This is a genomic window from Micromonospora sp. NPDC005161, assembly GCF_053599855.1.
In genome coordinates this window covers 110,936-204,407 of sequence record NZ_JBSFYQ010000009.1, presented here as the reverse complement: position 1 = coordinate 204,407, position 93,472 = coordinate 110,936, and the positions used below count along the sequence as shown (strand labels likewise).

Annotated in this window: 82 protein-coding genes and 2 pseudogenes (1 of these 84 only partly in view); 53 read left to right on the top strand and 31 right to left on the bottom strand. The window is 72.8% G+C overall.

The window, feature by feature from the left end:
• Nucleotides 1-258 precede the first annotated feature (258 nt).
• Complete coding sequence (locus ACWD5O_RS12045; RefSeq protein WP_450085292.1) at nt 259-1,002, top strand: HIT family protein; 744 nt, start codon at nt 259-261, stop codon at nt 1,000-1,002.
• A gap of 49 nt (nt 1,003-1,051) precedes the next feature.
• Here the strand turns inward: ACWD5O_RS12045 and ACWD5O_RS12040 are convergent, their stop codons facing one another.
• Complete coding sequence (locus tag ACWD5O_RS12040; protein WP_450085295.1) at nt 1,052-1,711, bottom strand: DNA alkylation repair protein; 660 nt, start codon at nt 1,709-1,711, stop codon at nt 1,052-1,054.
• A 143-nt stretch (nt 1,712-1,854) separates the two neighbouring features.
• On the opposite strand from ACWD5O_RS12040, the gene ACWD5O_RS12035 reads away from it, so the two are divergent.
• Nucleotides 1,855-3,363 carry a pyridoxal phosphate-dependent decarboxylase family protein gene (locus tag ACWD5O_RS12035; RefSeq protein ID WP_450085291.1) on the top strand — a complete coding sequence of 503 codons (1,509 nt, stop codon included), beginning with the start codon at nt 1,855-1,857 and terminating at the stop codon, nt 3,361-3,363.
• Nucleotides 3,364-4,008: 645 nt separating this feature from the next.
• Here the strand turns inward: ACWD5O_RS12035 and ACWD5O_RS12030 are convergent.
• Nucleotides 4,009-6,915 carry a BTAD domain-containing putative transcriptional regulator gene (locus ACWD5O_RS12030; RefSeq protein WP_450085290.1) on the bottom strand — a complete coding sequence of 969 codons (2,907 nt, stop codon included), beginning with the start codon at nt 6,913-6,915 and terminating at the stop codon, nt 4,009-4,011.
• Nucleotides 6,916-6,936: 21 nt separating this feature from the next.
• Between ACWD5O_RS12030 and ACWD5O_RS12025 the strand changes: the two genes are divergently transcribed.
• Nucleotides 6,937-7,866 (top strand): diacylglycerol/lipid kinase family protein, encoded by a 930-nt coding sequence (locus ACWD5O_RS12025; protein WP_450085289.1) that lies wholly within the window; start codon nt 6,937-6,939, stop codon nt 7,864-7,866.
• Here the strand turns inward: ACWD5O_RS12025 and ACWD5O_RS12020 are convergent.
• Together ACWD5O_RS12020 and ACWD5O_RS12015 are read right to left on the bottom strand one after the other, a co-directional pair.
• Nucleotides 7,863-8,789, bottom strand: a complete 927-nt coding sequence (locus ACWD5O_RS12020; protein WP_450085288.1) for a 5'-3' exonuclease — start codon at nt 8,787-8,789, stop codon at nt 7,863-7,865. The two genes, ACWD5O_RS12025 and ACWD5O_RS12020, sit on opposite strands and share 4 nt — an antisense overlap.
• Before the next feature lie 58 nt (nt 8,790-8,847).
• Nucleotides 8,848-9,075, bottom strand: coding sequence for a hypothetical protein (locus ACWD5O_RS12015; protein WP_354965308.1), 228 nt, complete (start codon nt 9,073-9,075; stop codon nt 8,848-8,850).
• A 119-nt stretch (nt 9,076-9,194) separates the two neighbouring features.
• Between ACWD5O_RS12015 and ACWD5O_RS12010 the strand changes: the two genes are divergently transcribed.
• Entirely contained in the window at nt 9,195-10,295 is a 1,101-nt protein-coding gene (locus ACWD5O_RS12010) for a DUF4037 domain-containing protein (protein WP_450085287.1), read from the top strand.
• On the opposite strand, the gene ACWD5O_RS12005 is transcribed toward ACWD5O_RS12010, so the two are convergent.
• Complete coding sequence (locus ACWD5O_RS12005) at nt 10,276-11,553, bottom strand: MFS transporter (RefSeq protein ID WP_450085286.1); 1,278 nt, start codon at nt 11,551-11,553, stop codon at nt 10,276-10,278. The genes ACWD5O_RS12010 and ACWD5O_RS12005 overlap by 20 nt on opposite strands.
• 82 nt (nt 11,554-11,635) lie before the next feature.
• Between ACWD5O_RS12005 and ACWD5O_RS12000 the strand changes: the two genes are divergently transcribed.
• Nucleotides 11,636-12,517, top strand: coding sequence for a winged helix-turn-helix transcriptional regulator (locus ACWD5O_RS12000; RefSeq protein WP_450085285.1), 882 nt, complete (start codon nt 11,636-11,638; stop codon nt 12,515-12,517).
• A 62-nt stretch (nt 12,518-12,579) separates the two neighbouring features.
• Here the strand turns inward: ACWD5O_RS12000 and ACWD5O_RS11995 are convergent, their stop codons facing one another.
• A complete protein-coding gene (locus ACWD5O_RS11995) occupies nt 12,580-13,950 on the bottom strand; it encodes a glycosyl hydrolase family 18 protein (RefSeq protein ID WP_450085284.1) in 1,371 nt (456 codons plus the stop codon).
• 270 nt (nt 13,951-14,220) lie between these two features.
• On the opposite strand from ACWD5O_RS11995, the gene ACWD5O_RS11990 reads away from it, so the two are divergent.
• The 3 genes from ACWD5O_RS11990 to ACWD5O_RS11980 all read left to right on the top strand — a co-directional run bounded on the left by ACWD5O_RS11990 (nt 14,221) and on the right by ACWD5O_RS11980 (nt 17,099).
• The gene (locus ACWD5O_RS11990; RefSeq protein WP_450085283.1) at nt 14,221-15,336 is read left to right on the top strand and encodes a M24 family metallopeptidase; all 1,116 of its coding nucleotides are present in this window, start codon (nt 14,221-14,223) and stop codon (nt 15,334-15,336) included.
• The gene (locus tag ACWD5O_RS11985) at nt 15,333-16,475 is read left to right on the top strand and encodes an acyl-CoA dehydrogenase family protein (protein WP_450085282.1); all 1,143 of its coding nucleotides are present in this window, start codon (nt 15,333-15,335) and stop codon (nt 16,473-16,475) included. Before ACWD5O_RS11990 ends, ACWD5O_RS11985 begins: the two co-directional genes overlap by 4 nt.
• 117 nt (nt 16,476-16,592) lie before the next feature.
• Entirely contained in the window at nt 16,593-17,099 is a 507-nt protein-coding gene (locus ACWD5O_RS11980; protein WP_354965301.1) for an Lrp/AsnC family transcriptional regulator, read from the top strand.
• Here the strand turns inward: ACWD5O_RS11980 and ACWD5O_RS11975 are convergent.
• Complete coding sequence (locus tag ACWD5O_RS11975; protein ID WP_450085281.1) at nt 17,029-17,640, bottom strand: histidine phosphatase family protein; 612 nt, start codon at nt 17,638-17,640, stop codon at nt 17,029-17,031. The two genes, ACWD5O_RS11980 and ACWD5O_RS11975, sit on opposite strands and share 71 nt — an antisense overlap.
• A gap of 176 nt (nt 17,641-17,816) precedes the next feature.
• Between ACWD5O_RS11975 and ACWD5O_RS11970 the strand changes: the two genes are divergently transcribed.
• Nucleotides 17,817-18,011 (top strand): CsbD family protein, encoded by a 195-nt coding sequence (locus tag ACWD5O_RS11970; RefSeq protein WP_354965299.1) that lies wholly within the window; start codon nt 17,817-17,819, stop codon nt 18,009-18,011.
• A 74-nt stretch (nt 18,012-18,085) separates the two neighbouring features.
• Nucleotides 18,086-18,427, top strand: coding sequence for a YnfA family protein (locus tag ACWD5O_RS11965; RefSeq protein WP_450085280.1), 342 nt, complete (start codon nt 18,086-18,088; stop codon nt 18,425-18,427).
• A gap of 39 nt (nt 18,428-18,466) precedes the next feature.
• Here ACWD5O_RS11965 and ACWD5O_RS11960 read toward each other — a convergent pair whose 3' ends face one another.
• From ACWD5O_RS11960 to ACWD5O_RS11945, 4 genes are all read right to left on the bottom strand, one after another.
• Entirely contained in the window at nt 18,467-19,495 is a 1,029-nt protein-coding gene (locus tag ACWD5O_RS11960; protein WP_450085279.1) for an aldo/keto reductase, read from the bottom strand.
• Between the two features lie 34 nt (nt 19,496-19,529).
• Nucleotides 19,530-19,973, bottom strand: a complete 444-nt coding sequence (locus tag ACWD5O_RS11955; protein WP_354965296.1) for a nitroreductase/quinone reductase family protein — start codon at nt 19,971-19,973, stop codon at nt 19,530-19,532.
• Nucleotides 19,974-20,080: 107 nt separating this feature from the next.
• Entirely contained in the window at nt 20,081-20,986 is a 906-nt protein-coding gene (locus ACWD5O_RS11950) for an AraC family transcriptional regulator (RefSeq protein ID WP_354965295.1), read from the bottom strand.
• A 235-nt stretch (nt 20,987-21,221) separates the two neighbouring features.
• The gene (locus ACWD5O_RS11945) at nt 21,222-22,346 is read right to left on the bottom strand and encodes an FAD-dependent oxidoreductase (protein ID WP_450085278.1); all 1,125 of its coding nucleotides are present in this window, start codon (nt 22,344-22,346) and stop codon (nt 21,222-21,224) included.
• On the opposite strand from ACWD5O_RS11945, the gene ACWD5O_RS11940 reads away from it, so the two are divergent.
• Both ACWD5O_RS11940 and ACWD5O_RS11935 read left to right on the top strand, forming a co-directional pair.
• On the top strand, nt 22,281-23,096 hold the full coding sequence (locus ACWD5O_RS11940; protein WP_450085277.1) for a TetR/AcrR family transcriptional regulator: 816 nt from the start codon (nt 22,281-22,283) through the stop codon (nt 23,094-23,096). The two genes, ACWD5O_RS11945 and ACWD5O_RS11940, sit on opposite strands and share 66 nt — an antisense overlap.
• A gap of 30 nt (nt 23,097-23,126) precedes the next feature.
• A complete protein-coding gene (locus ACWD5O_RS11935) occupies nt 23,127-24,077 on the top strand; it encodes a polysaccharide deacetylase family protein (protein ID WP_450085276.1) in 951 nt (316 codons plus the stop codon).
• Between the two features lie 193 nt (nt 24,078-24,270).
• Here the strand turns inward: ACWD5O_RS11935 and ACWD5O_RS11930 are convergent, their stop codons facing one another.
• A complete protein-coding gene (locus ACWD5O_RS11930; RefSeq protein WP_450085275.1) occupies nt 24,271-25,677 on the bottom strand; it encodes a KamA family radical SAM protein in 1,407 nt (468 codons plus the stop codon).
• 142 nt (nt 25,678-25,819) lie between these two features.
• Here ACWD5O_RS11930 and kdd point away from each other — a divergent pair, with 142 nt between their 5' ends.
• The 9 genes from kdd to ACWD5O_RS11885 all read left to right on the top strand — a co-directional run bounded on the left by kdd (nt 25,820) and on the right by ACWD5O_RS11885 (nt 36,024).
• Entirely contained in the window at nt 25,820-26,881 is a 1,062-nt protein-coding gene (kdd, locus tag ACWD5O_RS11925) for an L-erythro-3,5-diaminohexanoate dehydrogenase (RefSeq protein ID WP_450085274.1), read from the top strand.
• Between the two features lie 4 nt (nt 26,882-26,885).
• Nucleotides 26,886-28,451 carry an amidohydrolase gene (locus ACWD5O_RS11920; protein WP_354965290.1) on the top strand — a complete coding sequence of 522 codons (1,566 nt, stop codon included), beginning with the start codon at nt 26,886-26,888 and terminating at the stop codon, nt 28,449-28,451.
• Nucleotides 28,448-30,007 carry a lysine 5,6-aminomutase subunit alpha gene (gene kamD, locus ACWD5O_RS11915; RefSeq protein ID WP_354965289.1) on the top strand — a complete coding sequence of 520 codons (1,560 nt, stop codon included), beginning with the start codon at nt 28,448-28,450 and terminating at the stop codon, nt 30,005-30,007. The genes ACWD5O_RS11920 and kamD overlap by 4 nt, the downstream gene beginning before the upstream one ends.
• A complete protein-coding gene (gene kamE, locus ACWD5O_RS11910) occupies nt 30,004-30,753 on the top strand; it encodes a lysine 5,6-aminomutase subunit beta (protein ID WP_354965288.1) in 750 nt (249 codons plus the stop codon). Before kamD ends, kamE begins: the two co-directional genes overlap by 4 nt.
• The gene (gene kal, locus ACWD5O_RS11905) at nt 30,750-31,142 is read left to right on the top strand and encodes a 3-aminobutyryl-CoA ammonia lyase (RefSeq protein WP_450085273.1); all 393 of its coding nucleotides are present in this window, start codon (nt 30,750-30,752) and stop codon (nt 31,140-31,142) included. Before kamE ends, kal begins: the two co-directional genes overlap by 4 nt.
• Nucleotides 31,139-32,476 carry a glutamate mutase L gene (locus ACWD5O_RS11900; protein ID WP_450085272.1) on the top strand — a complete coding sequence of 446 codons (1,338 nt, stop codon included), beginning with the start codon at nt 31,139-31,141 and terminating at the stop codon, nt 32,474-32,476. Before kal ends, ACWD5O_RS11900 begins: the two co-directional genes overlap by 4 nt.
• A gap of 478 nt (nt 32,477-32,954) precedes the next feature.
• A complete protein-coding gene (gene lnt, locus ACWD5O_RS11895) occupies nt 32,955-34,589 on the top strand; it encodes an apolipoprotein N-acyltransferase (RefSeq protein WP_450085271.1) in 1,635 nt (544 codons plus the stop codon).
• A 34-nt stretch (nt 34,590-34,623) separates the two neighbouring features.
• Nucleotides 34,624-35,433 carry a polyprenol monophosphomannose synthase gene (locus ACWD5O_RS11890; RefSeq protein WP_450085270.1) on the top strand — a complete coding sequence of 270 codons (810 nt, stop codon included), beginning with the start codon at nt 34,624-34,626 and terminating at the stop codon, nt 35,431-35,433.
• Between the two features lie 66 nt (nt 35,434-35,499).
• Nucleotides 35,500-36,024 carry an FxsA family protein gene (locus tag ACWD5O_RS11885; protein WP_450005533.1) on the top strand — a complete coding sequence of 175 codons (525 nt, stop codon included), beginning with the start codon at nt 35,500-35,502 and terminating at the stop codon, nt 36,022-36,024.
• A gap of 66 nt (nt 36,025-36,090) precedes the next feature.
• Here the strand turns inward: ACWD5O_RS11885 and ACWD5O_RS11880 are convergent, their stop codons facing one another.
• The gene (locus ACWD5O_RS11880; RefSeq protein WP_046564157.1) at nt 36,091-36,432 is read right to left on the bottom strand and encodes an RNA polymerase-binding protein RbpA; all 342 of its coding nucleotides are present in this window, start codon (nt 36,430-36,432) and stop codon (nt 36,091-36,093) included.
• Between the two features lie 222 nt (nt 36,433-36,654).
• Between ACWD5O_RS11880 and ACWD5O_RS11875 the strand changes: the two genes are divergently transcribed.
• Complete coding sequence (locus ACWD5O_RS11875) at nt 36,655-38,136, top strand: peptide MFS transporter (RefSeq protein ID WP_450085269.1); 1,482 nt, start codon at nt 36,655-36,657, stop codon at nt 38,134-38,136.
• Between the two features lie 8 nt (nt 38,137-38,144).
• Here the strand turns inward: ACWD5O_RS11875 and ACWD5O_RS11870 are convergent, their stop codons facing one another.
• Together ACWD5O_RS11870 and ACWD5O_RS11865 are read right to left on the bottom strand one after the other, a co-directional pair.
• The gene (locus tag ACWD5O_RS11870; protein WP_450085268.1) at nt 38,145-39,302 is read right to left on the bottom strand and encodes a hypothetical protein; all 1,158 of its coding nucleotides are present in this window, start codon (nt 39,300-39,302) and stop codon (nt 38,145-38,147) included.
• A 46-nt stretch (nt 39,303-39,348) separates the two neighbouring features.
• On the bottom strand, nt 39,349-40,698 hold the full coding sequence (locus ACWD5O_RS11865; protein WP_387322660.1) for an MFS transporter: 1,350 nt from the start codon (nt 40,696-40,698) through the stop codon (nt 39,349-39,351).
• 57 nt (nt 40,699-40,755) lie between these two features.
• Here ACWD5O_RS11865 and ACWD5O_RS11860 point away from each other — a divergent pair, with 57 nt between their 5' ends.
• From ACWD5O_RS11860 to ACWD5O_RS11850, 3 genes are read left to right on the top strand one after another with little or no spacing between them, the layout of a single operon-like run.
• On the top strand, nt 40,756-41,403 hold the full coding sequence (locus ACWD5O_RS11860) for a TetR/AcrR family transcriptional regulator (RefSeq protein ID WP_354965280.1): 648 nt from the start codon (nt 40,756-40,758) through the stop codon (nt 41,401-41,403).
• 56 nt (nt 41,404-41,459) lie between these two features.
• Nucleotides 41,460-42,797, top strand: a complete 1,338-nt coding sequence (locus ACWD5O_RS11855) for a flavin-containing monooxygenase (protein WP_387322658.1) — start codon at nt 41,460-41,462, stop codon at nt 42,795-42,797.
• Between the two features lie 11 nt (nt 42,798-42,808).
• Nucleotides 42,809-43,627, top strand: a complete 819-nt coding sequence (locus tag ACWD5O_RS11850; protein ID WP_450085267.1) for an SDR family NAD(P)-dependent oxidoreductase — start codon at nt 42,809-42,811, stop codon at nt 43,625-43,627.
• 8 nt (nt 43,628-43,635) lie between these two features.
• On the opposite strand, the pseudogene ACWD5O_RS11845 reads toward ACWD5O_RS11850, so the two are convergent.
• Nucleotides 43,636-44,288: pseudogene (locus ACWD5O_RS11845) on the bottom strand (LysE family translocator).
• A gap of 234 nt (nt 44,289-44,522) precedes the next feature.
• Here ACWD5O_RS11845 and ACWD5O_RS11840 point away from each other — a divergent pair.
• Nucleotides 44,523-45,029 (top strand): DnaJ family domain-containing protein, encoded by a 507-nt coding sequence (locus ACWD5O_RS11840; RefSeq protein ID WP_450085266.1) that lies wholly within the window; start codon nt 44,523-44,525, stop codon nt 45,027-45,029.
• Between the two features lie 36 nt (nt 45,030-45,065).
• Here the strand turns inward: ACWD5O_RS11840 and ACWD5O_RS11835 are convergent, their stop codons facing one another.
• Together ACWD5O_RS11835 and ACWD5O_RS11830 are read right to left on the bottom strand one after the other, a co-directional pair.
• On the bottom strand, nt 45,066-47,408 hold the full coding sequence (locus ACWD5O_RS11835; protein WP_450085265.1) for an ABC transporter permease: 2,343 nt from the start codon (nt 47,406-47,408) through the stop codon (nt 45,066-45,068).
• Entirely contained in the window at nt 47,405-48,097 is a 693-nt protein-coding gene (locus ACWD5O_RS11830) for an ABC transporter ATP-binding protein (protein WP_387322649.1), read from the bottom strand. The genes ACWD5O_RS11835 and ACWD5O_RS11830 overlap by 4 nt, the downstream gene beginning before the upstream one ends.
• 102 nt (nt 48,098-48,199) lie before the next feature.
• Between ACWD5O_RS11830 and ACWD5O_RS11825 the strand changes: the two genes are divergently transcribed.
• Genes ACWD5O_RS11825 through ACWD5O_RS11815 form a run of 3 tightly spaced genes read left to right on the top strand, consistent with a single transcriptional unit; the run spans nt 48,200 to nt 50,346 of the window.
• On the top strand, nt 48,200-49,087 hold the full coding sequence (locus tag ACWD5O_RS11825; RefSeq protein WP_450085264.1) for a sensor histidine kinase: 888 nt from the start codon (nt 48,200-48,202) through the stop codon (nt 49,085-49,087).
• Nucleotides 49,084-49,773, top strand: coding sequence for a response regulator (locus ACWD5O_RS11820; protein ID WP_387322645.1), 690 nt, complete (start codon nt 49,084-49,086; stop codon nt 49,771-49,773). Before ACWD5O_RS11825 ends, ACWD5O_RS11820 begins: the two co-directional genes overlap by 4 nt.
• 21 nt (nt 49,774-49,794) lie before the next feature.
• Nucleotides 49,795-50,346, top strand: coding sequence for a GNAT family N-acetyltransferase (locus tag ACWD5O_RS11815; RefSeq protein WP_387322643.1), 552 nt, complete (start codon nt 49,795-49,797; stop codon nt 50,344-50,346).
• 7 nt (nt 50,347-50,353) lie between these two features.
• Here ACWD5O_RS11815 and ACWD5O_RS11810 read toward each other — a convergent pair whose 3' ends face one another.
• From ACWD5O_RS11810 to ACWD5O_RS11795, 4 genes are all read right to left on the bottom strand, one after another.
• A complete protein-coding gene (locus ACWD5O_RS11810; protein WP_387322827.1) occupies nt 50,354-50,920 on the bottom strand; it encodes a maleylpyruvate isomerase N-terminal domain-containing protein in 567 nt (188 codons plus the stop codon).
• A 118-nt stretch (nt 50,921-51,038) separates the two neighbouring features.
• A complete protein-coding gene (locus ACWD5O_RS11805; RefSeq protein WP_354965271.1) occupies nt 51,039-52,835 on the bottom strand; it encodes a serine hydrolase in 1,797 nt (598 codons plus the stop codon).
• An 11-nt stretch (nt 52,836-52,846) separates the two neighbouring features.
• Nucleotides 52,847-54,139, bottom strand: coding sequence for an exo-beta-N-acetylmuramidase NamZ family protein (locus ACWD5O_RS11800; protein WP_387322641.1), 1,293 nt, complete (start codon nt 54,137-54,139; stop codon nt 52,847-52,849).
• Between the two features lie 10 nt (nt 54,140-54,149).
• Entirely contained in the window at nt 54,150-55,967 is a 1,818-nt protein-coding gene (locus tag ACWD5O_RS11795; protein ID WP_354965269.1) for a glycoside hydrolase family 3 protein, read from the bottom strand.
• Between the two features lie 197 nt (nt 55,968-56,164).
• Here ACWD5O_RS11795 and ACWD5O_RS11790 point away from each other — a divergent pair, with 197 nt between their 5' ends.
• The 3 genes from ACWD5O_RS11790 to ACWD5O_RS11780 are packed head-to-tail and all read left to right on the top strand — an operon-like array spanning nt 56,165 to nt 57,172.
• Complete coding sequence (locus ACWD5O_RS11790) at nt 56,165-56,491, top strand: PadR family transcriptional regulator (protein WP_354965268.1); 327 nt, start codon at nt 56,165-56,167, stop codon at nt 56,489-56,491.
• A complete protein-coding gene (locus ACWD5O_RS11785; protein ID WP_450085263.1) occupies nt 56,488-56,844 on the top strand; it encodes a DUF1048 domain-containing protein in 357 nt (118 codons plus the stop codon). The genes ACWD5O_RS11790 and ACWD5O_RS11785 overlap by 4 nt, the downstream gene beginning before the upstream one ends.
• A gap of 1 nt (nt 56,845) precedes the next feature.
• Complete coding sequence (locus ACWD5O_RS11780) at nt 56,846-57,172, top strand: DUF1048 domain-containing protein (RefSeq protein WP_354965266.1); 327 nt, start codon at nt 56,846-56,848, stop codon at nt 57,170-57,172.
• A 117-nt stretch (nt 57,173-57,289) separates the two neighbouring features.
• Here ACWD5O_RS11780 and ACWD5O_RS11775 read toward each other — a convergent pair whose 3' ends face one another.
• A complete protein-coding gene (locus ACWD5O_RS11775; RefSeq protein WP_354965265.1) occupies nt 57,290-57,772 on the bottom strand; it encodes a hypothetical protein in 483 nt (160 codons plus the stop codon).
• 101 nt (nt 57,773-57,873) lie between these two features.
• Here ACWD5O_RS11775 and ACWD5O_RS11770 point away from each other — a divergent pair, with 101 nt between their 5' ends.
• Nucleotides 57,874-59,775: a S9 family peptidase gene (locus ACWD5O_RS11770; RefSeq protein WP_354965264.1), complete on the top strand. Its 1,902-nt coding sequence runs from the start codon at nt 57,874-57,876 to the stop codon at nt 59,773-59,775.
• Nucleotides 59,776-59,848: 73 nt separating this feature from the next.
• Nucleotides 59,849-60,280: pseudogene (locus tag ACWD5O_RS11765) on the top strand (Tn3 family transposase); the annotation flags it as partial.
• A 373-nt stretch (nt 60,281-60,653) separates the two neighbouring features.
• Here ACWD5O_RS11765 and ACWD5O_RS11760 read toward each other — a convergent pair.
• Nucleotides 60,654-61,457, bottom strand: a complete 804-nt coding sequence (locus ACWD5O_RS11760; protein ID WP_450085262.1) for a DUF1062 domain-containing protein — start codon at nt 61,455-61,457, stop codon at nt 60,654-60,656.
• Between the two features lie 216 nt (nt 61,458-61,673).
• Between ACWD5O_RS11760 and ACWD5O_RS11755 the strand changes: the two genes are divergently transcribed.
• Nucleotides 61,674-62,450 (top strand): maleylpyruvate isomerase family mycothiol-dependent enzyme, encoded by a 777-nt coding sequence (locus tag ACWD5O_RS11755; RefSeq protein ID WP_354965262.1) that lies wholly within the window; start codon nt 61,674-61,676, stop codon nt 62,448-62,450.
• A 69-nt stretch (nt 62,451-62,519) separates the two neighbouring features.
• On the opposite strand, the gene ACWD5O_RS11750 is transcribed toward ACWD5O_RS11755, so the two are convergent.
• A complete protein-coding gene (locus ACWD5O_RS11750) occupies nt 62,520-63,062 on the bottom strand; it encodes an MSMEG_1061 family FMN-dependent PPOX-type flavoprotein (RefSeq protein WP_450085261.1) in 543 nt (180 codons plus the stop codon).
• Here ACWD5O_RS11750 and ACWD5O_RS11745 point away from each other — a divergent pair.
• On the top strand, nt 63,049-63,468 hold the full coding sequence (locus tag ACWD5O_RS11745) for a hypothetical protein (protein WP_354965260.1): 420 nt from the start codon (nt 63,049-63,051) through the stop codon (nt 63,466-63,468). The two genes, ACWD5O_RS11750 and ACWD5O_RS11745, sit on opposite strands and share 14 nt — an antisense overlap.
• Before the next feature lie 189 nt (nt 63,469-63,657).
• Here ACWD5O_RS11745 and ACWD5O_RS11740 read toward each other — a convergent pair whose 3' ends face one another.
• Entirely contained in the window at nt 63,658-63,810 is a 153-nt protein-coding gene (locus ACWD5O_RS11740) for a hypothetical protein (RefSeq protein ID WP_450085260.1), read from the bottom strand.
• Between the two features lie 317 nt (nt 63,811-64,127).
• On the opposite strand from ACWD5O_RS11740, the gene ACWD5O_RS11735 reads away from it, so the two are divergent.
• Both ACWD5O_RS11735 and ACWD5O_RS11730 read left to right on the top strand, forming a co-directional pair.
• Entirely contained in the window at nt 64,128-64,772 is a 645-nt protein-coding gene (locus ACWD5O_RS11735; protein ID WP_354965259.1) for a GNAT family N-acetyltransferase, read from the top strand.
• Between the two features lie 41 nt (nt 64,773-64,813).
• Nucleotides 64,814-65,371 (top strand): GNAT family N-acetyltransferase, encoded by a 558-nt coding sequence (locus tag ACWD5O_RS11730; RefSeq protein ID WP_450085259.1) that lies wholly within the window; start codon nt 64,814-64,816, stop codon nt 65,369-65,371.
• Here the strand turns inward: ACWD5O_RS11730 and ACWD5O_RS11725 are convergent.
• Together ACWD5O_RS11725 and ACWD5O_RS11720 are read right to left on the bottom strand one after the other, a co-directional pair.
• Nucleotides 65,311-65,763, bottom strand: a complete 453-nt coding sequence (locus ACWD5O_RS11725) for an HNH endonuclease (protein WP_354965257.1) — start codon at nt 65,761-65,763, stop codon at nt 65,311-65,313. The genes ACWD5O_RS11730 and ACWD5O_RS11725 overlap by 61 nt on opposite strands.
• Before the next feature lie 48 nt (nt 65,764-65,811).
• Nucleotides 65,812-66,411 (bottom strand): nucleotidyltransferase family protein, encoded by a 600-nt coding sequence (locus tag ACWD5O_RS11720; RefSeq protein ID WP_450085258.1) that lies wholly within the window; start codon nt 66,409-66,411, stop codon nt 65,812-65,814.
• 167 nt (nt 66,412-66,578) lie between these two features.
• Between ACWD5O_RS11720 and ACWD5O_RS11715 the strand changes: the two genes are divergently transcribed.
• From ACWD5O_RS11715 to ACWD5O_RS11700, 4 genes are all read left to right on the top strand, one after another.
• A complete protein-coding gene (locus tag ACWD5O_RS11715; RefSeq protein WP_450085257.1) occupies nt 66,579-67,631 on the top strand; it encodes a phosphate acyltransferase in 1,053 nt (350 codons plus the stop codon).
• Nucleotides 67,632-67,708: 77 nt separating this feature from the next.
• Complete coding sequence (locus ACWD5O_RS11710; RefSeq protein ID WP_450085256.1) at nt 67,709-68,686, top strand: ATP-binding cassette domain-containing protein; 978 nt, start codon at nt 67,709-67,711, stop codon at nt 68,684-68,686.
• Nucleotides 68,683-69,456: an ABC transporter permease gene (locus ACWD5O_RS11705; RefSeq protein ID WP_450085255.1), complete on the top strand. Its 774-nt coding sequence runs from the start codon at nt 68,683-68,685 to the stop codon at nt 69,454-69,456. The genes ACWD5O_RS11710 and ACWD5O_RS11705 overlap by 4 nt, the downstream gene beginning before the upstream one ends.
• Nucleotides 69,453-70,217, top strand: coding sequence for an ABC transporter permease (locus ACWD5O_RS11700; RefSeq protein ID WP_450085254.1), 765 nt, complete (start codon nt 69,453-69,455; stop codon nt 70,215-70,217). The genes ACWD5O_RS11705 and ACWD5O_RS11700 overlap by 4 nt, the downstream gene beginning before the upstream one ends.
• A 16-nt stretch (nt 70,218-70,233) precedes the next feature.
• Here ACWD5O_RS11700 and ACWD5O_RS11695 read toward each other — a convergent pair whose 3' ends face one another.
• Nucleotides 70,234-71,073: an acyl-CoA thioesterase gene (locus ACWD5O_RS11695; RefSeq protein WP_450085253.1), complete on the bottom strand. Its 840-nt coding sequence runs from the start codon at nt 71,071-71,073 to the stop codon at nt 70,234-70,236.
• Nucleotides 71,074-71,151: 78 nt separating this feature from the next.
• Here ACWD5O_RS11695 and ACWD5O_RS11690 point away from each other — a divergent pair, with 78 nt between their 5' ends.
• Together ACWD5O_RS11690 and ACWD5O_RS11685 are read left to right on the top strand one after the other, a co-directional pair.
• Nucleotides 71,152-72,312 (top strand): acyl-CoA dehydrogenase family protein, encoded by a 1,161-nt coding sequence (locus ACWD5O_RS11690; protein WP_450085252.1) that lies wholly within the window; start codon nt 71,152-71,154, stop codon nt 72,310-72,312.
• 40 nt (nt 72,313-72,352) lie between these two features.
• Nucleotides 72,353-73,408 (top strand): acyl-CoA dehydrogenase family protein, encoded by a 1,056-nt coding sequence (locus ACWD5O_RS11685; protein WP_450085251.1) that lies wholly within the window; start codon nt 72,353-72,355, stop codon nt 73,406-73,408.
• 35 nt (nt 73,409-73,443) lie between these two features.
• Here ACWD5O_RS11685 and ACWD5O_RS11680 read toward each other — a convergent pair whose 3' ends face one another.
• The gene (locus ACWD5O_RS11680; protein WP_354965242.1) at nt 73,444-73,839 is read right to left on the bottom strand and encodes a VOC family protein; all 396 of its coding nucleotides are present in this window, start codon (nt 73,837-73,839) and stop codon (nt 73,444-73,446) included.
• Nucleotides 73,840-73,918: 79 nt separating this feature from the next.
• Between ACWD5O_RS11680 and ACWD5O_RS11675 the strand changes: the two genes are divergently transcribed.
• Nucleotides 73,919-75,451, top strand: a complete 1,533-nt coding sequence (locus ACWD5O_RS11675; protein ID WP_450085250.1) for a GMC family oxidoreductase — start codon at nt 73,919-73,921, stop codon at nt 75,449-75,451.
• On the opposite strand, the gene ACWD5O_RS11670 is transcribed toward ACWD5O_RS11675, so the two are convergent.
• Nucleotides 75,448-76,725 (bottom strand): condensation domain-containing protein, encoded by a 1,278-nt coding sequence (locus tag ACWD5O_RS11670; RefSeq protein ID WP_450085249.1) that lies wholly within the window; start codon nt 76,723-76,725, stop codon nt 75,448-75,450. The two genes, ACWD5O_RS11675 and ACWD5O_RS11670, sit on opposite strands and share 4 nt — an antisense overlap.
• A 78-nt stretch (nt 76,726-76,803) precedes the next feature.
• Here ACWD5O_RS11670 and ACWD5O_RS11665 point away from each other — a divergent pair, with 78 nt between their 5' ends.
• The 8 genes in view from ACWD5O_RS11665 to ACWD5O_RS11630 are tightly spaced (at most 16 nt apart) and all read left to right on the top strand, a layout consistent with a single transcriptional unit that may run on beyond the window.
• The gene (locus tag ACWD5O_RS11665; protein ID WP_450085248.1) at nt 76,804-77,772 is read left to right on the top strand and encodes a ferritin-like domain-containing protein; all 969 of its coding nucleotides are present in this window, start codon (nt 76,804-76,806) and stop codon (nt 77,770-77,772) included.
• A 16-nt stretch (nt 77,773-77,788) separates the two neighbouring features.
• A complete protein-coding gene (locus ACWD5O_RS11660) occupies nt 77,789-84,223 on the top strand; it encodes an amino acid adenylation domain-containing protein (protein ID WP_450085247.1) in 6,435 nt (2,144 codons plus the stop codon).
• Nucleotides 84,220-89,244: an amino acid adenylation domain-containing protein gene (locus ACWD5O_RS11655; RefSeq protein ID WP_450085246.1), complete on the top strand. Its 5,025-nt coding sequence runs from the start codon at nt 84,220-84,222 to the stop codon at nt 89,242-89,244. Before ACWD5O_RS11660 ends, ACWD5O_RS11655 begins: the two co-directional genes overlap by 4 nt.
• Before the next feature lies 1 nt (nt 89,245).
• Complete coding sequence (locus ACWD5O_RS11650; protein ID WP_450085245.1) at nt 89,246-90,355, top strand: NAD(P)H-binding protein; 1,110 nt, start codon at nt 89,246-89,248, stop codon at nt 90,353-90,355.
• Complete coding sequence (locus ACWD5O_RS11645; protein ID WP_450085244.1) at nt 90,352-91,524, top strand: Gfo/Idh/MocA family oxidoreductase; 1,173 nt, start codon at nt 90,352-90,354, stop codon at nt 91,522-91,524. The genes ACWD5O_RS11650 and ACWD5O_RS11645 overlap by 4 nt, the downstream gene beginning before the upstream one ends.
• On the top strand, nt 91,521-92,297 hold the full coding sequence (locus ACWD5O_RS11640; protein WP_450085243.1) for a thioesterase II family protein: 777 nt from the start codon (nt 91,521-91,523) through the stop codon (nt 92,295-92,297). Before ACWD5O_RS11645 ends, ACWD5O_RS11640 begins: the two co-directional genes overlap by 4 nt.
• Nucleotides 92,294-93,121 (top strand): FAD binding domain-containing protein, encoded by an 828-nt coding sequence (locus ACWD5O_RS11635; RefSeq protein WP_450085242.1) that lies wholly within the window; start codon nt 92,294-92,296, stop codon nt 93,119-93,121. Before ACWD5O_RS11640 ends, ACWD5O_RS11635 begins: the two co-directional genes overlap by 4 nt.
• A protein-coding gene (locus ACWD5O_RS11630) for a (2Fe-2S)-binding protein (protein WP_450085241.1) crosses the window boundary here: on the top strand, nt 93,118-93,472 show its 5' portion. 149 nt of this gene lie beyond the right edge of the window; only the first 355 of its 504 coding nucleotides appear in the window; it begins with the start codon at nt 93,118-93,120; its stop codon lies off the right edge, out of view. Before ACWD5O_RS11635 ends, ACWD5O_RS11630 begins: the two co-directional genes overlap by 4 nt.

The window sequence follows — 93,472 nt, the reverse complement described above, 5'->3', positions numbered from 1 at the left end:
GGCGCCAGCGTGCCCGACGACACCCCGCCCGTCCGCAGTGACAACGATCTTCGGACGTGACCCGGTATCGTGCATCTGGAAGGTGCCCTCCACGGCGGAACGATGTGACCCTCGACAAGTCCCATCATCCCAGCCCAGAGGGCATTTTCACGTTCACGACCCGCCACCACCGCCAGCCTTCATGAAGGCGCGAGGCTAGCCTGACAAAACGTCCGCTGGGACCCGCACGGGCATCCGGATCTGCCGCTGATAGCTCGCATGACCCGCGGCCCGGGGCTCTTCCTCGGTCATCCGACCGGCTCAGAACAAACCCCAACTGCGCTGAGCACTCACCCCTACCGGCGGCTTCCTGCTTTTGCGGGTACTAGTCTTCGCCGCATGGCCTTGCGACCGGACGAGTTCTATGACCACGCCGTCGCCGTCGCGGACGCCGAGCGTCGGCTCCCGTTGGCACGCATGACGGGTTGGGAGATCAGTCCGTTCGAACCGGACGGGCTCCGCGTAGCGCCGTTGCGCCCGCCGGTGCTCCCGGAGCCCGCGCGGCACGGCGAGGATCCGTCGGACTGCAACGCCTGTCGTGACCGGGACGAGGGGATCTGGTTCAACGATCACTGGCGGCTGGCGCGGATTTCGGGCGTGGGCGTTCCGCTGGTGCTCATGCTGTATCCGCGCGATCACTACGACATGGCGGATCTGCCCGACGAACTGGCCGCCGAGCTGGGGTTGTTGAGCACTCGCATTGTTCGCCACGTGCAGGCACTGCCGCACATCTCGCGGGCCCACGTGTACCGCATCGGAGATGGTGGCGCCCATCTGCACGTCTGGTTCTTCGCCCGGCCCGAGGGGCAGGCCCAGTTGTACGGGTCGTGGCTGGTCGTCTGGGACGACCTGCTGCCGGAGTACCCGGCGGACGTCGCGGAGGCTGACGCTGACATCGTGGCGGACGCGTTGGTCGCGTGCCACGGCGGCCACCGGTCGCCCAGCAGGGAACCGGTCGTCTGACCGGCCTGATCCACGGCCCGGGTGTCACCGTGGCGGCTGGACGTGCGTCCTACCTGTCGTGCTGGCGGCGCACCATCTCGTTGATCCAGATGGGCGCGAACGGGGACGTGCAGCCCGGCGAAGTCGGGTAGTCCTTGAGCACCTCCAAGCGCTCGCCGATGTCGATTGCACGGGCGCGGTGCTCGGCGTGCTCGATCCCGATCTGAGCCAGGCAGTGGTTCATGGCCCACTGGAGGCGATCCGGGGCGTCCTTCATCTCCGCCTCGATGACGTCGAGCAGCCCCGGTAGGTCGAGGACCTCCGGCTTCTTCGTCACGCGTTCGGTGGTCAGCGCCCAGCCGGCACTCGCGACCACTGGATCCGGATCGGCGGACCAGGCCAGGCGCAGCTCTTCGGAGTGTGGGTTCTTCTTCACCACATAGTTCACGAGCCAGTCGTGCACCTTGGGTGTGCGGGCCTCGCGCAACATGGCGTCCAACTCGCCACGTCCGAACGCCTTCGGTCGGCAGATCAGAATCGCCAGAAGTCTCGCCGCGGTGTCACCCGTCGCCCAGAGCTGGCACGCGAGTTCCTGCTGCGTCTTCAGCCGCTTCGCGAGCGCGCGCAGACTGCCGAGGTGCAGACCGTGATCGTCACCGTGTTTTTCGTTCACCTCGCGAGTCTTCGGGTCCTCGAGTTCGGCCAGCTCGGCCCTCACCTCGGCCACCATCGTCTCGGTCGGCGTCGTCTCGGCCACCGCAGCCTCCTGCTCATCACGTGCGAGAGCAGCGTACGACGGAAGTCGACCACTCGTTGCTGCCGCTCGTACTCGCGGGCGAACGCCAGGACATGATCCACACTATCCTCCGGGTCATGACTTCGATCTCATCCGACGGACGCGGCGTCGACTCGGCCCTGGACCCCTCGGCGGAGCAGATCCGGGACATGGGTGGCCGCGCCGTCGAGTGGATCGCCGCCCACCACGAATCGATCGGGGATCTGCCGATCAGCCCGCGAACCTCCGCAGCCGCGCTGAAGGAGCTACTCGCCGAGCCGCTGCCCGCCGAGGGCCGCGACTTCGCCGATCTGCTGAGGGTCTTCCGGGACGTGGTCGTGCCCGGCAGCCGGCACAACGGGCATCCCCGCTTCTTCGGATACGTCTCGGCGCCGGGTACCGCCGTCGCCGCGGTGGCCGACCTTCTCGCGTCGGCGCTGAATGCGAATCTCCCCGCATGGCGGTCCGCACCGGCTCCCGTCGAGCTGGAGCACGTGGCCATCGACTGGATCAAGGAGGCCATCGGCTGCGATCCGAGCGCCGGAGGTCTGTTCATGAGTGGCGGCTCGATGGCCAACCTCACCGCGCTGGCCGCCGCCCGACACCGCCATTGCGGCGACACGGTCGCCACCCAGGGTATGGCCGCCCACCCGGCGCAACTGCGCGTCTACGCCTCCACCGACACCCACCACTCGATCCACAAGGCCGCCGCGCTGCTCGGCATAGGGCGGATGAACGTCCGCGAGATTCCAGTGGACGCCCGTTTCCGAATGGACGTCGGCGCACTAGTCCGTGCCATCGAGGAGGATCGGGCCGCCGGGGCGGAACCGTTCTGCGTGGTGGCGAACGCCGGCACCGTCGTCACCGGCGCGGTCGACCCGCTCGCCGACATCGCGGTGGTCGCGCGTGAGAACGGGCTCTGGATGCACGTCGACGCGTGCTACGGCGGCTTCGCGCGGCTCGCCCCGTCGGCCCGTGCGCTCTTCGACGGCTTGGCGGAGGCCGACTCCATCTCCCTCGACCCACACAAGTGGCTCTACCTGCCCGCAGACTGCGGCTGCCTCATCTACCGGGACCCCGAGGCGGTACGGCCCGCCTTCAGCCTGGACGCCGACTACATCCGGGTCATGCGGGCCGAGCCGGCCGAGGCCTTCGCGTTCTGGGACTACGGCCCCGACCTGTCCCGGCGATTCCGGGCGCTCAAGGTCTGGATGACGCTGGCGCACGCCGGGTCGCAAGCTGTCAGCGATGCGATCGAGAGCAACCTCGACTGCGCCCGCCACCTGGCCGAGCTCATCGACGACAGCGTCGACTTCGAGCTGCTCGCCCCGGTCGAACTCTCCATCTTCTGCTTCCGCTACCTGCCGCCGAGCGCGCAGGCCGGCTCGCGGTCGCAGACCGATGAGGAGCAACTCGACCGACTCAACGAACGAATCATGGTGTTACTGCAGCAGGCCGGCAGCTCGTACCTGTCGAACGCGACCATCAACGGCCGCTTCGCGCTGCGCGGCTGCGTGGTCAACTACCGCACCACCCGACGCGACATGCGGATCCTGCTCGACGACGTACGCCGTGCTGCCGAGCAGGCGACCGAGGAGACGCGCTGAAGAGCAGCGTGGCACCGAAGGCGTGTCGCACCCCGACCGACTGACGTAGGCCCCACCCGGGGAGATAGTGGGGCCCGACGATGGTGACCAGCTGAGCGGGGAACCGCGGGTCAGAGTTCCTTCAGGAGGTGGTAGTAGGAGCCCGCCCGGCTGCACAGGTAGTTTCTACCCGTCTGTGAGCGCAGGAAGCTCGCGTGGAATGCGCAGGCGGCCAACCCCATGGAGTTGCCCGGGTAGGAAGCGACGAAGGCCCAGCTCTGAGCCACCATGTCGCCCTCGGCGACGGCACTGACGGACGATCCTCCCGATGTCGTAGCGGCTGCCGCCGGGGATGCGATCCCCAGGACGCTGGCGCACGTCACCGTTGCCATCGCCGCGGCGGCGAAGCTGCGCCTCCGGCTTCTCGTTCCAGGTGACATTTCCAGGCTCCGTTCTGACGTGAATCGGTCTGCGTGAGCGCGCCGGCGCCCTCGGGCCTGGCCGCGCACCCCCGTTTGGCTCGTACAGATGTCACGGTCTCCCTCCCGGCGAGCCTTGGCTGACTACTGATGGCGCAGTCTTCCAGCAGAATGTTGGCTCGATGTTGGCCAGACCGCGGAGACGCCAACGGCGCCGGATGCGCCGGCGAGGGTGCGAAACACGCCCTCAAGCCTGCGGCGGTGACTGCCCGGCGGTGTCGTCGGAGAGCAACTCGGACAGCCGGGTGCGCATCTCGTCGAGGCGACGATCGCCCAGGGGTTCGAGGATCGTGACGGCTTCATGCAGGGCTGCGACGGCGGCCGGAAGGTCTCGTCGGGCCGCGGAGATGTCGGAGCATCCGTGCAGTGCCCATGCTCCCCGCATGCGGTCGCCGGTGCTCCGGGCGAGCCGGACCGCTGTGTCGTAGTGGTGTCCGGCCTGATCGAGGTTGCCCTGAAGGAGATGCAGGCGGCCGAGATTCGTGTGGACGCTCGCCGACAACCAGTCACGGTTGCTGGACCGCTCCGCGGCCGACAACGCCGACGTGTAGGCGTCGAGTGCCTCCTGCTGGCGGTCGGCCCGTCGATGCAGGTAGCCAAGGTTGAGTTCGACCTTGAAGATGAGATCGGGGTCGTTCAGCAGGGTCGCGAGATGCCGCGCCCGCAGCAGTGGTGGGAGTGCCTCGTCAAGTGCCCCGCTGTCAGCCAGCATCGCACCTAGGCTCGCCTCGACGTCGGCCTTGCCGGCATGGTCGCCGCTCTGCCCGAAGAGTGCGCTGGCGCGCTGGTACGCGGCCCGGGCCTCGGTACGTTGCAGCAGGAGGCAGTGTGCGACGCCCAGGCTTCCACGCAGGGTGGCCTCGCCGGTGCTGCTGCCGACCAGGGCGGCGGATCGGATGCCCTGCTCGATCACGGCGATCCAGGTGTCGCGGGGGGCCCGGCGTTGCAGCCAGCCGCGTATGTTGACGGCGAGGGGCCAGACGAGATCAGGGTGGATCCGGACGTGCTGGTCGATCAGCCCGATGATCGTTTCCGCCTCGGTGTCGACCCAGCTCACCGCTGCGACGGTTCCGGTCAGGTCAGGCAGGAAGAGGTGCTGCGGGTCAAGGACGGCACCACCGCCGGCTCCGCCTGCGGTCGGCCTGATGCTGTGCTGTGCTTGGCGGGTTGCGTGCCCATACCAGCGGAGCAGCTGCCGTTCGGCGGCCGCGCGATCGGCCGAGGTGTCGTCGAGCTGGCCCTGCTGATGGGCGAACATGCGCGTCAGCTGATGGAGGCTGACCAGGCTGTCCGCTTCGACGGTGACGAGATTGGCCGCGGCGAGCGTGTCGACCAGGTCCGTCAGGACGGTGCCGCAGGAGATGCCGGCCAGTGCGGCCACGGCGCCGAGCGGGATCGCACGGGCGTCCAACAGGCCGAGGCGGCGTAACAGCCGACGTGCCGGTGCGTCCAGCCGGCGGTACGACACCGCGATGACGGCGCGCACACTCGCGTCGCCATCGGTGGTGGTGAGCCGGGCGAGTCGGGTGCGCTCATCGTGCAGGGCGTCGACCAGGGCGTCCGGCCGGGCTCCCAGCCGCAGGTGGGCGCCCACGATCCGGATGGCCAACGGCATCCCGTGGCACAGCGCCACCAGGGTACGGACGTCGTCGGTCGCGGAGTGGGACATCTCGGCGATCGCCCGGAGCAGACGGATGGCCGGCTCGCCGTGCAGCGGGTTCAGCACCAGGAGGTGAGCGCCTTCGCGGGCGATGAGCCCGTCAAGCCGGTTCCGACTGATGATCACCAGCATGCTGTCACCGGCGCCGGGGAAGAACGGCCGGGCCTGCTGGGCGCTGCTCACGTTGTCCAGGACCATCAGCACCGTGCGGCTGGACAGCAGCGAGCGCAGCTGCGCGGCGCGTGTCTCTGCCTGCTGTGGCACGTCGTCGGGCGCGATGCCGAGATCGACGAGGGCCCTGGCCAGTGCCACCGTCGCCGGGATGTCATTGTCGAGATCGAGGTAGAGCTGCCCGCCAGGAAAGCTCTGCCGGTTCTGATCGGCCCAGTGCGTCACCAGAGCCGTCTTGCCCATGCCACCGGATCCCGTGACGACCACTGAGCCACTGGGACGCTGACCGGATCGGGATTTCGCGTGCACGGCGTCGAGGACCCCGAGCTCGTCGTAACGCCCGACGAAATCGCTGGGTGGAACGGGCAGCTGCGCCGGCCGGACCGCGGCAGCGGCGACGGATGGCACAACCGCTGGCGTGGGGCCGCGCAGGATCGCGGTGTAGAGCTGCTGCAGGCGCGTACCCGGGTCCGCTCCAAGCTCGTCGGCGAGAATGCGCCTGGTCCGTTCGTAGACGGTCAGCGCCTCCGCCCGACGGTCACTGCGGACGAGCGCAAGCATCAGTTGCGCCTGGAGGCGCTCGCGCAGCGCGTTCTCCGTGGCCACGGCCGACAGCTCGGCGCACAGTTCGCGGTGGAGTCCGAGGCTGAGTTCGATGTCGACGCAGCGTTCGTAGGCGGTCATCCGCTGCTCGCCCAGGTGGTTTGCTGCCACCCGCACATGATCGGTATCGGCGGCGCCATGGTAGGCGTCCGTTCCCCGCCACAGCCGCAGCGCCGCCCGGTAGCGCTGACGCGCCTCGGCGAGCCGGCCCTGCGCCTCGTCGTGCGCGGCCGCGTCGACCAGAGCGACGAATTCGTCGGCATCAAGCTGGTGGCCGGCCAGCCCGATCCGGTAGCCACCACCCGCGCGAATGATCGATCCAATGCCGAGGTTGCGGCGCAGATGATGGACGAGGACCTGCAGCGCCACGTGCTTGCTGTCGCTCGGGTCGCGACCCCACAGGGCTTCCATCAACGTGCTGTCGGCGACCGTCTGGCCGCGGGCGGCAACGAGGCAGGCGAGTACGACCTGATGTTGACCTCTGCCGGCGGCACCACTGACCCCGATGTGTCGACGGCTCGCAGTGGCCCCAGGACTTCGAACCGCATGATTTCTTCCTCGGGCGTGGCGTAACCGGTATGGGACCCGCCGATCGTGGCACGACGAACGTCGATCAGCGACACCCCGGTCGGTTGCGAAGGTCTGATTTCGGCCGGCCATCCGACGATAGGCTCCGGGCCTATGCGGACGAAGCCGGAGCTGAGCGAGACCATCCGACGGGAGCGGCGCGCGGCGCTCGTGGTCAACACCCACTCCCGTCGCGGTCGCCGGCTCTACGAGCGGGCGCGGGATCGGCTCACGTCGGCCGGCTTCAAGCTGCTGGCCGCGTACCCGGTCGACGTGCCCGCCGAACTGGAGCAGAGCCTCGCCGCTGCCGCCGACCTCGGACCGGACCTGCTGATAGCCGGTGGCGGCGACGGGACGATCAGCACCGCCGCACGCCTGCTCGCGCACCGCGACATCGCGCTCGGTCTGCTGCCGCTGGGCACCACCAACAACTTCGCGCGCACCGTGGGCGTCCCCCTTCACCTCGACGCGGCCGTGGCGGTCCTCGCCGACGGCAAGGTGATCGACGTCGACCTCGGGCTCGTGGGCAGCCGGTGGTTCACCAACCACGTCGGTATCGGCCTGTCCGCCGACGTGATGCTCAGGACGCCGGCGCGCCTCAAGCGGGCCACCGGCCGGCTCGCGTATCCGGTCACCGCGTTGACGCTGCTGACCCGGCACCGCCCGCTGCGCGCCGTGGTGCGCGCCGAGGGACGGGAGCGCGAGGTGGTCACCCACCAGCTGTACGTGGCGAACGGCGGCTTCCACGCCGGGCGGCCGATCACCGCGGACGCGGACGCCGACGACCGGCTCCTGGTCGCCTATCCGGTGGGCGGCGCGCCCCGCCGTGAGCTGCTGCGGCACACGGCCCGTAACGCGGCGACCGGGCATCGCCGCACGCTCGGCGAGGAGCCGTTCCTCGCCGTCCACCAACTCTGGCTGGAGACCGACCGACCCGCGCCCGTGGAGGTCGACGGCGAGCTGTACGGCGAGACCCCGATCCGGATCGGCCTGGATCCCAACGCGCTCCGCATCATGGCTCCCGCCGACAGCCCGGATCGTTAGGCGTCAGCGCGTGCGGCGAGGGCGTCCACCAACCGGCGGGCGGAGCCGGCCAGGTTCCACGTGCCGGCCAGTTCGAGCAGCCGGTCCGGGTCGGCGGGGGCGGTCGGCAGGGCGGTGGGCAGCTCCGGCAGCGGCACGTCGAGCGCGACCCGGACCACCGTCGGCGCGACGGCCAGGTAGTCGCGGGCGGCGGCCAGCTTGGCCCGCAGGCCCGGTGCGAAGGACGAGTCCGAATCGTCCAGGGCGGCCAGGATGCCGGCGATGCTCCCGTACCGCTCGATGAGTCGGGCGGCGGTCTTCTCGCCGACGCCCGGCACCCCGGGCAGCCCGTCGCTGGGGTCGCCGCGCAGCGCGGCGAAGTCGGCGTACCGGTTGGCCGGCACGCCGTAGCGGGCCTGCACGGCGGCGTCGTCGCAGTCGTCGAGCTTGGCCACGCCGCGCCCGACGTAGAGCAGCCGGACCGGCCGGACGTCGTCGACGAGCTGGAACAGGTCGCGGTCGCCGGAGACCACCTCGACCGGGCCCGGCTGGGTCACCGAGAGTGTGCCGAGCACGTCGTCGGCCTCGTAGCCGGTGGCGCCGACGGCGGTGATGCCGACCGCGGCCAGCACCTCCAGGATCTTCGGCACCTGCGGGGAGAGCGTGTCGGGCACGACCTCGCCGCCCTGCGGAGCCACCCGGTGCGCCTTGTACGACGGGAGCAGGTCGACGCGCCACGCCGGGCGCCAGTCGTAGTCCAGCGCGCAGACCATCCGGTCCGCGCCGCGCCCACGGATGAGGGTGGCGAGCATGTCGAGGAAGCCGCGCACGGCGTTGACCGGGGTGCCGTCCTCGGCGCGGGCGGCGGATTCCGGAATGCCGAAGTAGGCCCGGAAGTAGAGGCTGGGTGCGTCGATCAGCAGGATCGGGGATCGGTGTGCCACGCCCGACAGCCTGGCACAGCCCTCCGACGATCAGGGGTACGCCCGGCCGTCGTCCGCGTCAGCGCCGCTCGTCGTGCCGGTAGACGGTTGCCCTGCGGGCCAGGTACTGCACGACGTAGCTGGCCACCAGCAGCAGGATCGCGACGAGCACCTCGACCCAGGCCGCGACACCGTCGGCCACGGTGAGGCCGATGATCAGCAGGACCAGGCCGACGAGGGCGAGGACCCCGGCCCACAGCTGCCGGCGACGGCGCGTCGCCGCCCGGTCCGCCTCGTTCGCTGCCACGTCGGTCCTCCCGGTCGCGGTGCCCGTACGGTAACCCTCTGTCCAGGCTATGACCCACGGCGCCGTCCGACCCGGGAAACCGCGGTGCGGCTGGTGCCCGACCGGCGCAGACTGCCGGTGTGGCGTTCCTTCCCGGTCTGACGCTCGCCCGCCGCTACCACGACGAGGTGGTCGCACCGGTCCTGCACCGTCGCTTCCCGGGTCTGCGGTACGCGGCCGGCCTGCTGGACGGCGGCTCGGAGTTGCTGGGCCTGGACACCGCGCGGTCCACCGACCACGACTGGGGGCCGCGCGTGCAGGTCTTCGTCACGGCCACCGACGCCGACCGGATCCTGGGGCTGCGTGCCGGGCTGGACGCCGACCTGCCGGCCGAGTTTCTGGGCTGGCCGACCCGCTTCGCCGGTGACGACGGGCGGCTGGGCGTCGCCGACCCGGCGGGCGGCCGGCTCGGCGTCCGCGTGGACGAGCTGGCCGGTTGGTGGCGCGATCGGCTGGGCTTCGACCCCGCCGACGGTGTCGCCGTGGCGGACTGGCTGGCCACCCCGACCCAGCGGCTGGCCGAGGTGACCGGCGGCGCGATCTTCCACGACGGCCTCGACGGCGCACTGACGGCCCGCCGGACGGCGTTGGCCTGGTATCCGCCGGACGTGTGGCGACACGTGCTCGCCGCGGCGTGGACCCGGATCGCGCAGGCGGAGCACCTGCCCGGCCGGTGCGCCGAGGTCGGCGACGAGTTGGGCAGCCGGGTCGTCGCCGCCGGCCTGGCCCGGGACCTGATGCGGCTCGGTCTGCTGCTGCGCCGGCGCTGGCCGCCGTACGACAAGTGGCTCGGTACGGTCTTCGGCGGGCTGCCCGACGCGGCGCCGGTGGTCGCGGCACTGAACGACGCGCTCGGCCCGGGCGCCTGGACCCGACGCCAGGCCGGGCTGGTCCAGGCGTTGGAGGCGGTGGCCCGGTGGACCGACGAGACCGGGCTGGCGGCGCCGGTGCGCGCTCGCGTCCGGCCGTTTCACCACCGCCCGTTCCTGGTGCTGCACGCCGAGCGGATCGCCGCCGCGCTGCGCGCCGGCGTGCGTGACCCCGCGCTGCGCGACCGGCCGCCGCTGGGGGCGGTCGACCAGTACGTGCACAGCGTCGACGTGCTCACCCACGCCGACCGGGTCCGCCGGCTGGCCGACAGCCTCTGGCCGGGCGGCGTCGTCACCGACCTGCGACGGTGAGCGCCGGCGGGGCGGGGCGGGGCGGGGCGTCGTCCCGGTCGTGGTCGGTGAGGTCACGCAGGTGCCGGACGGGGGAGAACAGCGGCGCCAGCGGCGCGCACACCACCGCCGTCGCGAAGACGAACAGGGTGGCCCGCGCGCCGAGGGGGCCGGCCAGCGCGCCGGCGACCAGGCCGCCGACCGGGATCGCGCCCCACGAGACGAACCGGACGGTCGCCATCACCCGGGAGAGCAGGTCGGGAGGGCTGGCGATCTGCCGGTACGTCCGGGTGGTCACGCTGAGCACCACCGTCCCGAGGGCGAAGACGACGTTGCCGGCGGCGAAGGCGGCGTACGCCGGCCAGCCGGTGCCCCAGGGGATCAGGAACGCCCCGGCGACCGTGGTGAACCCGGCGGCGATCAGGGCGCGGGCGGTGCCGATCCGTGCGGTGATCCGTGTGGTGAGCGCCGCCCCGACCAGCGCGCCGATCCCCTCGACGGCGAGCAGCACCCCGACCAGGCCGGCCGGGGCGTGCAGTTCGCGGACCAGGTAGAGCGGGTAGAGCGCGTACTGCGCGCCGCAGACGAAGTTGATGGCCGTGGCGGCCCACATGCCGGGCCCCATCACGGGGTGGTGCGCGACGAAGCGCCAGCCCTCCCGGATCAGCTCGCCGACCGGCGGCCAGCGGTCCGGAGCGTCGTCGCGGCGGGCGGGCAGCGTGCGCAGCAGTGCCGCGGAGACGAGGTAGCTGGCCGAGTCCACGAGCAGGGTGGGCACCGCGCCCAGGGCCTGCACGGCGAGCCCGCCGAGGGAGGGGCCGCTGAGTTGGGTGGCGGCGTGCGTTGCCGAGGTCAGGCTGTTGCGGGACTGCAACTGCTCGCGGTCCACGATGCTGGGCAGGAACGTCGAGTTGGCCACGTCGAAGAGCACGTTGGCGAAGCTGACCACGAGCGCGGTGATGACGAGATGGGCGACGGTGAGGTGACCCCACCACCAGGCCAGCGGGATCGACGCGACGGCGACCGCGCGGGCCAGGTCGGCGCCCACCTGGGCGCCGCGCAGCGGCAGGCGTTGCACGATGACGCCGGCTGGTAGGCCGATCACGATCCAGGCGACGTAGCTGGCGGCGGCGATCAGGCCCATCTCGAACGCGGTGGCGTCGAGCACGGTGAGCGCGGTCAGCGGCAGGGCCACCGCGCCGACCGCCGACCCGACCATGCTGGTCGTGCCGGCGGTCCACCATCGCCAGAACACCCCGGCCCGATCGTCGACGTGCATGTCGTCCGCCCCCGTTCGCCGTGCCAGTGCGTTCCAATCTGAAACGGACTATAGTCGAGGGCGGAGCGGAGGGAGGTGACGGGTGCGGCGGGAAGATCTTGCCGACGCGGACTGCGGCATCGCGCAGGCGCTCGGCGTCCTGGGGGACTGGTGGACCTTCCTCATCGTGCGCGACGTCGCCGGCGGGACGACCCGCTTCGACGCCCTCCAGCGCGAGCTGGGGGTGAGTCGGCGAGCGCTGGCCGAACGCCTCGCCGCGCTGGTCGAGCACGGCGTGCTCGAGCGCCGGCCCTACTCGCACCATCCGCCGCGCTTCGACTACCTGCTGACCGCCAAGGGTGAGGGGCTGCTTCCTGTGCTGATCGCACTGCAGGACTGGGGCACGAGACACCTGATGGGCGACGGTGACCTGACCGCGACCGCCGACCCCGACTCGGCCGAGGCACGCCGCGTGCACGAGCTGATCGGGCGGCGGCTGCCCGACGTCGTCCTGCCCGGGCCGGACGGCCAGCCGATCGCGCTGACGGACGGCGACGCGTGGAGCGTCCTCTACTTCTTCCCCGGGGCGTACGCGCCGGGGACGCAGGGCTACCCGCCGGGGTGGGCCGACATTCCCGGCGCCCGCGGCTGCACCCTGGAGTCGAAAACCTACGCCGACCGGTACGCGGACTTCCAGGCTTCCGGCGCACGGGTGTGGGGGGTCAGCACGCAGCGGCCGGACCAGCTCGGCGACTTCGCCGCGTACGCCCGGCTGCCGTTCCCGCTCCTGTCCGACCAGGACGGTCGGCTCGCCGCCGGGCTGCTGCTGCCCACCTTCCGGGCCGGTGGGATCACCCGGTTCAAGCGGTTGACGCTGCTGGTCGACCCGGCCGCGGTGGTCCGCGCGGTGCAGTTCCCGGTCACCGATCCGGCCGGCTCGGTGGACGAGATGCTCGACGTGGTCCGCAAGCACCGCGCCGCCTGATCGCAGGCACGGGCCCCCTGTTGACGCCGAGCGTCAGCAGAAAGCCCGTGCCTGCCGCACGGTCAGGCCGGGAGGGTCCAGCGCTGGTTGGCGCCGGCGAAGCAGTCCCAGATCTGCAGCCGGGTGCCGTCGGCGGAGCTGTTGCCGGTGGCGTCCAGGCACTTGTTCGACTGCGGGTTGCGCAGCGTGCCGTTGGACTGGGCCTGCCAGACCTGGGCCCCGCTGCCGTTGCAGTCCCAGAGCTGCACCTTGGCGCCGTTGGCGGTGGAGCCGCTGGCGACGTCGGCGCACTTGCCGAGGGCGCGCAGCGTGCCGTTGCTGGCCACGGTCCAGGTCTGCGCGTTGGTGCCGTTGCAGCCCCACAGCTGAACGGCCGTGCCGTTGGCGCTGCTCGCCGAGGCCACGTCGACGCACTTGCCGCCGATCCCGGTGATCGGGCCGGTGTGGCCGGTCGGCGGCGGGGTGGTGCCGCCCATGATGGTGTCGTACATCGCGCTGACCAGCGATGTCGAGCCGGTGGTGTCCTGCGACAGCTCCCAGTTCATCACCCCGCCGGCGTTGGCCAGGGCCCACTGCGTCTTGCGCTTGACCGTCGGGATGCCGTTGTAGCACTGCTGGGCGCCGCCGACGGTGGTGCAGTCCCGGTTGGCGTTGGCCGGGTCCATCCCGACCAGCGCCGAGTAGGTGTAGTAGCCGGGGCGGCTGTAGAAGGGGATCCCGAGGACCGCCTTGCTGGCCGGCAGGCCGCGCGACTTCCACAGGTTGATGCTGGCGATCGACCAGTCGTAGTTGGCGTGTGGGCTGCCGCCGTCGTACGCCATGATGTTGAGCCAGTCGACCTGGCCGAACACGGCCGTCTGCACGCCCTGGACGCTGCCGCCCTCGGAGACCACGGCGGCGGTGAGCAGCTTGCCGCGGCTGTGCATGGCGCTGCCGAGCTGCGTCATGAGCTGGGTGTAGTTGTTCGCCGAGGCGCCCGGGTCCGGGTACTCCCAGTCCATGTCGACACCGTCGAGGTTGTACTGGTTGACGAAGTTGACCAGGTTGTTGACGAAGTTGGTCCGGCTGCCGGCGTTGGCCGCGAGGGCCTCGAAGGCGGAGTCGTTGCCGTCGTTCCAGCCGCCGACCGCGATCGACACCCTGACGTTGTTGGCGTGCCCGAGCGAGACCAGCGAGGAGAGCTTGCTCGGGTTCTCCACGGGGCGGAGGCTGCCGTCGTTGTTGGGCAGCACGAAGGCGTAGTTGATGTGGGTGAGCTTGTTGTACTGGACGGTGTTGACGTTGCCGGCCCAGGAGGGCATGTAGCCGACGCTCTTGAAGTTGTTCGGCAGCACCACGGCCTGCGCGGCGGTGGGCACGAGGGTGAGGGTGGCGCCGGCCGTGGCCAGCGCGAGCAGGCCGGCGGCGAGGGCGCGGCGCAGTGGTGAGGACATCGGGGGCCTTCCCGTGGGCGGGGGACGACAGCCGCCCGTGCAGGGTCGTCGCGGGCGGGGGTGCGGTTGCGGTACGCAGGGACGGGTGGCCTCGAGGCAGCCAAATCTTAAAGAGTGTTAACTGTCCGCGTCAATCAACGTCGGTGAATTTCCGGGCTGGCGCGCTGTTAAGAAGGGGCCCGTGCTCTACACCAGGCGTTAATAAGGTGCCCTTCCTTCGGGCAGTGCGCTGGCTGCCGGCGATCCCCAAACGACCGTTAAGCTGACCGGGTGGGAATCGACGAGCTGTACCCGCCCGACCGGCTGATCGCCGCGCAGCGCGCCACCGCGGCCGCCGGCCTGGACGCCCTGCTGCTCACCCCCGGCTCCGACCTGCGCTACCTGACCGGGTACGACGCCCGCGCGGGGGAGCGGCTGACCTGCCTGGTGCTGCCGGCCGAGGGCGAGCCGACGCTGATCGTGCCGACGCTGGAGCGACCGGCCGCGGAGGCGTCCCCGGCGCCGGCCACCGGGGTCCGCATCGTCGATCACGCCGACGGCACCGACCCGTACCCCCTGGTCGTCGCAGCCCTCGACGGTGCGCCCGCGGCGGTCGGGTTGGCCGACCGGATGTGGGCCGAGCAGGTCCTCGCACTGCGTGCCGCCCTGCCGGCCGCGGCGCAGCGGCTCGCCGGCGAGGTGCTGCGCGAGCTGCGGATCCGCAAGTCCCCGGCGGAGGTCGCGGCCCTCGCCGAGGCGGGCGCGGCGATCGACGAAGTGCACCTGCGGATGGGGGAGTGGCTCCGCCCCGGGCGCACCGAGGCCGAGGTGGCCGCCGACATCGCCACTGCGATCCGGGCCGCCGGGCACGTCAGCGTGGACTTCGTGATCGTGGCGGCCGGGCCGAACGGGGCCAGCCCGCACCACGGCACCTCGGACCGGCCGATCGGCACCGGCGAGCCGGTGGTGGTGGACATCGGCGGCACCATGGCGTCGGGGTACCGCTCGGACTGCACCCGCACGTACGTCGCCGGCGGGCCGGCGCCGGCCGAGTTCCAGGACTACTACGCGGTGCTGCGCGACGCGCAGCGCGCTGCGGTGGCGGCCGTACGGCCCGGGATCAGCGGCGCCGCGGCCGACGCCGCCGCCCGGGAGCCGATCGCCGCCGCCGGCTACGGCCCCGCGTTCCTGCATCGCACCGGCCACGGCATCGGCCTGGACGGTCACGAGGAGCCCTACCTGGTGGCCGGCAACGACCGGCCGCTGGAGGCCGGGATGGCGTTCTCCATCGAACCGGGCATCTATCTGGCGGGCCGGCACGGCGCCCGCATCGAGGACATCGTCGTCTGCACCACGGACGGCGTGCAGCGGCTCAACACCACCCCCACGGAGCTCATCGCGCTATGACTGTCGACCGGATCCTGCCCACCGACGAGGCCCACGACCTGCTGGACCTCGCCACCGAACTCGCCGATCGCGAGCTCGCGCCGAAGGCCGTCGGCTTCGAGGAACGCGCCGAGTTTCCCCGCGAGGTGCTGCGGACCCTCGGCCGGGCCGGCCTGCTCGGCCTGCCGTATCCGGAGGAGCACGGCGGCGCCGCACAGCCGTACGAGGTGTACCTGCAGGTGCTGGAGATCCTGGCCAGCCGCTGGCTCGCGGTCGCCGAGGCGGTCAGCGTGCACACCCTGTCCTGCTACCCGGTGGCCGCGTTCGGCAGCGACGAGCAGCGCAAGTTGCTGCCGGACATGCTCGGCGGCGAACTGCTCGGCGCGTACTGCCTCTCCGAGCCGCAGGGCGGCTCCGACGCGGCGGCGCTGAGCACCCGGGCGGTCCGCGACGGCGACGCGTACCTCGTCTCCGGCACCAAGGCGTGGATCACCCATGCCCGGACCGCCGACTTCTACAACGTCTTCTGCCGTACGGGTGGGCCCGGCGCGAAGGGCATCTCTTGTCTGGTCGCCGACGCCGGCACCGCCGGCATCACCCCGCAGGCGGCCGAGCGGACCATGGGGCTGCGCTCCTCGCCGGTGGCGCAGATCGCCTTCGACGAGGCGCGGGTGCCGGCCGAGCGGCTGATCGGCGGCGAGGGTGCGGGCTTCACCATCGCGATGTCCGCGCTGGACTCGGGTCGGCTGGGCATCGCGGCCTGTGCGGTCGGGCTGGCCCAGGCCGCACTGGACTACGCGATCGGGTACGCCCGGGAGCGGCAGCAGTTCGGTCGGGCGATCGTCGACTTCCAAGGGTTGGGCTTCATGCTCGCCGACGCGGCGACCCAGATCTCCGCCGCCCGCGCGCTGACCCTCGCGGCGGCCCGGCTGCGCGACGCCGGGCGTCCGTACTCGATCGAGGCGGCCAAGGCGAAACTCTTCGCCACCGACATGGCGATGCGGGTGACGACCGACGCGGTGCAGGTGCTCGGCGGCGCCGGCTACGTGGCCGACCACCCGGTGGAGCGGTACATGCGCGAGGCCAAGGTGCTGCAGATCGTGGAGGGCACCAACCAGATCCAGCGGCTGGTCATCTCCCGGGCTCTGGCCAAGGGCTGAGCCCGGGTCGACGACGCGTGGTGGCGCGGCTGCGGTGGGTCCACCGTGGCCCGCCGTCCGCACCCTGCGGTGGGAGCCTCGTCGCCGTCCGGCGTTTTTCCCGGTAGGTTGCTCGCCGTGGAGGAGATCGACCGCGCCATCGTCGCAGCGTTGACCGCTGACGGCCGCCTGTCGTACACCGACCTGGCCGACCGGGTCGGGCTGTCGGTGTCCGCCGTGCACCAGCGGGTGCGCCGGCTCGAGCAGCGTGGGGTGATCAAGGGGTACGCCGCCCGGGTCTCCTTCGAGGCGCTGGAACTGCCGCTGACCGCGTTCGTGGCGATCCGGCCGTTCGACCCGTCGCAGCCGGATGACGCGCCGGAGCGGCTGGCCCACCTGCCCGAGATCGACTCCTGCTACTCGGTGGCGGGGGAGGACTTCTACATGCTGCTGGTGCGGGTTGCCAGCCCGACCGACCTGGAGCGGGTGCTCCAGGAGATCCGTACGTCGGCGAACGTGACCACCCGGACCACGGTGGTGCTGTCCACCCCGTACGAGAACCGGCCGCCGAAGATCAGTGCCGGGCCACCGAGTCGGTCGCGGTCCCGGGTGCCGGAGGAGCCGGCTGGTTCCACCGCAGGATGACCTGCCGATCGTGCTCGTGACCGAGCACGCTGACCGTGGCGGTGTCCAACCGGAGGCGGCCGCCGGCGGACGGGGGCAGGCCGATCCAGCGGGCGCCGAGCACCCGCAGGCTGTGCGCGTGGCCCACCAGCGCCACGGTGCCCCTGTCCAGCAGTGGGGCGACCCGGGTCAGCACCCGGTCGAGGCGGGCCCCCACCTGCGCGGGTGACTCGCCGCCGGGGCAGCCGTCGGTCCAGATGTTCCAGTGCGGTTGGTCTTCGTGGATGTCGACGGTGGTGCGTCCCTCGTACTCGCCGTAGTTCCACTCGCTGAGGTCCTCGTCGACGGAGTCGACGGTGAGCCCGGCCAGCTGCGCGGTGCGCAGCGCCCGGGAGCGGGGGCTGGCCAGCACGGTGACGAATCGCCGGCCAGCAAGGAACGCGGCGAGGGTGCGGGCCTGCCGCTCGCCGTCGGGGGTCAGCTCCAGATCGGTGTACGACGTGTGCCGTCGGGTGGCGCTCCAGGTGGTCTCGCCGTGCCGGATCAGCAGGAGCTCTCCCATGCGGCCAGTTAACCATCGCGGACCCGGCGGCACCGGGTGGCCTCCGATGCCGCGCCCCCGGACACTCAACCTATCTTCCTAGGATGCCTTCCCGGATGTGCCGACCGGCACCACCGGTTTCGGCACCCGGAAACCGGGCAAGCGAGCCGGGAGAGACGCCAGACGGAGGAGGCGCGATGAGCTTCACCGACAAGGCACGAAACAAGGTCGAGCAGATGGCTGGTGCCGCGAAGGAGCGGATCGGCGACAAGACCGACAACGAGCAGATGCGGGCCGAGGGCGCCAGCCAGAAGAGCGACGCGCGCGCCAAGCAGGCCGGTCAGAACATGAAGGAAGCCGGTAGCAACGTGAAGGACGCCTTCACGAAGTGATCTGAGCGGACCCACGGGTCCCCGGGCGACTGTGCGCCCGGGGACCCGTCGTGTGCTGCGGCTAGGGTCGCGGGGTGACCGTGCTCCGCTCCCTGGTGTTGTTCGCAGTGGCCGCGCTGGCCGAGATCGGCGGCGCCTGGCTGGTGTGGCAGGGCTGGCGCGAGCAGCGTGGCCTGTGGTGGATCGCCGCGGGCGTGATCGCGCTGGGCTCCTACGGCTTTGTCGCCACCTTCCAGCCGGACGCGCACTTCGGCCGGATCCTCGCGGCGTACGGCGGGGTGTTCGTGGCGGGCTCGTTGGCCTGGGCGATGCTCGTGGACGGCTTCCGCCCGGACCGCTGGGACCTGGCCGGGGCGGTGCTCTGCCTGCTCGGCGTCGCGGTCATCATGTACGCGCCGCGCGGCGCTACTGCCTAGCGCGGCGCGACTTCCCTACGCGCCGTCAGCGGTCGTCGTTCAGGCGGCGGAACGCTCCGGGACCGGTCGGCGGCGCAGGCCCACGCTCGAGATGGCCGGCGGTACGTAGGCCACGTCGTTGGGGCCGGCGTCGGTGCCGGGCGGGGCGATCTCGTCGATCCGGTCGAGGATTTGGTCGCTCAGGGTGACGTCGGCGCCGGCCAGGAGGTCGTCGAGCTGTGCCATGGTGCGCGGCCCGATGATCGCCGAGGTGACGCCCGGGTGCGCGATCGCGAACGCCATCGCGAGGTGGGTCATCGGCAGGCCGGCCTGCTCGGCGAGCGGGACGAGCTGCTCCACGACGTCGAGCTTGCGCTCGTCGCTGAAGTGCTGTGGGGTGTGGCCCGACCGATGGCTGTCGAACTCCTGGCCCTTGCGGTACCGGCCGGTGAGCAGGCCCTGGCCCAGCGGGCTCCACACCAGCGCGCCCATTCCGTAGCGCTGACAGACCGGCAGCACCTCGCGTTCGATGCTCCGGTTGATGATCGAATACGGCGGTTGTTCGGTGCGGAAGCGTTCGAGGCCGCGTCGCTCGGCGACCCACTGTGCTTCGACGATCTCCGAGGCGGGGAAGGACGACGCGCCGATCGCGCGTACCTTGCCGCTGTGGATCAGGTCGGACAGGGCGGACAGCGTCTCCTCCAGGTCGACCGACGGGTCGGGGCGGTGGACCTGGTAGAGGTCGAGGTGGTCGGTCTGTAGGCGGCGCAGAGAGTTCTCGACGGCGGTGGTGATCCAGCGCCGTGAGTTTCCGCGGTGGTTCGGGTCGTCGCCCATCGGATAGTGCAGCTTGCTGGCGAGTACGACGTTGTCGCGGCGGCCCTTGAGCGCCTTGCCGAGGATCACCTCGGATTCGCCGGCGGAGTACACGTCGGCGGTGTCGACGAAGTTGATTCCCGCGTCGAGTGCTTTGTGGATGATGCGGATGGAGTCGTCGTGATCGGGGTTTCCCATGGCGCCGAACATCATGGCGCCCAGGCAGTACGGGCTGACTTCGATTCCGGTCCGGCCCAGGTTGCGGTATTTCACTGTTGTCCTTCGGAGTGGTTCGGTGATTGGTGGGCTATTCGGAGTGCGTCGAGGACGTGGTGCGCAGTTCCTCGTCGTCGAAGACGATTTCGACGAGCGGGCTGTGCGGGAACCAGTCGTCGAACGTCTGGCGCCGGCTGACCCGCGCAGCGATCTCGGGTCGGTTCTGCAGGTCGAGGACCGCGGTGATCACCCGCCGTCGTGTCGGCTCGTCGACCGGCACCGCGGTTGCCGGCAGGTCGGCCGTGACCCCGTGCTTGAGATGGACCGTGAACCGTGGGTGGGCGCGCACGTTCGCGTACCAACTGCGGGGTCCGGGCATACCGGTCAGGTACCAGCGACCGTCGACGCGGTGGAACCAGATCTCGATGCGGCGGGGGACGCCGGTGCGTGCGCCCAGTGTGGTGATGTCTATGGTGCGCGCGGCCGCGGAGGAGTCCGGTCCGATGGCGAGGGCTCGTGCGATGGCGTCGTCCATTTCACCGGCCTTTCCCGTTTTTGTTCCGATGAGTCCATGAAAGCAGCGCCGGAGAGGCGGAACTAGCGGAATCGTCTCGTGTGGTTGCACAATCCTCTTCCCCGGAGTCAGGGGAGCGCGGCGCCGGCATTTCCGGCTCCGGCACGTATGCGCAGCGCGTCGATGCTGGGCGGAGCACCGAACAGCCGTCGGTACTCGCGGCTGAATTGGGACGGGCTGTCGTATCCGACGCGATGGGCGACGCGGGTGATGTCGTTGGGGCTGTTCGCCAGCAGCAGTCTCGCGGTCTGTAGGCGGATGTGCTTCTGGAACTGGATGGGGCTCATCGCCGTCACCGCCTGGAAGTTCCGGTGGAACGCGGAGACGCTCATCGCGGAAAGCTGTGCCACCTCGTCGACGCGGAAGGGCCGTGTGTAGTTTTCCCGGATCCACTGGACAGCCCGGGCGATGTGGCTCAGGCTGCTGTCCGCGAGGCCGATCTGCCGGACGACGTCGCCCTGTTCGCCGGTCATCAACCGCCAGAGGATCTCGCGCTTGAACAGGGGGGCCAGTGCCCGGCGATCCTGTGGCCGGTCGAGCAGCCGCAACAGCCGCACGATGGCGTCGAGCAGTTCGTCCGGGGCGTCACTGACCGCGATTCCGGGCCGCGCGGTGCCGGGGGAACGCGGCAGATCGCCCGGCCCGGCCTGGAGCAGCAGCTCCGCGATCGTGGCAGGGTCCAGGGTCATTCCGAAGCCGAGTACGGGGTGGCCCGGGGCGACGTTGATGACGTCCCCCGTCACCGGGAGGTCGACCGAGGCGACGAGGTACTGACCGGGGTGGTACTCGTAGACCTGGTCGCCAAGGGCGAGTCGCTTGCCGCCCCGGGCAATGACCGCCAGCACCTTGCCGGACATCGAGGAGACCGGGGAGGCGGTGTGCTCGATCCGGCAGACCCGTACGCCCTCGATTGCGGTGGCCAGGTCGCGGCGCACGTGTCGTTCCAACAGGTCGCGAAGCTCGTCCAGGGGCATGCCCCGAGTGCAACACGAGACCCGCGGTGACCGCTGGTCAGCGGCAGGATCGTGCAAGGACTCGCCAGTTTCATGAGAGCGTCCACTGGTACCACGGTGTGGGTCGGGCTGGCCGGCGAGTGGTTCGTGCAGGCCGCGTAGGTGCAGGGCCTGGATGATGCGTCCGACGAGGCCGTCGGCGCGGGGTGTGGTGTCTGGTTGGCGCGCTGGTCGAGGACGGTGTCAACCCAGGTTGTCAATCTGCGGGTGCCGGCTCGGTGGCCCGTGGCGCGAAGAAGCGGACGAGGTCGTCGGCTGCGGTGGGGGACAGCATCATGGCCTGGACTCGTGCGGACATCTCGGCGATCGGGTGGGTTCTGGCGAACATCTCCTCCTCGTACGCCTGGATCGCCGGGTCGGGGTCGGCGGGGTTGGTGGCGAGGGCGGCGGCGAGTTCGGCGGCGTCGAGCATGGCCTGGTTGGCGCCCTCGCCGACCGGTGGCATGAGGTGCGCGGCGTCACCGATGAGGGTGATGCCCGGACGGTGGGCCCAGCGTGTGCCGGTGGGCATCGCCTCGATCCTGCGTGGGGTCGGTGGGCTGTCGGCGGCTTCGATGAGCGCGGTGAGGCGCGGGTTCCAGCCATCGAACATGTCCAGCAGGGCGCGCTTGCTGCGGTAGGTGTCCAGGTCGCGATCGTCCGCGCGCAGGGAGATCCCGACCCGGATGCTGCCGTCGCCGAGGCGTTGCGCGGCCAGGATCTGGTTGACGCCGACGCACCAGAGGTTTCCGGGGCCGACCAGCTCGGCGACGTCCGGGTGGCGCCGGTCGGCGTCGCTGATGTTCAGCTCGATCAGGGTGGCCACGTAGGAGAGTGTCGTGTCGGTCAGCAGCGACCGGACGACCGAGCGTGCGCCGTCCGCGCCGATGAGGACATCGCAGTCGGCGCGGTGGCCGCCATCGAACGTCAGCCCGAACCCTCCGTCGGGTCGTGGCGTCGCGGCGACGAGCCGGTGCTGCCACGCGACCGTGTCGCCGGGGAGTGAATCAAGCAGAAGGTCACGCAGTGCGCTGCGGTCGATCTCGGGGCGTCCGGAGAATGAGCCGGGTTGTGGCGTGTGGTGCACGAGGGTGCGGCCGGCCGGGTCGAGGATGCGGTGTTCCTCGCCCTGCGGCCGTGCCTCGGATCGGAATCGGTCGGTGAGGCCCGCGTCGGCCAGGGCCTGTTGCCCGGACTCCGGGTGCAGGTCGAGCATTCCGCCCTGTGCTCGCGCGGATCGGCTTGCCTCGCGTTCGTACACCACCGCGGCGATGTCGTGCCGGTGCAGGATTCGGGCCAGGGTCAGGCCGCCGAGGCCACCCCCGGCGATCGCGATTCGCATCATCAGGTCCCTTACCGTACGCTGTATTTCATGGATACGCCGCACGGTAGCGTACCGCTGCCCGTCTGGGAACGGCCCGAGCCGCAGCCGCGGGCGGCGCCGGTGCCGCTGAGCCGCGCGAAGATCGCCGCCACGGCGATCCGGATCGCCGACGCGCACGGCCTCGACGGACTGTCGGTACGCAAGATCGCCAAAGAGCTCGGTGTCGGTCCGATGCGGCTCTACGACTACGTGATCAACAGATCGGAACTGCTCGATCTGATGGTCGACGCCGTCTATGCCCAGATCGCCGAGGCCGGCCAGCAATCCGGGTGGCGCGACACGGTGCTGGCCATCGTTCACCGGACCCGCGACGCCGCTCTCGACCACGAGTGGTTCGTCGACCTGCTCGGCGCAAGGCCACACCTGGGACCGCACGCGCTCGCCGTGGGCGAGTCGACCGCGGCGGCGCTCAGCCAGGCCCCTGGCGTGCGCGGTGTCGACGATCTCCAGCGGGCCCTGGGCGCCCTCAACGCGTTCATCGTCGGAGCGCTCCGCAGGGAGATCACCGAGCGACGCACCGCCCGTTCCACCGGCACCGACGTGTCCGTCTGGCAGGCCGCCCTCGGGCCCTACCTGACACGCATGCTCGAAACGGGCCGCTATCCCACCGTCGCCCGGCTCGTCATCGACGGCGCCCACCTCAACGCCGAGGAAACCTTCCAGGACAACCTGATCACCATCCTGGACGGCATCACCAGGGGACAGTGAGCGGCCCTCGCGTCTGGAATGATCGCCGGCGTGATCCGACCACGGCCGCGTTCGCTGCTCGGTGTGCTGGTCGCGGCGGCCGCGATCGGCGTCGCCGCGTCCGCCATCGTGCTCTCCACGACACCGGCGCCGCGCAGGTCGACGGCCGTCGCCGCGCCAGCCGGACCGGCCACGTCAGCCGGTCCCACCGCTGCCACGGAGCCGTCGGGTGACGCCGCTCCCGCTCCCACGCCGAGCGGGTCGGGTGGCGCCACTCCGACGCCGAGCGGGCCGGCAGCCACCGTTCCCGGGGCGACGCGGGTGGGGACCCGACCACCGGTGGTGGATCACGGACCGCGTACCGGGAACCGGGTGGCGTTGACCTTCGACGCGGACATGACCGACGGGATGCTGCAGAACCTGCACACCGGCAAGGTCAGGTCCTACGCGAACCTGCGCGTCCTGGATCTGTTGGAGCGGGAGCGGATTCCGGCGACCTTCTTCCTGACCGGCAAGTGGGTCGAGCGGTATCCGCAGGTGACTCGGCGGCTCGCCGGCAACCCGCGCTTCGAGTTGGCCAACCACACGTACGGGCATGCGGCGTTCACCGGGGACTGTTACGACCTGCCCCGGGTGCGGGCGAGCGGGATGACCGACGACGTGGCGAAGACCTTCCGGGTGATCGAGCCGTACGGGGGCCGGCAGACCCGGTACTTCCGTTTTCCGGGACTGTGTCACGACGCGGCGGCGCTGGCCGCGCTCGCGCCACTCGGCGTGACGGTGGTCGACGGGGACGTGGTGAGCGGCGATCCCTTCGCCACCGCATGGGAGCCGCTGGTGCGGGCGGTGTTGGACAACGTCCGCCCCGGGTCAGTGGTGATCATGCATGTGACCGAGGCGAACGCCGCGATGACCGATGAGGCGTTGCCGCACATCCTGGCCGGGTTGCGCGAGCGGGGGCTGGTACCGGCGCCGTTGTCTGAGGTGTTGGCCAGCGCCTGAGTGTCGGCCGAGGGGCCGGCATGAGGTCGGTGAGCGTTATACCGCAGAGTCATATCTATACCTGGGAGTCATAACGCTCCTGCGGGACCGACCGACCGACGCCCTGCCCTGGCGGTCGAGGTGCCGGTGAGGGACGCCGCAATGGGCGACACCCCCGGCAAGGGGATCCGCCGGGGGTGTCGTGGGTGGTGGGTCAGTCGTCGCGGTGGTCGGTCCACCACTGCTGCCCGCCCTCGGGCAGGGTGTCGATCGGGTCGTAGTAGGCGTAGCGCTTGTTGAGCGCCTCCAGGTCGGCCGACTCGATGGAGGTGCGGTAGTTCTTGGTCCAGTAGGAGATGCCGCGGTCGCGGTCGTAGTCGGTGAGCATGTGCACCCACCGCTTGCCGACGAAGGGGACGTCGCAGACGATCCGCGGGGTGGCGTAGCCGGGCAGGTAGCCCATGATGTCGTGCTGGAGCTGCTGGGCGTGCCAGACCGGCACCCGCCAGTGTTCGGCGTTGGGGATCATGTCGCACATGTAGAAGTAGTACGGCAGGATGCCCGCCTCTCCCTGGAGTGCGAAGCAGAGGTCGAGCAGGTCGGGGGTGGTGGCGTTCACCCCGCGCATGAGCACGCCCTGGTTGCGGACGTCGCGGACGCCGACGTCGAGGGCGGTCTGGGCGGCCTTGGCGACCAGCGGGGTGAGCGACTGGGCGTGGTTGACGTGGGTGTGGATGGCGAGGTTCACGCCCCGGCGGGCGGCGGTGCGCGCGACGCGTTCCAGGCCCTCGACGACGTCGGGCTGCAGCCAGTGCTGGGGCAGGCCCATGAGGGCCTTGGTGGCGAGCCGGATGTCGCGGACCGTCTCCAGCTCCAGCAGGCGCATCAGGTACGACTCGAGGTTGCGCCACGGCACGTTGGCCACGTCACCACCGGAGACGACGACGTCGCGGACGCCGGGGTGCGCCTTGAGGTAGCTGATGTGGGCGTCGTAGCGCTCGACGGGCTTGAGGGTGAGTTTGAGTTTGTCGACGGCGGGGGTGGAGTTGCCGACGAGGTCCATCCGGGTGCAGTGCCCGCAGTACTGGGGGCAGGTGGACAGCAGCTCGGCGAGGACCTTGGTGGGGTAGCGGTGGGTGAGCCCCTCGGCGACCCACATGTCGTGCTCGTGCAGCGAGTCGCGGCTGGCGTACGGGTGCGACGGCCAGTCGGTGCGTCGGTCGGAGGCGACCGGGATCATGTAGCGGCGGATGGGGTCGGCGAGCAGCGCCTCGGTGGTGAAGGGCGCGAACGGCACCATCGTGTTGATCATCTGGGGTGGCACCAGCATCGACATGGTGGCCAGGGCCTTCTGGTCGGCCTCCAGGTCGGCGTAGAAGCTCTCGTCGATGAGGTCGCCGAAGACGGTCCGCAGCTGCTTGATGTTCTTGACGCAGTTGACGCGCTGCCACTGGGCGGATTCCCACTGGTCTCGGGTGACGTGGCGCCAGCCGGGGAAGCGGGTCCAGTCGGGCTCGACCAGGGGCTGGCGGCGGTATTCGTACGGCTGCCCGGCGGTCGGTACGGCGACCGGGGCGTGACGGGGTTGAGCGATGGTCTCAACCGGTTGCGTCTGGGTCACGGCCCCTCCTCAGTGCTGCGGCTGATCAACGAAACCCGAAGGCTACTGGAAAATATCCGGTACAGAAACTAGTCTGCCGTAAGTTTTCCCGTTACGCGATCCCCCGACCGGGGCTTCGGGCGGCTGGACAGGGGAGGTCGGCGTGACGTCACCGGTGGGACTGCACCGCGTCGTGGAACCGGCGGGGGTGCTGCCGCAGGCGGCCTGGCGGTTGGACGCGTCCGCCGCGATCGCGCCGAACGAGGTGCGGATCCGGGTGCAGCGGCTGAACCTGGACGCCGCGAGCTTCCGGCAGTTGTCGGAGAAGCACGGCGGGAACGGCGACGCGGTCCGCGCCGAGGTGCTGGAGATCATTTCCACCCGGGGGAAGATGCAGAACCCGGTGACCGGGTCCGGCGGGATGCTGATCGGCACGGTCGAGGAGGCCGGCCGGCGCTCCCCGCTGGGCCTCAAGCCGGGCGAGCGGGTCGCCACCCTGGTGTCGCTGACCCTGACCCCGCTGGTGGTGACCGACGGGCTGGCCCGCTGGGACGGGCGCAGCGAGCAGGTGCCCTGCGACGGGTGGGCGATCCTGTTCGCCCGATCCATCGCCGCGGTGCTGCCGGACGATGAGGACCCGCAGCTGTCCCTGGCGGTGCTGGACGTGTGCGGGGCGCCCGCGCTGACCGCGCGGGTGGTGTCGCGCTACGTCGAGGACCGGCACCGTGCGGGCGACCCGACGCCGGCGCGCGTCGCGGTGATCGGTGGCGCGGGCAAGAGTGGGTCGCTGTCGCTGGCCGCGGCGCGGCGGGCGGGCGCCGCGCGTACCGTCGGGGTGGTGCCGGTGGCGGCGGAGCGCGACGCGCTGACGGCCGCCGGCCTGGCCTCGGTGGTGGCGATGGCCGACGCCCGGGACCCGGTGGCGCTGTCCACGGCGGTGACCACCGCGCTGGGCAGCCCGGCGGACGTCACCGTGGTCTGCGTGGACGTGCCGGGCTGCGAGCACGGGGCGGTGCTGGCCACCGCCGACGGCGGCACGGTGATCTTCTTCTCGATGGCGACGAGCTTCTCCGCCGCGGCGCTGGGCGCCGAGGGGCTGGCCGCGGACGTGACGATGCTGGTGGGCAACGGGTACGTGCCGGGGCACGCGGAGCTGGCACTGGGGCTGCTGCGCGCCGAGCCGGGGGTGCGTCGGCTGTTCGCGGCTCGGGTCGCGGCAGACTGAGGTCATGACGAACCCCTCGACCCTGTACCGCGGCGGCGTGCTGCACTGTCCCGCCGACCCGAGCGCGACCGCGCTGCTGGTCTCCGGTGGGCGGATCGCCTGGCTGGGGACCGACCGTGACGCGCCGCCCGCCGACCGGGTGGTGGACCTCGACGGCGCGCTGGTGACGCCGGCGTTCGTCGACGCGCACGTGCACGCCACGGACACCGGGTTGACGTTGTCCGGGCTGGAGTTGTCCGGGGTGCGCTCGGCGGCTGAGCTGCTGGACGCGGTGGCCGCGTTCGCGGCCGGCCAGCCGGCGGACGCGGTGGTGCTGGGGCACGGCTGGGACGAGTCGGGCTGGCCGGACCCGACGCTGCCGGACGCGGCGGCGCTGCACCGGGCGGCGGGCGGCCGGCGGGTGTACCTGTCGCAGGCGTCCATCCACTCGGCGTTGGTGTCGACGGCGCTGCTGGCGGCGTGCCCGCAGGCGGCGGCCGAGGCCGGGTACGACGCGTCGGGGTGGTTGCGTCGTGACGCGCATCACGTGGTGCGGGCGGCCGCGCAGGGATCGGTCAGTCGGGCGCAGCGGGTCGCCGCGCAGCGGGTGGCGCTCGCGCACGCGGCGTCGCTGGGCATCGCCGCGGTGCACGAGTGCGGCGGACCGGACATCTCCGACGAGGAGGACTTCACCGGCCTGCTGGGCATCTCCGGCGCGGGGTTGCCGGAGGTGTACGGGTACTGGGGTGAGCTGGGCGGCGCGGCGCGGGCCCGGGAGCTGGGCGCGGTGGGCGCCGGCGGGGACCTGTTCGCCGACGGGGCGTTGGGTTCGCGTACGGCGCACGTGTCGCAGCCGTACGGCGACGGCGACGGCTGCGGGCACGGGTACCTGTCGGCCGAGCAGGTGCGCGACCACCTGCTGGACTGCGCGGCGCACGGCATGCAGGGCGGGTTCCACGCGATCGGTGACGCGGCGATCGGCACGGTGCTGGAGGGCTTCGCGGCGGCGGCGCGGACGCTGGGCGTGGAACGGCTGCGCGCCGCCCGGCACCGCATCGAGCACGCCGAGATCATGAACAAGCGGATGATCGCCGGTTTCGTGGAGTACGGGGTCGTGGCGAGCATGCAGCCGGCGTTCGACCGGCTGTGGGGTGGCGCGGGCCGGATGTACGAGTCGCGGCTGGGTCTGGACCGGTCGTTGGAGTCCAACCCGATGGGCGCGATGCACGGGGTGGGGGTGGCGCTGGCGTTCGGGTCGGATTCGCCGGTGACGCCGCTGGACCCGTGGGGGTCGGTGCGGGCGGCGGCGGCGCACCACAACCCGGCGCAGCGGATGAGCGTGCGGGCGGCGTTCGCCGCGCACACCCGCGGCGGATGGCGGGCAGTGCACCTGGACGTCGAGGGGGTCCTCGCCCTGGGCGCGCCGGCGACGTTCGCGGTGTGGTCGACTCCGGCCGGCGCGCAACGGGGCCTGCCGGTGCTGCTGGCCGAGGACCCAGAGCTGCGCGGTCCGGACGACCCGACGCCGCTGCCGGTGTGCCGAAGCCTGGTGCTGCGCGGTGAGGTCATCTATCAGGAAGGGTCGTCGTGACCGGGAAGCTTGATCTAGATCCGGCGTTGGTGGCCAGGGCGCGGGAGTTGGCGCGCCGGGCCGGGCAGCCGGTGGTGGACCTGGCGCGCAGCCACACCACCGTGTCCGTGGAGCGGGCGGTGCTGCGCCTGGCCGGGGTGACCGGCGCCGACCCGGACGGCATTCCATGGGTGAACCGGCTCGTCGACGCCGTCGTCGCGGACGTGGGGCTGGGCCACGGCGTGGCCGTGCCGGTGTTCGACGCCCTCGCCCGCGAGGGCGTCACGGACGTGACGCTGCTGGCGCAGAAGGCCGCCGCCGGTTCGGTGCGCTTCACCGTGCCCACCGGACGGGCCGCCACGGCCGCCCGGTCGGCGGCGCGCAGGGCCGTCGGCGCGGGCATCCGCCGTATCGACCGGCGGCGCGCCGAACGCGACCGTCTCGTCAAGCGGCACGGGGACCCGGCGCAGCGGCCGTGGATCTACCTGATCGTGGCGACCGGGGACATCTACGAGGACATCCCGCAGGCGCAGGCCGCCGCCCGGGCCGGCGCGGACGTCATCGCGGTGATCCGCTCCACCGGGCAGTCACTGCTGGACTACGTGCCCGAGGGCGCGACCCGGGAGGGTTTCGCCGGCACGTACGCCACGCAGGAGAACTTCCGGCTGATGCGCGCGGCGCTGGACGAGTCGTCGAAGGAGCTGGGCCGCTACGTGCGGCTGACCAACTACGCGTCCGGGCTGTGCATGCCGGAGATGGCGACCCTCGCCGGGTTGGAACGCCTCGACATGATGCTGAACGACTCGATGTACGGAATCCTGTTCCGCGACATCAACCCGATCCGCACCTTCGTCGACCAGCGGTTCTCCCGGCAGGTCCACGCCCGCGCCGGCATCATCATCAACACCGGTGAGGACAACTACCTGACCACCGCCGACGCCGTCGACGAGGCGCACACGGTGACCGTGTCGCAGCTGCTCAACGAGTTCTTCGCCCACGAGGCGGGGCTGGCGGACTGGCAGCTGGGGCTGGGCCACGCGTTCGAGATCAACCCGGAGGTGCCGGAGTCGTTCCGGTTGGAGCTGGCGCACGCGCTGCTGGCCCGCGAGCTGTTCCCGGACGCCCCGCTCAAGTGGATGCCGCCGACCAAGCACATGACCGGCGACGTGTTCCGGGGCAACCTGCTCGACGGGTTCTTCAACCTGGCGGGCGCGCTGACCGGTCAGGGCATCCTGCTGGTCGGGATGATGACCGAGGCCGTGGTGACGCCGTGGCTGTCCGACCGGGACATCGCCCTGCAGAACGTGCGGTACGTGCTGGGCGCCGCCGGTGGACTGCACGAGGACTTCGTGCCCGCGCCGGGCGGGTTCATCCGGCGGCGCGCCAACCAGGTCCTCGGTGAGGCCCTGGACCTGCTGGAGCGCATCGGGGAGCAGACGCTGCTGACCGCGATCGCCGAGGGCACGTTCGGGATCATGAAGCGGCCGGCGGACCGCGGCAAGGGCCTCGCCGGGGTCGCCGCGCACGAGGCCGACTACTGCAACCCGGCCACCGACATCCTGGAGGCGGCGGCGTGAGCAAGCAGATCGTGCGGCCGTACGGGGACACCACCGGCGACGGGATGGTGCAGGTGTCGTTCACCCTGCCGGTGTCACATGACAAGCGGGCCGAGGGCGCGGCGGTGCAGCTGGCCAACCGGATGGGCATCGACCCCGCGATGGTGGTGCACGCCAAGCCGATGGGCGACGGGTTCACCTTCTTCGTCGTCTACGGGCGGGTGAACCACCTGGTCGACCTGGACGCGGTGCAGGTGGTGGAGCGGGACTTCGCGCTGCTGTCGGCCAAGGAGGTCAACACGGTGGTCAAGCAGCGGCTGCGGCGCAAGCTGTCCGTAGTCGGCGCCTGCATCGGCACCGACGCGCACACCGTGGGCATCGACGCGATCCTCAACGTCAAGGGCATCGCGGGGGAGAAGGGCCTGGAGTACTACCGGGAGCTCAAGGTCACCAACCTGGGCGCGCAGGTCAGCGTGCCCGAGCTGGTGGAGGCCGCCCGGGCGGAGAAGGCCGACGCGGTGCTCGTGTCGCAGGTCGTCACCCAACGCGACGCGCACCTGCACAACACCCGGGAGATGTCCGCGGCGTTCCGTGAGGCGATGCCCGCCGGGCGGCGGCCGCTGCTGATCGTCGGCGGCCCCCGGTTCGACGAGACGATGACCGACGAGTTGGGCGTGGACCGGATCTTCGGTCGGGGCACCACGCCCGGCGAGGTGGCCAGCTACCTCGTGCACGCCCTGATCACCCAGCGGAAGGCGACGGCATGACGGACTCCAGGCTCGGGTTGACGGTGACGCACCGGCGGTACGTGCCGTACTCGCACGCCCACTACGCCGGCAACCTCGTCGACGGGGCGTATGCCCTCGGACTGTTCGGCGACGTCGCCACGGAGGTGTGCATTCGGACCGACGGCGACGAGGGCCTGTTCGCCGGGTACGCCGACGTGCGGTTCCTCGCGCCGATCCGCGCCGGTGACGTCGTCGAGGTGACCGCGCAGGTGTCCAGGGTGGGCAGCCGCAGCCGCACCCTGGAGCTGAGCTGCGCGGTGGTGTGCCGGGGCCGACCGGACCGCTCCGAGTCCGCCGCCGAGGTCCTCGACCCGCCGATCGTGGCGGTCACCGCGACCGGCACCGTGGTCGTTCCCGCCGCGCCGTGACCCTGGCGGTCTGCGCGGACGTCGGCTCCACGTACACCAAGGCGGCCGTGGTGGACCTGGCCGCCGGGGTGCTGGTGGGCGCGGCGGCGGCGCCCACCACGGTGGGCAGCGACGTGCTGCACGGCCTGGACGCCGCGGTCGCGGCGGCCACCGCCGGGCTCGGCGCGCGAAACGTCCCGTGGTACGTCTGCTCGTCGGCGGGCGGTGGACTTCGGCTGGCCGTGATCGGCTACGAGCCGCTGGTCACCGCGCAGGCGGGCCGGCGGGTCGGGTTGTCCGCCGGCGCGCACGTGGTGCACGTGGCGGCCGGGCGGCTCGGCGCGGCGGACCTGGCGGCGCTGCGGGCCGCCCGCCCGGACGTGGTGCTGCTGGTCGGCGGCACCGACGGCGGCGACACCGACACGATCACCCACAACGCCACCCGGCTGGCCCGGGCCCGCTGGCGGGTGCCGGTGGTGCTCGCCGGCAACGGCGACGTACGCGCGGACCTGACCGGGCTGCTGGAGTCCGCCGGGGTGCCGGTGACGGCGGCGCAGAACGTGCTGCCCCGCATCGGGGTGCTCGCCCCCGGGTCGGCGCGGGCGGCGATCCGGGCGGTGTTCCTGCGCCACGTCATCGGCGGCAAGCGGCTGTCGCGGGGCACCCGGTTCGCCCGGCTGGTGCGCGCGGCCACCCCCGACGCGGTCCTCACCGGCGTGGAGGTGCTCGCCGACACCATCGGCGGGGACCTCGCCGTGGTCGACGTGGGCGGGGCCACCACCGACGTGTACTCGGTGCTCACCCCCGACGAGCGGGCCACCGGGCCGGGCCGGGAGGTCGCAGGCAGCCTGTGGCGGGCCCGGACCGTGGAGGGGGACCTGGGCATGCGGTGGAGCGCCCCCGGGGTCGTCCGCGCCGCCGCCGACGAGCGGCTCCTGGCCCCGGGTGAACAGGACGACCTGACGGCGGCCGCGGCGCTGCGCGCCGCCGACCCGGCGTTCCTGGCCGCCGACGACGCCGAGCGGGCCGTGGACGCCCGGATCGCCACCCTCGCGGCGACGGTGGCGCTGCGCCGGCACGCCCGCGGCGCCTCCACCGGCGAACGCGCCGGCCGGGACCTGCGCGACGTTCGGCTGATGGTGGGCTCCGGCGGGGTGCTGCGGCACGCGCCGGCGCACACGGCGGGGCAGGTGCTGGCGGCGGTGCTCGGCGACCACGCCGGGGGGTGGGCGCTGCCGCGCGCCGCCCGGCCGGTGGTGGACACCGACTACGTGCTGGCCGCCGGTGGGCTCCTCGCCGAGGAGCACCGGGCGGCCTCGGGGGCGCTGCTGCGCCACCATCTGACCACGCATTGAGACACGCCGACCCGACACGCCGTGGTGCAACACACGACAGGCCGGGGGTGGGTTGACAGGGGGCGGGGTGCAACACGTACCGTCTTTGAGTCCTACCACGGGAAGCGGCTGTTGTTCGCTTCGTCCCTTCGTCCGCTGGCCGAGCGACAGTTTCAGCGTCATCGTCGCGGCGGCCAGGTCCAGCGGGCGGGGGTCGGCGGGGCGGCGCGAACCGGTCGCGGTTACCGGTGTACGGGCAGGGTGAGGTGCACGGCCAGTAGACAACGGCCCGGCGGGGGCAGCCAGTCCGCGTCCGGTCGGTCCGAAGGTCGGCGTGCCTCGTCCTCGCCGCACCGGCCGAGGAGGGCCTGGGAGCATCGGGGCGCGGCGCGAGCCGCGCCCCGATTTCATGTCCGCCGGGTGGTTCGTCCCCGGCGGCCCGATGCGGCCGACACACCCGCCGGCCAGGTAGCCTTCGCCCCGTGATCGAGGAACCGCGGTGACGACCCTGGACCGGGACGAGACGCGCGCCCCGGCGGCGCCGCCCCCGCCGGTCGTCGTCGGCCGCCCGCTGCCGCTGAAGGCCGCCGCGCCGATGGCCGTGGCCGCCGGGCTGGCCCTGCTGGTCGCGTTCCCGCCGTACGGGCTGTGGCCGCTCGCGCCCGTCGGGGTGGCGTTGCTGGCCGCCGCGGCGCACCGGCGCCGGTTGCGCGCCGGCGCCGGCCTGGGCTTCCTCACCGGGGTGGCCCTGTTCGCGCCGCTGCTGGCCTGGACGAACCTGCACACCGGCTACCTGCCGTGGGTGCTGCTGTCGCTGTTGCAGGCCGGCTACCTGGCGCTGCTCGGCGCCGCCACCGCCTGGGTGTCGCCGCTGGCCGACCGCAGCCGGTGGGCGTGGCCGGCGCTGACCGGGCTGCTCTGGGTGGGGCAGGAGGCGCTGCGCGACCGCACCCCCTTCGGGGGGTTCCCGTGGGGGCGCCTCGCGTTCAGCCAGGACTCCTCGCCGCTGCTGCGCCTGGCCGCGCTGGGCGGCGCGCCACTGGTCACCTTCGCGGTGGCCCTCATCGGTGGGCTGCTCGTCACCGCCGCGTGGCGGGGCTTCACCGCGCTCCGGGAGACAGCCCCGGGCGGCACGTCCGCGCGGCGCTGGCAGCCGGTGGCCGTACCGGCCGCCGCCGCCGTGGCGCTGGGCGCGGCGGGTCTGCTGGTGCCGGTCGCGTCCGCCGGATCAGGCGCCCCGGTGACCGTGGCGATCGTGCAGGGCAACGTGCCACGCCTGGGGCTGGACTTCAACGCCCAGCGGCAGGCGGTGCTGAACAACCACGTCGACGCCACCCTGGAGCTGGCGGCACGGGTCGCCGCCGGCACGCAGCGCCAACCCGACCTGGTGGTGTGGCCGGAGAACTCCAGCGACATCGACCCGCTGCGCAACCCCACCGCCGGGGCCCGCATCGCCCAGGCCGCCGACACGATCCGCGCGCCCATCCTGGTCGGCGCGGTGCTGCTCGGCCCCGGCCCCGGCGAGGTCCGCAACGCGGGCATCCTGTGGCGGCCCGACACCGGCGCGGACCTGAGCCAGCTCTACACCAAGCGGCACCCCGTGCCGTTCGCCGAGTACGTGCCGCTGCGCGACGTCGCCCGGATGGTCAGCAAGCAGGTCGACCTGATCCGCAACGACTTCGTTCCCGGCAGCACCCCGGGCGTGGTACGCGCCGGCCCGGCGGTGCTCGGCGACGTGATCTGCTTCGAGGTCGCCTACGACGAGGTGGTCCGCGACACCGTCACCGGCGGCGCGCAACTGCTGGTGGTGCAGACCAACAACGCCACCTTCGACGTGGCCGAGGCCCGCCAGCAGCTGGCCATGGTGCGCCTGCGGGCGGTGGAGCACGGCCGTCCGGCGTTGATGGCCTCCACGGTCGGGGTGTCCGGGTTCGTCTCCCCCGATGGGCGGGTAAGCGACGCCACCGGGTTCAACACCCGGGAGGTCGTGGTGCGGGAGATGCGGCTCGACGACGGGCGCACCCTCGCCACCCGGCTCGGCTGGTGGCCGGAGTTGGCGCTCGCCGGGCTGGCCGCGGCCGCCCTGGTCGGCGCGGCGGTGCTGCGCCGACGGCAACGGGTCCTGGCCGGATAGCAACAGCCGGTACGCCGGCGGGAGCGGAGGCACCGTGATCCAGGCGACCGACACCATCCGACGTCCCGACGAGGTACCCGGCGTGGGCCGGGTGCTGGTGGTGATCCCCACCTACAACGAGGCTGACAACATCGCCGCGATCGTGGCCCGGGTCCGCCGGGCCGCCCCGGCGGTGCAGATCCTGATCGCCGACGACAACAGCCCCGACGGCACCGGCGCCATCGCCGACGCCCTCGCCGACTCCGACGCGCAGGTGCAGGTCCTGCACCGCGAGGGCAAGCAGGGCCTCGGGGCGGCGTACCTGGCCGGGTTCGACTGGGCGCGCGAGCGCGGCTACCAGGCGGTGGTCGAGATGGACGCCGACGGCTCGCACGCCCCGGAGGACCTGCCGGCGCTGCTGCGGGCCGCCCTCGACGCGGACGTGGTGATCGGGTCGCGGTGGACCAACGGCGCGCGGGTGGTGAACTGGCCGCTGCGGCGGCTGCTGCTGTCGCGCTTCGGCAACCTGTACGCGCGCCTCGCGCTGGGCATGCCGGTCTCCGACGCCACCGGCGGCTACCGGGTGTACCGGGTCAGCGCGCTGGACGCCATCGACCTCGCGTCGGTGTGCTCACAGGGCTACTCGTTCCAGGTGGAGCTGTCCCGGCTCGCGCACCAGGCCGGGGTGCGGATCGTGGAGGTGCCGATCACCTTCGCCGAACGGGAGCGCGGGGACAGCAAGATGAGCCCGCGGATCGTTGCCGAGGCGCTGTGGCGGATCACCACCTGGGGGGTGCAGGACCGCCGGCAGGCAGTGCGCCGGGGCCTGCACGGCACCCCCACCGGTCAGGTGCGGTGGCCGTGAGCGCGGCCGTGTCATGCTGGATGGGCGGGACACGTTTCCGGTGTCGCGGGATGGCGATGAGGTGAGATGCGCCGAGGACTGAGGTTCGTACCGTTGGCCCTGTTGCTGGCGGTGGTGGTGGAGCTTGCGGCGTTCGTCCTGGTGGGGCGGGCGCTCGGGTTCGGTGCGGCGGTGCTGCTGGTGTTCGCGGCCTCGCTGCTCGGGCTGGCGCTGCTGCGCCGCGAGGGGATGCGCGCCTGGCGTGGCTTCCGCTCCGCCGCCTCGTCCGGGCAGCCACCGGGGCGGCAGGTGACCGACGGGCTCGTCGGGTTGGGCGGCGCGCTGCTGCTGGCGGTGCCCGGTCTGGTCAGCGGGCTGGTGGGGTTGCTGCTGCTCGTGCCGCCGGTGCGGCGACTGGCCCGATCCGGGGTGCAACGCACCGCCGAGCGACGGGTGTCGTCGATGGTCGCCGGTGACCTGTTCGGGCCGCGTACGGTGCGCGTGCGCCAGGGTGCGCCGCAACCGACACCGCGTCCGCAGACGGAGCAGCCGGTGGTGGTCGACGGCGGCCGGGCCATCGAGGGCGAGATCATCGAGCCCGGCCGCAACTGACCGCGCACGACAAACGACGGCGCCCCCGGGATTTTCCCGGGGGCGCCGTGTCGTGCGGGTTGCGGCTCAGGCGCGGCCGCGGCGGGTCCGAACCTCCTGGAGCCGTTCGGCGAGGATGTCCTCGAGCTCGGCGATCGAGCGCCGCTCCAGCAGCATGTCCCAGTGGGTACGCGGCGGCTTGGCCTTCTTCTGCTCCGGCTCGCTGCCGTCGACGAGTCGAGCGACGCTGCCGTCGAACTTGCACTCCCAGGTCGTCGGGACCTCGGCGTCGACGGCGAACGGCACCTCGAACTGGTGGCCCTTGGCGCAGAGGTACTCGCGGGTCTGGCGCGGCGCGAGCTCCGTGTTGCGGTCGGATTCATAGCTGACCGCGCCCAGGCGGCTTCCGCGCAGCATACGCTCGCCCATGATCGACTTCCCCTCGTTCGTGGTGCTGGTCTTCTGGGTGTAACGGTGGGTTCCCGTCGAGCCATTCCCGCCCGAGGGCGTGAGGCGTCCACGGGTGGGCCGGGACCAAGGGTAGCCGGCCGGGACGGTCACCCGGCCAGGTGATCCCCGGCCGGGTCGGAACGGTGGAGTGTTTCGGCCGCCACCGGGGATGTTAACCGCCCGAGTGCTGCGGAGGTTGCGATGGCCCATGACGTCCCGGTCGAGCGTCGCGCCCCCACCGGGCGGACGTTCTTCGGTCATCCCCGGGCACTGGCCACCCTCTTCCTCACCGAAATGTGGGAGCGGTTCAGCTTCTACGGCATGCGGGCGATCCTCGTGCTGTACCTCACGGCCGAGGCCGCCGACGACGGGCTGGGCCTGAGCGAGTCCGGCGCCAACGCCGTCTACGGCACGTACAACGCGATGGTGTACCTGATGGCGCTGCCCGGCGGCTGGGTGGCGGACCGCCTGATCGGTGCCCGGCGCAGCGTGCTGTGGGGCGGGGTGGTGATCGCCGCCGGGCACTACGTGATGGCGGTGCCCACGCGGTGGAGCGTCTTCGCCGGGATGACCCTCATCGTCCTGGGCACCGGCCTGCTGAAACCCAACATCTCCACCATGGTCGGCGCCCTGTACGACCGGGATTCGCCGCGCCGCGACGCCGGCTTCTCGATCTTCTACATGGGCATCAACCTGGGCGCGTTCATCGCCCCACTGATCACCGGCCTGCTCGGCGAGAAGATCAACTGGCATCTGGGGTTCGCCGTCGCCGCGATCGGGATGACCTTCGGCGTGATCCAGTACGTGCTGGGCCGGCGCAACCTGGGCGACGCCGGGGACCGCCCCGCCGACCCGCTGCTCGGCGCCGACCGCCGCCGGGCGCTCACCCGCGCCGGCGTGCTGGTCGCGGTGCTCCTCGTGCTCGTCGCAGTACTCGCGCTGGCCGGGCTGTTCACCGTCAACACGGTCGTGAACGGGCTCACCGCCGTCACCGTGCTGGTCACCATCGGCTACTTCACCCGGATCATGACCGACCGGGAACTCAGCGCGACCGAACGCAGCCGGATGAAGGCGTACCTGTGGCTGTTCGTGTTCGCCGCCGCGTTCTGGCTGATCTACGACCAGGCCGGGTCGGTGCTGAACCTCTTCGCGGCCGAGCGCACCGACCGGGACGTGGCCGGCTTCACCTTCCCGGCGTCCTGGCTCCAGTCGGTCAACCCCATCCTGGTCATCATCGGCGCACCGCTGTTCGCGCTGCTCTGGCTGCGGGTGGGCAACCGGGTGTCCACGCCGGTGAAGTTCGCCGTCGGCCTGGTGCTCAACGGCCTGTCGTTCGTGCTGATGGCCGCCGCCGCGCAGGCCGCCGTCGGCGGTGACCTGGTGTCCCCGTGGTGGCTGGTGGCGGTCTTCGCCATCCAGGTCGCCGGTGAGCTGTCGCTGAGCCCGGTCGGCCTGTCCGCCACCACCAAGCTGGCGCCGGTGAAGTACGCCAGTCAGATGCTGGGGCTGTGGTTCCTCGCCACGGCCGTCGGCGACGCGATCGGCGGGCAGGTGGCGCGGCTCGCCGACACCTGGTCCGAGTCGACCTACTTCCTCACCTTCGGCCTGGCGTCGGTGGCGTTCGGCCTGGCCGCGGTGATGTTCGCCCGGCAGATCCGCGCCCTGATGGCCGGCATCCACTGACCGCCGCGTCAGCGGGTGGCGTCGTCGGGCGTGCCGGCGCCGAGCCGCGCCAACGCCAGGGCCAGGTCGCTGACCTGGTCGCCGAGCTGCGCCACCCGCCGCTGGGCCAGGTCACGGTCGGTCTCGGCGGCCTCCAGCCGTACCGTCAGGGCGGTGAGCCGGCCCTCGGCGGTGGCCGCGGCCTGCCGGGTGGCGGCCAGTTCGGCGGCGAGCGTGTCGCGCTGGGCGGCGGTGGCGGTCAGCTCCGCGCGTAGCCGCGCGGCCAGCTCGGCGGCCTCCTGCCGGGCGTTGTCGGCCTCGCGCGCGTCGGCCTGCGCGCGGTCGCGGGCCCGGTCGGCCTGCTCCCGGGCGCGGGCCGCGTCGGCGGCCTCCGTGCGGGTGCGGGCGGCGTCCGCGCGGGCCTGGTCGATCTGGCGCCGTACGTCCTGCACCTCGGCCTGCCACCGCCCGGCCCGCTCGGTCGCCTCGGCGGCGGCCCGGGTGGCCCGTTCGGCGTCCGCGCGCAGCGCGTCGCGCTCGACGGTCAGGTCGGCCACCCGCTGCCGCTCAGTGTCGCGGTCAGCGCGCAGGTCGCGCAGTTCGTGGCGGGCCTGATCGCGGTCCCGCTCGGCCTGGGCCCGCAGGGCCTCGGCGGCGCTGGCGTCGTGCCGGGCCTCGTCGCGGGCCGCCTCGGCGCGCTGGGCGCGCTCGTCGGCCGCGGTGGCCTGCTGAGCGGCCCGCTCGGCGCGCTGGCGGGCCCCCTCGGCGGCGGCCACCGCCTCGCGGGCCTGCTCGCGGGAGCGCGCCGCGTCGGCCACCGCGTCCTCGGCGTCACCGCGGGCCTCGTCGCGTTCGGTCTGCGCGGCCGCGATCTCGGTGGCGGCCTCGGCGCGGGCCTGGGCGAGCTGCCGCTGCACACCCACCGGGGACAGCTCGGCGTGCAGCGCCTCGGTCAACGTCTCGACGACCTGGTCGAGGCGGTCCACCGCCTCCCACGTGCGGGCCACCTGACCCGGCAGGCCGGGGGCGTTGCGGTGGCGCATCCGGCTGTTGCGGGAGGCGCGCTGGCAGGCGCCGTCGTTGTCCCGGCAGTAGCGGAACGGCCGGCCCGCGCCGACACGTTGCGGCACCGGCCGTCCACAGTGGGCACACGGACGGGTCTCGGCGGGGGCGGGCTGGGCGTCCATCGAGCGCGAAGTCTAGTGCCGGACGCCGGGCCGCGTCGCCGCGCCGTCAGCTGGCCGCGCGGGCGGTCGCGTCCAGGGTGTAGCGGCGTTGCAGCAGCAACGCCGCGAGCATCGCCACCGCGGGCAGTAGCCCGAAGCCCCAGCGGACCGCCGCGAGCGCCGCGTCCGGCTGGACCGGCGTGTCACCGGCCGTCGAGGCCACGAACCCGCCGACGGTCAGGCACAGGGCGTACGCGTACGGGCCCAGGGCCGCGCCGGTGGCCTCGGTGGCCGTCCACACCCCGGTGTAGGTGCCCGCGCCGGTCGTGCCGGCCGCGCGGATCACGTCGGGCAGCATCGAGAACGGCAGCAGCTGCATGCCGGCGAACGCCACCCCGAGCACCGCCACCGCCCCGATCAGCACCGGCAGGCCGGCCGGTCGGCCCACCGCCAGCACCAGCGAGCCGACCGCGAACGCGCCCTGCGCGCCGAGCAGCGCCCGCTGCTTGCCGATGCGCTGGGCCAGCACCAGCCAGGCCGGAGTGACCAGCAGCGCCGGCGCGACGAACGCCGCCACCAGCACCGTGGTCAGGCCGGGTGCGCGCAGCTCGTACTCGGCGTAGTAGGGCACCCCGGCCAGCACCAGATGGGTGGTGGTGGACATGGCCAGGTAGGCGGCGACCAGCCAGCGGAACTGCGCATCGCGCAGCGCGGTGCGCAGCGCCCGCCACCCGCCGTGCCCGGCGGGACCGGTGGCCGCCGCCGAGCCGCGCAGCCGGGCGATGCCGGCGACGCCCACCAGCATGGCGGCCAGCATCCCCACGGCCAGGACCACGCCCATCCGCTGGTAGCCGGCGCGGGTCGCGTCGTCGCCGCCGGTGAGCAGCGGGGCCAGCAGCCCGGAGACGAGGATGCCCAAGGTCAGCACGACCATCCGGAACGCCATCAGCCGGGTGCGTTCGTGATACCCGATCCGCAGATCGGCCGGGGTGGCCAGGTAGGGGACCTGGTAGGTGGCGAAGAGCAGGTTGCCGGCGACGAAGAACACCGCCACCCACGCGGCGGCCGGTGCGCCCGTCAGCCCGCCCGGCACCGCGAAAAGCGCGGCGAACGCGAGCGGCAGGGCGCAGCCGAGCAGCAGCAGCCGTCGCCGGTCGCCCCTGCGGGTCTGCTCGACGTCGGCGCGGTGCCCGACCCACGGGTGCAGCAGCACGTCGGCGACCTTCGGCAGCAGCAGCGCGAGGCCGGCCAGCCACGGCGCGACGGCCAGCACGTCGGTGAGGAAGTAGAGCAGCAGCAGGCCGGGCACGGTCACCCAGACACCCATGCCGAGCGAGCCGGCGGCGAAGCCGGCCAGCGGGCCTCGGGGCAGCATCGCTTCCGTGGCGGCAGCGGGCCGCCGGTCGAGCCCGGTCATCGCCGCATCCTCTCCGCAATCCAACGGTTGCTGGATTCTAGGGGCAGAATGGCGGCCATGACCATGCCCCGACGCCGTCCGGGTCGGCCCCGCCGCGACGAGAGCCGGCCGACCCGCGAGGTGGTGCTCACCGCGGCCACCGCGCTGTTCGCCGAGCGCGGCTTCGACGCCGTCGGGCTGCGGGAGGTCGCCGCCGCCGCCGGCGTCGACGTCGCCACGGTCGCCCACCACACGGGTACGAAGACCGCGCTCTACGACGCCTGCTTCGCCCGGGTCTTCGCCGCCGAGCGGGACGTGCTGACCGAGGCCGCCGCGCAGGCCCGCTCGGCTCTCGACGCGGGGCCGGACGCGGCGCGACGCGCCCTGCACGACCTGGTCGACGTGTTCGTCGACTTCCTGGAGGACCGCCCGGAGACCACCGCGCTGTGGCTGCGTCGCTGGCTGGAACCGCAGCGGCACGCCGAGCTCGACCAGCGCTACGCCGAGCCGCTGTACCGGTTGGTGGCGGAGCTGCTCACCGCCGCGGCGGCGACCGGCGCGCTGGTCGAACCGACCCCGCACATCACCGTACGGAGCCTGGTCTGGGCCGCGCACGGGCACGTGGTGGCGCTGGCCGCGGGTGCGCCGGGCGCCCGGGAGCGGCGCGAGTTCCGAGTGTTCGTGCACCGCCTCCTGCACGGCCTGTACGGACCGCCGGGCCCTTGACGGGCCGGCTGCTCACGACAATTATCCATCAGACGTTGGATTAAGTGGGGGCAGCGATGGGCGTACCACCCAGGGCGGCGGTGATCGGCGCCGGCGCGGCCGGGCTCGCCGCGGTCAAGGCACTGCTCGACGCCGGCGTGCCGACGGTCTGCTTCGAGGCCACCGACCAGGTCGGCGGCCTCTGGGTGTACGGGGCGCCGGACTCGCCCGCGTACCGGACGCTGCACCTGAACACCAGCCGCGGCCGCACCCAGTTCGCCGACCACCCGATGCCCACCGACTGGCCCGACTACCCCGACCACCGACGGATCGCCGGCTACCTCGCCGACTACGCCGACCGTTTCGGGCTACGGGACACCATCCGCCTGCGCCACACCGTCGAGCAGGTCACCCAGGATCCCGCCGGCACCTGGACCGTCCGAGCGAACGGACCGGACGGGCCGGTCGAGGTCACCGTCGAGGCCGTGGTCGTCGCCAACGGCCACAACCGGGCGCCCCGGCTGCCTGACCCGCCGTACCCCGGCACCTGCACCGCCGAGCAGCTGCACAGCCACGACTACCGGGGCCCGGAACAGCTGGCCGGCAAGCGGGTCCTGGTCGTCGGGGGCGGCAACTCCGCGATGGACATCGCGGTGGACGCCTCCTACGCGTCCACCCGCACCCTGCTGTCGCTGCGCCGGGGCGTCTGGGTGGTGCCGAAGTACCTGCTGGGCCGCCCCTCGGACACCCTCAACGGGGCGCTGGCCCGCCGGCTGCCGTGGCGACTGCGCCAACGCATCAGCCAGGCGATGCTCAGCACCACCGTCGGCGGTCCCGCCCGCTACGGGCTGCCCGCGCCGACCCACGGCTTCCTGCAGGACCACCCGACGCTCTCCGACGGGCTGCTGTCCCGGCTGACCCATGGCGACATCGAGGCCCGACCCGGCGTCGCCGCCCTGCACGGCGACCGGGTCGAGTTCACCGACGGCCGCGCCGACAGCGTCGATCTGGTCATCTGGTGCACCGGCTACCGGGTGGAGATCCCGTTCCTCGACCCGGCGTTGCTCAGCGGGGGCGCGGACACCCTGCCGCTGTACCGGCACGTGTTTCACCCCGACGCTCCCGGCCTGACCTTCGTGGGGCTGATGCAGTCCACCGGGTCGGCGTTCCCGCTGGTGGAGGCGCAGGCCAAGCTGATCGCGGCGCAGCTCGCCGGCCGGTACGCGCTACCGGACCCCGACCGGCAGCGGGCCGTCTGCCGGGCCGAGCTGCGGGCCGCGACCGCCCGCTGGGGCCAGCGCCGCCCGGCGATGCGGGTCGACTTCGACGCCTACCTGGCCGAGCTGACCCGGGAGCTGACCGCCGGCGCCCGCCGCCGCCCCCGCGCGGGCACGCCGGTCGGAGCGGGGCAGTGAGGGGCCGGACGGTGAGCGGGCTGACCGGCCGCCGGGTGCTGGTGACCGGGGCGAGCGGCACCTTCGGCCGTCACCTCGGCGCCGCGCTGACCGCCGCCGGCGCCCGGGTGGTGGGGCTCGACCTGCACGCGCGGCCCGACGAAGAGCTGCCGGTGCTCGGCTGCGACCTGACCGACCCGGCCGCCGTGCCGCCGGCGGTGCAGGCCGCCGTCGACCGGCTCGGCGGCCTCGACCTGCTGATCAACAACGCCGGAGTCGGTGGCCCCGCCCCGGCCGAGCTGCCGCCGGACGAGGTGGTCCGCCGGCAGCTCGAGGTCAACCTGCTGGCGGCCTGGCGGACCACCGCCGCGGCGCTGCCCGCACTGCTCGCCGCGCGCGGACGGGTGATCTTCGTGTCGAGCAGGATGGCGGTGCTGCCGCTGCCGCTCGCCGCCGCGTACGGGGTCAGCAAACGGGCACTGGTCGCCTACGCCGACGCGCTGCGCCATGAGGTGGGCACCCACGTCGGGGTGAGCGTCGTCTACCCGAGCATGGTGGCCTCACCGATCCACGACAGCACCGCCGAGGCTGGCCTGTCCCTGCGGGGCGTGTCCCGTCCGGAGCCCGTCGAGGGCGTCGTCGCGGCGATCCTGCGCGCCGCCACCGCCCGACGGGCACCCCGGGACGTGGCCACCACCACGCGCGGGCGGCTGGAGATGGCCGTCGGCCGGCACGCGCCCGCGCTGGCCGACCGGCTGGTGCGTCGTACCCTCACCGCCCGGCTCGCCGCCGGCGACCTGGACGCCGCGCCGCTGGCCGCCGGGATGGTCCGCCGCCACCGGGGACAGTGAGCGTCGGATCAGGGTGTGGCGATCGCGGCGCGGGAGCGGTCGGTGGCGATCCGGACGGCCAGCGCGGCCAGCGCCGTGCCGGTCACCCACTGCTGCACCCGCAGCCAGACCGGCCGGCGGGCGAAGAATCCGGCCAGCGCGCCGGCGCTGAGCACGATCAGCGCGTTCACGCTCAGCGCGACGGCGATCTGGGTCAGGCCGAGCAGCAGGCTCTGCGCCGCCACGTCCCCCCGACCCGGATCGACGAACTGCGGCAGCAGCGAGACGTAGAGGATGGCGATCTTCGGGTTCAGCAGGTTGGTGACCAGACCCATGGTGAACAGCCGTCGCGCCCGGTCCGGCGGCAGCGGCGCGGGCGTGAACGGGGAGAGTGCCCACCCGGGCGCAGCGTCCGCCAGGCCAGCCAGAGCAGGTAACCGGCGCCGGCCAGCTTCACCACCGCGTACAGCGTCGGCACCAGGACGAAGACGGCGGCCAGGCCGGCGACCGCCGCGGCCAGGTAGACGCCGAACCCGGCGGCCACCCCGAGCAGCGAGACCATCCCGGCCCGGCGGCCCTGCGCCACCGAGCGGGAGACCAGGTAGACCATGTTCGGGCCGGGCGTGAGCACCAGCCCCAACGCCACCAGCGCGATACCCAGCAGCGCACCCGCACCCACCATGACGAACCCCCCCGTTCACTCCGACACCCGCACCGACCGTAGGCCGGGCGGCCATACCGGCCCAGGGCCACCTGCCAGGCCGTGGCCTGCTGCTGCGGAACCGGACGTCCCGACGGAAACCACCCCCCGCCGGGCGGCGACGGGAATGGCAGCCGGCCCGGGCGCGCTGACCCGTTGCGGTGCGCACCGCCGGCCGGAGGCGGCGCGTTACGGTGGCCAGGGAGGTGCCGCAGGGTGACCGAAGCGTGGGAAGCGGCCGTGGAGTCGCAGATCCGGAGCGCCGCACAACGCGGCGAGTTCGACAACCTGCCCGGCATGGGCAAGCCGATCCCCGGCCGCTGCGCGCCCTACGACGAATCGTGGTGGATCAAGAGCTTCCTGGAGCGCGAGGCGCTCCCCAGCGACCTGCTGCTGCCCACTCCGCTGCAACTGCGCCGGCGCATCGAGCAGGTTCCCGCCGAGGTCCGCGACCTGCCCACCGAACAGTCCGTGCGGGACTTCGTGGGTCAGCTGAACGCCCAGATCGTGACCTGGCTGCGTAACCCCGAGGGCCCCCGGGTGGTGGTGCGGCCGGTGAACGCCGACGAGGTTGTCCGCCGCTGGCGCGCGGAGCGCGCCTCCGCCGGATCCCGGACGTCCACCGACTCGCTGGCGCCCACCGGCGGGCCGGCGCCCGCCGTCGCACCGGTACGCCGGTCCTGGTGGGCGTGGCTGCCGTGGCGCCGCCGCCAGGCGACCTGATCCGCCCGGCGGCGGCGGTGAGCTGACCGGCCCCGGTCACTCGTTGTGCAGCACCTCCGCGATCGTCAGCCGCGCCGCCGACCGGGCCGGCAGGAGCGCGCCGAGGACGGTGATCGCGAGACCGGCGACGGCCAGCAACACGAGGCCGCCGGGCTGCCACACCTGAAGCATCGCCTTCGCGAGGCTCAGGTTCGCCGCATCCGCCGTGACGGGCACCACGACGCGGTGGGCGAGCACTCCCAGCGGTACGCCGAGCAGCCCGCCGACCACCCCCAGCGCCGCCATCGACGTCACCATCATCACGACCACCTGCCGGGGCGTCATCCCGATCGACTTGAGCATGCCCAGGTCCCGACGGCGGTCACGGGTGTTGAGCACCACGGTGTTGAAGACGCCGAGCGCCGCGACGAGCCCGAGCAGCAGCGTGAGCACCGTGGACAGCGCCACGACTGCCGTGGTGTACGAGTTCGAGCCGCTGTTGTCCCACGCGTCGAGCCCGGGATCGGCGGTGCGGATCGCGGCGAGGTACTGCCCGGTGTCGGTGCCCGGCGCCACGGCCAGCGCGTAGTACATCTCGTGCGGGAGGATCCGGTAGTCCGGCGCGAGGCGCTCGAACGTGTCCCAGCCGGCGACCAGCCTCGGCCAGCCGGGCGCGGTGGACATGATCTCACCGACGACGGTCACGGACCGCTGCCTGGCGCCGAATCGGATGGTGGCCCGATCACCGACGGACAGGCCGTGGTCGTGCAGGACGGTCGAGGGCGCGACGATCTCGTCCGGGCCGCGCAGCCAGCGCCCGGCGACGATCTGGTCCTGGAAGCCCATGGCCGGCACATCGCCCCGGACGAAGTAGACGGTGGCCGGCTCACGGTCCCCGACGATCGACACCTCCAGGTCCAGTCCGCCGGCCACCCGCGTCGTGCCCGGCACCGAGCGCAGCAGCTGCTCCACGTCCGGCACCGACCGCTGCGTCACCGGCTGATCCCCGTCCGGGCGCAACGGCCGTACCGCGATGGGGGTGTCGTTCAGATCGGTGAGATCGGAGTAGCGGCGCGCCGTCTCCGACATGCCTGTCGCGAACGTCACGGTGACCACACCGAGCACGACCGCCGCCATCGTCAGCGCCGTCCGGGCCGGGCGCGCGAACGGCAGGCCGAGGCCGAGGCTGACGGCGCGGGGCAGCCGGGTGCCGCCGAGCGCCCGCTGCACCCGCAGCGCGCGGCCGGGCCGCGGTGCGCTGCCCGCGCTGATCGCCTCCGCCGCCGACAGCCGGTACGCGCGCAGCGCCGGCACGAGCGCGGCCAGCAGGACGACCGCCGGTGCTCCCACCAGCGCGGCGACGTCGATCCACGGCGCGACGCCGACCTCGGCGCCGAAACCCAGCCCCAGGAACGCGGACCGCAGCAGCGGGCGGGCACCCAGATCGCCCAGCACCGTGCCGAGGACGCAGCCGACGACGGCCGGCACGGACACCATCGCGAGGTACACCGCCACGACCTGCCGTGGCGTGAACCCCATCGCCTTGAGAACGCCGATGTGCCGGTAGCCGGAGACCACCGCACCGCTGACGACGTTGCCGACGATGAGGACCGCCACGATCAGCCCCAGGACGCCGAAGGCGACGAGGAACGGCACGTACGCGCCAGGCCCGGCGGCGATGGCCTCCTTGACCACGAGGTGCGACTGGGCGGCGATCAGCGCGTCCGGCGGCAGCCCGGCCCGCAGCGCGGCGACGTGGCCGTCGACCTCGGTCGTGGTGCGGGCGTCGGCGAAGCGGTACAACATCTGGGTCGTCGTCGGGCGCAGCGCGGCGATCCGGTCCGGCGCCACCCAGGCGTCGGCGGTCCGGCTGATGCTGTAGGCCCGGCCAACCACGGTGAACGTCGTGCCGTCGGCCAGGGTGACCCGTTCGTCCTCGGGCCGGAACTGTGCCCGGTAGCCGGCGGCCGGCGGCGCCTCGTTCAGCACGATCTCACCCGGCCCGGTGGCCCAGCGCCCGTGCCAGACGTCCACGGTGTCGACCGGACCGCCCGGGTCGGCGCGTCCGACGACGGTGAGGGGGCGGCCCTGCAGGCGAGGTACGTTCCCGTCGCGGGACGTGTCGACGGTGGCCTGCCGGAACGGGCCGGCGACCGCCGTGACGTCCGGCCGGTGCTCGGCGAGCTGCGCGTGGGTGACAGCCGCCGCGTCGTACGTCGCGACGACGTGCGCGCCCCGGCGCTCCGCGAACGCCCGGTCGAACGGCGCCGACGAGGCGTCCAGCAGCGCCAGGGCGACCACGATGGACGCGGTGGAGAGCAGCACGACGAGGCCGATCACGAACGTCTGCAGCCGGCGGCGGCGTACCGCCGCGCGGGACGCCCGCCACACCGCGCTCATGCCTTCTCCAGGGTGCGCTCGCGGGCGATCCGACCGTCGGCGAGTTCCACCACGCGGCTCGCGCACCGGGTGGCGAGCCGCTCGTCGTGCGTGACGATCAGCAGCGTCTGCCCGATCTGGTTGAGGTCCAGCAGCAGGTCCATCACCTGCTCGCCGGCCCGACTGTCCAGCGCGCCGGTCGGCTCGTCGGCCAGCAGGAGCGCCGGCCGGTTCATCAGGGCCCGGGCGACCGCGACCCGCTGCCGCTCGCCGCCGCTCAGCGCTGCCGGGTACACGTTGCGCCGGTCGGCGATGCCCAACTCGTCGAGCAGTTCCAGGGCCCGCTCGCGCGCCGGTCCCGCCTTGCTGCCGGTCAGTTGGGCGGCGAGGGCGACGTTGTCCAGCGCCGGCAGGTCGTCGAGCAGGTTGAAGAACTGAAAAATCATGCCGATCCGGTGCCGGCGGAACAGCGCCAAGCCCGTCTCGTTCTTGCTTCCCAGGTCCTCGCCCTGGACGACGACCGTGCCGGTGGTGGGCCGGTCCAGCCCGGCGATCATGTTGAGCAGCGTCGACTTCCCGCAGCCGGACGGGCCCATCACGGCGACCGCCTCACCGGCCCGGACCGACAGCGACACGCCGTCGAGGGCGGTGGTGTCGCCGTACTCCTTGCGGACTCCGTCGAGCTGTACGACGGTCGCGTCTTTCGTCATGACAGGAAGCTACGGTCGGCGGCACCGGCCGGGCATCCCTCCCGGGATGCAACCCGCCGGGGTCGTCATCCGCGGGATGTACGGCGCTGGACATGGAGGATGATGCGGCACGCCACGGTGGTCTGCGAGGGTAACGGGGTGCGCACATCCGGGACGACGTGGCTGGCTGTCGCCCTCGTGCTGGTCTGCGCGGGCGCGGGATGGCTGTGGTTCGCGTTGGTTCGCGCGCGGCGGCTGCACCGGCGCGCTGTCGAGCGTCAGGGCTGGCTCCTGGAACGGGACCGGGAGGGGGTCGCCCGCGCCGCCGTCGACGTCGAACGCGCCCGGATCGCTCGCGAGCTGCACGACATCGTCAGCCACAACGTCAGCATCATGGTGGTGCAGACGGCCGCGGCGCGCGAGATCCTCACGACCATGCCGGGAGAGGCAGCCGCGGCCCTCGAAGCGGTCGAGGGCGCCGGGCGGGGTGCGATGACCGAGCTGCGACACCTGCTCGGCCTGCTCGCGCCGTCGGCCGACGGTCGGGAAGGCGCCGACGGTCCGGACGGTCGGGTGGGCGGTGGCACGCGGCTGGAGCCACAACCGAGCCTCAGCCGGCTCGGCGTGCTCGTCGATCGGATCGCGTTCGCCGGGCTGCCGGTGGAGGTGCGGATCTCCGGCGAGCCGCGTCCCCTGTTGCCGGGCATCGACGTGACCGCGTACCGGATCGTGCAGGAGGCGCTCACCAACGCGCTCAAGCACGGTGACGGCGGCAGGGCCGAGGTGACGATCCGGTACGCCGACCGTTCCCTGCGGGTCGAGGTGCTCAACGTCGGTCCGAGCGTCCTGGCCGGCACCGTGCCACGGGAGCGGCGTGGCGGTGACGGCGCCGGGCGCGGCCTGCTCGGGCTCCGGGAGCGGGTCGCGGTCTACGGTGGCGACCTCGACGCGCGCCGGCGCCTCGGCGGCGGCTACCGGGTCCGCGCGCGCATCCCGCTGGACCAGCCGTGACAGCACCCGAGACCACCGCCGCGCCCCGTGTCCTCATCGCCGACGACCAGGAGCTGATCCGCACCGGCTTCCGGCTGATCCTGACCGCGCGTGGCATCGACGTGGTCGGCGAGGCGTCCGACGGCGCCGAGGCGGTGGCCGCCGAACGCCGGCTGCGGCCCGACGTCGTGCTCATGGACATCCGGATGCCGGTCATGGACGGGTTGGAGGCCACCCGCCACATCCTGGCGCGGAGCCCGCATTGCCGGGTGCTCATGCTGACGACGTTCGACCTCGACCGGTACGTGTACACGGCACTCTCCCTCGGCGCGAGCGGCTTCCTGCTCAAGGACGTCACGGCCGAGCATCTCGCCAACGCTGTCCGGCTCGTCGACACCGGCGACGCGCTGCTCGCCCCATCTATCACGCGGCGGCTCGTGGAGCGTTTCGCCGCCGCCGAGCGGCGCCCGACCGAAGAGCCGGGACGCCGCCGCGAACTCGACGCGCTGACGCCCCGCGAACGTGAGGTGCTCACCCTGCTCGGCCGGGGCCTGTCCAACACCGAGCTGGCGCGGGTCCTGACCCTGAGCGAGGCGACGGTGAAAACGCACGTCGCCCGCATCTTCGCCAAGCTGTCGCTGCGCGACCGGGCGCAGGCGGTGGTCGTGGCCTACGAGGCGGGCCTGGTCACCCCCGGCGGGACATAGGCGTGCAGGCAGAATGTGCCCATGTCGATCGAGCTGCGAGCGGTGGCCACCCCGTCGGCACCGGGCCTGGTCCTGCGGCCCTGGCGTGACGACGACCTGGAAGCGCTGCTGGAGGCGTACCGGGATCCGGTGCTGCACCGGTGGACGCAACACCCGTTGACCACCCCGGACGAGGGGCGTCAGTGGCTGGAGAAGGTACGGCAGGACTGGGACGACGGCCGGCGGTTCACCTTCGCCGTGCTGGAGGACGCCGCGGACGGTCCACTGCTCGTGGCGTGCGTGGTGCTCAAGCGGGTCGCGCCCGGGCGCCCGGCGGCCGAGGTCGGGTACTGGACGGCGGCGTGGGCGCGCGGTCGGGGCGTCGCCCCGCGCGCGGTCACCGCGCTCAGCCGCTGGGCGTTCGCGCAGTTCACCGGGCTGGAGCGCCTCGACCTGCTGCACCAGGTGGACAACCCGGCCTCCTGTCGGGTGGCGGAGAAGAGCGGGTACGTCTTCCAGGAGGTGCTGCCCGCGTACCCGCCGTTCCCGCGCGACGGCCACCGGCACGCGCTCACCGCCCCCTCGATCGGCTGAGGGCCGGTCAGTCCAGCGCGGCGCGCCAGGTCCACGAGGTGCGCCGTGCCCGGCCGGGCAGCTCACCGCGCCCGGTCAGCCACAGCAGCACCTCGGGCGCCGCGCCGGGCGGGGCGTCCGGGAACAGTCGTCGCAGCACCCGTGCGCTCAGCCGGTGCGGCGGCTGCCACGGCACGCCGAGGCCGAGGGTGATGTCGTGGGTGTGCAGCAGGGTCTCCGCCACCCCCATCGCGGCGAAGCCGGCCGGGTCGCACGGGCCGAAGTGCCAGGCCCGGGTCTCCGGCGGCGCCGTGTCGACCGCGGCGGCGAGCAGCCCGGCGCACGCCCGGACCACCGTGAGGACCTGCGCCGGCGTCGCGGTGGGGGAGACCCGCAGGTCGTACGGCAGGTAGGCGTCGTCCGGTCGGCCGGTGACCTGACCGGCGTATGCGAGCAGGTCGTGCGCGACGTGCGCGGCGGTGGTCCAGCAGCTCCAGCGCAACGTGCCGGCGGGCACCGCCCAGTCGTGGTCCCGGTGCGGGTCCAGGACCCGGGTCATCTCCTCGCCCGCGTCGCGCACGTCGGCGCCATCCATTGCTGGCATCCGTCGACCCTCGCAGTGCCCGCCGGCCTCCGCAACGCGATTCGACGCGAGGCCGTCCGTTCGCTTCGGGGCCGGCCGCCGCCAGTGCGTCCGGCCCCGGGCGAGCGGCTCAGGTGCGTGCGGGTGACCATCCGTCGGTGACGAGCCGGGAGGCATCGGCGCCCTCGCCGCGGAAGAGCACGCCGTACCGGTCCGTCGCGGCGATCCGGTCGACGTAGACGCCACGCCCCTGGCCCGAGCCGTCGGTGCTGCTGCTCCACCTCAGGTGCGTGGCCTGGTCGGGCAGCTCCACGGAGACCTGCCACCACACCCGGCCTCCGTAGCCGGTGACCGTGCCGTCGGCGCTCCACCGCCGGCCGGCCTCGCGCAGCTGCATGGTCGCCGGCGCCCAGGTCTGCCCACCGTCGGTGGAGACCTCGAATCGTGCGCTGTCGTAGCGGGGTTCGGTGTCGTACCAGAGCAGAAAACTCGCCGTGGCGCCCCGCGCGGGCCGGCGCAGCGGCGCCGTGAGCGTGCTCGTCGCGGAGTCACGTGGATCGGCTCGCCAGGCGCTGGCCGAGCGCGGCCGCACCGGCATCGCTTCGGCGAGGTCCCGCGCCACGGCGCGTCGGGCCACGTTGTTGCTGCCCCAGCCACGGTCAGGGTGCACCCGGTTGCTGAGCATGACGACGAACGAGTGCGACAGCGGGTCGATGACGATCGACGTCCCGGTGAAGCCCGTGTGCCCGAAGGCCACCGGCGAGGAGAGCCCCATCATGTACCAGTGCTTGTTCAGCTCGAAGCCGAGGCCGCGGTCGCTCTCCGGGTAGGCCGACTCCAGCGGCGCGTTGTAGTTGACCAGCATCGCGCGCACCGTCTCCGAGCGCAGGATCCGCCGGCCGCGGTACTCGCCGCCGTTGAGCAGTGACTGGCAGAGCACGGCCAGGTCGGCGGCGGTGGAGAAGACCCCCGCGTGCCCGGCCACCCCACCGAGCGACCAGGCGTTCTCGTCGTGCACCTCGCCCCAGACCATGCCGCGCCCGGCGTACGGCTGGTATTCGGTCGCGGCGATCCGCGACCGCCGCTCCGGGCCGGGGTTGTAGCCGGTGTCGGTCATGCCCAGCGGCCCGGTCACGCCGTCGCGGACCAGGTCGGCCAGCGGCCGGCCGGTGACCCGTTCCAGCAGCACGCCCAGCGCGATCAGCCCGAGGTCGGAGTAGACGTACTGGGAGCCGGGTGTGGCACCGGCCGCCAGTGGCGTGGCGAGGGCGGCGGCGAACCGCTCGGCCGGCGTCGGGTACCTGCTCCACAGTGGCACGAACGCGGGCAGACCCGACGTGTGGGTGAGCAGCATCCGGACGGTGACCGTCGCCTTGCCGCCAGCGGCGAACTCCGGGACGTACCGGGCGACCGGCGCGTCCAGCTCCACCCGACGCCGCTCCACCTGCTGCATGGCGACGATCGTGGTGAACAGCTTCGACACCGACGCCAGGTCGAAGATGGTGTCCGGCCGGGTCGCGATCTGCTGGTCGGCGGGGAGTTCCACGCCGACCAGGCCGGGCGGTGGCCCGACGGCGGAGTAGCGCACCGCGCTGCCGACGGCGGCGTGCTGAACGATCACGCCGTCCTTGGCGGCCAGGACCACCGCGCCGGCGTACGCCGGGTAGCCGGGATGGTCCGGCGTCGGCTGGAGATACGCGGCCAGGTCGGCGGGGAGGCGGTCCACGTGCTCCGGGAGCAGGCCGACCTGGCGGGCGTCGCCACGGCGCAGCGTGTCGTGCCGGAACTGGATGTCGGCGGGGGTGACGGTCGGCGGACCGGCCGGGGGCGACGCTGCCACCGGGCTGGCTGGCAGCGTCGTGCCCACGACCGCCAGGGCCAGGCCGATCGCGAGTGAGCGGAGCGGACGACGGGTCGACCTGGTCATGACCGCACTCCTCAGTAGAGCAGGTAGGGCCGGCGTTGCCGGTTGAAGGTGGCCAGCTCGTCGGCCCAGGCGCCGACGACGTCGTCCACGTCGGCTCCGGCGTCGATCTGGGTCCGCAGCCGGGGCGAGCCGGTGAGCTTGTCGATCCAGTACGGGCGTGCGGTGTCCCACGAGTCCTGCCGCCAGGCGAACGCCGGGTACTTGTGCGCCTCCACCAGCATCGCCACCCCGGTGCGGATCGGGTCGTACGCCGCCGGGTCGACGACCTTGACCTCCACGCCGGCGCAGAGCTTGTTGAGCAGCGCCGGCTTCTGCCCGGCGGAGGTCGGCGAGAAGTACGCCTCGCGGAACTCGACTCCGGGCAGGTTCCGGGCGTTGAGCCGGTCACCCCAGTGGTGGTCGAAGTCGGTCGCCAGCCCGCCGATCAGCTCGAACGGGCGGCACGTGCCGCGCCCCTCAGTGATCGACGCGACGCCCTCGAACAGGCCGGTGCCCGGGTAGACGAGCGCGGTGTCCGGGGTGGGCATGTTCGGGCTGGGCATCACCCACGGCACGCCCGTGTCGGCGGCGAGGTCGTCGCGCTTCCAGTGCCGGCACCGCACCACGTGCAGGTCGACCGGTCGCCCCGCCTCGGCCGGTAGGAAGGTGGCGTTGAAGTACCGGGCGAGCTCGCCGACGGTCATCCCGTGCTGCTGGATGATCTCCTTCAGACCCACCCCCGAGGTGTACGGCGAGGTCATCAGCGGCCCGTAGGCCCGCCCGCCGATCGGGTTGGGTCGGTCCAGTACGACGTAGCGTCTGCCGACCCGGGCCGCGGCGACCATCGAGGTGTACATCGTCCAGATGTAGGTGTAGAAGCGGACCCCGACGTCCTGGATGTCGAAGACGACCGTGTCCACCCCCGCCTCGGTGAACATGGCTTCCCACCGGGCCTGCGAGGCGCCGTACGCGTCGTAGACCGGGATTCCGGTGCGCGCGTCGACGCCGGTGCCCTCGCTGCCGCCGGCCTGCGCGGAGCCGCGGAAGCCGTGCTCGGGGCCGAACGCCGCGACCAGCTGCACTCGACCGGAGCCGTGCATCAGGTCGACGAGGTGCCGGTAGGCCGAGTCGACACCGGTCGGGTTGGAGACGACCCCCACCCGCTGGCCGGCGAGCTCGGCGAACCTGGAGGACACCAGCTCGTCCAGGCCGGTGCGGACCCGCCGGCCACCGGGGCTGGCGGCCGCGGGCGTCACGGCCGCGCCGACGCCGAGCGCTCCCGCGCCCAGTGCGCCCGTGCCGACCAGGAAATTCCTCCGCTGCATTGGTTGCCTCCTACCAGCTCAGGCCGTGGCCGTAGGGATAGAGCACGGAGCCCGCGCCCTCGGCCGTGGGGATCGTGACGGGCAGCCGCCCGCTCGGGGACAGCTCGCCGTGCAGCGCGCGGACGAGCGCGTCCATCGCCGCCCGGGTGTACGAGTAGGTCGCCAGGTAGGTGGTCACGCCCGGCAGGTACGCGATGTCGTAGGGATCGCGGACCGCCACGACGACCACCGGTTTGCCGGTGCCGACCAGCGCCGCGACGAGGCGCTGCTGGGTGGCGCGCGGGTCGGTGACCGTGGTGTCCCACGCCTTGTTCACCAGCACGACGGTGAGGTCGTGCTCGGCGGCCTGGGCGGCCGTCGCGGCGATCACCGCGTCCGAGGGCAGCGTCGCCGGTCGGGCGGTGGCTCGGGCGCCACGGGCCGTGAAGCCGGCGGCGACCGTCGCGACCGGGGCGAAGGCGGCGCTGTCCCAGCCGGTGACCAGGACCGACCGGTCGGCGCGGGGCAGTGGCAGCAGGCTGGCGTCGTTGCGGACGGCGGTGAGCGTCGGGTCGGTGACCCGGGTGACGGCGGCGAGGTGCTCCGGTGCGCCGACCGTCCGTACCGCCCGCTCGACGTCGACCAGCGGCGAGCGGGCCAGTCCCTGGCGGTACTTCATGCCGAGGATGCGCCGGACCGACTCGTCGATCCGCCGCTCGGTGAGCTCGCCGGTGGCGACGGCGCGCAGCACCGCGTCCCGGGCCAGCGCGAGGTCCGGTGGCATCAGGAGCTGGTCGGCGCCGGCCTTGAGGGCCAGTACGGGCACCCGCTCGTCGCCGTACTTTGCCCGCACGCCGGCCATGTTGAGCGCGTCGGTGACGATGACGCCCCGGAAGCCGAGTTCACCGCGCAGCACGCCGGTGAGGATCGTCGGCGACAACGTCGCCGGGTCGCCGGAGGGGTCGAGCGCGGGAACCACGATGTGCGCGGTCATGATCGATTCGACGCCGGCGCTGATCGCCCGCCGGAACGGTGGCGCGTCGACGCGGTCCCACTCGGCGCGGCTGTGGTTGATCACCGGGAGGCCGGTGTGGCTGTCGGTGGCCGTGTCGCCGTGCCCGGGGAAGTGCTTCGCCACGGCGGTCACCCGGGCGTCGTGCTGGAAGCCGGTGACCTGGGCGGCGGTGAGGTCGGCCACCAGGCGGGGGTCGGCGCCGAAGGACCGGACGCCGATCACCGGGTTGCCCGCGTTGACGTTGACGTCGGCGATCGGCGCGTACGGCTGGCGGATGCCGACGGCACGCAGCTCTCGCCCGGTGACGTCCGCCGCCGTCCGGGCGAGCCCGGGTGAGCGTGCCGCGCCCAGGGCCATCGCCCCCGGGAACTGGGCGGCGGGGGAGGGCATCCGCAGGACGGTGCCCTGCTCCTGGTCGGTGGAGACGAGCAGGGGCACCCGGCCCTTCGCGCCGTCGCTGAGGGCGGCCCGCTGGAGTCCGTTGGAGAGGGTGGCGATCTGGCGGGGACTGTCCAGGTTGTGCGACCAGGAGAAGTAGCAGACGCCGCCGAGGTGGTACCGCTGGATCACCTCGGCCGGCGTCTCCACGCCGAACGCGGCGAGGTTCGCGGCCCGGTCGGCGGCCGTCGGTTCGGTGGCGTCACCACCGTAGACGTAGGTGGAGAAAAGCTGGCCCACCTTCTGTTCCAGGCTCATGTGCCGCAGCGTCGATGTGACCCAGCCGTGCTCGGCCGACGGGGGGTGGGCCGAGGTGGCTGCCTGGGCGGGGATGGGGGCGAGGGTGGCCGCCAGTGTGGCCACCCAGGCGGTCGCGGTAACGAGTCGGGTCTGCATAGACGCCTCTCAGTCCGGGTGACTGAAACTTAGCTACGCCATGACCGCCAGTCAAGAAGGTTACCTACAAACTGTGGTTTTCGGCGATGGGCCGAGATTCGAGGCGCTACTTGGTACTACCGAATACCGGTAGTCGGTGGTACGTTATAGCGGTACTCAGTGCTACGAGGTACCAGGGGGACCGAAGAGGAGCCGCCATGGAGGATCTGACGGAGATGTTGAAGGGCACGCTGGAGGGCTGCGTGCTCGAAATCATCGGCGGCGAGGAGACCTACGGGTACGCCGTCACGCGTCGGTTGAACGAGCTCGGCTTCGTCGACGTCATCGAGGGGACGGTGTACACCATCCTGCTGCGACTGGAGCGGAACGGACTTGTCCAGGTGACGAAACGACCATCCGAGGTGGGACCTCCGCGCAAGTTCTACACGCTCAACGACGCCGGGCGCGAGGAACTCGCACGGTTCTGGGCGAAATGGCAGTACGTCTCATCACGCATCGACAAGCTCAGGGAGGGGGCGAGATGAGCTTCTGGGAGACCATCACGGGCAGCGATCTCACCAGGGAATGGAAGGTGTTCGAAGCCCGGGCGGAGGCATTGCCGGCCGACTACCAGGCGGCGTGGGAACAGATCAAGGGCAACCTCTTCCCCTACGGGGGCTTCACGGGTCGCAACCTGATGCCGATCCTCGACGCCGCCCTGGGGCTGCTCGAAGAAGCATCGGCGGACGGGCAGAGCATCCACGACGTGCTCGGCGACGACATCCCCGGCTTCTGCACGGCGTTGGTCGGCGGAGAGGGAGCCCGGACCTATCGCGACCGGTGGCGCGAGCAGTTGAACAGGACCGTCGCAAGGAAACTGGCCCGGCTAGGAGGCTGACGTGGGAGTCCAGGACATCATCGAGGGCAAGAAGCAGTGGCGGGCGCACGTGGCTCGGGTCAAGACACTCCCGCCGGATTACCAGATCGTCTACAAGGAGATGCAGAAGTACCTGTTCAAGGTCGGACCGGTCGACCTGGCTGACGGGCTCCTGCTCTCCGGGATCGTCGACTTCTTCGAGGAGGGCGCCGCGGCCGGCAAGGGGGTTCTGGAACTCACCGGCACCGACGTCGCCACCTTCTGCGACGACCTGATCAAGGACTCGCGCACCTACGCGGACGTCTATCAGGAGTCCATCCGCACGAACCCCGACACGGACAAGAAGTAACACCTGTCGGCACCATGCCAGCGGGCGTCAGCCCAACAGGTAGCTCTCTCACGTAGGTGAGCCGCATGGCCGAGGGCCTGGTCGGACAGTCCTTCGGCCATGCGGCGGCCGCTCCCGCTACTCCCGCACCGACTCCAAGGCTTCGGTGGCGTTGCGGATGCCGGCGCGGATCATCTCGCCGTACGGGTCGTCCGGCAACCGCCCGACGAAGCGCTCGGCCAGTGCCAGATGCTCCCGGGCCAGGGCGGTGTTGCCCAGGCGCCGGTGGTCGTCGGCGAGGTTGAGGTGCAGCGACGGAAGGAATCCCTGGACCTGCATCGAGTGGTGGTACTGCTGGGCGCGCTCGTCGGTGAGGTCGGCGACGGCGGCCAGTGCTCGCTCGTCCCAGCTGAGTTCAGCTTCGGTGCTCCCCTGAAGGTCGGCCAGATAATGCGCGAGAGTGCAGCGGTGGAAGGCGTCGCCGTCGGCGCCGATCTCGTCCCAGAGCGCGGTGAGGGTGTCGCGGGCCAGCGCCTGCTGTCCTGATCGACCGAGCTGTACGGCGTTGACGATGCGGGTCATGGTCGGGTCGGGCGCGGGTTGGTCGTCGTGGTCGTCCATGCCGCAGATGGTCGAGGCTCAACCTCGTCGAGGGTCAACGTCGCTTCTCGTGGATCGCCTCGCCCGTGCACCGATCCGGTTGATGCTGACAGACTGATCGCATGACAGGTCTGACCGCCGAACTCGTGGTCGATGGTCGTGACCCACAGACCCCGGCGCTTGCCCCGAACGGGCGCCTGCTCTGCTACGTCCTCGCTCCCGTCAGCCGGACCGATGACCACCTCGACACCGAACTCTGGCTCGTCGACACCGATGGCGCCGTCGCGTCGCGTCGGGCGACCGCCGACACCGCAACCGAGTCCCGGCCACGCTGGTCGGCCGACTCGGAGACGCTGTTCTTTCTGTCCGACCGCGCCGACCGTGGTACCCCGCAGCTGCACGGGCTCACGCTCGCCACCGGCACGATGACCACGTTGACCACCTGGCGCGCCGGGGTCATCGACCACCTGCCGCTCGCCGACCCCGACCTGGTCGCTCTGCTCGCCGAGGACGAACCCACCGAGCAGGACGCGCGCCGCGCCCGGGACCGGGAGGACGCCATTGTCGTCGGCGAGCGCGAACCGCGTGCCCGGTTGCGCCTGCTCGACCTGCGCACCGGGCGGGTCACCACCCCGGATGTGCTCGGTGACCGGCACGTCGTGGAACTGCGGCAACGTCCCGACGGCGGCCCACTTGCCGTGCTGACCGGGGCCAGCGCCGACAACGACTACGGCCCGCGCACCGGCCAACTGCACCTGTTCGACCCCACGAACGGGACTGCGGAGAACCTCGGACCGGTCGGGGTAGACGCACGATCCCTGGCCTGGTGGCCGGGCGAGGACGGTTGGCACCTCGGTTACATCGCGCTCACCCCACCGGTTCTGCAGGCCGGCACTGCCGTGTTCGACCTGGCCGTGGACAGCCGCGTCCCGCGCAACCGCACCGCTGGTCTCTCGATGTGCCCCACCACCCTCTGCCAGACCGATGCCGCCCCGCTGGTTGTGTTCGCCGACGGCCTGAACACCACCCTGGCCCGGCTCGACCCCAAAGACCTCACGACCCTGTCGCATCACCCTGGACGCCTCGACAACCTCACCACCACCCCTGCTGGCGAAGAGATCGCGGTACTTACCGGTACCCGCTATCAGCCCCCGAACGTTCACATCGGACCGCCAACCGGCCCGCTGCGAAGACTCACCAACACCCGCCCGGAACTGGACGGCACCGCGCTCGGCACGCAACAACCGCTGGCCTACCGCGCCGCCGACGGCCTCGACCTGGACGGCTTGCTCGTACTGCCGGTTGGAAAAACCGCATCGGATGGCCCGTTCCCGCTGGTCACGATCGTGCACGGAGGCCCGTACGATCGCTACGCCGATCGTTGCCAGTTGTTCTGGTTTCCCAGCGCGCAGTGGCTGGCCGCCGCCGGCTACGCGGTCCTGCTGCCCAACCCGCGCGGCGGCCAGGGCCATGGCCACCGGTTCGCCGCCAGCGTCGCCGGCCGGGTCGGGCAGCAGGAGTGGACCGACATCCTGACCGGCATCGACCTGCTGATCGACGAGGGCGTCGCCGACCCCGACCGGCTGGGCATCGCTGGCTGGAGCCACGGCGGCTTCATGTCCGCCTGCGCCATCGGCCAGACCGACCGCTTCCGCGCCGCGCTGGTCGGCGCCGGCATCATCGACTGGGGCATGCTCGCCGCGACCGGGGAGAACGGCCAGTTCGAAGCCGCGCTCGGTGGCAGCACTGGCTGGTCCGGCGTCGGCCCACACCCGCATGACGCGGTCAGCCCGATCTCCTTCGCCAGCCACATCCGTACTCCAGTGCTCATCATGCACGGCGCCGAGGACACCAACGTTCCCCTCGGACAGGCCGTGTACCTCCACCGGGCGCTGCGCCACTTCGACGTCGAGCACGAGTTCGTGATCTACCCGAGAGAGGGCCACTCGATCCGGGAACGCAACCACCAACTCGACGTCCTGCGCCGGACCCGCGCCTGGTTTGATCGCTGGCTCCGGCCCTGACCGGGGCGCGTGGACCAGATGTCGTTGCCCTCCAACCGGTCGTTACTGACCTGAGCTGACGTCAAGACCCCAGGCAGCCCTGGCCGAGTACGGGCGGATCGCCAAGACCCTGCACCTGCTGGCCATGGTCGACCCGGTCGACGAAACCTACCGGCGTACCGTGACCCGGCAACTGAACATCGGCGAGTCCCGACACTCCCTGGCCCGCAAGATCCTGTACGGACACCGCGGCGACATCATGCAGCCCTACCGCGCCAGACAGGAAGACCAGCTCGGCGCGCTCGGACTCGTCCTCAACGCGGTCGTGCTCTTCAACACCCGCTACATCGACCTGGCCGTCACCGCGCTCCGCGCCCAGGGCTACCAGGTCCGCGACGAGGACGCCGCCCGCTTGTCACCGCTCGGGTACGCGCACATCAACGTGCTGGGGCGTTACACCTTCCCCGCCCCGTCAAGCGCACAGCAGCTCAGGTCCCTGCGCGACCCGGATGCCGGTGTCGGCTGATGCCATGACGCAGGCGATCCGCGCCCGGCCTTAAGGGGGCGCCCGTCTGAGTGCGTGGCAGCGGTGTGTAACGGGGCGATAAGGCGCGGGTTCGGTGTCCGCGTCGCGGGCCGCGAGCGGAGGTGCTGTCCGGCCCCGAGGGTGGATGCGTTGCTCGCGAGGCGGGAGTAGTCGCTCAGGCGAGATGTCGCGGACAGCCAAGCGGAGGTCTTTGAAAGCACGGGATTCGCACGCAGGCATGTCCGTGCGGGCGAAGGCCGGCACATTCAAGTGAGCCGCCGCACGCTGGGCCGGCCCGCCGACCGCGACGGCCGGCGGGCCGGAAGGTACGGGCCGCCCCACGGCGCAGGTCATCGCGCCGTGGGGTGGCACCCTATGCCCGCTCAGGTGACAGCGGTGGGGCGGTGACGACCAGGAAGGTGAAGTCCTCGCGGGCCTTGGCGTCGATGGGCAGGGGCAGGCGGATGCGCCCGGAGTCGACCATGCCTCGCACGGCGGGACGGCTCAGGCCGAACCCGGCGGTGAGCAGCTTCTCGACCCGGATGGGTGCCGGGAGCTCGAACCTGATGATGACCTCGAGTGGCGCAGCATCCTCGCGCTGGAGGTCGTAGAACGGTATGTCGGTGTCCAGCTGCCAGGTGCCGGTCCAGTCAAGCTGGTAGGCGGCCTTGTGGGCGAGCGTCGCGTCCATGGTCAGCTGTCGCACCATGGCCGGATCGTTGTTCTCGAACATCAGTAGCCGCTCGTTGTCCAGCGCCCGCACGTTGATGCGCTCGTGGACGGGGATTTTCGATGTGCGGCCGCACAGGTCGCAGCAGATCAGCAGCCACACGTCGAGCAGCTTGTGGTTCGCGTTGACCCGGATCTTGCCGGTGGGACGGTGCCGCGTGGACCTGCATGACACGCAGGTTTTGACGATGGCGGGCAGTCCGAGCTCGCTGACCACCCACAGCGCTTTGCGGTCGATGCCGGGTCCGCGACCGTGGGCCGGCACACGGATATGGCGGGAACTATTCATGGCTTCAGCGATTCCAAGGTCTAGGCAGGAGGCGCCCGGCAGCGCGATGGCGTGCCGGGGGGTGCCTCCCGGATCCAGTGGCGGGCAGCCGGCGTCTCGGCGGGGAGCACGCCGGCTGGCGCGACGTCGCAGATCACGTCGCGTGAAGGAAGCCCGCACCGGTCACGCGGTGCGGGCTTCGAGTGGCACGGCGGACGGAGACGAGGAGGTGACTCGAACCCGTCTTCATCGCGCACGTGCGCCACTGGTCACTGATCCATGCGCGTCAGCATGGTCAACCCGTGGCCCGCCGAGCAACGGATTTTCCGCGTGGCCCCGCCGCCGGGGGTGGGGAAATCCGCTGTCGGTTGTCGGAGGGGGTGGTACAAAGCCGCGGTGGAAAAGACTCTGGAGTTCGCTGACCTGTTGCGGCTGATGGACGAACGATCGACCGCTTTCCGGGCGGCGGTCGCCGCGGCACCCAGCCTCGACGTGCGGGTGCCGACCTGCCCCGAGTGGACGTTGTTCGACCTGGTGCAGCACCTGGGCGAGGGGCGCCGCAAGTGGGCCGCCATCGTGGCCGCGGGGCCCGCCGACGCTCCGCCGGCGATGTCCGCCCCGGCGGCGCCCCGGGAGCGCGAGGCCCTGCTGGCCTGGTTCGCCGCGTCGACGGGGGAGCTGCTGGACGCGCTGCGGGAGGCCGGCCCGGATCGTGGTTGCTGGACGTGGTGGGGTCCGTCGCAGTCACCGCAGACGACTGGTGCCGTCGCCCGGCACCAGCTCCAGCAGGTCGCCGTGCACACCTACGACGCCCAGGTCGCCGTGGGCGCCCCGCAGCCGCTGCCGGACGAGGTGGCCCTCGACGGTGTCGACGAGTTCCTGACCACCTGCGTCGCGACGACGGCCGCGTGGCCGCACAAGCCCGCGGTCATCGACTACCACGCCACCGAGGGCCGTTCCTGGCGGCTCTGGTTCTCCGCCGACGGCGCCCGGACCGCCCGCCTCCCCACGCCGGTCGCCGGCGAGGGCCCGGAGGCGGCCTATGTCTCCGCCCGGGGCACGGCCAATGAGCTGGTCATGTTCTGCTACGGCCGCATTCCGATGGACTCGCTGCGGCTCGACGGCGACCGGCGCGTCTTCGACCAGCTGATCGCCTGGGAGCCGGAGGAATAGGACGCGACGACGGACCCACCGCCCTGCGCCGACCTCGGCCTCAGCGCACGGCGGTGGGTCCGCGGCCCGTCACTCGTAGCGGTATTTCAGCGAGTCCGCGTCCACCTGTTCGATGTCGGCGATCGTCAGCGCCGGCATCCGCAGCTGGGCCAGCGTCACCTCGGCCGAGGTCGGCTGGGCGTCCGCCGGCAGCCACTGCTCCGGCTTCCAGGCCCCGCCGCGCAGCAGCGCCTTGGGGCAGTGCGGGTAGACCTCCTCAATGCCCAGCACCAGCGCACTGGCCGGTGGCTTGCCCACGGCGGTCAGCTGCGACAGCAGCTCGGGGCGAGTGGAGACGCAGGCCCGGCCGTTCACCCTGAGTGTCGTGGTGCGCCCCGGGATGACGAACAGCAGCCCGGCCCGCCCGGTGGCGACGATGTTCTGCAGGCTGTCCAGGCGCTTGTTGCCCGTCGCGTCCGGTGTCGCCACCGTCCGCGCGTCCAGGACGGCGACGAACCCGGCGGGGCCGCCGCGCGGGGAGACGTCGCAGTTGCCCTCGGCGTCCACGCTGGCGACCAGGACCAGCGACGAGCAGCTGATCAACTGCCGGGTCTGCTCGGTGAGTTCGGTCATCTGCTTACGCACGGCGTCGCGGCTTGCGGCTGTGGTGACGGCGGCCGCCGAGCGGCACGGCAGCTACGGGTACGGCAACCCAGTGATGCTGGTGCACGCCGTCACCGCACCGAACGCGGTCATGCGCGTCCTGCCGGTTCTTCCCGAGGCGATGTGGCCGGCAAGTCTCGCCGCGGCCTGGGCGGCAACGGCTGCGGTCACTGCCGTATACGCACCGGCCGAACCGCGCCTGCTACCGCAGCCTCGCCCCGACCTCACCATCGCGGAGCTGGCCGACCGGGCGGTGGCGATCGGCGATCCGCACGCGATCAAATACGCCGACGCGGTCGCCGACGTACTCGCCGCCGCGCCCGACCCGGCGTTGCTCTCGGCGGCAGTACGCAGCGTTGATGAGCTGGCCGATTGACCGTGTCACCCCGAGTCCCGCGTGAGGTCTCGTAGCCGAATCTTCATGGTGATGACGTCCACGGCGGCCCGGTACATGTAATCACGTTCGTCGTACCGGGAGCTGCGGCCGCGGGCGGGCCGCTGCGCCACGCCGGGGGGCGGGAGACGTTGAGGATGCCGTCGACGTCGAGCAGCCAGCCCGGCCGGTTCACCGGGGCCCGCCTCTCGGTGCGGCGGTAGAGGCGGTCGCCGTGGTGGGCCGCTCCGCGGTGTCAGTGCGGATGTTGCGGTAGATGGTCATGGGGGTGACGCCGCAGGAAGCGGCGATCTCGGCCATCGTGAACTGCTTCGAGCCGTACATGCGCTGCGCCTTGTTGATCAGGGCGGGGTCATCTTAGGTTTGCGACCGCCAGTGCGGCCGCGGGCACGGGCAGCGGCCAGGCCAGCGAGGGTGCGTTGCCCGAGACTGACGCTAGATTGTCGGTTTACCAGTAACGATAATGCGATAATGCATCGCCACATAAGGGGCATAGCGCGCATGCATCATAATGACAGTTCTTGTGCGTAAGACTTCAGGATGGTGTCTGGGGTGCAGCACCACGACTGTGCAGGAGTGCGCCTCTGACCTGCGGCGAAATCCGATCGCCCCGCCGGCGTGAGTCGTGCGATCGTCGCCGTATGCCGCAACCGATCTTGCGTACCGACCGTCTGCTGCTGGTTCCGCTCGCCGACCGGCATCTCGAGCTGGAGATCCAGCTCGATTCCGATCCGGAGGTGCTTCGCTACCTCAGCGGCCGGGCGCGGTCCAGGGACGAGGTGCTCGCGTCCCATGCGCAGAGGATGGCCCTGGCGCGCGTGGTGGACGGCCTGGGCTACTGGATGGCGTTCGGGTCTGCTGGCGGCGCGCGTGGCTCGACGTCGCCAGCACGTGAGGACGAGGGCGAGTTCGTCGGGCTCATGATGCTTCCGCCGGCGCATGGCCCCGACCAACCTGACGACCCCACCGTCACGGACCTGGGTTACCGCCTCGTTCGCCGGTACTGGCGCCAAGGCCTGGCCAGCGAGGCCTCCCGCGTCCTGCTGCGACATGCCTTCGACACCGTCGGGCAGAGCCGGGTGATCGCGCAGACCATGGCTGTCAACGCCGGGTCCCGGGGTGTGATGGAGGCCATCGGCATGCGGTACGTGCGCACGTGGGTTTCGGTCTGGGACGACCCGCTGCCGGGGGCGGACCTGGGTGAGGTCGAGTACGAGATGACCCGCGGGATGTGGGAGGCGTGTCGTGGTGCTCAGCCGAGACCGTCAGGCGCCGAACGGGCGTAATTCCCCTGCATTACGTACGGGTGAGGCTTAGCCTGCACGCCATGTTCCCTCCAGTGAAGATCACCTCCGACCGGTTGGAAATCCGCGAGTTCGGGCCGCAGGACACCGCGGCTGTGGCGGCGTTTGTGGCGGCGGGGGATCGAACGGCACTGCCACCCGGCTTCCCCGAGGCGGTCGCTGACGTGGACGCGTGGCTGGCGGATGCGGTGCATCAGCGGCGCTTGGGCGGCGAGGGCGTACACCTGGTGATCCTGGAGCGGGCCACCGGCGAGATCGTCGGCAGCACCGGGTTGCGGGACACCGACTGGGAGGCCGGTCGCACCGAGATCGGCTACGGCGTACACGCCAGTCAGCGAGGTCGCGGTTTCGCGAGCGAGGCAGCTCGGGCGGTGGGACGGTGGGCGCTCGCCGACGGCGGGATGCGACGGGTTCAGTTGCACTGCCGGGTCGACAACGTGGCTTCCCTACGGGTGGCCGAGAAGGCCGGGTACCAGCGCGAGGGCACACTACGGAGGGCCGGGCAGGACGGGCGCGAGGCTCATGACCTGGCCGTCTTCGCGATGATCGCCGAGCGGGCCAGCGCCACCTCGGCGGCCTGACGCTCTCGCCAACGGCGCTGACTGTCCCGGTTGCAGGCGCGGCACGTCCGCCGGTACCGCCCCGTCGATTCGTCGACCTCGCGGTCGTGCCCGTTGCGGCAGGTCGACGGCTGCGCCCGGGTACGGCAGATCTCCGCGTGAGTGACCTGCCGCAGATGAGTGGGCTCCACGCAGTCCCGGGCGTCGCAGAGGTGGTCGACGTCCAGGTCGGGGTCGTAGCCCCCGACGAAGGCGGCGTAGGCGGCGATGTGTGCCCAGGCCCGGCCCGCGACCTTCTGGTACACGCCGCGCTGGGTGCCGTACCCGCGGATGATCAGGCAGCCGTCGGCCTGCCGGACCGAACGCTCCAGGAGATATCGGCGGAGACTGTCCTCAGTGAAGTGGCGTGACAAGCCGTTGACCCTGCTGAGCACACGTCACTCTATCCGGGGGCTCGCGCGTCAGGCGTCCGCCGTACCCCGGGTGAGCCGGTAGGCGGCGGCCTGTTCGGGCAGGTCGATGTCGGTGTTGTCGGCGACGTCGGAGCACGGCACCAGCCGCACGGCGTCACCCTGCGCCCGTAGGTAGTCCCGGGCGCCCCGGTCCCCGATCGCCGCCGCCGCGACGCCGGCCCAGTGGTGGCGGCCGAGCAGCACCGGATGCCCGCGACGACCGTCCTGGTAGGTGGCCACCGCGAGGGAGTCGGCGGTGGCGTCGCGGGCGACCCGGCGTACCGCATCGGGGGTCAGGCCAGGCATGTCGACCAACGTGACCACGGTTGCCACGGCCGTGCCGGACGTCAGGGCGGACAGCCCGGCCCGCAGAGACGAGCCCATGCCCGTCTCCCAGTCGTCGTTGAGCACCACGGTGGGTAGCCGCGTCCGGGCGCGGATCCTGTCGGCCTGCGCCCCGAGCACCACCACGACCGGCCGGCAGCCGGCGGCCGTGAGGATCTCCGCGGCGTGCTCCACCAGGAGCCGCCCCCGGTACGACAGGAGGGCCTTCGGCATGCCGAACCGGCGGCCGGCACCCGCCGCGAGGAGCAGTCCCGCCGTAGCCATGCGCGGAGTGTAGCCCCGGCTCTCCTTCGGTTCTGGCTTCTCGGAGCCCGCCTGAACCAGGCCGCGAAGAGCTCCGGGGGTGATCCGGCCGGCCCGGAGAGCTAGCATGCATCTCGTATCTGCTGTCACGTGTTTGTGGTGAGGTGCCGGATGGCTGGGATGCGATAGTGGCACGTCACGGTGACCGGCCGGGCCGGCGGCTGCGGGTGGCGGTCGACGCCGCCGGGGCGGATCTCGGCCCGGAGCCCGTCGTCGCCGGCGCGCTGGCCGCGGCCGCGACGGTGGACGTGCTGCTGGTCGGCCCGCCGGCGCTCGTCCGTCCCCTGTTGCCCCGTGGAGTCCCGCCGCCCGGCGTACGACTGGTGGACGCCCCCGACGTGGTCGCGATGGCCGAGGATCCGGTGGCCGCGACGTACTCCAAGCGGCGCTCCTCACTCCTGGTCGCCGCTGGGGAGGTGGCGGCGGGTCGGGCCGACGCCATGGTGACCGCGGGCAACACCGGCGCGGCGGTGCTCGCCGCTGCTGTCCGGATGGGTCGGGTGCCGGGGGTGAGCAACCCGGCCCTGGCGATGGTGCTGCCGGTGCCCGGCGCCGGCCCGACCGTGCTGCTGGACATCGGCGCGACCGCCGCGGCCGTGCCCGAATGGCTGGTCGAGTTCGCGGTGCTGGGCGCGGAGTACGCACGGGCTCGGCTGGGGCTGGCCCGACCGCGGATCGGCCTGCTGTCCAACGGCCACGAGGCGGTCAAGGGCGGGCCGGTACGCCGCGACGCGCACCTCCTGCTGGCCACGATGCCCGGTTACACCGGCCAGATCGAGGCGTACGACGTGCTCGGAGGCCGGGTCGACGTGGCGGTGACCGACGGTTTCACCGGTGACGTGGCGCTGAAGACGTACGAGCGCACGTTGGACGCGACCGTCGGTTTGGCGCTGGACGCGGTGCGGGCCTTCTCGCCGATCGGCGTCCTGGCCCGGGACCGGCAGCGGCGGGTGACCCGGGCGGTGCGTGACGGGCTCGCGGCCGAGCCGGGCGGGGCGCTGCTCGGGGTACGCGGTGTGTGCGTGATCTGTCACGGGACGGCCACGGCGGCCGACGTCGAGGCGAGCGTGGGAATCGCCGGGGAGTGTTTCCGCTCGGGTGTGGTGGGGCGGATCACCGGGGCGTTCGCGGCGTCGTCCCAGCAGCGACTCCGGGGGCGACGCAGCCCCGTCGACGGCTGAACTATCCATTCTTGTATCTGGCTTTGCGAAGACGAGCGTTGATATGGTTCCGGGATTCCTGGCATGAGGGTGGTGCGATGTCACAACAGATGATCCAGGTCAGCGATCTGCGCCGGTCGTTCGGCACGACGGCGGCGGTCGACGGGGTGAGCTTCGAGGTCGCCGCGGGTGAGGTGGTCGGTCTGCTCGGGCCCAACGGCGCGGGGAAGACCACCACCATCCACTGTCTCACCACGCTGCTGAGGCCGGACGCCGGCACCGCAGGCGTCGCCGGCTTCGACGTGGTCGACCAGGGCTCCGAGGTGCGCCGCAGCATCGCGGTCACCGGGCAGTTCGCGGCGCTCGACGAACTGCTGACCGGCCGGGAGAACCTGGTCCTGTTCGGCCGGCTGCTCGGGCTGGGCCGGCGCGCCGCCGCCACCCGGGGCGACGAACTCGTCGAGCGCTTCGACCTGGGCGAGGTGGCGGGCAAGGCGGTCCGCACGTACTCCGGTGGCCTGCGCCGCCGCCTCGACCTGGCCGCGAGCCTGGTGGTCGACCGGCCCGTGCTGATCCTCGACGAGCCGACCACCGGGCTGGACCCGCGCAGCCGGCGGGCGCTGTGGGAGATCGTCCGGGAGTTGCGCGACGCCGGCACCGCCGTCCTGCTCACCACGCAGTACCTGGAGGAGGCGGACCAGTTGGCCGGGCGGGTCCTGCTCATCGACCACGGCAGGGTCGTCGCCGAGGGCACCCCGGACGAGCTCAAGCGTCAGCTCGGCGGCGCGGTCTGCGAGGTGCGGGTGGAGGACCCACGGGCGCGGGCGGTCGCGGTCGAGCAGCTGCGTGCCGCCTTCCCGGGGCTGACCGAGGACGAGGACCTGCTGCGGCTCGCCGCCGGTTCCGGCACGCTGACCGAGGTGGTCCGGCGGCTCGAATCGGCCGGCGTGGAGGCCGACGACGTCACCGTCCGGCGGCCCACCCTGGACGAGGTGTTCCTCTCGGTGACCGGGTCCCTCGACGCGGACGCGGACCGGTCGAGGGTGGCGCCGGGCGTGGCGGGGGCCGGCCGGTGAGCACCACGGCTGCTGCCGGGGCCAGCCCGCTGCGGCAGTTCACCGTCCTGGCCGCCCGTAACCTGCGGCAGGCCCGCGCCGGCCGGTCGGTTGGCCTGACCGTCGTCTTTCCGCTCGCGTTCTTCGCCGGCTTCATGGTCGTCTTCCGACGGCTGATGTCCGACTACGGGATCGCCTACGAGCAGTTCCTCCCGCCGGCGATCGTTGTGCAGACCACCGCCCTGGTCGCCATGTCGGCCTGCTACATGATCGCCGGTGACGCCCGCAGCGGCCTGATCGCCCGCTACCGGACGCTGCCGATGAGCGCGGTCGTGGTGCCGGCGGCTCGGCTCGTGGTGGACGCTGCCCGGGCCGCCGTCGCGGTGGCGGTGATCCTCGTCGCCGGGGTGCTGGTCGGGTTCCGGTTCAGCGCGGGCGCGGCCGGCGCGGCGGGTTTCGTGCTGCTGGCGGTGGGCTTCGCGGTGGTACTCGCGGCTGGTTGCGCGGCCCTGGGGCTGGGCGCCCGTGACCCGGAGCAGGTGTACTCGGCGCTGACCCTGCCGTACCTGGTGCTCACCACGGTCTCCACCGCCTTCGTCCCGGTCGACGCGTTCCCGGGCTGGCTGCAGCCGGTGGTGGAGGTGTCGCCGTTCTCCGCCCAGGTCGACGCGTTGCGCGCGCTGTCCACCGAGGGCGCCGAGCAGAGGGTGTGGCCGGCCCTCGTCTGGCTGCTGGTCCTGGGGCTGCTGTTCGGAGTGGCCGCGGCACGTTCGTTTCGGAGGAGCCGATGAGTACCGTCACGCAGGCCTCGCTGTTCGCCGGGCGCAACCTTCGCCGGTTCTTCCGGGCGCCGCCCGCGCTGGTCTACTCGTTCGCGTTTCCGGTGCTGCTCCTGCTCACCCAGTACGCGGTCTTCGGCCGGATCGTCGGTGACGGCGACCGGCAGCACTACCTGGAGCGGTTGGCCCCGCTGGTGGTGCTGTCCACCGCCGCGTTCGGGTCGCCGTCGAGCGCCGTCGGGTTCCTGCGTGACCTGCGGGGCGGGCTGGTCGACCGGCTGCGCACGATGCCGGTGGCGCCGGGGGCGCTGCTGGCCGGCCGGGTCGCCGGGGACGTGCTGCGCATCGTCCTGATCGGAGCGCTCACCACGGGCGTGGCGATGCTGCTGGGTTTCCGGTTCCGGGAGGGGCCGCTGGCGGTCGTCGGCTTCTTCGCGGTGATCGCGCTGTTCGGCCTGATGTGGGCGGCGATCGCGCTGTGGCGGGGGTCGGGGCCCGGTGACGAGGAGTCGCTGCCGCCGTCACTGACCGGTCCGGCGACCCTGTTGTTCATCTTCTCCTCGGGTTTCGTGCCCGTGTCGGCGTTCCCGTCGGTGGTGCAGCCGGTGGTGCGGGCCAACCTGTTCTCGGTCGCCACCGAGGCGTTGGTGGGCCTGTCCAGCGGCGGGCCGGTCCTCGTTCCGGTGCTGCAGACGATCGCCTGGGTGCTTGGGTTGGGCACGGTCTGCCTGCTGGTGGCCCTGCGCCGGTTCGGCCGGCGCACGGCTCGCTGAAACCAGTTGGGGCCGGTCAGACCGGGCTGGCCATCCGGTAGAGCATCTGTTGACCGCCGGTGGCGAGCAGCAGCCCGGTGTCCGACCAGACGCGGGCGCGGGCGCCGAGCACCCCGCCGGTGGCGGCGGCGGCTTCCCCCTCCACCAGCAGCCAGCCGGCGCCGTCGTCGCCGCCCTGGAAGCCCACGTACAGGTCCATGCTCGGGGCCATGAAGGTGGTCCGCTCGAACGCCTGCACGACCGCCGGGAATTGCACCACGTCGACGGCGAAGACCAGTCGGGCCGCCGCCAGCCAGGGGCCGGCGTCGGCGGGTAGCTCCTCGTGCAACCGCAGCCAGCCCCGGATGGTCGGTACGCCGTCGCGTTGCGGCTCCCAGCCGCCGGCGGGCCAGCCGGCCAGGCGTACCTCGTAGCACCGCTCCCAGATCGGCAGCACGGGCAGTCCGTCGCGGCGCATGAGCTCGACCAGGGTGGGCAGCTCGTCGGGCTTGGGCAGGTCCGGTGGCGGCATCCAGCGTCGCTCCGGGCCGAGCAGCCCGGCGGCGATGGTCCAGACGTGTGCGGTGAGCAGGATCCGGCCGCGCTGCCGCAGGGTGACGTGCAGGGCGGCGGCGCGGCGAGTGCCGTGCACCCGGGTGACCTCGATGTCGACCTCGCCGTAGCGCGGTGGTGCGAGGAACTGGCAGTTCAGGCTCACCGGCAGCATGGCGCCGGCCTCCTCGCCCGCCGCGCGCAGCGCGATCGCGGCCAGGTAGCCGCCGTTGGGCCCCCACACCGACCAGTCCTCGGCCAGGTGGGCGCGGTACCGGCCCGGCGCGGTCTGCCGCACCGCGGCGTCGTCCGCGAGACTGGCCATCGAGGACCCCTTCCGGTGTCGGGACGCGTTCAAACAAGATACTGCAGATCAAAAGCAGATACGAGTACGATGCGGCGCATGGATCTGCGTGACAGCGCCGAGGAGGCGGAGTTCCGGGCGGGACTGCGCGAGTGGCTGGCGGGCGCGGTGCCGGCGACCACCGGGCCGGACGGGGCCCCACCACAGGGGCGGTGGGGCGACATCGCCGCGGTGCGGTCGTTCACCTCGGCCCTGCACGCCGCCGGGTACGCCGGCCTGACCTGGCCGGCCGAGTACGGCGGGCGCGGGTTGGCCCCGGCGTACCAGGCGATCTACCTGGAGGAGACGGCCCGCGCCGAGGCCGCCGAGCACATCGGAGTCATCGGCCTCGGCATGGTTGGGCCGACGATCATCGCCTGCGGATCGCCGGAGCAGCGCGCCTGGTACCTGCCGCGGATCCTCACCGGAGAGAGCATCTTCTGCCAGGGCTTCTCCGAGCCGGAGGCGGGCAGCGACCTGTCCGCCGTGCGGACCGTCGCGCGACGCGAGGGCGACGAGCTGGTGGTGACCGGGCGCAAGGTGTGGTCGTCGTACGCGCACCTCGCCGACCACTGCCTGCTGCTGGCGCGCACCGATCCGCAGCAGCGGCGCCACCGGGGATTGTCCTGCCTGTTGGTGGACCTGCGCTCGCCCGGTGTCACGGTCCGACCGATCCGCCAGATGACCGGTGCGGCGGAGTTTGCCGAGATCGAGTTCGACGAGGTCCGGGTGCCGCTCGACGCGGTGGTGGGTGGGATCGGTGAGGGCTGGCGGGTCGCGATGACCACCCTCGCTCACGAGCGGGGCACGTTCGGGTTCACCCTGACCGCCCGGCTGGAGGTGGCGTTCCGGCGCCTGGTCGCGACCGCGCGGGCCCGGGGCCGGGACACCGACCCCCTGGTACGCGACCAGATCGCCGCCCGCTACGTCGAGCTGGAGGGTCTGCGTTGGACCAACCGGCGCGGGCTGGCCGAGCTGGCGCGTACCGGGGTGCCGGGCCCGGAGACCTCGGTGATCAAACTGCGCTGGTCGCAGGCGCACCAGCGGCTGACCACCCTGGCCGTGCAACTGCTCGGCGCCGGCGCCGAACCGGACGGCTGGGACCGTTACTGGCGGCACCAGATGCTGCGCAGCCGCGCCAACACCATCGAGGGCGGCACCTCCGAGGTGCTGCGCAACCTGGTCGCCGAGCGCGTGCTGGGCCTGCCCCGGTCGTACTGACCCGCGCCTCGCGGCGGCGCCCACGACGAGGAGAGATCCCATGGACTTCGCACTGACCGGCGAGCAGGAGACGCTGCGGGACACCGCGGCCAAGTACCTCGCCGACGACCGGTCCCTGAGCGACGGCCGGGCCTGGGCCGAGATGACCGACCTCGGCTGGCTGGACGCGGAGCTGGGCACGGTCGAGCTGGCGCTGCTCGCCGAGCAGCTCGGCTGGGCGCGCAGCCCGTCGCCCTGGTGGGCCACGATCGGGCTGGCCGGTCCGGCGCTTCGGGCGGCGGGTCGCCCTCTCTGCGCTCCCGCGACGCTGGCCTGGGCCGAGGAGAACGGCCCGGGCACTCTCGCCGGCGCCGTGGCCGCTGTCCGTCGGCCGGTGACCGACCCGGCGCTCGGCTGCGCCGTCGCCTCCGACGGGACACTGACCGGACGCAAGGTCCGAGTGCCGAACGTGACCGAAGCCGTGGACCTGGTGGTGACGGCGAGCGGCCCGCGCGGCGTCGAGCTGCGTCTGGTCGACGCGTCCGCGTTGCGGCCGGCGCCGGCCGGTGCCGGCGGGCAGGCGCTCGACCCGACCCGGCCCGTCGCGACGGTGGAGCTGACCGGCGTACCCTCGGCGCCCCTCGTGGCCGCGGACGCCGCAGCCGACGTGCTCGCGGTGACCCGACGGCGGAGCCTGGCGCTCCTCGCCGCCGAGGCCGTCGGCGTGGCGGCGAGAGCTCTGTCGTGGGCCAGCGGGTACGCCGCCACCCGGACCCAGTTCGGCCAGCCGATCGGTGCGAACCAGGCGGTCGCGCATCCGCTGGCCGAGAGTTACGGGCAGGTCGAGACGGCCCGGTCGCTGGCCTACCGGGCCGCGTGGTCGGTCGACGCGGAGCCGGGCCCGATCGCCGACCGGGCGGTGCTCACGGCCAGCGTGGCGGCCCGCGAGGCCGCGATGACCGCCTGCGAGGCGGCCATCCAGACCTACGGCGGCAGTGGCTTCACCTGGGAGCAGCCACTGCACCACTGGTACCGCCGGGCGTGGTGGTTGGCCACCTACGACGGGACGGTCGCGGACGTTCGGGGCGAGCTGGCCGGGCTGCTGCTCGACGGCTGAGCCCGCCGGCCGCGCGCCGGATCAGCCGGCGGGGATCAGGACGAGCCGGGTCGGTAGGAGCCGAAGCTCCACAGGTTGCCCTCGGCGTCGCGGACGGAGTATCCCTGGCCTCCGTAGTCCTCGTCGCGGAGCTTCTGCACGACCTCGGCGCCGGCGGCGACGACCCGCTCGTAGTGCGCTGCCACGTCGTCGATGACCACATAGGTCGCGGCGGGCCCGGTGTCCAGGACCATCCGGCCGTCGCTGCCGTCCGTCTGCGAACCGAGCATGATCATGCCGCTGCCCCAGGTGAGCTGTGCGTGACTGATGGAGTCGTCCGGACCGGGGACGACTAGTTCCTCGCGGAAGCCGACGACGTCGACCAGCCACCGGATGGCGGCCGGAGCGTCGCGGTAGCGCAGGGTGGGGATGACTTCCGGGCCTCTACTCATACACGAGAGTCTAATGAAGAATCGCGGATAGCACATGTGATGCGTCCTGGCATGTCGTGTATTCGGCTAGGCTGACCCCATGCTTCGCTACGACTACGTGATCGTCGGCGCGGGTGCGGCGGGCGCGGTGCTGGCGGCCCGCCTGAGCGAGGACGCGGCCCGTTCCGTGCTGCTGTTGGAGGCCGGCCCCGACCTCGTCGGAGCGGCCGTGCCCGAGGCGTTGCGGACCGGCTCGGTGGAGGCCGAGGACGGCTTCGACTGGGACCTGCGGGCGACCGTCGTCGCCGGCCGGGAAGCGCCGCTGCGGCGCGGCCGGGTGGTTGGCGGTTCGACGCAGATCAACGACCGGGGCGCGATGCGTGCCCCGGCCGCCGATTTCGTCGGGTGGGGCGCCCGCGGCCTGCCGGAGTGGGACTGGCCGGCGGTCCTGCCGGCCTTTCGCCGACTGGAGAGCGACCAGCAGTTCGGCGAGCGCGACCACCACGGCGCCGACGGTCCCGTCCCGATCACCCGATGGTCGCGTGGCGAGCTGACACCCGCGATGGACGGCTTCCTGCAGGCCGCGCTCAACCTCGGGCACGACTACCAGGACGACATGAACGCCCCCGACGCCGTCGGCATCGGGATGTATCCGCAGAACCGGCGCGACCGGCTGCGGATGTCGACCGCGCTCACCCACCTGGACCCGGCCCGGTCCCGGCCCAATCTGGTCGTCCGGGGCGACGCCGAGGTCGAGCGCGTGCTGCTGGCCGACGGGCGGGCGGTGGGCGTGCAGGTCGCGGGGGAGACCATCGGCGCCGGGGAGGTGATCCTCTGCGCCGGCTCGCCGTACAGCCCGGCCCTTCTGCTGCGCTCCGGGATCGGCCCCGCCGACGAGTTGCGCGCCGCAGGGATCACACCGCTGGTCGACGTGCCGGGCGTGGGCACCGACGTCATCGACCAGCCCGGCGCGATCATCCTGGTGGTGCCCGAGCCGGAGACGGTGGGCGGCGACTGGCCGCGTACGCAGCTCATCGCACGGCTCGCCGGCATCCCGGGGCACGAGGCCGACCAGGCGTTCTATTTGAGCCTGTTCACCGGCATGAGCACCTTCCGGGGTGCCGGCGCGGGTCTGGACCGGATCATCGGCGCCGACCTGGTCAACACCGTGATGATCGGCGACATGGCGATGGCGTCGCGGGGGCGGATCGCCGTGCGCGACGCCAGCGGAACGGCCCCCGTCGTGGGCCTCAACTTCTATTCCGCCGACGGTGACCTCGCCCGGATGCGCGACGCGTACCGGCACGCGTGGGAGATCGCCAACCAGGCCGCCTTCACCAAGACGGTCGCCCGGTTCGCGCTCGTCGACGACGCGGTCGTGGGCGACGACGAGCAACTGGACCACCTGCTGCGCGCCACCACGTACAGCCGGTTGAACCTGGTCGGTGGCGCCCGGATGGGCGCGGCGGACGACCCGGGCGCGGTCGTCGACGGCCGCTGCCGGGTGCGCGGCGTGGCCAACCTGCGGGTGGTGGACGCGTCCATCGTGCCGGTGCCGCTGCGCGCGCCCGCCGCGTTGACCAGCATCATGATCGGTGAGCGGGGCGCCGAGCTGATCGCGGGCGAGCGTTAACGGCGCAGCAGTGTCGACAGTGCCGCGCCCGGGTTGGCCACGACGGCCCGGGCGACGGTGACGTAGCCGTCGAGCAGCCGGACGGCGTCCGCCGGCGCCAGCCGTGGCGTGTGGAACAGCACCACCCGCAGCCCGTTCCCGCGCGGCGCGAGCGCCAGCTCGGTGCCGAAGCGGCTGCCGATCGCCTCCGGGACGAGCAACTCGAACTCGGTGTCGCCGACGCGGACGCGGTGCGCCAGCTCGGCCATCATCTGGAACACCACGTCGTCGACCCGGCCGCCCAGGTTGGCGCTGCCGGTGGACACGGCCTGGTAGGGCTGCTCCTGGTTGGCGAAGGCGGCGGCGGTCGTCGCGTGGGTCGCCTGCACCAGGGCCTGGAAGGTGGCGAACGGCGGCAGCCGGGTGCGCAGCACCACCATGTTGGCGCAGAAGCCGACGGTGCCTTGGCTCTCCGGCCGGCTCCGGTTGGCGAACAGCGAGGCGACGGCGAGATCGCCCTGCCCGGTCACGCGGTGCAGGACCGCGTAGTAGACGGCCAGGGCCACGGTGAACAGCGTCGTGTGGTGTCGCCGGGCCAGGGCGCGCATCCCGTCGGCGACGCCGGCGTCGAGATCCCGGGCCAGCACGCCCGGGGTGGTTCCCGGTGGCGGCTCGCGGTACGGCAGGCGCGGCAGCCGCAGCCCGGTCAGCTGGTCGCGCCAGAACGCGCGTTGCCGTTCCAGCTCCGCGCCGGCCAGCCGATCCTCCTGCCAGGCCACGAACTGCGGGTACTGCCAGCGCACCGGGGGCAGCTCGGCGGGTGACCCGGTGCAGAGGGCGCGCAGCTCCTCGAAGAGCAGCCCGCACGACCAGGCGTCGGTGACCAGGTGGTGCATGGTGAAGCAGAGGATCACCTCGTGGTCGGTGACCCGCCAGGCGGTGGCCCGGGTCGGCCAGTGTGCGACGTCCACCCGGGTGGCCAGCTCTGCGGCGACGGCCGCGTCGGCCGCGGCGTGCGGATCGGGCTCGCCCCGCAGGTCGACCACGGTGAGCTCGACGGGCCGCGGTTCGTGCACCAGCTGGGACAGCCGTGGCCCCCGCCCCGTGAAGGTGGTCCGCAGCGCCTCGTGCCGCGCGGTCAGCGCGGTCAGCGCCCGCCGCACCGCAGCCACATCGACGTCGCCGGAGAGACGGCACAGCAGTGGGCAGTTCAACGCCCCGTGGTCCGCCCGGTAGTGCTCGATGATGCCGAGCAGCCGCTGTCCCACGGAGGCCGGTACGGGTCGGGGCGCCACGGCACGACCGTACCGCCCGTCGTTGTATCTGTCATCAAGGGTCTGGCATCTTGTGTTGTCTCTCGGTACCTTGGGCGCATGTCTGGTCTGTCGGTGACCACCCCCGTGCGTGCGCAGCTGACGTGGCGGTACGAGTCCGAGATGCCGCGCGTGCTCTCCCTCTACGAACGGGCCAAGAGCGCGCAGTGGAACGCCAGCACGGATGTCGACTGGTCGATCGAGGTGCCGTTCGGTGCGCCGCTGCCCGACGACTCCGCGTTCGCCATGGCGTCCTTCGAGTCGTCCCCGCTGGCGCGGCGGGGCCGCCCGATGTGGGACACCTTCCGGTGGGAGCTGCAGTCGTGGATGGTGAGTCAGTTCCTGCACGGTGAGCAGGGGGCGCTGGTCGTCGCCGCGCGCCTGGTCGAGGTCGTGCCCGACCTGGACAGCAAGTACTACGCCGCGAGCCAGGCCGCCGACGAGGCCCGACACGTCGAGGCCTTCTCCCGCTACCTCCGCGAGAAGGTGCCGCACCCGTACGCGATCAATCCGGCGCTGTCCGAACTCATCAAGGACCTGCTGTCCGACTCCCGGTGGGACATCACCGCGCTGGGCATGCAGATCGTGGTCGAGGCCCTGGCGATGGCCGCGTTCCGGCTGGCCAACAGCACCTTCCACGACCGTCTCATCTGCGACATCACCCGGTTGGTCGCCCGCGACGAGGCGCGGCACGTGTCGTTCGGAGTGCTGTCGCTGGAGGGCATCTACCGGGAGATGACCAGCGCCGAGCTGGCCGACCGTGAGGAGATGGTGCTCGACTCGGCGAGCCTGATGCGACGCCGGTTCCTGCTCGAGGACGTCTGGGATCGCATCGAGGTCGACCGGACCGAGGGCGTCGACTTCGCGTCGCACAACGAGCTGATGATCAAGTACCGGCAGGCCATCTTCGCCCGGGTGGTGACCGCCCTGGCCAACATCGGCCTGCTGACCCCCCGGGTCCGCGAGGGCCTGGAGCGACTGGACCTCATCGGGTTCGCCGACCGCTCGATCCGCGTCCCCCGTGCCTGACCTGTCGGGAGTAGACATGCCAGTGCTGACCACGCTGACCCTGGACGGCATGTGCGCCGACGTCGCGGCGCTGCTCGAGGAGCCGGTGTCGCCCGACGACGACCTGCTGGAGCGCGGCCTCGACTCGATCGGGCTGATGCGACTCGCCGCCGGTTGGGCCGGCGCGGGGCTCACCTTCGCCCAGCTCATCGAGCACCGCGCCGTTCGGCAGTGGCATGCGCTGGCCCACCCGGCGGCCGGGGACACGCCGCCCGTCGGCGAGTCGGCCGAGGACGACGACGAGGTGGCGGTCGACCCGGACGAGCCGTTCGCCCTGGCCACCATGCAGCACGCGTACTGGGTCGGACGTGCCGGGGACCAGGCCCTCGGCGGTGTGGGCGCGCACTTCTACAACGAGTTCGACGGCCGGCAGGTGGACCCGGACCGGCTGCACCACGCGATCCGGGCGCTGGTCCGCCGCCACGACATGCTGCGGGCACGCTTCCTCGACGACGGACGGCAGCAGATCACCCCGGACGGCGCCTGGCCCGGCCTGACCGTGCACGACCTGCGCGACCTGCCCGACGGCGAGCGGGACCGGCGGCTCGCCGACCTGCGCGCCACCCTGTCCCACCGCACCCTGCGGGTGGACCGCGGCGAGGTGTTCGACGTCCAGCTCTCCCTGCTGCCCGACGGGGCGAGCCGGGTGCACGTGGAGATCGAGATGCTGGTCGCCGACGCGCACAGCTTCCGGCTGCTCCTCGCCGACCTCGCCCGGCTCTACCGCCGGCCTGACGAGCCGCTGCCGGCGATCAGCTACAGCTACCCCCGGTATCTGGCCACCCACGAGCGGCGCCGGGCCGACGCCCGCGAGGCCGCGGCCCGCTACTGGCGGCAGCGGGTGCCCGACCTGCCCGGCGGGCCCGACCTGCCGGTGGCCGGGGCCCCGGAACGCATCTTCGGCCACCGGGTGCTGCGGCACCACCATTGGCTCTCCGGCGCCGACCGGGACCGGCTCGCCGCCCGCGCGCGAGAGCACGGCGTCACCCTGTCGATGGTGTTCCTGACGGCCTTCGCCGAGGTCCTGGCCGCCTGGAGCAGCCGGCAGCGCTTCCTGCTCAACCTGCCGCTGTACGACCGGACGCCCTACCACCCGGACGTGCCGTTGCTGAGCGGGGACTTCACCAACCTGCTGCTGCTCGAGGTCGACGCCACCGACGAGGTGCCGTTCGTCGACCGCGCCCGCCGGCTTCAGGAGCAGTTCGCCCGGGACGTGGCGCACAGCGCGTACTCCGGGGTGGACGTGCTGCGCGACCTGGCCCGCGCCCGGTCCGACCGGGGGGTGCTCGCCCCGGTGGTCTTCACCAGCGCGCTCAGCCTCGGCGACCTGTTCGGCGCCGACGTCCGCGAGTGCTTCGGCGACCCGGTGTGGACCTCCTCGCAGACCCCGCAGGTGTGGCTGGACAACCAGGTAACCGAGCGCGAGGGGGGCCTCTACCTCAACTGGGACCTGGTGGCGGAGCTGTTCCCGCCCGGTGTGTCCGAGGCGATGTTCGCCGCGTACGTCGAGCTGCTGACCCGGCTGACCGACGACGACTGGACGGCGCCGGCGCCCGACCTGCTGCCCGCTGGGCAGCGGGCGGTCCGGCGGCGTGCCAACGACACGGCGGCGACACTGCCGGTCGGCCTGCTGCACGAGGGCTTCTTCGCGTGGGCGGGGCGGGAGCCGGGGCGGGTGGCGTTGCTGGGTGACGCGGTGGCGGTGTCCTACGGGGAGCTGGCCGGGCGGGCGTTGACGCTGGCCGGGGCGTTGACGCGGGCCGGGGTTGGTCCGGGGGACGCGGTGGGGGTGTGCCTGCCCAAGGGTGTCGACCAGGTCGTCGCGGTGTTGGGTGTGCTCGCCGCCGGTGGCGTGTACGTGCCGGCCGGCGTGGACCAGCCGGCCGCACGGCGCAGCCGGATCTGGCAGCGGGCCGGCGCGACGGTCGTGGTGGGCGACGGTGGGCTCGCCCCGGCCGGCGACGGCGGGCCGGCCCTGGACGGGTGCGTGCCGGTCGACGCGGACGCGTTGGCGTACGTCATCTTCACCTCCGGCTCCACCGGCGAGCCCAAGGGCGTCGAGGTGCCGCACGCCGCCGCCGGCACCACCATCGAGGCCATTCGCCGGCGTTTCCACATCGGCGCGGACGACCGGGTGCTGGCGGTGTCGGCGCTGGACTTCGACCTGTCGGTGTTCGACATCTTCGGGCTCCTCGGCGCCGGCGGCGCCGTCGTGCTGATCGGCGAGGAACATCGGCGCGACGCGGTCGCCTGGCGTCGGCTCGTCGCCGCGCACCGGGTGACCGTCTGGCAGTCGGTCCCCGCGCTGCTGGACATGCTGCTGACCGCCGCCGAGGCCGACGGCGGGCTGGAGCATCTGCGGCTGGCCCTGCTCGGCGGCGACTGGGTCGGCCTGGACCTGCGCGACCGGCTGGTGGCTCTGCGCCCGGACGCCCGGCTCGTCGCCCTCGGCGGCACCACCGAGACCGCCATCCACTCGACCGTCTTCGAGGTGGGCGCGGTGCCCGCGCACTGGCGGTCCATTCCGTACGGCTTTCCGCTGCCCAACCAGCGCTGCCGCGTGGTGGACGGGCGGGGGCGGGACTGTCCGGACTGGGTGGTGGGGGAGTTGTGGATCGGTGGCGCCGGGGTGGCGGCGGGTTACCGGGGGGATCCGGAGCGCACGGCGCAGCGGTTCGTGGCGCAGGACGGGGTGCGGTGGTATCGCACGGGGGATCTGGGCCGGTACTGGCCGGACGGGACGCTGGAGTTCCTCGGCCGGGCGGACTTCCAGGTCAAGATCCGCGGACACCGTATCGAGTTGGGCGAGGTCGAAGCGGCCCTGCTGGAGTGCCCCGGTGTGCGCGACGCGGTCGTGGTCGCCGTCGGCACGAGCACCCGCCGGCTCGCCGCCGCCGTCGTGCCCGAGACGCCCGACCTGGATCCCGAGGCGGTCCGGGCGTTCGTCGTCGACCGGCTGCCGGCGTACATGGTGCCGGAGCACGTCGCGGTGCTCGACCGGCTGCCGTTGAGCGGCAACGGCAAGATCGACCGGCCGGCGCTCACCCGCCGGCTCGCCGACCGCACCGACCGGCCCACCACCGTCGAGGCACCCGTCGGGCCGGTCGAGATGACGCTGGCCACCCTCTGGGCCGACCTGCTCGACGTGCCGACCGTCGGCCGCACCGACAGCTTCTTCGCCCTCGGCGGGGACAGCCTGCTCGCCACCCGGCTGCTCGGCCGGATGCGCGCGGCCGGGCTCGCCGGCGGCCAACTGCGCCGCCTCTTCGCCGAGCCGACGCTCGCCGGGTTCGCCGCCGGAGTCCGGCTCGACACGGGAGCCGGGCTGACCGGGACCTTCGTCGCCGACCCGGCGCACCGCCACGATCCGTTCCCCGCGACCGACGTGCAGCGGGCGTACTGGATGGGCCGGACCGGCGACTTTGCCCTCGGCGAGGTCGGATCCCACTGGTACTGGGAGTTCGACGGCGCGGACGTGGACCTCGAACGGCTCACCGCGGCCTGGAACGGGCTGGTCCGGCGACACGAGATGCTGCGGGCCGTCTTCGACCCCGACGGGCGCCAACGCATCCAGCCCGAGGTGCCCGAGGTGACCATCCCGGTCGGCGACGGCGAGGCCGCGCTCGCCGACCTGCGTGAGCGGCTGTCACACCGCGTCGCCGACCCGACGCGCTGGCCGCTGGTGGCCATCGAGGCTGTGCGGTACGGCGAGCGCCGGGTCCGGCTGGCGTTCAGCTTCGACTACATCGTGCTCGACGCGCTCAGCATCGTCACCGTCTTCGCCGAGCTGTCCGCCCTCTACGTCGACCTCGACGCGCCGCTGCGCCCGATCGGTGTGTCCTTCCGTGACTATGTGCTCACCGCCCAGCCCTACGAGGCCACCATCCAGGCCGACCAGCGCTACTGGTCGGCGCAGTCGGCCGAGCTGCCGCCCGCGCCGCAACTACCGCTCGCCGTCGACCCCGAACGGGTACGTGCGCCCCGCTTCGTCCGCCACGAGGCTCGGCTCAATCCGGCGGCGTGGACCGCCCTGGTGGACGCCGCCCGCGCCCACGGGGTGAGCCCGGCCGCCGTGCTCGCCACCGCGTACGCCGAGGTGCTCTCGGCCTGGAGCGGGCGAGGCGACCTCACCCTCAACCTGACCCTCTTCGACCGCCGGGAGGTCCACCCCGACATCGACCACGTGCTCGGCGACTTCACCTCGCTGCTGCTCGTCCCGCACCGGCCCGGCGTCGACGACGACTTCCTGACCCTGGTCCGCCGCCTGCAGGAGCGGATGTGGGACGGCATGGAGCACAACGGGGTCTCCGCCATCTGGGTGCTGCGGGAGATCGCCCGGCGTACCGGCGCGCCCGCCGCCACCATGCCGGTGGTCTTCACCAGCGCGTTGGGCATCAGCGACGAACTGGTCAACATGTCCCTGCCGTTCGGTGAGCAGATCTGGGGCGCGTCGCAGACCCCGCAGGTGTGGCTGGACAACCAGGTCATGGAACGCGACGGCGGCCTGAGCGTCAACTGGGACGTGGTCGCCGAGCTGTTCCCGGCCGGCATGGTGGAGGCGATGTTCGCCGCGTACGTCGAGCTGCTGACCACCCTGGCCGCCGGCGACTGGGCGCGAACCGTGCTGGTCGGGCTTCCCGAGGGGCAGCGGGCGGTCCGCGACCGGGTGAACGCGGCCACCGCGCCGACCCCACTGGGCCTGCTGCACGACGGTTTCTTCGCGCGGGCGGGGCGGGAGCCGGGGCGGGTGGCGGTGCTGGGCGATGAGGTGGTGGTGTCCTATGGGGAGTTGGCCGGGCGGGCGTTGACGCTGGCCGGGCGCTTGGGCCGGGCCGGTGTCGGTCCGGGGGACGCGGTGGGGGTGTGCCTGCCCAAGGGTGTCGACCAGGTCGTCGCGGTGTTGGGTGTGCTCGCGGCCGGGGGCGTGTACGTGCCGGTCGGCGTCGACCAGCCGGTGGTGCGCCGGGAGCGGATCTTCACCCGGGCCGACGTGAAGACGGTCGTCGGCGCGGACGGACTCGCCCCGGCCGGCGACGGTGGGCCGGCCCTCGACGGGTGCGTGCCGGTCGACGCGGACGCGTTGGCGTACGTCATCTTCACCTCCGGCTCCACCGGCGAGCCCAAGGGCGTCGAGGTGTCCCACGCGGCGGCCCTGAACACCCTCGCGGCGGTCAGCGACCGCCTGCGCCTCGGCGCGGACGACCGGGTGCTGGCGGTGTCGGCGCTCGACTTCGACCTGTCGGTGTTCGACATCTTCGGGCTCCTCGGCGTCGGCGGCGCGGTGGTGCTCGTCGAGGAGGAGCAGCGGCGCGACGCCCGCACCTGGCTGCGCCTCGTCCGTCAGCACGGCGTCACCGTCTGGAACACCGTGCCCGCTCTGCTCGACATGCTGCTCACCGCGGCCGGCGACGAACCGCTCGGCGCGCTGCGGCACGCCCTGGTCTCCGGCGACTGGGTCGGCCTGGACCTGCGCGACCGGCTCGTCGCCCGCCGCCCGGACGCCCGGCTGACCGCCCTCGGCGGCGCCACCGAGGCGGCCATCTGGTCCAACGCGTTCGACGTGGACGTGGTCCCCGCGCACTGGCGGTCCATCCCGTACGGCTTCCCCCTGCCCAACCAGCGCTATCGGGTCGTGGACGGTCGGGGGCGGGACTGTCCGGACTGGGTGGTGGGGGAGTTGTGGATCGGCGGCGCCGGGGTGGCGGCGGGTTACCGGGGGGATCCGGAGCGCACGGCACAGCGGTTCGTGGCGCATGACGGGGTGCGGTGGTATCGCACGGGGGATCTGGGCCGGTACTGGCCGGACGGGACGCTGGAGTTCCTGGGCCGGGCGGACTTCCAGGTGAAGATTCGCGGACACCGTATCGAACTGGGCGAGGTCGAAGCGGCCCTGCTGGAGTGCCGCGGGGTACGCGACGCGGTCGTGGTCGCCGTCGGCACGAGCATCCGCCGGCTCGCCGCCGCCGTCGTGCCCGAGCCGGACGTCACCCTCGACCCGGACGTCACCAGCACGTTCGTCGTCGACCGGCTGCCCGCGTACATGGTGCCGGAGCACGTCGCGGTGCTCGACCGGCTGCCGTTGAGCGGCAACGGCAAGATCGACCGGGGCGCGGTGGCCACCCTGCTGGCCAGCGGGAACAGCGGGCCGGCCGACGAGCCGCCCCGGCTCGGCCTGGAGAGCGACCTCGGCGCGCTCTGGGCCGACCTGCTGAACTGCCCCGTCCCCGGCCGCACCCGGAACTTCTTCAGCCTCGGCGGGGACAGCCTGCTCGCCACCCGGCTGCTGGCCGTGCTGCGCGAGCGGTACGGCGTCGACCTGCCGATGCGAGGCCTGCTCGACCGACCGACCATCGCGGACCTGGCCACCGCCGTACAGCACGCCGCCGGCACGTACGAGGAAGGGGCGATATGAACGGGCAGGACCTGGTTGCCGAGCTGGCGCAGTTCGGGGTCCAACTCTGGGAGGAGGACGGCCAACTCCGCTTCCGGGCCCCCACCGGCGCCCTCACCGAACAGCGACGCGCCGCGCTGCGCCAGCACAAGGAACAGGTGCTGGCCGTGCTGCGCGACGCCGCCGCGCCCACCGCCGTGCCGCACCCCGAGCAGCGCCACGAGCCGTTCCCGCTCACCGACGTACAGAGCGCGTACCTGCTCGGACGGGGCGACGGCTTCGCCTACGGCGGCGTCGGCTGCCACGGGTACGGCGAGCTGACCTTCACCGAGCTGGACGTCGACCGGCTGGAACGCGCCTGGCACGAGGTCGTCGCCCGGCACGACATGCTGCGGGCCGTCGTCAACCGCGACGGCTCCCAGCAGGTACGACCCGACGTGCCGGCGTACCGGATCGAGGCGCGCGACGCCGACGCGGCCGGCTTCGACGACGCGGTGGCCGCCACCCGGGCCGAGCTGGACCACCGCCGCTACGACCCGCAGCAGTGGCCGCTGTTCAGGCTCCGGGTCACCCGCGGCCCGGGGCGCTGCGTCCTGCACTTCTCGATCGACTTTCTGATCTGCGACTTCGTCAGCATCAACATCCTGCTCGACGAGCTGGGCCGCCGGTACGCCGGTGACCCGCCCACCGACGAGCTGACGCTGACGTTCCGCGACCACCTGCTGGCCACCGAACCGCTACGCGGCGGCCCCCGCCACCAGGCCGACCGGGACTGGTGGCTGGCCCGGCTCGACGACCTGCCGCCCGCGCCGGAACTGCCCCTGTGCGGCGACGGCACCGCCGCGCCGCCCCGCTTCCGCCGCCTCGACCTGCGGCTGGACCCGTCCGAGTGGGCCGGGTTGCGCCAGCGCGCCGGGCAGCACGGCATCAGCCCCTCCGGGGCGGTGCTCGCCGCGTACGTCGAGGTGATCGCCGCGTGGAGCGCGCACCCGCGCTTCACCGTCGACGTCACCCTGCTCAACCGGACGCCGACGCACCCGCAGGTGGATCGGATCGTCGGCGACTTCACCTCGGTCAGCCTGCTCGCCGTGGAGCAGAGCCCGGACGCGCCGGTCCAGGAGCGGGCCAAGCGGATCCAGGCGCAGCTCTGGTCCGACCTGGACCACCGCCGGTTCTCCGGCGTCGACGTGGTCCGCGAGCTGGCCCGCCGCCGGGGCGCCGACGCCGCACTGATGCCCATCGTCTTCACCAGCGCCATCGGCCTGGGCGGCGACACCGGCGTGGAGGGCTTCGGCGAGCTGGGGTACGGCATCAGCCAGACCCCGCAGGTGTGGATCGACTGCCAGAACATCGAGCGCTCCGGCGGGCTGGCCACCAACTGGGACGTCCGCGACGGCGTCTTTCCCGACGGCGTGGTCGACGAGATGTTCGCCGCGTACGCCGCGCTGCTGCGCCGGCTGGCGTGCACCGACAAGGCGTGGGAGGAGCTCGCCCCGGTCGCGCTGTCCGAGGCGAGCGCCCGTCGCCGCGCCGAGGTCAACGCCACCGCCGCGCCGCTGCCCGACGGGCTGCTGCACGAGGGCGTCCTCGCCCAGGCGCTGCGGACTCCGGACCGGGTGGCCGTGGTGGCCCCGGACGGCACGCTCACCTACCGGCAGCTCACCGGCCGTGCCGCCGCCGTGGCCGCCCGGCTGGCAGAGAAGGGCTGCCGGCCCGGTGACCTGGTCGCGGTGGTCGCCGACAAGGGCTGGCGGCAGGTGGTCGCGGTGTTCGGGGCGCTGCTGGCGGGCGCCGCGTACGTGCCGATCGACACCAACCAGCCGCCCGCCCGTCGTGACCTGATCCTCGCTGGCGCGGGGATCCGGCACGTCCTCACCGAGTCTGCCCGGGTGGACGGCGACTGGCCGGCGGGGGTGCCGCCGATCGCGGTGGACGACTGCGACGGCCCGGCGCCGACGGAGCTGCCGGCGCGGCCGGTCGGCCCGGACGACCGCGCGTACGTCATCCACACGTCCGGGTCGACGGGCACGCCGAAGGGCGTGGTGATCACCCACCGGGCGGCCCTGAACACCGTGGTGGACATCAACAGCCGGTTCGACGTGACCCCGGACGACCGGGTGCTGGGCCTGGCCAACCTCGGCTTCGACCTGTCCGTCTACGACCTGTTCGGCCCGCCCGCGGTCGGCGCCGCGCTCGTGCTGCCGGCGCCCGAGCGGCGGGGTGACCCCACCCACTGGGCCGAACTGGTCGCCGAGAACGAGGTGACCGTCTGGAACTCGGTGCCGGCGCAGCTCCAGATGCTCGCCGACTACCTCGCGGCCGCGCCGATGGTCCGGATCCCCTCGCTGCGGCTGGCCCTGCTCAGCGGCGACTGGATTCCGGTGACCTTGCCGGACCATATCCGCGATCTGGTCCCCGGCCTGGCCGTGGTCAGCCTGGGCGGCGCGACCGAGGCCGCCATCTGGTCGATCATCCACCCGATCGGCCGGGTGGACCCCGCCTGGCGCAGCATCCCGTACGGGGTGCCGCTGACCAACCAGACCTGGCACGTGCGTGACGCCGCGCTGCGACCCCGACCGGACTGGGTCACCGGGGAGTTGTACATCGGCGGGGCGGGGCTGGCGCTGGGCTACCTCGGCGACGAGGCGCGCACGGCCGAGCGGTTCGTCACCGACCCGGCCAGCGGCGAGCGGCTGTACCGCACCGGTGACCTCGGGCGCTACCTGCCCGACGGCACCATCGAATTCCTCGGTCGGGAGGACTTCCAGGTCAAGATCCGCGGCCATCGGATCGAGTTGGCCGAGGTCGAGTCGGCGCTGCTGACGCACCCGGCGGTGGGCGGGGCGATCGCCGTGGTGGACGGTGACCGTCCACTGGAGAAGCGACTGGCCGCCGTCGTCCAGCCCGCCGCCGTCGAACCCGGCCCCGGGCAGCCGGTCGACCCCGCCGGGCCCACCGCGGCCGGGACCGCCCTGGTCGCCGGCACCGACCTCGGCGTGTACGACGCGTACCTGCGCGAGCTGGACCGCCTCGGCCTCGCCGCCATGCTGGACACCCTGCGCGCCGCCGGGCTCGCCCTCGACGACCGCCCGCACAGCCTGGACGAGGTGTACGCCGCCACCCGCGTCGCGCCCCGGCACCGCCGGCTGCTGCGCCGCTGGCTGCGGGCGCTCACCGACTCCGGGGTGCTGCGCCACGACGACGGCTACCGGCTGGTGGCCGCGCCGCCGCCCGCCGCGCGGGCCTGGGACGCGGCCGCCGAGCGGGCGGCGTCGGTCGGGGAGTCTCCCGAGCTGGTCCGGTACTTCCAGGCCAGCGCCGCCGCGCTGCCGGCGCTGCTGCGCGGCGACGAGGACCCCCTCGCGCTGCTGTTCCCCGGCGGCGAACTGTCGGTGTCGGACAACCTCTACGCCGACGCCCTGTTCAACCGGTGGGCCAACACGGTCGCGGCCGCTACCGTCCGCGCCCTCGCCGAGCGGCTGACCGGGCCGGTGCGCATCGTCGAGGTCGGCGCCGGGTCCGGCGGCACCACCGCGGCCGTGCTCGACGCGCTGGACGGCCTCGACGTCGACTACCTCTACACCGACCTGTCCGCGTTCTTCCTCGGTGCCGGCCGGCAACGCTTCGCCGACCGGCCGGGCATCCGCTTCGCGCAACTGGACCTCGACGCCGACCTGGCCGGGCAGGGGATGCCGCCGAACAGCGCCGACATCGTGATCGCCGGCGACGTCCTGCACGCCACCCGGGACGTACCGGCCACCCTGGCGCGGCTGCGCGGCCTGCTCGCCCCCGGCGGGCACCTGGTGCTGCTGGAGATGACCCGGGAGCACTACCAGATCATGACGTCGCTGGAGCTGCTGGTCCGGCTCGACGACGACCTTGGGGACTTCGCCGACCTGCGCCACGGCACCGACCGGACGTTCCTCACCGGCGACGAGTGGCGCAGCCTGCTCGCCGCCGCCGGCGCGTCGTCCGTGCTCGACCTGCCGGCGGCCGGCGACCCGATGGCCGGGCTCGGCATGCGGATCATCGCCGCGCGGGTCAAGGCCGACCGGCGGCGGGTGGTACCCGACGAACTGCGGACACATCTGGCCGAGCGGCTGCCCGACTACATGAGTCCGGGCGTGCTGCGGGTGGTCGACGAGCTGCCCCGCACGGCGAACGGCAAGCTGGACCGCACGGCCGTACGACGGCTGGTGGCGGCCACGACGGCCGGTCCCGAGGTGGCCGCCGCGGCGCCGCTCACCGAGTTGGAGGAGCGGATCGCGGCCGTCTGGGCCGACGTGCTGCGGGTGGAGCGGGTCGGGCGGGACGCCGACTTCTTCGCCCTCGGCGGCGACTCGCTGCTCGCCGCGAAGCTCGCCGGCCAGCTCGCCGAGCGGGTGCCGGCCGCCGCCGACGTCTTCTTCGACGAGTTGCTGCGCAGGATCCTGGAGCACCCGACCGTGGCCGATCTGGCCGACCACCTGGCCGCCGCCGGCAGTGTCCGGCCGGACGAGCAACCGGCGGGCAGCGACACCGGCGAGGTGGTGACGCTGGCCGGCGGGGGCCCGCCCCGGTACGTCCTGGTCCACGATGGCAGCGGCGGCCTCGACGGGTACGCCGGGCTGGCCGAGCGGCTGGCCGGCTCGGGAGCCGTGTGCGGGATCGCGGACACCGGCCTGCACCGCTACGCCGGCCTGGACCCGGCGCCGCTGGTGCAACGCCTCGCCGCCGACTACACGGCGGCGCTGGCCGAGCACCTGTCGACCGGGTCGCTGACGCTGGTCGGCCGGGGCGAGGCCGGCGTGCTGGCGTTGGAGCTGGCCCGGCAGCTCACCGAATCGGGGGCGGACGTCGCCGGGCTGGTGGTCGCCGACCCGGTCACCGGCGACGGCTACGGCAGTTCCCCGTACGCGGGAGACGTCACGCTGCTCTGCCCGTCCGAGCCGGACCCGACGAGCGTCGACTGGTGGCGCGACGTGTGCCTGGGCGAGCTGACCGTGCGCCGGGTGCCGGACGATCCGGGCGCCTGGGCCGGCCCGATCGCCGGGGACGGCTGACGTGCCCGGGACGGTGGCCCTGGTGGGCGCCACCGGCGGGGTGGGCCGGCACGCGCTGGCGCACCTGCTGGCCTGGGGCGCCGACACCGTACGGGCCGGCGCCCGCGACCCCGCCCGGCTCGTCGCCGACGACCCGCGGGTGCACGTGCGGGCGGTGGATGTCACCGATTCCGCCAGCCTGGACGCGTTCTGCGCCGGCTGCCACACCGTCGTCAACTGCGCCGGACCGGCGGCCTCGATCGGCGACACGGTGGCCCGTGCGGCGGCACGCAGCGGCGCCGGGTACGTCGACGCGGCCGGTGACGACCCGCTGCACGCGGCGGTGTCCGCCCTGCCGGCAGCCGCGGACCGGGTCGCGGTGCTCTCCGCCGGGTTGATGCCCGGCCTGTCCGGGCTGCTTCCCGCTTACCTCGCCGCGCAGCTGCCGGCGGCACGGCGGATGACCGGGTACGTCGGTGGCCGCGACGGTTTCACCCCCGGCGCCGCCCTGGACTTCCTCGCCGCCGGGAACGCCGACTACGGCGAGCCGCTGGCCGCGTGGCGTAACGGCGGGCGGCACAGCCGTGCCCTCGCCGCTCGCGCCGACGTGCCGGTGCCGTTCTTCGACGAGCCGGTGCTGCTGCAGCCGTACCTCAGCACCGAGACCGAGCGGGTCGCCCGCCGGCTCGGCCTCACCGACGTCGACTGGTGGTCGGCGTTCGCCGGCAGCCGGCTGCCGGCCGCGCTCGCCGCCGGCGCCCGGCGAGCGCGTGACGGCGCGACGGCGGCGCAGCTCGCCGACGCGGCAGCCGAGCTGTGCCGGGCGGCCGAGCTGGACACCTTCGGTCGGCCCCGCTACCAGCTGCTGGTCATCGAGGTGACCGGCCCGGCTGGCAGCCGCGTGCTGGCCTGCCGGGGGATCGGCGCGAACGCGCTCACCGGCGCGACGGTCGCCCTCGGCGCCCTGGCGGTCGCCGCCGGCGCCGTGCCACCCGGCGTGCACCACCTCGCCGAAGCGGTGGACCCGGGATGGGCGGTGGACCTGCTGCGCACCAGCCCGGCGGTCACGTCGCTGACCGTCGACGACGTTCCGCTGGGGTCACACGACCTGATCGAGGAGGGGGTGGCGTGAAACCGAGAGTGCTGGTCGCCGGCACCAAGTTCGGCCAGGTGTACCTGCAGGCCTTTCGGCAGCCCGACTTTCCGTTCGAGCTGGCCGGGATCCTCGCCGGGGGCAGCGCCCGTTCGGTCGCGTGCGCCCGGCACTACGGGGTGCCGCTGTGGACCGACGTGACCCAGGTGCCCGCCGACGTCACGCTGGCCTGCGTGGTGATCCGCGGCGGTCTGCTCGGCGGACCGGGCGGCGAGGTGGCCCGGGCGCTGATGCAACGAGGGCTGCACGTGCTGCAGGAGCATCCGCTGCACCACGACGAGCTGGTCGAGTGTCTGCGGACCGCCGGTCGGGCCGGGGTCGTCTACCACCTGAACTCGTTCTACGTGCACACCGCCCCGGTGCGCCGGTTCCTCGCCGCGGCCCGGGCGCTGCTGGCCCGGCAGCCGGCGCGCTACGTCGACGCGGCCTGCGGCTTCCAGGTCGCGTACGCGCTGCTGGACATCCTCGGCCAGACCCTCGGCGGGGTACGCCCGTGGGGCCTGGCCCCGGCGGTCGAACTGCCCGAGCAGGTACGCCGGCTGTCCCGGGTGGACGTGCCGTTCCGAAGCCTCGACGGGGTGCTCGCCGGGGTGCCGCTGACCCTACGGGTGCAGAACCAGATGGACCCGGCGGACCCGGACAACTACGCGCACCTGCTGCACCGGGTCACCATCGGCACCGAGGCCGGCAACCTGACCCTCGTCGGCACGCACGGACCCACCGTGTGGAGTCCTCGGCCGGACTTTCCGCAGCAGGTGCAGGACCGGGGGGTGGGCCGGCCGCACTTCGCCGACGGGGAGGGCGCCGAACCCGACCACCTGGACGTGCCGAGCGCGCAGCCGCTGGCCGACACGGTCGCGCCAAGCTACCGCACCGTGTTCGAGGAGGTCTGGCCGGCCGGCGTCGGGTACGCCCTGGGCAACCTGCACCGGGCGGCGCTGGGCGGGGAGAAGCTGGCCCGACACGGCCAGTACCACCTGAGCCTGTGCCAGTTGTGGCAGGACGTCACCACCCGGTTGGGGCCGCCCGACCTGGTGCGCTCCGTACCGCCGCGGATGCTCGTCGCGTCCGACGTGGCGGAACTGGCCGACGCTGCCGCCGGGGCGGTCGACACGCCGGAGCCGGTGCGGATCGGGGCGCGACCGTGACGCCCGCCGTCCGTACCTGGCTGCGCTGCCCCCGGCCGTTGCGCTGGCCGGCGCTGCGCCTCGTCTGCTTCCCCCACGCCGGCGGCAACGCCGCCTTCTACCGGCCCTGGTCCGGTCAGGTGCCCGACGACGTCGAGGTGCACGGCGTGCAGTACCCGGGTCGCATGGACCGGGCCGGGGAACCGTTCGCCGCCGACCTGCCGACCCTGGCCGAGGGGGTCGCCGCGGCGGTGCGGGCGCTGCCGGCCGACGCCCCGGTCGTCCTGTTCGGGCACAGCCTCGGGGCGTCCGTGGCGTACGAGATGGCACGCCGGCTGGACGGCCCCGGCAGCGTGCTACGGGCGTTGGTGGTCTCCGGCCGCCCGGGGCCGGACCGGTTGCGGGCCACCAGCGTGCACCTGGCCGACGACGACAAGCTGTGGGCGGAGACCGGGCGGCTCGGCGGCACCGCCCGGGAGGCCCTCGAACACGAGGGAGTACGCGCGATCGCCCTGCCGGTGCTGCGCGCCGACTACCGGATCGCCGAGACCTACCGTCCGCGGCCGCCGGTGCCGCTACGGACGCCGGTGCTGGCCTGCGTCGGCGCGGACGACCCCGAGGTCACCGCGGACGAGGCCGGCGACTGGGCCCACCGCACCCGAGGCGGCTTCGCCCTGCACACGTTCCCCGGCGGCCACTTCTACCTGCTCCCGCGCCGCAACCAGCTCATCGAGATCATCCTGCGCGCCACGCACCGCAGCCCGGTGCCCACCTGGTCGGCGGCCGGCCCGTGATCCCGGCGAACCTGCACTACCACCGGGCCCGGGACCTGACCGAGGCGCTGGAGCTGCGCGAGGCGTACGGCGACCAGCTGCGGCCGCTGGCCGGCGGGCAGTCGCTGCTGCCGGCGCTGAAGCTGCGCCGCGACCGCGTCGACACCCTGCTGGACCTCGGCCGGGTCGGCGAGTTGTCGTACGTGGCCCACCGTGACGACCACCTGGCCGTGGGCGCGCTGACCCGCTACCACCGGTTGCTCACCGACCCGCTGGTCGAGCGGTACGCCCCGATGCTGGCCGTCGCCGCCGCGGCGGTCGGCGACCCGCAGGTGCGGCATGTGGGGACCGTGGGCGGCGCGCTCGCCCAGGCCGACCCGGCCGCGGACCTGCCGCTGGCCCTGGTCGCGCTGGACGCCGTCGTGGTGCTGCGCACCGTGGCCGGCGCCCGGCAGGTGCCCGCCGCCGAGTTGGCCGTGGCGCCCGGGACGACGGTGTGCCGGCCCGACGAACTCGTCACCGAGGTACGGGTGCCGCTGCCCGGCCCGGCACGGTGGAGCTACCGGACCTTCGCCCGGCCGGCGTTGGAGTGGTCGCTGGTGGCCGTCGCCGTCGCCGACGGTCGGGTCGCGCTGGCCGGCATGGGGCCGACCATCCGGCGGGCGCACGAGGTCGAGGTGGCCCTCGCCGAGGGCGCCGGTGTCGCCGCGGCTGCGCGCGCCGACGAGGGGTGTGACCCGCCGGACGACGTACGTGCCTCGGCCGCCTACCGGCGGCACCTGAGCCGGGTGCTGGTGGCCCGCGCCCTGGCAGAGAACGGCACCATCCCGGAGGAGTCACGATGAGCATCGACGCCCGTCCCGGTACGACGACCGTCGCCGTCACCGCCACGGTCAACGGTCGCCCGGACAGCCGGCGGGTGCCGGCCCGTACCCTGCTGGTCCATCTGCTGCGCGAGGAGCTGGGGTTGACCGCGGCCACCGTGGGCTGCGACACCTCCTCCTGCGGGGCCTGCACGGTGCTGCTGGACGGGCGGTCGGTCAAGTCGTGCACCCTGCTGGCCGCGCAGGCCGACGGCGCCGAGATCCGCACCGTGGAGGGGCTCGCCGACGGCGACCAGCTGCACCCGGTGCAGGAGGCGTTCCACGAGCACCATGCCCTGCAGTGCGGCTTCTGCACTCCCGGCATGGTCCTCG

Coding starts and splice junctions, on each gene's coding strand:
- ACWD5O_RS12045 (WP_450085292.1), top strand. CDS start 259: ATGACCCGCGGCCCGGGGCTCTTCCTCGGTCATCCGACCGGCTCAGAA.
- ACWD5O_RS12040 (WP_450085295.1), bottom strand. CDS start 1,711: ATGGTGGCCGAGGTGAGGGCCGAGCTGGCCGAACTCGAGGACCCGAAG.
- ACWD5O_RS12035 (WP_450085291.1), top strand. CDS start 1,855: ATGACTTCGATCTCATCCGACGGACGCGGCGTCGACTCGGCCCTGGAC.
- ACWD5O_RS12030 (WP_450085290.1), bottom strand. CDS start 6,915: ATGGCCGGCCGAAATCAGACCTTCGCAACCGACCGGGGTGTCGCTGAT.
- ACWD5O_RS12025 (WP_450085289.1), top strand. CDS start 6,937: ATGCGGACGAAGCCGGAGCTGAGCGAGACCATCCGACGGGAGCGGCGC.
- ACWD5O_RS12005 (WP_450085286.1), bottom strand. CDS start 11,553: ATGCACGTCGACGATCGGGCCGGGGTGTTCTGGCGATGGTGGACCGCC.
- ACWD5O_RS11995 (WP_450085284.1), bottom strand. CDS start 13,950: ATGTCCTCACCACTGCGCCGCGCCCTCGCCGCCGGCCTGCTCGCGCTG.
- ACWD5O_RS11985 (WP_450085282.1), top strand. CDS start 15,333: ATGACTGTCGACCGGATCCTGCCCACCGACGAGGCCCACGACCTGCTG.
- ACWD5O_RS11975 (WP_450085281.1), bottom strand. CDS start 17,640: ATGGGAGAGCTCCTGCTGATCCGGCACGGCGAGACCACCTGGAGCGCC.
- ACWD5O_RS11970 (WP_354965299.1), top strand. CDS start 17,817: ATGAGCTTCACCGACAAGGCACGAAACAAGGTCGAGCAGATGGCTGGT.
- ACWD5O_RS11955 (WP_354965296.1), bottom strand. CDS start 19,973: ATGGACGACGCCATCGCACGAGCCCTCGCCATCGGACCGGACTCCTCC.
- ACWD5O_RS11950 (WP_354965295.1), bottom strand. CDS start 20,986: ATGCCCCTGGACGAGCTTCGCGACCTGTTGGAACGACACGTGCGCCGC.
- ACWD5O_RS11945 (WP_450085278.1), bottom strand. CDS start 22,346: ATGCGAATCGCGATCGCCGGGGGTGGCCTCGGCGGCCTGACCCTGGCC.
- ACWD5O_RS11920 (WP_354965290.1), top strand. CDS start 26,886: ATGACGAACCCCTCGACCCTGTACCGCGGCGGCGTGCTGCACTGTCCC.
- kal (WP_450085273.1), top strand. CDS start 30,750: ATGACGGACTCCAGGCTCGGGTTGACGGTGACGCACCGGCGGTACGTG.
- ACWD5O_RS11885 (WP_450005533.1), top strand. CDS start 35,500: ATGCGCCGAGGACTGAGGTTCGTACCGTTGGCCCTGTTGCTGGCGGTG.
- ACWD5O_RS11880 (WP_046564157.1), bottom strand. CDS start 36,432: ATGGGCGAGCGTATGCTGCGCGGAAGCCGCCTGGGCGCGGTCAGCTAT.
- ACWD5O_RS11875 (WP_450085269.1), top strand. CDS start 36,655: ATGGCCCATGACGTCCCGGTCGAGCGTCGCGCCCCCACCGGGCGGACG.
- ACWD5O_RS11870 (WP_450085268.1), bottom strand. CDS start 39,302: ATGGACGCCCAGCCCGCCCCCGCCGAGACCCGTCCGTGTGCCCACTGT.
- ACWD5O_RS11865 (WP_387322660.1), bottom strand. CDS start 40,698: ATGACCGGGCTCGACCGGCGGCCCGCTGCCGCCACGGAAGCGATGCTG.
- ACWD5O_RS11860 (WP_354965280.1), top strand. CDS start 40,756: ATGACCATGCCCCGACGCCGTCCGGGTCGGCCCCGCCGCGACGAGAGC.
- ACWD5O_RS11855 (WP_387322658.1), top strand. CDS start 41,460: ATGGGCGTACCACCCAGGGCGGCGGTGATCGGCGCCGGCGCGGCCGGG.
- ACWD5O_RS11835 (WP_450085265.1), bottom strand. CDS start 47,408: ATGAGCGCGGTGTGGCGGGCGTCCCGCGCGGCGGTACGCCGCCGCCGG.
- ACWD5O_RS11830 (WP_387322649.1), bottom strand. CDS start 48,097: ATGACGAAAGACGCGACCGTCGTACAGCTCGACGGAGTCCGCAAGGAG.
- ACWD5O_RS11825 (WP_450085264.1), top strand. CDS start 48,200: ATGCGGCACGCCACGGTGGTCTGCGAGGGTAACGGGGTGCGCACATCC.
- ACWD5O_RS11815 (WP_387322643.1), top strand. CDS start 49,795: ATGTCGATCGAGCTGCGAGCGGTGGCCACCCCGTCGGCACCGGGCCTG.
- ACWD5O_RS11810 (WP_387322827.1), bottom strand. CDS start 50,920: ATGGATGGCGCCGACGTGCGCGACGCGGGCGAGGAGATGACCCGGGTC.
- ACWD5O_RS11805 (WP_354965271.1), bottom strand. CDS start 52,835: ATGACCAGGTCGACCCGTCGTCCGCTCCGCTCACTCGCGATCGGCCTG.
- ACWD5O_RS11800 (WP_387322641.1), bottom strand. CDS start 54,139: ATGCAGCGGAGGAATTTCCTGGTCGGCACGGGCGCACTGGGCGCGGGA.
- ACWD5O_RS11795 (WP_354965269.1), bottom strand. CDS start 55,967: ATGCAGACCCGACTCGTTACCGCGACCGCCTGGGTGGCCACACTGGCG.
- ACWD5O_RS11790 (WP_354965268.1), top strand. CDS start 56,165: ATGGAGGATCTGACGGAGATGTTGAAGGGCACGCTGGAGGGCTGCGTG.
- ACWD5O_RS11785 (WP_450085263.1), top strand. CDS start 56,488: ATGAGCTTCTGGGAGACCATCACGGGCAGCGATCTCACCAGGGAATGG.
- ACWD5O_RS11775 (WP_354965265.1), bottom strand. CDS start 57,772: ATGGACGACCACGACGACCAACCCGCGCCCGACCCGACCATGACCCGC.
- ACWD5O_RS11770 (WP_354965264.1), top strand. CDS start 57,874: ATGACAGGTCTGACCGCCGAACTCGTGGTCGATGGTCGTGACCCACAG.
- ACWD5O_RS11750 (WP_450085261.1), bottom strand. CDS start 63,062: ATGACCGAACTCACCGAGCAGACCCGGCAGTTGATCAGCTGCTCGTCG.
- ACWD5O_RS11740 (WP_450085260.1), bottom strand. CDS start 63,810: ATGTACGGCTCGAAGCAGTTCACGATGGCCGAGATCGCCGCTTCCTGC.
- ACWD5O_RS11735 (WP_354965259.1), top strand. CDS start 64,128: ATGCCGCAACCGATCTTGCGTACCGACCGTCTGCTGCTGGTTCCGCTC.
- ACWD5O_RS11730 (WP_450085259.1), top strand. CDS start 64,814: ATGTTCCCTCCAGTGAAGATCACCTCCGACCGGTTGGAAATCCGCGAG.
- ACWD5O_RS11720 (WP_450085258.1), bottom strand. CDS start 66,411: ATGGCTACGGCGGGACTGCTCCTCGCGGCGGGTGCCGGCCGCCGGTTC.
- ACWD5O_RS11710 (WP_450085256.1), top strand. CDS start 67,709: ATGTCACAACAGATGATCCAGGTCAGCGATCTGCGCCGGTCGTTCGGC.
- ACWD5O_RS11700 (WP_450085254.1), top strand. CDS start 69,453: ATGAGTACCGTCACGCAGGCCTCGCTGTTCGCCGGGCGCAACCTTCGC.
- ACWD5O_RS11695 (WP_450085253.1), bottom strand. CDS start 71,073: ATGGCCAGTCTCGCGGACGACGCCGCGGTGCGGCAGACCGCGCCGGGC.
- ACWD5O_RS11690 (WP_450085252.1), top strand. CDS start 71,152: ATGGATCTGCGTGACAGCGCCGAGGAGGCGGAGTTCCGGGCGGGACTG.
- ACWD5O_RS11685 (WP_450085251.1), top strand. CDS start 72,353: ATGGACTTCGCACTGACCGGCGAGCAGGAGACGCTGCGGGACACCGCG.
- ACWD5O_RS11680 (WP_354965242.1), bottom strand. CDS start 73,839: ATGAGTAGAGGCCCGGAAGTCATCCCCACCCTGCGCTACCGCGACGCT.
- ACWD5O_RS11675 (WP_450085250.1), top strand. CDS start 73,919: ATGCTTCGCTACGACTACGTGATCGTCGGCGCGGGTGCGGCGGGCGCG.
- ACWD5O_RS11665 (WP_450085248.1), top strand. CDS start 76,804: ATGTCTGGTCTGTCGGTGACCACCCCCGTGCGTGCGCAGCTGACGTGG.
- ACWD5O_RS11660 (WP_450085247.1), top strand. CDS start 77,789: ATGCCAGTGCTGACCACGCTGACCCTGGACGGCATGTGCGCCGACGTC.
- ACWD5O_RS11655 (WP_450085246.1), top strand. CDS start 84,220: ATGAACGGGCAGGACCTGGTTGCCGAGCTGGCGCAGTTCGGGGTCCAA.